This is a genomic window from Actinokineospora baliensis, from assembly GCF_016907695.1.
GTDB classification, from domain to species: Bacteria; Actinomycetota; Actinomycetes; order Mycobacteriales; family Pseudonocardiaceae; genus Actinokineospora; species Actinokineospora baliensis.
The window spans coordinates 1483927-1596200 of record NZ_JAFBCK010000001.1; the positions used below are offsets into that span (position 1 = coordinate 1483927).

123 protein-coding genes (2 of these 123 only partly in view) are annotated in these 112274 nt (G+C 68.9%); 82 read left to right on the forward strand and 41 right to left on the reverse strand.

Annotation, left to right across the window (positions count from 1 at the left end; all coding sequences use genetic code 11):
• From cydC to JOD54_RS06925, 4 genes are all read left to right on the forward strand, one after another.
• On the forward strand, positions 1–608 hold the 3' end of the coding sequence (gene cydC, locus JOD54_RS06915) for a thiol reductant ABC exporter subunit CydC (protein WP_204449731.1). Its footprint begins 2530 nt before the window's first position; the window shows 608 of its 3138 coding nt (coding positions 2531–3138); its start codon lies off the left edge, out of view; it ends in the stop codon at positions 606–608.
• Between the two features lie 13 nt (positions 609–621).
• Complete coding sequence (locus JOD54_RS06920; protein WP_204449732.1) at positions 622–1746, forward strand: GAF domain-containing sensor histidine kinase; 1125 nt, start codon at positions 622–624, stop codon at positions 1744–1746.
• Positions 1747–2345: 599 nt separating this feature from the next.
• Complete coding sequence (locus JOD54_RS35950; RefSeq protein ID WP_372440273.1) at positions 2346–2678, forward strand: transposase; 333 nt, start codon at positions 2346–2348, stop codon at positions 2676–2678.
• A gap of 26 nt (positions 2679–2704) precedes the next feature.
• Entirely contained in the window at positions 2705–3568 is an 864-nt protein-coding gene (locus tag JOD54_RS06925) for an IS3 family transposase (protein ID WP_372440260.1), read from the forward strand.
• A gap of 280 nt (positions 3569–3848) precedes the next feature.
• Here the strand turns inward: JOD54_RS06925 and JOD54_RS06930 are convergent, their stop codons facing one another.
• The 3 genes from JOD54_RS06930 to JOD54_RS06940 all read right to left on the reverse strand — a co-directional run bounded on the left by JOD54_RS06930 (position 3849) and on the right by JOD54_RS06940 (position 6130).
• On the reverse strand, positions 3849–4472 hold the full coding sequence (locus JOD54_RS06930) for a response regulator (protein ID WP_307860518.1): 624 nt from the start codon (positions 4470–4472) through the stop codon (positions 3849–3851).
• A gap of 6 nt (positions 4473–4478) precedes the next feature.
• Positions 4479–5408: a type I pantothenate kinase gene (gene coaA / locus JOD54_RS06935; protein WP_204449735.1), complete on the reverse strand. Its 930-nt coding sequence runs from the start codon at positions 5406–5408 to the stop codon at positions 4479–4481.
• A gap of 128 nt (positions 5409–5536) precedes the next feature.
• A complete protein-coding gene (locus JOD54_RS06940) occupies positions 5537–6130 on the reverse strand; it encodes a macro domain-containing protein (RefSeq protein ID WP_204456128.1) in 594 nt (197 codons plus the stop codon).
• Positions 6131–6250: 120 nt separating this feature from the next.
• Between JOD54_RS06940 and pheA the strand changes: the two genes are divergently transcribed.
• The 4 genes from pheA (at position 6251) to JOD54_RS06960 (ending at position 9705) form a co-directional block, all read left to right on the forward strand.
• Complete coding sequence (gene pheA, locus JOD54_RS06945) at positions 6251–7168, forward strand: prephenate dehydratase (protein ID WP_204449736.1); 918 nt, start codon at positions 6251–6253, stop codon at positions 7166–7168.
• The gene (locus tag JOD54_RS06950; protein ID WP_204449737.1) at positions 7165–7773 is read left to right on the forward strand and encodes a histidine phosphatase family protein; all 609 of its coding nucleotides are present in this window, start codon (positions 7165–7167) and stop codon (positions 7771–7773) included. Before pheA ends, JOD54_RS06950 begins: the two co-directional genes overlap by 4 nt.
• Positions 7774–7885: 112 nt before the next feature.
• On the forward strand, positions 7886–8899 hold the full coding sequence (locus tag JOD54_RS06955; RefSeq protein ID WP_204449738.1) for an ATP-binding cassette domain-containing protein: 1014 nt from the start codon (positions 7886–7888) through the stop codon (positions 8897–8899).
• On the forward strand, positions 8896–9705 hold the full coding sequence (locus JOD54_RS06960) for an ABC transporter permease (protein WP_204449739.1): 810 nt from the start codon (positions 8896–8898) through the stop codon (positions 9703–9705). The genes JOD54_RS06955 and JOD54_RS06960 overlap by 4 nt, the downstream gene beginning before the upstream one ends.
• A 24-nt stretch (positions 9706–9729) precedes the next feature.
• Here the strand turns inward: JOD54_RS06960 and JOD54_RS06965 are convergent, their stop codons facing one another.
• Positions 9730–11001: an MFS transporter gene (locus JOD54_RS06965; RefSeq protein ID WP_307859872.1), complete on the reverse strand. Its 1272-nt coding sequence runs from the start codon at positions 10999–11001 to the stop codon at positions 9730–9732.
• A 159-nt stretch (positions 11002–11160) separates the two neighbouring features.
• On the opposite strand from JOD54_RS06965, the gene JOD54_RS06970 reads away from it, so the two are divergent.
• Entirely contained in the window at positions 11161–11733 is a 573-nt protein-coding gene (locus JOD54_RS06970; protein WP_204449741.1) for a DUF4232 domain-containing protein, read from the forward strand.
• On the opposite strand, the gene JOD54_RS06975 is transcribed toward JOD54_RS06970, so the two are convergent.
• A complete protein-coding gene (locus JOD54_RS06975; RefSeq protein ID WP_204449742.1) occupies positions 11730–11891 on the reverse strand; it encodes a DUF397 domain-containing protein in 162 nt (53 codons plus the stop codon). The two genes, JOD54_RS06970 and JOD54_RS06975, sit on opposite strands and share 4 nt — an antisense overlap.
• The gene (locus JOD54_RS06980) at positions 11888–12907 is read right to left on the reverse strand and encodes a helix-turn-helix domain-containing protein (RefSeq protein ID WP_204449743.1); all 1020 of its coding nucleotides are present in this window, start codon (positions 12905–12907) and stop codon (positions 11888–11890) included. The genes JOD54_RS06975 and JOD54_RS06980 overlap by 4 nt, the downstream gene beginning before the upstream one ends.
• 53 nt (positions 12908–12960) lie before the next feature.
• Between JOD54_RS06980 and JOD54_RS06985 the strand changes: the two genes are divergently transcribed.
• Positions 12961–13158, forward strand: coding sequence for a hypothetical protein (locus tag JOD54_RS06985; RefSeq protein WP_204449744.1), 198 nt, complete (start codon positions 12961–12963; stop codon positions 13156–13158).
• Between the two features lie 98 nt (positions 13159–13256).
• On the opposite strand, the gene JOD54_RS06990 is transcribed toward JOD54_RS06985, so the two are convergent.
• Positions 13257–13895: a response regulator gene (locus JOD54_RS06990; protein ID WP_204449745.1), complete on the reverse strand. Its 639-nt coding sequence runs from the start codon at positions 13893–13895 to the stop codon at positions 13257–13259.
• Positions 13896–14572: 677 nt separating this feature from the next.
• Positions 14573–16267, reverse strand: a complete 1695-nt coding sequence (locus JOD54_RS06995; protein ID WP_204449746.1) for a sensor histidine kinase — start codon at positions 16265–16267, stop codon at positions 14573–14575.
• A gap of 187 nt (positions 16268–16454) precedes the next feature.
• Between JOD54_RS06995 and JOD54_RS07000 the strand changes: the two genes are divergently transcribed.
• The 3 genes from JOD54_RS07000 to JOD54_RS07015 are packed head-to-tail and all read left to right on the forward strand — an operon-like array spanning position 16455 to position 17546.
• Complete coding sequence (locus tag JOD54_RS07000) at positions 16455–16604, forward strand: hypothetical protein (RefSeq protein WP_204449747.1); 150 nt, start codon at positions 16455–16457, stop codon at positions 16602–16604.
• A gap of 10 nt (positions 16605–16614) precedes the next feature.
• Complete coding sequence (locus JOD54_RS33980; RefSeq protein ID WP_307859873.1) at positions 16615–17211, forward strand: PASTA domain-containing protein; 597 nt, start codon at positions 16615–16617, stop codon at positions 17209–17211.
• Positions 17208–17546, forward strand: coding sequence for a nucleotide pyrophosphohydrolase (locus JOD54_RS07015; RefSeq protein WP_204449748.1), 339 nt, complete (start codon positions 17208–17210; stop codon positions 17544–17546). Before JOD54_RS33980 ends, JOD54_RS07015 begins: the two co-directional genes overlap by 4 nt.
• Positions 17547–18043: 497 nt before the next feature.
• On the opposite strand, the gene JOD54_RS07020 is transcribed toward JOD54_RS07015, so the two are convergent.
• The 3 genes from JOD54_RS07020 to JOD54_RS07030 all read right to left on the reverse strand — a co-directional run bounded on the left by JOD54_RS07020 (position 18044) and on the right by JOD54_RS07030 (position 20450).
• Positions 18044–18709, reverse strand: coding sequence for a sigma-70 family RNA polymerase sigma factor (locus JOD54_RS07020; RefSeq protein WP_204449749.1), 666 nt, complete (start codon positions 18707–18709; stop codon positions 18044–18046).
• 139 nt (positions 18710–18848) lie between these two features.
• Positions 18849–19409 (reverse strand): glucosaminidase domain-containing protein, encoded by a 561-nt coding sequence (locus JOD54_RS07025; RefSeq protein ID WP_204449750.1) that lies wholly within the window; start codon positions 19407–19409, stop codon positions 18849–18851.
• Between the two features lie 78 nt (positions 19410–19487).
• The gene (locus JOD54_RS07030; protein WP_204449751.1) at positions 19488–20450 is read right to left on the reverse strand and encodes an SDR family NAD(P)-dependent oxidoreductase; all 963 of its coding nucleotides are present in this window, start codon (positions 20448–20450) and stop codon (positions 19488–19490) included.
• 137 nt (positions 20451–20587) lie between these two features.
• Between JOD54_RS07030 and JOD54_RS07035 the strand changes: the two genes are divergently transcribed.
• From JOD54_RS07035 to JOD54_RS07045, 3 genes are all read left to right on the forward strand, one after another.
• Positions 20588–21487, forward strand: coding sequence for an AurF N-oxygenase family protein (locus JOD54_RS07035; protein WP_204449752.1), 900 nt, complete (start codon positions 20588–20590; stop codon positions 21485–21487).
• A 41-nt stretch (positions 21488–21528) separates the two neighbouring features.
• Entirely contained in the window at positions 21529–22707 is a 1179-nt protein-coding gene (locus JOD54_RS07040; RefSeq protein WP_204449753.1) for an RtcB family protein, read from the forward strand.
• A 214-nt stretch (positions 22708–22921) separates the two neighbouring features.
• The gene (locus JOD54_RS07045; RefSeq protein ID WP_239573975.1) at positions 22922–24061 is read left to right on the forward strand and encodes a macrolide family glycosyltransferase; all 1140 of its coding nucleotides are present in this window, start codon (positions 22922–22924) and stop codon (positions 24059–24061) included.
• A gap of 9 nt (positions 24062–24070) precedes the next feature.
• Here the strand turns inward: JOD54_RS07045 and JOD54_RS07050 are convergent, their stop codons facing one another.
• The 3 genes from JOD54_RS07050 to JOD54_RS07060 all read right to left on the reverse strand — a co-directional run bounded on the left by JOD54_RS07050 (position 24071) and on the right by JOD54_RS07060 (position 25928).
• Entirely contained in the window at positions 24071–24517 is a 447-nt protein-coding gene (locus JOD54_RS07050; protein WP_204449755.1) for an Imm1 family immunity protein, read from the reverse strand.
• Positions 24518–24598: 81 nt separating this feature from the next.
• Positions 24599–24937 carry a metallopeptidase family protein gene (locus JOD54_RS07055; RefSeq protein ID WP_204449756.1) on the reverse strand — a complete coding sequence of 113 codons (339 nt, stop codon included), beginning with the start codon at positions 24935–24937 and terminating at the stop codon, positions 24599–24601.
• A gap of 7 nt (positions 24938–24944) precedes the next feature.
• Positions 24945–25928, reverse strand: a complete 984-nt coding sequence (locus tag JOD54_RS07060) for a septum formation family protein (protein ID WP_204449757.1) — start codon at positions 25926–25928, stop codon at positions 24945–24947.
• A gap of 131 nt (positions 25929–26059) precedes the next feature.
• On the opposite strand from JOD54_RS07060, the gene JOD54_RS07065 reads away from it, so the two are divergent.
• The 5 genes from JOD54_RS07065 to JOD54_RS07085 all read left to right on the forward strand — a co-directional run bounded on the left by JOD54_RS07065 (position 26060) and on the right by JOD54_RS07085 (position 30957).
• Positions 26060–26716 (forward strand): hypothetical protein, encoded by a 657-nt coding sequence (locus tag JOD54_RS07065; RefSeq protein ID WP_239573304.1) that lies wholly within the window; start codon positions 26060–26062, stop codon positions 26714–26716.
• 1 nt (position 26717) lies between these two features.
• Positions 26718–27881, forward strand: a complete 1164-nt coding sequence (locus tag JOD54_RS07070) for a glutathionylspermidine synthase family protein (protein WP_204449758.1) — start codon at positions 26718–26720, stop codon at positions 27879–27881.
• A gap of 6 nt (positions 27882–27887) precedes the next feature.
• Positions 27888–28370, forward strand: a complete 483-nt coding sequence (locus tag JOD54_RS07075) for a DUF350 domain-containing protein (RefSeq protein ID WP_204449759.1) — start codon at positions 27888–27890, stop codon at positions 28368–28370.
• 64 nt (positions 28371–28434) lie between these two features.
• A complete protein-coding gene (gene serS, locus JOD54_RS07080; RefSeq protein ID WP_204449760.1) occupies positions 28435–29697 on the forward strand; it encodes a serine--tRNA ligase in 1263 nt (420 codons plus the stop codon).
• An 864-nt stretch (positions 29698–30561) separates the two neighbouring features.
• Positions 30562–30957: a hypothetical protein gene (locus JOD54_RS07085; protein WP_204449761.1), complete on the forward strand. Its 396-nt coding sequence runs from the start codon at positions 30562–30564 to the stop codon at positions 30955–30957.
• Between the two features lie 38 nt (positions 30958–30995).
• On the opposite strand, the gene lhgD is transcribed toward JOD54_RS07085, so the two are convergent.
• Together lhgD and JOD54_RS07095 are read right to left on the reverse strand one after the other, a co-directional pair.
• The gene (lhgD, locus tag JOD54_RS07090; RefSeq protein ID WP_204449762.1) at positions 30996–32177 is read right to left on the reverse strand and encodes an L-2-hydroxyglutarate dehydrogenase; all 1182 of its coding nucleotides are present in this window, start codon (positions 32175–32177) and stop codon (positions 30996–30998) included.
• Positions 32174–32941 (reverse strand): glycosyltransferase, encoded by a 768-nt coding sequence (locus JOD54_RS07095; protein WP_204449763.1) that lies wholly within the window; start codon positions 32939–32941, stop codon positions 32174–32176. The genes lhgD and JOD54_RS07095 overlap by 4 nt, the downstream gene beginning before the upstream one ends.
• A gap of 145 nt (positions 32942–33086) precedes the next feature.
• On the opposite strand from JOD54_RS07095, the gene JOD54_RS07100 reads away from it, so the two are divergent.
• Positions 33087–35378, forward strand: a complete 2292-nt coding sequence (locus JOD54_RS07100; protein WP_204449764.1) for a hypothetical protein — start codon at positions 33087–33089, stop codon at positions 35376–35378.
• Positions 35379–35445: 67 nt separating this feature from the next.
• Here JOD54_RS07100 and JOD54_RS07105 read toward each other — a convergent pair whose 3' ends face one another.
• Both JOD54_RS07105 and JOD54_RS07110 read right to left on the reverse strand, forming a co-directional pair.
• On the reverse strand, positions 35446–36417 hold the full coding sequence (locus JOD54_RS07105) for a Gfo/Idh/MocA family protein (RefSeq protein WP_204449765.1): 972 nt from the start codon (positions 36415–36417) through the stop codon (positions 35446–35448).
• Complete coding sequence (locus JOD54_RS07110) at positions 36414–37508, reverse strand: DegT/DnrJ/EryC1/StrS family aminotransferase (protein ID WP_204449766.1); 1095 nt, start codon at positions 37506–37508, stop codon at positions 36414–36416. The genes JOD54_RS07105 and JOD54_RS07110 overlap by 4 nt, the downstream gene beginning before the upstream one ends.
• Before the next feature lie 357 nt (positions 37509–37865).
• Between JOD54_RS07110 and JOD54_RS07115 the strand changes: the two genes are divergently transcribed.
• From JOD54_RS07115 to JOD54_RS07135, 5 genes are all read left to right on the forward strand, one after another.
• On the forward strand, positions 37866–39587 hold the full coding sequence (locus JOD54_RS07115; protein ID WP_204449767.1) for a DUF6798 domain-containing protein: 1722 nt from the start codon (positions 37866–37868) through the stop codon (positions 39585–39587).
• 129 nt (positions 39588–39716) lie between these two features.
• A complete protein-coding gene (locus tag JOD54_RS07120) occupies positions 39717–40775 on the forward strand; it encodes a lysylphosphatidylglycerol synthase domain-containing protein (protein ID WP_204449768.1) in 1059 nt (352 codons plus the stop codon).
• Complete coding sequence (locus JOD54_RS07125; RefSeq protein WP_204449769.1) at positions 40772–41494, forward strand: DapH/DapD/GlmU-related protein; 723 nt, start codon at positions 40772–40774, stop codon at positions 41492–41494. The genes JOD54_RS07120 and JOD54_RS07125 overlap by 4 nt, the downstream gene beginning before the upstream one ends.
• 204 nt (positions 41495–41698) lie before the next feature.
• Positions 41699–43600, forward strand: a complete 1902-nt coding sequence (locus tag JOD54_RS07130; RefSeq protein WP_204449770.1) for a glycosyltransferase — start codon at positions 41699–41701, stop codon at positions 43598–43600.
• Between the two features lie 100 nt (positions 43601–43700).
• Complete coding sequence (locus JOD54_RS07135) at positions 43701–45596, forward strand: glycosyltransferase (protein WP_204449771.1); 1896 nt, start codon at positions 43701–43703, stop codon at positions 45594–45596.
• 151 nt (positions 45597–45747) lie between these two features.
• Here JOD54_RS07135 and JOD54_RS07140 read toward each other — a convergent pair whose 3' ends face one another.
• A complete protein-coding gene (locus JOD54_RS07140) occupies positions 45748–46104 on the reverse strand; it encodes a hypothetical protein (RefSeq protein WP_204449772.1) in 357 nt (118 codons plus the stop codon).
• Between the two features lie 245 nt (positions 46105–46349).
• Here JOD54_RS07140 and JOD54_RS07145 point away from each other — a divergent pair, with 245 nt between their 5' ends.
• Complete coding sequence (locus JOD54_RS07145) at positions 46350–46553, forward strand: cold-shock protein (protein ID WP_204449773.1); 204 nt, start codon at positions 46350–46352, stop codon at positions 46551–46553.
• Positions 46554–46634: 81 nt separating this feature from the next.
• Here the strand turns inward: JOD54_RS07145 and JOD54_RS07150 are convergent, their stop codons facing one another.
• Positions 46635–47450: an HAD family hydrolase gene (locus tag JOD54_RS07150; protein WP_204449774.1), complete on the reverse strand. Its 816-nt coding sequence runs from the start codon at positions 47448–47450 to the stop codon at positions 46635–46637.
• Positions 47451–47531: 81 nt separating this feature from the next.
• Here JOD54_RS07150 and JOD54_RS07155 point away from each other — a divergent pair, with 81 nt between their 5' ends.
• The 4 genes from JOD54_RS07155 (at position 47532) to JOD54_RS07170 (ending at position 51368) form a co-directional block, all read left to right on the forward strand.
• A complete protein-coding gene (locus tag JOD54_RS07155) occupies positions 47532–48515 on the forward strand; it encodes an LLM class flavin-dependent oxidoreductase (RefSeq protein WP_204449775.1) in 984 nt (327 codons plus the stop codon).
• A gap of 121 nt (positions 48516–48636) precedes the next feature.
• Positions 48637–49854, forward strand: coding sequence for a UDP-galactopyranose mutase (gene glf / locus JOD54_RS07160; protein ID WP_204449776.1), 1218 nt, complete (start codon positions 48637–48639; stop codon positions 49852–49854).
• 108 nt (positions 49855–49962) lie between these two features.
• Positions 49963–50445, forward strand: a complete 483-nt coding sequence (locus JOD54_RS07165; RefSeq protein WP_239573982.1) for a phosphatase PAP2 family protein — start codon at positions 49963–49965, stop codon at positions 50443–50445.
• An 8-nt stretch (positions 50446–50453) separates the two neighbouring features.
• Positions 50454–51368 carry a decaprenyl-phosphate phosphoribosyltransferase gene (locus JOD54_RS07170; protein ID WP_307860520.1) on the forward strand — a complete coding sequence of 305 codons (915 nt, stop codon included), beginning with the start codon at positions 50454–50456 and terminating at the stop codon, positions 51366–51368.
• On the opposite strand, the gene JOD54_RS07175 is transcribed toward JOD54_RS07170, so the two are convergent.
• The 8 genes from JOD54_RS07175 to dprE1 form a co-directional block, all read right to left on the reverse strand.
• Complete coding sequence (locus tag JOD54_RS07175) at positions 51359–51739, reverse strand: hypothetical protein (protein ID WP_204449779.1); 381 nt, start codon at positions 51737–51739, stop codon at positions 51359–51361. The genes JOD54_RS07170 and JOD54_RS07175 overlap by 10 nt on opposite strands.
• 45 nt (positions 51740–51784) lie before the next feature.
• Positions 51785–54838: an AfsR/SARP family transcriptional regulator gene (locus JOD54_RS07180; RefSeq protein ID WP_204449780.1), complete on the reverse strand. Its 3054-nt coding sequence runs from the start codon at positions 54836–54838 to the stop codon at positions 51785–51787.
• Between the two features lie 59 nt (positions 54839–54897).
• Entirely contained in the window at positions 54898–55545 is a 648-nt protein-coding gene (locus JOD54_RS07185) for a hypothetical protein (RefSeq protein ID WP_204449781.1), read from the reverse strand.
• Positions 55546–55549: 4 nt separating this feature from the next.
• The gene (locus JOD54_RS07190; RefSeq protein WP_204449782.1) at positions 55550–56254 is read right to left on the reverse strand and encodes a hypothetical protein; all 705 of its coding nucleotides are present in this window, start codon (positions 56252–56254) and stop codon (positions 55550–55552) included.
• A gap of 19 nt (positions 56255–56273) precedes the next feature.
• Positions 56274–57860, reverse strand: a complete 1587-nt coding sequence (locus JOD54_RS07195) for a WXG100 family type VII secretion target (RefSeq protein WP_204449783.1) — start codon at positions 57858–57860, stop codon at positions 56274–56276.
• On the reverse strand, positions 57857–58339 hold the full coding sequence (locus tag JOD54_RS07200; RefSeq protein WP_204449784.1) for a YbaB/EbfC family nucleoid-associated protein: 483 nt from the start codon (positions 58337–58339) through the stop codon (positions 57857–57859). Before JOD54_RS07200 ends, JOD54_RS07195 begins: the two co-directional genes overlap by 4 nt.
• Before the next feature lie 68 nt (positions 58340–58407).
• Entirely contained in the window at positions 58408–59163 is a 756-nt protein-coding gene (gene dprE2 / locus JOD54_RS07205; RefSeq protein WP_204449785.1) for a decaprenylphospho-beta-D-erythro-pentofuranosid-2-ulose 2-reductase, read from the reverse strand.
• Positions 59160–60527, reverse strand: a complete 1368-nt coding sequence (gene dprE1, locus JOD54_RS07210; protein ID WP_204449786.1) for a decaprenylphosphoryl-beta-D-ribose oxidase — start codon at positions 60525–60527, stop codon at positions 59160–59162. Before dprE1 ends, dprE2 begins: the two co-directional genes overlap by 4 nt.
• 75 nt (positions 60528–60602) lie before the next feature.
• Between dprE1 and JOD54_RS07215 the strand changes: the two genes are divergently transcribed.
• Complete coding sequence (locus JOD54_RS07215) at positions 60603–61019, forward strand: GtrA family protein (RefSeq protein ID WP_204449787.1); 417 nt, start codon at positions 60603–60605, stop codon at positions 61017–61019.
• A gap of 8 nt (positions 61020–61027) precedes the next feature.
• On the opposite strand, the gene JOD54_RS07220 is transcribed toward JOD54_RS07215, so the two are convergent.
• Positions 61028–61300: a hypothetical protein gene (locus tag JOD54_RS07220; RefSeq protein WP_204449788.1), complete on the reverse strand. Its 273-nt coding sequence runs from the start codon at positions 61298–61300 to the stop codon at positions 61028–61030.
• A gap of 103 nt (positions 61301–61403) precedes the next feature.
• On the opposite strand from JOD54_RS07220, the gene JOD54_RS07225 reads away from it, so the two are divergent.
• Positions 61404–61910 (forward strand): DUF6817 domain-containing protein, encoded by a 507-nt coding sequence (locus JOD54_RS07225; RefSeq protein ID WP_204449789.1) that lies wholly within the window; start codon positions 61404–61406, stop codon positions 61908–61910.
• 384 nt (positions 61911–62294) lie between these two features.
• Here the strand turns inward: JOD54_RS07225 and JOD54_RS07230 are convergent, their stop codons facing one another.
• Positions 62295–62477 carry a DUF397 domain-containing protein gene (locus tag JOD54_RS07230; protein WP_204456131.1) on the reverse strand — a complete coding sequence of 61 codons (183 nt, stop codon included), beginning with the start codon at positions 62475–62477 and terminating at the stop codon, positions 62295–62297.
• 33 nt (positions 62478–62510) lie between these two features.
• On the reverse strand, positions 62511–63362 hold the full coding sequence (locus JOD54_RS07235; RefSeq protein WP_204449790.1) for a helix-turn-helix domain-containing protein: 852 nt from the start codon (positions 63360–63362) through the stop codon (positions 62511–62513).
• Positions 63363–63966: 604 nt separating this feature from the next.
• Between JOD54_RS07235 and JOD54_RS07240 the strand changes: the two genes are divergently transcribed.
• The 5 genes from JOD54_RS07240 (at position 63967) to JOD54_RS07260 (ending at position 69138) form a co-directional block, all read left to right on the forward strand.
• Positions 63967–65220 carry a methionine adenosyltransferase gene (locus tag JOD54_RS07240; RefSeq protein WP_204449791.1) on the forward strand — a complete coding sequence of 418 codons (1254 nt, stop codon included), beginning with the start codon at positions 63967–63969 and terminating at the stop codon, positions 65218–65220.
• Between the two features lie 101 nt (positions 65221–65321).
• Entirely contained in the window at positions 65322–66140 is an 819-nt protein-coding gene (locus tag JOD54_RS07245; protein ID WP_204449792.1) for an aminoglycoside phosphotransferase family protein, read from the forward strand.
• Positions 66141–66144: 4 nt separating this feature from the next.
• On the forward strand, positions 66145–66783 hold the full coding sequence (locus tag JOD54_RS35955) for a histidine phosphatase family protein (RefSeq protein ID WP_204449793.1): 639 nt from the start codon (positions 66145–66147) through the stop codon (positions 66781–66783).
• Positions 66784–66822: 39 nt separating this feature from the next.
• The gene (serS, locus tag JOD54_RS07255; protein ID WP_204449794.1) at positions 66823–68112 is read left to right on the forward strand and encodes a serine--tRNA ligase; all 1290 of its coding nucleotides are present in this window, start codon (positions 66823–66825) and stop codon (positions 68110–68112) included.
• Complete coding sequence (locus JOD54_RS07260) at positions 68113–69138, forward strand: glycosyltransferase family protein (protein WP_204449795.1); 1026 nt, start codon at positions 68113–68115, stop codon at positions 69136–69138.
• A 982-nt stretch (positions 69139–70120) separates the two neighbouring features.
• Here the strand turns inward: JOD54_RS07260 and JOD54_RS07265 are convergent.
• Together JOD54_RS07265 and JOD54_RS07270 are read right to left on the reverse strand one after the other, a co-directional pair.
• Positions 70121–70414 (reverse strand): hypothetical protein, encoded by a 294-nt coding sequence (locus JOD54_RS07265; RefSeq protein WP_204449796.1) that lies wholly within the window; start codon positions 70412–70414, stop codon positions 70121–70123.
• A 163-nt stretch (positions 70415–70577) separates the two neighbouring features.
• The gene (locus JOD54_RS07270) at positions 70578–71015 is read right to left on the reverse strand and encodes a hypothetical protein (protein WP_204449797.1); all 438 of its coding nucleotides are present in this window, start codon (positions 71013–71015) and stop codon (positions 70578–70580) included.
• A 501-nt stretch (positions 71016–71516) separates the two neighbouring features.
• Between JOD54_RS07270 and JOD54_RS07275 the strand changes: the two genes are divergently transcribed.
• The 16 genes from JOD54_RS07275 to JOD54_RS07350 all read left to right on the forward strand — a co-directional run bounded on the left by JOD54_RS07275 (position 71517) and on the right by JOD54_RS07350 (position 82258).
• Positions 71517–71861, forward strand: coding sequence for a hypothetical protein (locus tag JOD54_RS07275; protein ID WP_204449798.1), 345 nt, complete (start codon positions 71517–71519; stop codon positions 71859–71861).
• A 41-nt stretch (positions 71862–71902) separates the two neighbouring features.
• A complete protein-coding gene (locus JOD54_RS07280) occupies positions 71903–72316 on the forward strand; it encodes a hypothetical protein (RefSeq protein ID WP_204449799.1) in 414 nt (137 codons plus the stop codon).
• Between the two features lie 237 nt (positions 72317–72553).
• The gene (locus JOD54_RS07285) at positions 72554–73597 is read left to right on the forward strand and encodes a hypothetical protein (protein WP_204449800.1); all 1044 of its coding nucleotides are present in this window, start codon (positions 72554–72556) and stop codon (positions 73595–73597) included.
• Complete coding sequence (locus JOD54_RS07290) at positions 73594–74142, forward strand: zinc finger domain-containing protein (RefSeq protein WP_204449801.1); 549 nt, start codon at positions 73594–73596, stop codon at positions 74140–74142. The genes JOD54_RS07285 and JOD54_RS07290 overlap by 4 nt, the downstream gene beginning before the upstream one ends.
• A complete protein-coding gene (locus JOD54_RS07295; protein ID WP_204449802.1) occupies positions 74139–75011 on the forward strand; it encodes a hypothetical protein in 873 nt (290 codons plus the stop codon). The genes JOD54_RS07290 and JOD54_RS07295 overlap by 4 nt, the downstream gene beginning before the upstream one ends.
• Positions 75012–75270: 259 nt before the next feature.
• Positions 75271–75636, forward strand: a complete 366-nt coding sequence (locus JOD54_RS07300; protein ID WP_204449803.1) for a hypothetical protein — start codon at positions 75271–75273, stop codon at positions 75634–75636.
• Between the two features lie 170 nt (positions 75637–75806).
• Positions 75807–76604, forward strand: coding sequence for a DUF2786 domain-containing protein (locus JOD54_RS07305; protein WP_204449804.1), 798 nt, complete (start codon positions 75807–75809; stop codon positions 76602–76604).
• Between the two features lie 153 nt (positions 76605–76757).
• Complete coding sequence (locus JOD54_RS07310) at positions 76758–77327, forward strand: hypothetical protein (RefSeq protein WP_204449805.1); 570 nt, start codon at positions 76758–76760, stop codon at positions 77325–77327.
• Between the two features lie 95 nt (positions 77328–77422).
• Positions 77423–78061 carry a hypothetical protein gene (locus JOD54_RS07315; RefSeq protein WP_204449806.1) on the forward strand — a complete coding sequence of 213 codons (639 nt, stop codon included), beginning with the start codon at positions 77423–77425 and terminating at the stop codon, positions 78059–78061.
• 91 nt (positions 78062–78152) lie between these two features.
• Positions 78153–78767 carry a hypothetical protein gene (locus JOD54_RS07320; protein WP_204449807.1) on the forward strand — a complete coding sequence of 205 codons (615 nt, stop codon included), beginning with the start codon at positions 78153–78155 and terminating at the stop codon, positions 78765–78767.
• A gap of 250 nt (positions 78768–79017) precedes the next feature.
• Positions 79018–79251 (forward strand): HNH endonuclease, encoded by a 234-nt coding sequence (locus JOD54_RS07325; RefSeq protein WP_372440393.1) that lies wholly within the window; start codon positions 79018–79020, stop codon positions 79249–79251.
• Positions 79252–79432: 181 nt separating this feature from the next.
• Complete coding sequence (locus JOD54_RS07330) at positions 79433–79588, forward strand: hypothetical protein (RefSeq protein ID WP_204449809.1); 156 nt, start codon at positions 79433–79435, stop codon at positions 79586–79588.
• Positions 79589–79604: 16 nt separating this feature from the next.
• Positions 79605–80240: a Mom family adenine methylcarbamoylation protein gene (locus JOD54_RS07335; RefSeq protein ID WP_443602185.1), complete on the forward strand. Its 636-nt coding sequence runs from the start codon at positions 79605–79607 to the stop codon at positions 80238–80240.
• Positions 80233–80403, forward strand: a complete 171-nt coding sequence (locus JOD54_RS07340; RefSeq protein ID WP_204449811.1) for a hypothetical protein — start codon at positions 80233–80235, stop codon at positions 80401–80403. The genes JOD54_RS07335 and JOD54_RS07340 overlap by 8 nt, the downstream gene beginning before the upstream one ends.
• Positions 80403–81551, forward strand: coding sequence for an ABC transporter ATP-binding protein (locus JOD54_RS07345; RefSeq protein ID WP_204449812.1), 1149 nt, complete (start codon positions 80403–80405; stop codon positions 81549–81551). Before JOD54_RS07340 ends, JOD54_RS07345 begins: the two co-directional genes overlap by 1 nt.
• Before the next feature lie 11 nt (positions 81552–81562).
• Complete coding sequence (locus tag JOD54_RS07350; protein WP_204449813.1) at positions 81563–82258, forward strand: formyltransferase family protein; 696 nt, start codon at positions 81563–81565, stop codon at positions 82256–82258.
• Between the two features lie 4 nt (positions 82259–82262).
• On the opposite strand, the gene JOD54_RS07355 is transcribed toward JOD54_RS07350, so the two are convergent.
• Positions 82263–82595: a hypothetical protein gene (locus tag JOD54_RS07355; RefSeq protein WP_204449814.1), complete on the reverse strand. Its 333-nt coding sequence runs from the start codon at positions 82593–82595 to the stop codon at positions 82263–82265.
• 62 nt (positions 82596–82657) lie between these two features.
• Here JOD54_RS07355 and JOD54_RS07360 point away from each other — a divergent pair, with 62 nt between their 5' ends.
• From JOD54_RS07360 to JOD54_RS07445, 18 genes are all read left to right on the forward strand, one after another.
• Positions 82658–83104 (forward strand): phage terminase small subunit, encoded by a 447-nt coding sequence (locus tag JOD54_RS07360; RefSeq protein WP_204449815.1) that lies wholly within the window; start codon positions 82658–82660, stop codon positions 83102–83104.
• Complete coding sequence (locus tag JOD54_RS07365; protein ID WP_204449816.1) at positions 83094–84770, forward strand: terminase large subunit domain-containing protein; 1677 nt, start codon at positions 83094–83096, stop codon at positions 84768–84770. Before JOD54_RS07360 ends, JOD54_RS07365 begins: the two co-directional genes overlap by 11 nt.
• A 24-nt stretch (positions 84771–84794) precedes the next feature.
• Positions 84795–86156: a phage portal protein gene (locus JOD54_RS07370; RefSeq protein WP_204449817.1), complete on the forward strand. Its 1362-nt coding sequence runs from the start codon at positions 84795–84797 to the stop codon at positions 86154–86156.
• Between the two features lie 2 nt (positions 86157–86158).
• Positions 86159–86845, forward strand: a complete 687-nt coding sequence (locus JOD54_RS07375; RefSeq protein WP_443602187.1) for a VG15 protein — start codon at positions 86159–86161, stop codon at positions 86843–86845.
• A gap of 77 nt (positions 86846–86922) precedes the next feature.
• Positions 86923–87453 carry a hypothetical protein gene (locus tag JOD54_RS07380; RefSeq protein ID WP_121393491.1) on the forward strand — a complete coding sequence of 177 codons (531 nt, stop codon included), beginning with the start codon at positions 86923–86925 and terminating at the stop codon, positions 87451–87453.
• 59 nt (positions 87454–87512) lie between these two features.
• Entirely contained in the window at positions 87513–88400 is an 888-nt protein-coding gene (locus JOD54_RS07385) for a phage major capsid protein (RefSeq protein ID WP_275592743.1), read from the forward strand.
• Positions 88401–88414: 14 nt separating this feature from the next.
• Complete coding sequence (locus tag JOD54_RS07390; protein WP_204449819.1) at positions 88415–89398, forward strand: glycosyltransferase family 4 protein; 984 nt, start codon at positions 88415–88417, stop codon at positions 89396–89398.
• A gap of 3 nt (positions 89399–89401) precedes the next feature.
• Complete coding sequence (locus JOD54_RS07395; RefSeq protein WP_170224581.1) at positions 89402–89563, forward strand: DUF7302 family protein; 162 nt, start codon at positions 89402–89404, stop codon at positions 89561–89563.
• Positions 89560–89967: a Gp19/Gp15/Gp42 family protein gene (locus JOD54_RS07400; RefSeq protein WP_170224580.1), complete on the forward strand. Its 408-nt coding sequence runs from the start codon at positions 89560–89562 to the stop codon at positions 89965–89967. Before JOD54_RS07395 ends, JOD54_RS07400 begins: the two co-directional genes overlap by 4 nt.
• Entirely contained in the window at positions 89964–90302 is a 339-nt protein-coding gene (locus JOD54_RS07405) for a hypothetical protein (RefSeq protein ID WP_121393488.1), read from the forward strand. The genes JOD54_RS07400 and JOD54_RS07405 overlap by 4 nt, the downstream gene beginning before the upstream one ends.
• Positions 90295–90576: a DUF5403 family protein gene (locus tag JOD54_RS07410; protein ID WP_170224579.1), complete on the forward strand. Its 282-nt coding sequence runs from the start codon at positions 90295–90297 to the stop codon at positions 90574–90576. Before JOD54_RS07405 ends, JOD54_RS07410 begins: the two co-directional genes overlap by 8 nt.
• A complete protein-coding gene (locus JOD54_RS07415) occupies positions 90524–91003 on the forward strand; it encodes a phage tail termination protein (RefSeq protein ID WP_204449820.1) in 480 nt (159 codons plus the stop codon). Before JOD54_RS07410 ends, JOD54_RS07415 begins: the two co-directional genes overlap by 53 nt.
• Positions 91004–91087: 84 nt before the next feature.
• The gene (locus JOD54_RS07420; RefSeq protein WP_204449821.1) at positions 91088–91633 is read left to right on the forward strand and encodes a phage tail tube protein; all 546 of its coding nucleotides are present in this window, start codon (positions 91088–91090) and stop codon (positions 91631–91633) included.
• A gap of 35 nt (positions 91634–91668) precedes the next feature.
• Positions 91669–92031, forward strand: a complete 363-nt coding sequence (locus JOD54_RS07425; RefSeq protein ID WP_121393484.1) for a phage tail assembly protein — start codon at positions 91669–91671, stop codon at positions 92029–92031.
• Positions 91995–92405, forward strand: coding sequence for a hypothetical protein (locus JOD54_RS07430; RefSeq protein WP_204449822.1), 411 nt, complete (start codon positions 91995–91997; stop codon positions 92403–92405). Before JOD54_RS07425 ends, JOD54_RS07430 begins: the two co-directional genes overlap by 37 nt.
• Positions 92406–92432: 27 nt before the next feature.
• Entirely contained in the window at positions 92433–94727 is a 2295-nt protein-coding gene (locus JOD54_RS07435) for a phage tail protein (RefSeq protein ID WP_204449823.1), read from the forward strand.
• Between the two features lie 37 nt (positions 94728–94764).
• Positions 94765–95664, forward strand: a complete 900-nt coding sequence (locus tag JOD54_RS07440) for a phage tail family protein (protein ID WP_204449824.1) — start codon at positions 94765–94767, stop codon at positions 95662–95664.
• A 19-nt stretch (positions 95665–95683) separates the two neighbouring features.
• Positions 95684–96724: a carbohydrate-binding protein gene (locus JOD54_RS07445; RefSeq protein ID WP_204449825.1), complete on the forward strand. Its 1041-nt coding sequence runs from the start codon at positions 95684–95686 to the stop codon at positions 96722–96724.
• Here the strand turns inward: JOD54_RS07445 and JOD54_RS07450 are convergent.
• Positions 96721–96951: a hypothetical protein gene (locus JOD54_RS07450; RefSeq protein ID WP_204449826.1), complete on the reverse strand. Its 231-nt coding sequence runs from the start codon at positions 96949–96951 to the stop codon at positions 96721–96723. The genes JOD54_RS07445 and JOD54_RS07450 overlap by 4 nt on opposite strands.
• Before the next feature lie 227 nt (positions 96952–97178).
• Between JOD54_RS07450 and JOD54_RS07455 the strand changes: the two genes are divergently transcribed.
• The 4 genes from JOD54_RS07455 to JOD54_RS07470 all read left to right on the forward strand — a co-directional run bounded on the left by JOD54_RS07455 (position 97179) and on the right by JOD54_RS07470 (position 100389).
• Positions 97179–98291, forward strand: a complete 1113-nt coding sequence (locus JOD54_RS07455) for a hypothetical protein (protein ID WP_204449827.1) — start codon at positions 97179–97181, stop codon at positions 98289–98291.
• A 15-nt stretch (positions 98292–98306) separates the two neighbouring features.
• Positions 98307–99050 carry a hypothetical protein gene (locus tag JOD54_RS07460; RefSeq protein WP_204449828.1) on the forward strand — a complete coding sequence of 248 codons (744 nt, stop codon included), beginning with the start codon at positions 98307–98309 and terminating at the stop codon, positions 99048–99050.
• Positions 99051–99127: 77 nt separating this feature from the next.
• Complete coding sequence (locus tag JOD54_RS07465; protein ID WP_204449829.1) at positions 99128–100084, forward strand: LysM peptidoglycan-binding domain-containing protein; 957 nt, start codon at positions 99128–99130, stop codon at positions 100082–100084.
• A 20-nt stretch (positions 100085–100104) separates the two neighbouring features.
• Entirely contained in the window at positions 100105–100389 is a 285-nt protein-coding gene (locus JOD54_RS07470) for a hypothetical protein (protein WP_204449830.1), read from the forward strand.
• A 245-nt stretch (positions 100390–100634) separates the two neighbouring features.
• On the opposite strand, the gene JOD54_RS07475 is transcribed toward JOD54_RS07470, so the two are convergent.
• The 3 genes from JOD54_RS07475 to JOD54_RS07485 all read right to left on the reverse strand — a co-directional run bounded on the left by JOD54_RS07475 (position 100635) and on the right by JOD54_RS07485 (position 104949).
• Positions 100635–102260 carry a recombinase family protein gene (locus JOD54_RS07475; protein ID WP_204449831.1) on the reverse strand — a complete coding sequence of 542 codons (1626 nt, stop codon included), beginning with the start codon at positions 102258–102260 and terminating at the stop codon, positions 100635–100637.
• A 528-nt stretch (positions 102261–102788) separates the two neighbouring features.
• Positions 102789–103919 (reverse strand): UDP-N-acetylglucosamine 2-epimerase, encoded by a 1131-nt coding sequence (neuC, locus tag JOD54_RS07480; protein ID WP_204449832.1) that lies wholly within the window; start codon positions 103917–103919, stop codon positions 102789–102791.
• A complete protein-coding gene (locus JOD54_RS07485) occupies positions 103912–104949 on the reverse strand; it encodes an N-acetylneuraminate synthase family protein (protein ID WP_239573308.1) in 1038 nt (345 codons plus the stop codon). Before JOD54_RS07485 ends, neuC begins: the two co-directional genes overlap by 8 nt.
• 153 nt (positions 104950–105102) lie before the next feature.
• Here JOD54_RS07485 and wzm point away from each other — a divergent pair, with 153 nt between their 5' ends.
• From wzm to JOD54_RS07505, 4 genes are all read left to right on the forward strand, one after another.
• A complete protein-coding gene (gene wzm, locus JOD54_RS07490) occupies positions 105103–105990 on the forward strand; it encodes a galactan export ABC transporter permease subunit Wzm/RfbD (protein WP_372440394.1) in 888 nt (295 codons plus the stop codon).
• A gap of 16 nt (positions 105991–106006) precedes the next feature.
• Positions 106007–106798 (forward strand): galactan export ABC transporter ATP-binding subunit Wzt/RfbE, encoded by a 792-nt coding sequence (wzt, locus tag JOD54_RS07495; RefSeq protein ID WP_204449834.1) that lies wholly within the window; start codon positions 106007–106009, stop codon positions 106796–106798.
• Positions 106795–107691, forward strand: coding sequence for a galactofuranosyltransferase GlfT1 (gene glfT1, locus JOD54_RS07500; protein ID WP_204449835.1), 897 nt, complete (start codon positions 106795–106797; stop codon positions 107689–107691). The genes wzt and glfT1 overlap by 4 nt, the downstream gene beginning before the upstream one ends.
• A gap of 288 nt (positions 107692–107979) precedes the next feature.
• Positions 107980–109179, forward strand: coding sequence for an IS4 family transposase (locus JOD54_RS07505; RefSeq protein ID WP_372440395.1), 1200 nt, complete (start codon positions 107980–107982; stop codon positions 109177–109179).
• An 817-nt stretch (positions 109180–109996) separates the two neighbouring features.
• On the opposite strand, the gene JOD54_RS07510 is transcribed toward JOD54_RS07505, so the two are convergent.
• Positions 109997–110386, reverse strand: a complete 390-nt coding sequence (locus JOD54_RS07510) for a hypothetical protein (protein ID WP_204449837.1) — start codon at positions 110384–110386, stop codon at positions 109997–109999.
• Positions 110383–111039, reverse strand: coding sequence for a hypothetical protein (locus JOD54_RS07515; protein WP_239573311.1), 657 nt, complete (start codon positions 111037–111039; stop codon positions 110383–110385). Before JOD54_RS07515 ends, JOD54_RS07510 begins: the two co-directional genes overlap by 4 nt.
• Positions 111040–111119: 80 nt before the next feature.
• Here JOD54_RS07515 and JOD54_RS07520 point away from each other — a divergent pair, with 80 nt between their 5' ends.
• Positions 111120–111776, forward strand: a complete 657-nt coding sequence (locus tag JOD54_RS07520; RefSeq protein WP_204449838.1) for an acylneuraminate cytidylyltransferase family protein — start codon at positions 111120–111122, stop codon at positions 111774–111776.
• A 15-nt stretch (positions 111777–111791) separates the two neighbouring features.
• Here JOD54_RS07520 and JOD54_RS07525 read toward each other — a convergent pair whose 3' ends face one another.
• On the reverse strand, positions 111792–112274 hold the 3' portion of the coding sequence (locus tag JOD54_RS07525; protein WP_204449839.1) for a bacterial proteasome activator family protein. 51 nt of this gene lie beyond the right edge of the window; 483 of the gene's 534 nt are visible here — the last part of the coding sequence; its start codon lies beyond the right edge, outside the window; its stop codon occupies positions 111792–111794.

Below are 112274 nucleotides of genomic sequence, written 5' to 3' on the forward strand. Positions count from 1 at the left end.
GGACCCCCAGCGACTCGGTGCGCCTAACGAGCGTCACTGCCCGCTGGCCCGGTGCCACCTGCCCCGCCCTCCACAACCTCGACCTGCACATCCCCGCAGGCACCCACACCGCCATCGTCGGCCCCTCTGGCGCGGGCAAGTCGACCCTCGCTGCGCTGCTCTTGGGCTTCTTGCCGCCAGAGACGGGAACGCTCACCCGCCCGCCCACGGTCGCCTGGTGCCCCCAAGACCCCATGCTCGCCGCGACCACCATCCGCGAGAACCTCAAGCTCGCCGCCCCCACCGCCACCGACGAGGAGTTGAAGGACGCCCTGGCCACCGCGGGCCTGGACCTTCCCCTGGACACCCAGGCGCCCACCACCTCGGGCGGCGAGGCTCAGCGCATCGCCCTGGCTCGAGCTCTCCTGGCCGACGCGGACCTGATCGTCCTCGACGAACCCACCGCCCACCTGGACATCCCCACCGCCAATCAAGTCTTGGACACCCTCCACGTGGCACTCGCGGGCAAGACCGTCGTCCACATCACTCACCGCGCCGAGGAGGCCACCCGGGCCGACCATGTCGTAGAGGTCACCAACGGCACCGCCCGCGCACTTGTGAGGGCTTAGCCTGATGGTCCCCATGGACCCCACACTTGCCGCGCGGACCCTCACCGCGTCCACCGAGATCGCCACGGCCGCGCTGTCCGGGCAGGACCCTGAGGCGGTGCTGCACCTAGTCGTGCGCGCAGCCGCAGAGCTCGCGGAAGCAGACCTGGGCCTAGTAATGACCGGCAACGACGACGGCTCTCTTACCGTCGAGGCCGCCCATGGCGCCCAAAACGCAGTAGGCCTGGTGCTCTCGCCTAGGTCCTCCGCCGCAAGAGTCGCCAGAGGCGGCGTCCCCATCGTCGCGGAAGACGTGATCACGGACCCGCGAACAGCCCCTTACGTCCCCCGCGAACTCAACGTCTACGGCCCCTTCGCCGCGGCCCCCTTCGGCACCCGCGAGTCCCGCCTAGGCGCCCTGACCGTCTACCGCCGCCGAGGAGCCAAGCCCTTCACCAACGGCACGGTCGAGGTTCTTACCGCCTTCGCCGCGCAGGCCGGGTTGGTCCTAGTCCTAGCCGAAGGCCGCAACGCCCACGAACGCGTCGGCCTCTATGAAGAGCGCGAACGCATAGCCCGAGACCTACACGACGTCATCATCCAACGCCTCTATGCGGCGGGCATGCAGCTAGACCTCTTGTCCCGCCGCCCGGCCCGCAAGCTCGCCAAAGCCGACTCCACCCGCCTGGCCGATGCTGTAGATCAGTTGGACGCCGCCATAGCCGACGTCCGCTCGGTGGTTCGGACCCTGCGCAACCCAGACCCCGAGCACCCCACCGCAGACCTCGCGGAGTCCGCCCGAGCCGAGGTGGCCACCGCCCGCGAACTCCTGGGCTTCGAACCCACCCTGCACATAACCGGCGACCTGACCACCATCCCCCCAGCCCTCGCCGACCACATCCGAGCCGCCCTCCGCGAGTCCCTATCAAACGTGGTCCGCCACGCCGGAGCCCTCCGAGTAGCAGTCCACCTCCACCGCCAAGGCCCCACCCTCCGCCTAACAGTCGCCGACGACGGCTGCGGCATCCCCGAGGGCGTAACCCACCGAGGCCTCAACAACCTAAAATCCCGAGCCACCCAATCCGGCGGTACCTGCCAAGTCCGCTCCTCCCCCCGAACCGGCACCACCGTCACCTGGGAAGTCCCCCTCCCCACCTAGCGCCGCCGAGCCAGCCCCGCCACCGCTCCCACAAGTCGCCGGTGCCAGGCCAACCCACCGAGTCAGCCCACCCAACCCAGCCCGCCGAGTCAGCCCCGCCCCCCTGGCCACCGCTCCCAGAAGCCGCTGGTGCCAGGCCAACCCCCCCGAGCCAGCCCACCCAACTCAGCCACCGCTCCGAGGAAGCCGCCCACCTAACTGCTCGATGGGGCGGACTTGGTTTGTGTGGGGGAGCGGTGCCCGTAGCCTTGCCTCGCTGCAGGGCCATGCTTTTCGGCCCCGGCTTTTGCGGTCCTGCCACGGGTGGCGCAGGGGCCCCGCGCAAACCAAGTTCGCCCCATCGAGCACACCGGACCACCACGGGTCCGTGTCGCAATGCCGAAGGCGAGCCGACCCCCGGAAGCCGCTGGTGCCAACCCAGCCCACCGAGCCAGCCCCGCCAGCCCGGCCGCCGCTCCCACAAGTCGGCGGTGCCACCCCAGCCCACCGAGCCAACCCACCCAACTCAACCCACCGAGTCGACCCCGCCAGCCCGACCACCGCCCCCGGAAGTCGCTGGTGAGGGGCCTCGAGGTTTCCGGACAGGAACCCAGTAAGATATGTCCTGTCGGGAAGTTGAGGGAGTGCACGTGGCCCATCGGAGTCCGTACTCGCCGGAGTTTCGTGAGGAAGCAGTTCAGATGGCGTTGCGGTCGAAACGGCCGATCGCCGAGACGGCGCGAGAGTTGAATATGAACTCGGAGACACTGCGTGTATGGGTGCGGAGCTATGAGCGGGAACAAGGTGCGGACTCGGCCGTCGCCGTGTCGGAGCCGTTGGCAACGGACGAACGAGCGCGACTACGAGAGTTGGAACGCCGTAACCGCGAACTCGAGATGGAAGTGTCTTTCCTGAAAAAAGCCGCAGCGTACTTCGCGAAGGATGCCGAGTAGTCAGCAAGTACGAGTTCATCGAAACGATGCGACTTGAACCTGCGAAGTACGCGTATCCCGTCCTGTTCATGTGCCGACTGCTCGACGTTTCCAGGTCCGGCTACTACGAATGGCGCGGCCGGGCGGAATCGGCCACCGCGCGACGGCGAGAGGAGCTGAAAGCGTTTATCCGGGACGCGTTCGAGGCCTCGGACTCGACTTACGGCCACCGGCGGGTCCATGCCCAGTTGCGGCGGGCAGGCGTGTGCGTGGGTGTTGAACTGGTCCGGCACCTCATGCGTGAACTGGGGCTGGTTCCCTGCCAGCCAAGGCCCCGGCGGTTCGGGCTGACCACCGCGGCGGCCGCGCCGGTGGGCGACCTGGTCGGCCGTGACTTCACCGCGCCCGCGCCGGGACGCAAGCTGGTCGGCGACATCACCTACGTTCCCACGATGGAAGGCTGGCTTTACCTGGCCACCGTGCTGGATTGCTGCACGAAAGAAGTGATCGGCTACGCGATGGACGACAACTACCAGACACCGCTCATCAGCCGCGCTATCCGCAACGCGGCCCGAAACCGCCCACTCGCCGACGGTGCGATATTTCACAGCGACCGCGGCAGCAATTACATGTCCACCGAGTACCACAACGTCCTCACCAGCCTCCGGTTGAAGCAATCAGCAGGGCGAACCGGAATCTGTTTCGACAACGCGATGGCCGAATCGTTCTTCGGCACACTCAAAAACGAATGCGTCAACCGGATGGCTTACTCCACCCGAGACGAAGCCCGGCAGCACATCACTCGCTACATCGAGTTCTGGTATAATCGCCGACGACTTCACTCAGCGATAGGCTACCGCCCACCGCACGAGGTATACATCGAACACAAGAACCAACAAATCGCCGCTTGAATAGACAGTTGATCCCCTGTCCGGAAACCGCGCGGCTCCTCACTGGTGCCATCTGCTCGATGGGGTGGACCTGTTTTGTGTGGGGTGGCGGCAGTCGTAGCGTTCCTGCGCGGACAGGGCCACGCTTTTCGGCCCCTGCTTTGCGGTCCTGCCACGACTGTCGTAGGGGCCCCACGCAAAACAGGTCCACCACATCGAGCTGGCAGTTAACTCGCGACCGGGCCCGATGGCGCAGCCGAGGCGACGATCCGACGGCGAAGCCGAAACAAGAGACCAGCGCTTACCCGCGACGCCGCGCGAACCACGCCACCGCCTGTGTCCGCCGCGACATCCCCAGCTTCGCCAGCACCGACGTCACGTGATTCTTCACCGTCTTCTCGGCCAAAAACAGCCGCTCAGCGATCTCCCGATTCGACATGCCCTCGCCCACCAACGCGAGCACTTCCCGTTCCCGCTCCGTCAGCCCCGCCAGCTCATCCGTCTCCGCGCTCCGCCGCATCCGATCCAGCACCCGCGCCGTAGTCACCGGATCCAGCAGCGACCGCCCCGCCGCCACCTCCCGCACCGCGTTGACCAGGTCCTGCCCCCGCACCTGCTTGAGCAGGTACCCAGCCGCCCCCGCCATGATCGCCTCGACCAGCGCCGCCTCGTCGTCGAACGCCGTCAGCACCAGGCAAGCAGGCGCCGGTTCCAACGCCCGCAGCGACCGGCACAACGACACCCCGTCCCCGTCCGGCAGCCGCATGTCCACCACCGCGACATCCACCGAAAGCGACCCCGCGACCGCCAACGCCTCCCCAACGCCACCCGCCTGGGCGACCACCGCGATCCCGTCCTCACTCGAGAGCAGGTCGCGCAGTCCCCGCCGCACCACTTCGTGGTCGTCGACGAGCAGGACGCGGATCACGGGTCAGAGCTTACGGAGTCGGACGCGGGTGATCCGGTGGTCGGCGCCTTTGCGCAGGACGAGGGTGGCTCGGGGCCGGGTGGGCAGGATGTTCTGCACCAGGTTGGGCCCGTTGATCTTCTGCCACAGTCCGGCAGCCTCGCCGACCGCCTCGGCGTCCGTCAGCGCCGCGTAGTGGTGGAAGTGCGAGGCCGGGTCGGCGAAGGCGGTGCTGCGCAGCGCCAGGAAGCGTTCGATGTACCAGCGTTCGATGTCGTCGGTGTGCGCGTCGACGTAGATGGAGAAGTCGAACAGGTCGGAGACGGCGAGGCGGGCGGCGGGTTGCAGGACGTTGAGGCCTTCGACGATGAGGATGTCTGGCCTGCGTACAACCTGTTCCTGGTCCGGCAGGATGTCGTACGCCAGGTGCGAGTACACCGGCGCGCGGACCTCGTCGGCGCCTGCCTTCACCTCGGACACAAACCGCAGCAGGGCCCGGCGGTCGTAGCTCTCCGGGAAGCCCTTGCGGCTCATCAGGTTCCGCCGGTCGAGCTCCGCGCGGGGGAACAGGAAGCCGTCGGTGGTCACCAGGTCGACGTGGGGGTGGTCGGGCCAGCGGGCCAGCAGCAGGCGCAGCAGCCGAGCCGTCGTGGACTTGCCCACCGCGACACTGCCCGCGATGCCGATCACGAACGGCACCTTCGCCGCCCTGTCTTCGCCCAGGAACTCCACGGTCGTGTTGTAGAGCCGCTGCCGCGCGGCCACCTGGAGCGAGATCAGACGCGACAGTGGCAGGTAGACGTCCACCACCTCGTCGAGGTCGACGGGGTCGCCGAGGCCTCTTAGCGCGACCAGCTCGTCGAGGGTAAGAGGCAGCGGCGTCGATTCGCGGAGCTCACGCCATTGCTCACGGCGCAGCTCCACGTACGGACTCAGCTCACGGACCCGCGCCATCTCGGGGCTCCCTCGCGCCGGAATGGGTGTACGGGAGTCAACGTAGGTGCTGAGGGCTGGTTCGCGCTGTGACGGAATGCACCGATCGGGGGACAACGGGTGTGGCGCACATGACGTCGCCGCGAACATCAGGTTCGTGCAACACTGCCCGGCTCGAACACGGCGTCCCACGCGGCCGCCAGCTGCCGGGCGCACACCTGCGGCGGCACCCCGCCGACGCCGGTTCCCAGGCCCGGCATGGCGATGGTCCCCACCGCGTTGCGCACCGGCGAGCCGCTGTCGAGTGCCCCGTCGCGCCACAGCCGGAAAACCGCCCGCGCGGCCAAGTACGGGTGAACGGTCTGTGCCGCAAGAGCCTGCGCGGGCTCCTTCATGGTCGGTGCCGTGATGAGCCAGGGCGGCCGCGAGACGTCAGTAGGCACGATCAGTGCTTCACCCACCGGCAGTTCTCCGCCGTGGTACGCCAAGACGGCGCTGCGGACGCGCTGCTCTATAGAGGGGAAGTTGGCCGCGTAGACGGCATCGACGCCGCCGCGCATCCAGCCGTAAGAGTTCGCCGGTGACACAACGGCGTCGGCGTCGACCTCTAGTACCGATCCACGATGGACACGGATGTGCGGCCTGCCTTCAGCGGCAGTTTCCCAGGCCGACGCGAGCGATTCACTCACCGCGCATAGGACCAGGTCGAGCTCACCGGAGCGGGAGCGGGTAGCCGCTGCCATACCGGTCTCCGAATCCGCGGTCACGGTTCCAGCATGGCATCCGGGGGACACCCGGGGTAACCGCCGTTTGGTAACCGCCACATCTCCGCGCGGTGTCGGGGCCTGCGTACTGTGGTCCGCGTGCCGACCACCGCGTACTTCGGACCCAAGGGGACCTTCACCGAACAGGCCGCCAGGGCGCTGGCCCCCGATGCGGACTTCCTGCCCATGCCGACGATCCCGGACGCGGTGGGCGCGGTGCGGTCCGGTCTCGCGGAGCTCGCGTGCGTCCCGATCGAGAACTCGGTCGAGGGTGCCGTCTCCGCCGCCATGGACACCCTCGCCGCGGACGCCCCCCCAGTGGTCGCGTTGGCCGAGCACCTGCTGCCGATCCGGTTCTCGATCTTGGTGCGCCCCGGGGTGAAGGCCGCTGATGTGCGGTCGATCGCCAGCCACCCGCACGCGTTGGCCCAGGTCGAGCGCTGGATCCAGGAGACGATGCCCGCCGCGGCCCGCCGCGCGGCTTCTTCGACGGCTGGGGCCGCGGTCGGCGTGCAGTCCGGCGAGTTCGACGCCGCCGTGACCGCGCCGGTCGCCGCGGAGCACTACCCGCTCGACGTCCTGGCCACCGATGTCGCCGACGAGCGCGACGCGATCACCCGGTTCCTCCTGCTGGCCCGCCCGGAGAAGCTGCCGCAGCCCACCGGCGCCGACCGCACCTCGGTGATCGTGGTCCTGTCCCACGAGCCGGGCGAGCTCGCCGCGGTGCTCAACGAGTTGGCCAGCCGCGGCATCAACCTCACCCGCATCGAGTCCCGCCCCCAGCGCAACCGCTTCGGTGAGTACCGGTTCTACCTGGACTTCGACGGCCACATCGCCGAGCCCAGGGTCGCCGACGCTCTAGGCGCGCTTCATCGGCGTAGTCAGCGGGTGCTGTTCTTGGGCTCTTATCCCAAGGCGGAGGGCAACGCCACGGAGGTCGCTGCGCCGAACCGCGCTGATGACTACGACATCTCCGCGAAGTGGGTCGCAGCGGTGCTCCGCGGTGAGGAGCCGTGACCGCCCGCTTACTGCTGGCCCGCCACGGCGAAACCCCGTCGAACCTTAAGCACGCCCTTGACTCGCGCCCGCCCGGCCCGCCTCTTACCGACATGGGCCAGCGGCAGGCGAACGCGCTCGCGGACAGGCTCGCCGAAGACCAGGTCGTGGCCGTCTACGCGAGTGTCGCCGTAAGAGCGCAGCAGACCGCGGAACCGGTCGCCAAGCGCCACGGGCTCAGCGTTGATGTGGTCGAAGGTCTCCACGAGCTGCAAGTCGGCGACCTGGAGGGGCGGTCCGATGAGGCGGCCCTGCGCAGCTTCGGCGAGGTCTACACCCGCTGGACCCAGGGCGATCTCGCCGCCGCGATGCCCGGTGGTGAGAGCGGCGAGGAGATCAGAGGTCGCTACCTGGCCACGATCGAGCGAATTCGGGCCAACCACCCCAGCGGGTTGATCGTCGTCGTCAGCCACGGCGGGATCATCCGCCTCGGCGCGGAGTGGTTGGCGGACAACGTCGGCGCCCAGCTCGCCAACGCCAAGCTGCTGCCCAACACCGGGCACGTGTTGCTCGAGCCTCGCCCGACCGGGTGGCACTGTCTGGAGTGGACCGGGGTCGACCTGTAGCGCGCGGCGGCCAAGTGGGGGAAGGTCCGGTTAGCGTAAATCGCGGCGAGTTGTCGGTGGGTGGGTCTACCCTCCGCCGCGTACTCATTCGGACTATGTCATGGGAGGGCTCATGCCCCCGCCCGCGTCCTCGATCGCTGTGCGCGCGGAAGCGCTGGTCAAGACCTTCGGGTCAACCCGCGCCCTCGACGGTGTCGACCTGGAGATCCCTTCGGGAACCGTGTTGGGCCTGCTCGGGCCCAACGGTGCTGGCAAGACGACCACCGTTCGCATCCTCACAACCCTGCTCAAACCCGACTCCGGCCGGGCGTTCGTGGCCGGTCACGACGTCACCCAAGACCCGGACGCGGTCCGCCGCTCGATCGGCCTGTCCGGTCAGTACGCGGCCGTCGACGAACACCTCACCGGCTACGAGAACCTGTACATGGTCGGCAGGCTGTACGGGATGTCCCGCTCGGACGCCACCAGCCGCGCCAGGGAGCTCATCGCCCGGTTCCGGTTGACCGACGCGGGCGACCGGCCCGCGAAGACCTACTCGGGCGGTATGCGCCGCAGGCTCGACCTCGCGGGCGCGCTCGTGGCCGAACCGGCCGTCGTCGTGCTCGACGAGCCGACCACGGGCCTCGACCCGCGCGGCAGGCTCGACACCTGGGAGGTCATCGGCGAGCTGGTGGCCGACGGGACCACGGTCCTGCTGACCACCCAGTACCTGGAGGAGGCCGACCAGCTGGCCAACACCATCCTGGTGATCGACCACGGCAAGGTCATCGCGGGCGGCACCGCCGACCAGCTCAAGGCCCAGGTCGGCGGTGAGCGCCTGGAGATCGTGGTCGCCGACGCCGCCGAGCTGGCCACCACGGCCAGGGTGCTGGGCGAGGTCGGCTCGGACGAGCCGGGCACCGACCAGAACCAGCGCCGCGTGCACGTCAAGGTCGACACCGGCCCGAAGGCCCTGGTCGAGGCGCTGCGCAGGCTCGACCAGGAGAACGTCGCGGTGCTCGACGTCGCGCTGCACCGTCCCACGCTCGACGACGTGTTCCTCGCGCTCACCGGCCACGTGGCCGAGGAGCAGCCGCAGGACGCCGAGGCGGACCCCAAGGGCAGGAAGAAGGCCAAGACCCGATGAGCGTCATCACCGCAGGTGCCCGCGACAGCGGGGTGGTCACCTGGCGCAACCTGATGAACGTGCGCCGCCAGCCGGACCTGCTGCTCGGTGCGACGCTGCAGCCGATCATGTTCGTGCTGCTGTTCGCGTTCGTGTTCGGCAACAGCATCGGCGACGACCCGGGTGCCTACCGGGAGTTCCTGATGGGCGGCATCTTCGCCCAGACCGTGGCGTTCAACTCGGCGTACACGACCATCGGCATGGCGGCCGACCTGGAGAAGGGCGTCATCGACCGGTTCCGGTCGCTGCCGATGACCAGGGCCGCGGTGCTCGTCGGCCGCACGGCGTCGGACCTCGCGGTCAGCGCCATCGGTCTGCTGGTCATGTCGCTGTGCGGTCTGCTGGTCGGCTGGCGGATCCGGGGCAGTTTCCTGGACGCGGTCCTGGGCTACCTGTTGCTGCTGCTGTTCTCGTTCGCCATGTCCTGGATCGGCGCGTACGTCGGTCTCGCTGCGGGCAGCGTGCAGGTGGCGCAGAGCGCGGGCTTCATCTGGATGTTCCCGGTCACGTTCATCTCGTCGGCGTTCGTGTCGGCCTCGAGCATGCCGGGGCCGTTGAAGGTCGTCGCCGAGTGGAACCCGATCACCGCGATCGCCGACGCGGCGCGCGACCTGTTCGGCAACACGGCCCGCACCGGTGTGCTGAGCCAGTCGGACGCGTGGCCCGCGCAGCACTCGGCGCTCTACGCGATGTTGTCGTGCGTGGTCATCCTGGTGGTCTTCGCGCCGCTCGCGGTGGCCAAGTACCGCAAGGTCGCCAGCAAGTAACCCCTGGTCGGGGGCGCGCCTGCCTCAGGCTCCGGCAGGCGCGCTCTCGCCCGATCCGGTAGGCGCGCTCTCACTGGATAACGCGGGCTCCTCGCCCAGCGTCTCGATCGAGTTCTCGTGCCTGGCCAGCACCACCCACAGGGCCCCGGCCAGGCCGAGTTGCAGTACCCCGGAGATCAGGAACACGGCCCGCGTGTTCAGCCACGCCGCGAGGACGCCGCCGAGCAGCGCGCCGAGCGGGATCGAGCCCCACACCGCGGTCCGCCAGACGCCCAGCACCCGGCCGAAGAGGTGCTCCGGGATGAGCGCGTGCCGCAGCGCCCCGATGATGACGTTCACGGTGACGACGCTTGCCGCGAACACGCCGAACAGGATGGCGGCCGACACGGGCTCGCGCACCAGGCCCATGACGCCGAACGCCGCCCCGCAGCCCGCGGCTGCCACCGTGAGGACGCTCCGCCTGGTCATTGCCTTGGTCAGCCGAGGTGCGACGGCGGCGCCGAGCAGCCCGCCCGCGCCGCCGACCAGCGCGAACACGCCGAAAGTTTCTGCGCGCAGCCCCAGATCCTCTAGTGCGTAGAGGACGAGCAACGCCTGCGCGAGCTCCGAGGTCAGGGCCAAGGCCGCGGCGAAGGCCACCAGTTGCATCATCAGCGGCCTCTTGCGCACCCAGCTGATGCCCTCGGCGAGTTGGAGACGCAGTTTCGGGGTCGGCCCGACCACCTTCGGCCGGTAGTTGCCCCTGATCGCGAGCAGGAGGATCGCCGCGATGGCGAATCCGGCCGAGTTGAGCAGGAACGGCAGCGCGGCGAACGCGGCGAAGGTCAGGCCGCCGAGCGGTCCGCCGAGGAAGGTCTGCCCGACGATCTCGGCGGATTGGAGCTTGCCGTTCGCCGACTCCAGCCGGTCCTTGTCCACGACGGCCGGGATGAGTGCCTGCGCGGCGCTGTCGGCGACGGTCTCCACGGTGCCGATGAGCAGGGCCATCACGTAGAGCAGCCAGATCGAGGTCGCGTCGAACACGACGAGGACGCCCAGCCCGCCGACCAGGACCGCGCGGGAGGTGTTGGCGAGGAACATGGCCTTGCGGCGGTCGACCCGGTCCACCAGGGCCCCGCTGACCAGGGCGAACAGGAGCCAGGGGAGGAACGCGGTCGCGGAGAGCCCGGCGATGAGGACCGGGTCGCGGGTCAGGCTGGCGCCCAGGAGGGGGAACGCGACCTTGCCGATACCGTCACCCAGGTTGGACAGCGCACTTGACCCGAGGAGCCAGGTCAGTCGCCGGTCCGTGGTCACGTGGCCCCCGGGTAATCGTGCCGACGCCATACCGCGACGCTACTGGCCGGTTCCCGCCAGCAACTACCCCCGAACGGGCGGCAATTCTTCCCATCGGGGGGTGCTCGTGTGAACCCGATCCGGGTGGCGATCAGTGGGAAACTGGCGCATTGTGGGAATATGAGGTGGGTAGCAAACGGCGTGGGAGTAGCCGTACTAGTGCTGGTGGCGGCATGTGGTGGGCAGAAATCCGACAACCAGCCCCAAGCGGAGCTGCCGTCGGCCACGTCGGCCACGTCGACGACGGGATCGGTGGACGCTGCGCAACCGGCATCTGCCGATGACTGCAAGGTCGGCGAGCTGAAGCTGGCGGTGCAGGACGGGGACGCGGCGGCCGGGACGGTCTACCGGAAGCTGGTGTTCACCAACAGCGGGCAGCGGACGTGCGTGATCCAGGGCTTCCCGGGCGTGTCGTACGTGGCGGGCCAGGACGGTCACCAGGTGGGTCCGGCGGCGTACCGGGTGGGGACCAAGGGTGCCCCGGTGCGGCTGACCCCGGGCGCGACGGCCGCCTCGGACGTGGGGTTCGTGAACGTCCAGAACTTCGACCCGGCGGAGTGTCGGCCGACGGAGGTGCTGGGCCTGCGGGTGTACCCGCCGCACGACACGGAGTCGGCGTTCGTGGAGCTGCCCGGGACGGGGTGCGCGGGCACCCCGCCGGGAAATCAGCTCACGGTGAAGACGGTGGTTTAGACGGAGCGGAGGAACGCGGCCCAGTCCCTGCGGTCGAACCGCAGCCGAGGCCCCTCCCCCTGCTTGCTGTCACGGGTCAGGACTGTGTTGAGGTCGCGGAACGCGACCTCAACACAGGCGTAGGAACCATTGCTGTAGCTGCTCTTGCGCCACTTCACGGACGAAGCTCCTTCTTTGCTTGCCGGATCAACAGCAAGCTATCCCGTTCGTCGAGCGCCCTTCCCGACATGTCTTGGAACGCGGCGCTGTAGCGCGCGATCTCGCTCGGCTTGTCCAGGAACAGTTCACCTACAAGGCCCTCAGTGTGCACCACGGGTGGTTCGGACTCTCGACTTCCGAGCTCGGGGAAGTGCATGACCATGAACGGTCCGGAAAGAAGTCCTTGATGCATGCCTGCCGCGAACGGAACAACTCGCACGGTTACTGTATCCAATTGGGACAGATCTGCCAAGTGATCCAGTTGCCGCAGCATCACGCTCATGTCGCCGATTGGCCTGCGCAGGATGGCTTCGTTCAAGAGGGCGGAGATTGTTGGCCGCGCCGTCACTCGCGTGAGCAGATTTTGTCGGCTCGCCCGCAATTCAACACGGCTTTGCAGAACATCCTCCGGAATTCTCGGATGATGAGAGCGAATGATCTGCCGGGCGTAGTCCTCTGTCTGAAACAAGCCTGGAACTAGGTCAGATTCATACCAGTCTATGGATGATACCGCCTCTTCGAGCCCAATATAGAGGCCGAAGCCATCAGGAACTGCTTCGCCATAGGCGTGCCACCACCCCTGTTCCCTTGTTTTCTTGGAGAGGGTCTTGAGGTACTCCGTCACCTCCTCCGATGCCCCGTAGATCTTGCACATCGCCTCCGTGTCGAGGCTGCGCAGGGGTGTCTGCCCCGTCTCGATCCGCCAGATCTTGGTCTCCGACCACTCCAACTCCGCCGCCGCCGCGCGGACCGTCAGCCGAGCCCGGCCGCGAAGTTCGCGCAGATATCGGCCCAGTTGTCGGCGCGGCACCGTCGACCCCGTCGTCGTCTCGCGCACGTACGCCCACTCCTCACCCGTCAGGTAACTTGCATTCGCGGTGAAAGTGTTCCGGCGGCCGGCCTGCAATACAACGCTGTTGTTGTGGCCTTTACGGGTGAATGAGCCCCGTGAAAGCTTGCGCGCCGGGCCCGCCATGGCGTTGCATCACCGCCGCACACATTCCGTGCCAATCCCACCGAGGAGCACCCATGCACGCCGGTTTCCACATGAACACCTGGGCCAAGGTCGACGACACCTGCGAGATCACCTACGCCCCCGACGGCCCCACCGCCATGTCCGTCTACTTCGGCGGTCGGATGGAGGGCTTCGAGATCGTCCTCACCCGCGCAGGCCTAGACCGCCTCGCCACCGTGGTCGCCGAGGCCAGGGACAAGCTGGCCGCCTAGCCGAGAACCGTCCGCCTCGCCCAGCGGCGACCTCGACCACCCAGGCCGGGAACGATGCCGGGCGGGGATGAGGGGGTGGGTGGCGGGGAGAGGGTGACTCAGTCGACGACGAGGCCGGTTCGCCAAGCCCAGGCGGCGATCTCGACCCGGTTGCGGGCGCCGATCTTGCCCTGGACGGCGGCCAGGTGGGTCTTCACCGTGGACAGCGACAGGAACAACTCCGCCCCGATCTCGGTGTTCGTCAACCCCCTGGCCGCCGCCCGCACGACATCGGTCTCCCGCTCGGTCAACGGGTTGGTCCCCACCGGCGCGGGCGCCGCGAAGTGCCGCAACAACCGCACCGTGATCTGCGGCGACACCAACGCGTCCCCCCTGGCCGCCGCCCGCACCGCCTCCATCAACAACGCAGGCCCCGCGTCCTTCAACAGAAACCCACTCGCCCCGTTCGCCAGGGCCGTGTGCACGTACTCATCCAGATCAAACGTAGTCACGACCACGACCTTCAGCGGATCAGCGACCTCCGGCCCCGCCAGCGCCTTGGTCACCGCCAGCCCGTCCATCCCCGGCATCCGCACATCCACCAAACACACGTCCGGCCGCAACTCCCGCGCCTTGCCCACCGCATCGATCCCATTGGCCACATCCGCCACCACCGCCATGTCCGGCTGCGACTCCAGGATCATCCGGAACCCCACCCGAACCATCTCCTGGTCATCGGCGATCAGAACCCGGATCACACCATCTCCCGTTCAACGACCAGTGAAAACACAGCGCCCCCACCCCGTCCCCCACCCACGAGCCTCCCACCGACCAACCTGCCCCGCTCCCACATCCCGACCAACCCGAGCCCTCCAGGCACCCTCACCCCCGCAACGCCCAACCCCCGCCGCCCCACGCAACGCCCAACCCCCGCCGCCCCACGCAACGCCCAACCCCCGCCGCCCCACGCAACGCCCAACCCCCGCCGCCCCACGCAACGCCCAACCCCCGCCGCCCCACGCAACGCCCAACCCCCGCCGCCCCACGCAACGCCCAACCCCTGCCGCCCCACGCAACGCCCAACCCCCGCCGCCCCACGCAACGCCCCGGTCACCCCGTGCCCGGCCCGGCCAACCCCACCGCAGCTCAACACCCACCCCGGCTCCCACCCACCGCCGACCCCACCCGCACTCCCAACCACCCCGCGCGCACACGCCCGGAACACAGCCCCACCCTCCCGGGGGCCGACCCCGATGCCAGTCTATCCACCCCGAGCCCGCGCCAACGGTCCGCGAATCCCCTGTGGACAAACAGAACCCTTGTGGACAACAGCCCCCAGCCCGCGACCAGCCACCAACCCCCTACCCGCGCGAGATTCACTCGATCGTGGACCAACCGCGCCGCGACGAAACAACGCACGGCGCCCAGATCACCGCTACTCCTCCCGCTCCACCCGCAGCGGGAACGCCGCATCCACCACCCACCCCGTCACCTCACCCGGCCCAGCCGAGAGCCTCCCCCCGAGCAGGTCAACCCGCTCCCGCATCCCGATCAGCCCATACCCACCCGCCCCACCCGGCGCCGTCACCCGCGCCGACCCGTCGTCGACCACCCGCAACCGCAGCTCGTCGCCCACCACCCCGATGTCGATCACCACGCGCGTGGCGTCCCGGGCGTGCTTGCCCACGTTGGTCAGCGACTCCTGCACGATCCGCAGCACCGACCGCCCGGCCTCCGGCGGCATCGACTCCGGCAGGTCGAGGCTCATCTCGATCTCCGGCCCGTGCACGTTCGCCACCAGGGCCCGCAGATCAGCGGCCACATCCATGGTCGCCTGCCCCTCGACCCCGGCGGCCGCCGCGCCGCGCATGCTGCCGACCAGCGTCCGCATCGCGGCGAGCGCCTCCCCGCCCGCGGCCTCGATCCGCCCCAGGGCCTGCACCGCCGCGCTGGGGTTGGTGGCGCTGACCAGCTGCGCGGCCTGGGCGGCGACCACGATCCCGGTCACGTGGTGCGCTACGACGTCGTGCAGTTCCCTCGCCAGCGCCATCCGCTCCGCCTGCTGCGCGCCGGTCACCGCGACCTGCACCGACTGCGTCCGCTCCCGGTCCCGCGACCGGAAGTACTGCCCGGTCGCCATCGACACCACCAGCAGGAACCCGCAGACCAGCAAGAACTCCGGGCTGAACGCGACCGACCCGAACACCGACGCGATCGTCAGCAGGTCAACACCCACGATCGCGCCTACGCCGACGGCCGCGTTCCTTCGCTCCGCGTACCGCACGAGGTAGGACACAAGAGCCATGTGCGACGCGGCGATGCTTATAGGCACCGGGAAACGGTCGTAGGTACCGAACAGCAACGTCAGAGGCGACAACGCTGTCGTGGCCCCCACCATCAGCACCGCGGCGATGATCGCGTACCGCACCGGCGCCGTCGGCCCAAGCACTGCGCACACCGCGGTCGCCACGACGAACACCAGCGGCACCACATAGAGGAGGTCGCGGCCGATCGGGTTCAGCAGCGACGTACCCGTTAGGTCCACCATGATGAGCGCGACCAACGCAGCCGCCAATGGCCACTGCCTGCGGATCAGCTGGCTGAGCTTGGTCGTGGTCCCACGGTCTTCGTGCGCGCGTAGGACGTAGCCGACCAGGCAGCCACCGAGGACCACCACCCCGCCGCCCAACACGTTCAGTACCGGCGACCCCTCATCGCCCCGGTAGTAGTACGAGTCGTACAGCCGGATAGCACCGGCGGCCAGGCCCCCCGTTGTCGCCAAGGCGACCAGCCCGAGCGCTTTCACCGGCGGGCACCGCCACACCGCGATCGTCACGAGTGCGCCGATGGTGACCGTCTCGGAGAGCAGGAGCGCACCCGAACTGAGGCTGAACGCGAACCGGTTGCCCGTCTCCAGGCTCAGCAGAGCCGAGATGACCAGCCACAGCGCGCCCCCGGCCACCCCCAGTAGGGGCCGGGCGAGCGCCAGGAACACGAACAGCAACAGCGGCAACGGCATCAGGGCCTCGACCACGTTGTCCCGCCGCGCGATGACGAGCAGCAGGTCGAACAGGTAGGCCATCCCCAACAACCCCGCCAACCACCGGCGGACGGGCGCGAGCAGCTCCATGTTTGAGCAAAGTAGGCCCCTCAGCCCGCCCGCGCCTCGGTCGACCGGCGCCGCTGCATCGGCCGATCGGCCGACCCGCCGTGTCCCCGGCGCCACCCGGATGGCCCTCCCGGCCGGGCTCTCTGGCTGATTCGCGACACCCCGGTCCCGGGCGAACCTGGTGGCACACAAAAAACGGAGGTGCCCGATGGTGACAGCGATCTTGATGTGGGTGGGGATCGTCCTGGCGATCAGCCTGCTCCTGGCCATGGCGTTCGGCCCGGCGATCGTCGAGCTCGACGCCTGGCGCGAGTCCCGCCGCCGCCGAGCGGCTGGCGGCCAGTCGGCCCATCGCTGATCATGGAAGGGTGACGACCCGAGCGCTCCCCGCCGTCCTGGTCCTGCTCACCCTCGCCGCCTGCGGTCCGGGCCCCACCACGATCCCGGAGCCGCCGACCCTCGCCCCACCCAGCTCAGCGGTCAAGTCCGCCGCCGTGCCCAACGTGGTCGGCTTGGACCACCAGGCCGCCCAGGACGCCATGCAGAAAGCGGGCTTCTACTACCTGACCGAGGAAGACGCGACCGGCCAGGGACGCCAGTTGGTCATCGACACCAACTGGGAGGTCGTCGAGCAGGTCCCGGCGGCCGGAACGGTGGCCCCGCAGTCCGACAAGATCCTCCTGCGCTCCAGGAAGAAGACCGACTCGGGCTCCGCCACCCCGTCCAGCTCCACGGCCAAGACCGCCGCGGTGCCGAACGTGGTCGGCATGGACCACCAAGACGCCCAGAACGCGATGCAGAAGGCGGGCTTCTACTACCTGACCGAAGAGGACGCGACCGGGCAGGGTAGGCAACTCCTGGTCGACCACAACTGGGTGGTCGTCGAGCAGATCCCGGCGGCGGGCAAGGTCGCGCCGCAGTCGGACAAGATCCTGCTGCGCTCCAAGAAGAAGACGGACCCGTGACCCTAGAAGACCTCGCCGCCCGCCAGCGGGCGTTCGCCGAAGCCCGCGCCTGGGGCCCCTTCCACACCCCGAAGAACCTGGTCATGGCCCTGTCGGCCGAGGTGGGCGAGCTCACCGAGCTCTTCCAGTGGCTGACCCCCGAGGAAGCCACCGCAGCCCCCCAAGACCCGGCCGCGAGAGCCCGCATAGAAGACGAACTAGCCGACGTCCTCCTCTACCTGACCCGCCTAGCCGACGTCCTGGGCGTGGACCTCATCGCCGCCGCCCACGCCAAGATCGACCGCAACGAAACCCGCTTCCCCCCGAACATCGGCCGCACCGCCCTAGAGCGCTAACCCCGCTGACCCAGCGGGCCACACACCGCGAACCCCGGCGACGTGCTGCTGAAGGTGAACCCCACCAAGGTCAGCTCGCCCTGCCCCAAGCCCAGGCCTCCCCGCCCACGCCTATGCCTTCAACCCCACAACGCCCCCACAACCCCCAGGACATACCCCACCCACCACGGGGGCCGTCCCCGAAGCCAGTCTACCGGGCCGCACCGACAGTGGATCTTCAAACGGGGCCGCCAGAGATCCACATGTGGATAACTTCGATCGCTGAACCGGGTGAATCCAAGCGCCGCAACGGCCAGCGCCACAACGGCCAGCGCCGCTGAGGCCCGCCCCCCGCGGGCCCCAGCGGCGTGTCTCCCCGCCTCGGAAGCTCTGCCCGCCGCGGCTACTCCCCGAGCCGCGGCGGGCCATCCCCCCTCGGAAACCCGCCAGGACCCCCACAGGTCCCCGGGTTCCCGGTCGAGACCCGTCCCCCACGGACCCCGACCGCTCTCAAAACCTCAGTGCCGCGCCAGCGTCTTCCGCAGCCGGTTCAGCGCCCGGTGCTGCGCCACGCGGATCGCCTCCGCCGTCGTCCCCACGATCTCGGCGGTCTCCTGGGCCGACATCCCCATCACGATCCGCATCACGAGGATCTCCCGTTGCCGGGGCGTCAGCGTCTGCAGCAGGGCACCCGTGCGCTCGACCAGCTCGTGCCGCAGGGTGATCTGCTCCGGGCCGTCTTCCGTGCTGATCGTGTCCGGCGTGTCCGCGATCGGGTCGGACTTGTCCCGCGAGTTGGCCCGGTGCACGTCGGCGATCTTGTGGGCGGCGATGCCGTACACGAAGGACAGGAACGGCCTGCCCAGCTGCTGGTAGGTCGGCAGGGCGCGGAAGACGGCGACGCAGACCTCCTGGGCGACGTCGTCGGCGCTGGCGAAGGAGCGCGGGAGGCGGCCGAGCTTGGCCCGGCAGTAGCGCATGACCAGCGGGCGGAGGAAGATCAGCAGCTGCTCGGTGGCGCTGTTGTCGCCGCCGATGGCCGCCGCGACCACCGAGTCCAGGTTGTCCCGGTCGGCGCGGGTGGGGCTGTGCACCCCGTACCTGCTCTGCTGTTGCGGCACGCGGGGGCCAAGCGATGCCTCAAGGGCGGCGATCTCCTCGTCCAGCTCCACCGTGCACAACATCGGGTTCCTCCTGCGCCAGGGCGGTGACTCTCACCCCTAACAGAGCGCGGGGGGACGCACGAAATACAGGACTAGGGGCCCTATTTTGTCTGCGGGGCAACTTTCTCGTTCCCGATGCCGAACGTGCGCGAGCGGTTACCTAGGGCAGTGGCGCGTCCAGCTTGTACAGGTCGTTCTCCTGCATGATGCGGATGACCTTGGCCGCGTAGGTGGGGTTGGTGGCGTACTTCCTGGCCACTTCGGTCACGAACGCGTTCGGGTCGTGCGCCAGTGGTCGGGCGGCCGCGTAGTTCTTGCTGGTGGACAGCACGCGGCCGTAGTCGCGGAAGGAGGCCTGCATCGAGTCGTAGACCCGGAACAGGGCCTGGACCTGGTGGCAGTCGGGGGTGCACTCGGTCGTCGGGTAGTCGTGGCAGGCGGTGGCCATCGGGCCGGGGCCCGCCGCGGTGCACTTGAACCCGAAGAAGTTCCGGTCGTTGACGGCGAGCCTGCTCTGCCCCCACGAGGACTCCAGGATCGACTGACCGGCGGCGACCGAGGCGGGCACCCCGAACTCGGCCGCGACGGCGCGGGCCAGCGGACCGGCCTGGGCCAGGTACTCCTGCTGGGCGGCCCGCGTTCCCGCGGAGGCTTGGGCCGGACCGAACACGAGCGCGGCCATGGCGAGGACTGCGACTGTGAGGCGTTGTCTGATACCCATGCCGACGAGCGTCAGTGGACCCGGGACACGCCGCAATCCGGGCGTCACCCACTCGTGGGGTGCGGGACCTGTGGGTGACTAGATCACCAGTCCGGTCTCCCGAACGCACAGATCCCACAGCTCCTTGCGGTCCTGCGGGTCGTCGTGCTGCCACGGGAGATAGTGCGTCGGACGCACCCGGCGGTCGTGCCAGAACCCACCGGACGAGTGACCGGGCTTGTCCGCGGCGGCGAGCCAGACGATCGTGTCCGCCCCTTGCGCGGGGGTGCGCAGCAGCGGGCCCATGACCTTGTTGAAGCCGGGCAGCGACCCCGTCACCCCTGGCGTGTCCGCCCAGCCGGGGTGGGTGCTGTGGACGGAGATGCCGTCGTCGGTGAGGCGCTGCGCCCACTGCTCCGCGAGGACGACCTGCATCCTCTTGGTCCGCGCGTACGCCTTGCCGCCCTTGTACTCGCCGTGGCGGTACTGCGGGTCTTCGCTGTGGAGGCGGGCCGCGTACATGCCGCCGGAGGTCACGAAGATGACCCTGCCCCTGGCCGCTGCCAGCGCCGGGCGGAGCAGGCCGGTGAGCAGGAACGGGCCGAGGACGTGCGTGGCCAGCGTGATCTCGTTGCCCTCGGGGGTCTCGCTGCGCGACGGCGGCAGCGAACCGGCGTTGTGGACCAGTACGTCCAGGCTGCCGTGCGCCTCGGTGAACGCGGCGGCGAAGGCGCGCACGCTCGCCAGGCTCGACACGTCGCACTCGCCGATCTCCAGGTGCGCGCCCGGCAGTTGCGCGGCGATCTCGTCGCGCGCCCGCTCACCCTTCGCCGGGTCGCGGACGATCATGTGCACGGTGGCCCCCAGTCGGGCCAACTCCGTGACGGTCGCCCGGCCCAGGCCGGAGTTCGCGCCGGTCACCACCGCCGTTTTCCCGTCGAGCGCGCCGGGTGCCGGGTCCGCTGCCCAGAACTTGCTGCGCACCGCGAAGCCGATCTTGGTGTAGCCCGGCACGACCGCTCGGTCGAGGACAGTGTCGAGGATCTTCGTCGCCGCACCCATGGTTGCGACGCTAGCCGCGAGCCGGTCCGGCCGCCGGTTCGCTTGACAGACCCCCCAGTTTTCGGCGACTCTGGACGCAAAGTAACTGTTACTTCTCGTAACAGTGCTGACATCGGGTGACGGAGGGTGGAAGCGCCATGGCTCGTGTACTTCGACCGAAGGATGCCGACCAGGTCAGCGCTCGGCTGCTGGAGGCCTCGGCGCGCACCAGCTACGACCCGTTCGTCGACATCGATTGGGCCGCGCCGCTGCACCCGGACAAGGCGTACATGCCGCTGGAGCGGGTTTCCCTGTACGGCACCGATCTCTGGCGCGGGCTGAGCCAGGAGCAGCGCATCGAGCTGTCCAAGCACGAGATCGCCAGCGTCGCCGGGGTCGGCCTGTGGTTCGAGATCATCCTGATGCAGCTGCTCGTCCGCTACGCCTACGACCTGGACCCGCGCACCCCGCACGCCCAGTACGCGCTCACCGAGGTCGGCGACGAGACCCGGCACTCGATCATGTTCGCGAAGGCCATTTCCCGCTTCGACGCGCCCAACTACGGGCCGGGCAGGCTGCTGCACAACCTCGGCCGGGTCTACAAGGCCATCGCGGGCGGGCCGTCGATGTTCGCCTCGGTGCTGGTCGCCGAGGAGGCGACCGACCGGCTGCAGCGGTCCACAATGGACGACGAGACGATGCAGCCGCTGATCAGGATGGTCAACCGGATCCACGTCATCGAGGAGGCGCGGCACGTCCGCTACGCCCGCGAAGAGGTCATCCGGGCCGCCCCGGGGCTCAACCGCGCCGAGCTCGAATGGCACCGGCTGGCGACCGCGGCGACGGCGATCGCGGCGATGGACGCCATGGTCAACCCCAGGGTGTACAAGGCGGTCGGGATCGCGCCCCGGGTCGGCAGGGCGGCGGCGCTGGCGAACCCGCACTTCCGCGAGACCCGGCGGTGGATGGTCGAGAAGGTCGTCGAGTTCCTCACCGAGACCGGCATGATCGGCGGACCGACGAAGGCGCTGTGGCGCAAGGCGGGACTGCTCCGGTAATCCGGTCGTGATCAAGGCGTTGTGTCGCTTAGCCTTTCGGCATGGCAGCAACGACTATCCGTGGCGCGAACGTCGACATCCGCCTCTGGGCCAACCCGGAGCAGGTCGAGGACGTCGCCATGCGGCAACTTCACAACATCGCCGCGCTGCCGTGGACCTACAAGCACGTGGCCGTCATGCCCGATGTCCACTATGGAATGGGTGCCACGGTCGGCTCGGTCATCGCCATGCGCGGTGCGGTGTCCCCGGCCGCGGTCGGCGTCGACATCGGCTGCGGCATGACCGCGGTCCGCACCTCGCTGACCGCGGGAGACCTTCCGGAATCGCTCGCTCCACTTCGGACCGATCTGGAAGCGGCGGTGCCGGTCGGCCGCGCGGCGCACAAGTCCGAGGCGTTCACCGCGCGTGACGCGGGGGACTGGGCGTCGTTCTGGAAGGCCTTCGGCGACCTGACCACGGTCGTGCGCCGCGAGAGCGGCAAGGCGATGAACCAGATGGGCACCCTCGGCGGCGGCAACCACTTCATCGAGATCTGCCTGGACGAGTCCGGCCAGGTCTGGGTGATGCTGCACTCCGGCTCCCGCGGCATCGGCAACATCCTGGCGCAGCACCACATCGAGGTCGCCCGCGAACTGGCGCACAACCAGTCGCTGCCCGACCGCGACCTGGCGGTGTTCATCGCCGGGACACCGCAGATGGCCGCCTACCGGCACGACCTGTACTGGGCCCAGGACTACGCCCGTCGCAACCGCGCGGTCATGCTCCGCCTGGTCAGCGACGTGCTGCGCCGCCGGTTCCACGGGATCACCTTCGACGAGCCGATCTCGGTGCACCACAACTACGTCGCCGAGGAGACGCACTTCGGCGAGGAGGTGCTGGTGACCCGCAAGGGCGCGATCCGGGCGGGCGCGGGGGATCTGGGCATCATCCCCGGTTCGATGGGCACCGGTTCCTACATCGTGCGCGGCCTCGGCAACCCGGACTCGTTCGAGTCGGCCTCGCACGGCGCGGGCCGCCGGATGTCGCGCACCAAGGCGCGCAAGCAGTTCACCGCGGCCGACCTCGAGGCCCAGACCGCGGGTGTTGAGTGCCGCAAGGACACCGGCGTGGTCGACGAGATCCCGGCGGCCTACAAGAACATCGACGACGTGATCCGCGCCCAGGACGACCTGGTCGAGGTCGTCGCGAAGCTCAAGCAGGTCGTCTGCGTCAAGGGGTGACCCACACGTCCGGGTGAGTAAGGAAGCAGCTAGCCACCTTGCTCACCCGGACGCCCTTTTGTCTACCAGCAGCGGCCGATAAATCGCGTGATTGACCGCCTGCGTGTCTGCTAGCCTCGCTGCCATGCTGCTTGAGCTCCTGTACCAGTAATCGGGCCTTTCTTCGCCAACCGCCGATTCCCGAGTGAGGAGCTTCGCTGTGCATGTCGCTTTCATGGCCGTGCCCGCCCACGGTCACATCAACCCCAGTCTTGCCCTTGTCGCCGAACTCGTCCGGCGCGGGCACCGGGTCACTTTCGCCGTTCGCGAGGATTTCGCCCCCGCTGTCTCCAGTGCGGGCGCGACCCCCGTGCTGCACGATTCCACCTTCCCGACCACGGATTCGGACTGGCCGGACGAGGAAGTGGGCGCCCAACGCCTCTTCCACGACGAGTTCCTGTTCGTAACCCCGCAGGTCGAGGCCGCGTACGCCCAGGACAAGCCCGATGTCGTCGTCTACGACATCGGCGCCTGGCACGCCCCCGTGCTGGCCGAGAAATGGGGAATCCCGGCGGTCCAGTTGTCGCCCACCTACGTGGCATTTGAAGGCTGGCAGGAGGAGTTCGGCATCGACCCGAACGCTCCGGTGAAGCTGGAAATCGCCGCTATGGACCGGGAGTTCGAGGCTTTCGTAGCCGCGCAAGGCGTGACCCTGTCGACGGCGGAAATCAAGCACGAACCCCGCCGCTGCATTGTCACCATCCCGCGCTCTTGGCAACTGCGCGGCGACACCGTCGGCCCCCGGTACACCTTCGTCGGCCCGAGCGTCGACGAACGCGAACACCAGGGGAAATGGACGCCACCGGCCGACAAGAAAGTCCTCTTGATCAGCCTCGGCTCCGCCTACACCGACCGCATCGACTTCTACCGCTCCTGCGTGGAAGCCTTCACCCCCACCACCGACTGGCACGTCCTCCTGTCCGTCGGCAAGTACATCGACCCCTCAGCCCTGGGGACCGTCCCCGCCCACATCGAGGTAGTCCAGTGGGTCCCCCAGATCAGCGTCCTCACGGTCGCCGACGCGTTCATCACGCACGCGGGCATGGGCTCCACCATGGAAGCCCTCTACTTCGCCGTCCCCATGATCGCCGTCCCCCAAGGCGTCGACCAGTTCATCAACGCCCCCCGCATCGAGTCCCTAGGCCTAGGCGCCCACGTCCCCACAGCCGAGGCCACCCCCACCCGCCTCCGCCAAGAACTCACCCGGGTCACCACAGACCCCACCATCACCACCAACCTGGCCCGCATGCGCACCGAGATCCGCTCCGCAGGCGGCCCCCAAACCGCAGCGAACATCGTCGAATCCCTGGTATGACGCCCTGCGTTACGCCTCATCCCTGAGCGAAGCCGACAGCGGCAAGCCCTTCTCCCACTCCACGCACGTCGGGCGCGTCAACGTCCGCAGAAACTCCTCAACCGCGAGGAAAGCCGTGTCCACAGGTACTTCGGTACCCGGCCGCATCTGCGACTCGTGCGCCCCAGCGAGCCAGTACGCCCGCCAGTGCGGATTGCCGCCCCCGATAGGAACGAAAGTGTCCCTGCCCTCGTGCCACTGCAAGGCACCAACATCGTTGAACACCCCAACAGCCAACCTCGGCGACGTGGAGCCCCCGCCGAACCGGACGCGCTCGGCGCTCACCACCCACATCCACGGGACGGACAACCCCCGACTGTTGAGCGCCCGCAGCTCCGCCACCAGATCCACCCCGACCCCGACCGCGTCGACCGAGATGTGCCCGGAACTCGTGATGGCTTGATCTCCACCAGTCACCAGTCGGCCCTCCCGTGGCCGCCCACTCAGCGGCGTGATTGATGGCTGCGGCCCCATGGCGTATGGCGAGCTCGGCTGGGCCTACCCCCAGCCGAGCTCGTGCAGGCGGGCGTCGTCGATGCCGAAGTGGTGGGCTATTTCGTGGACGACGGTGATGGCCACTTCGTCTATGACGTCGTCTTCGGTTTCGCAGATGTCGAGGATGGCTTCGCGGTAGATGAAGATCCGGTCGGGGAGTTCGCCGCCGTAATGGGAGAGGCGTTCGGTGAGGGCTATGCCGTGGTAGAGGCCGAGGAGGGTGGGGTCTCCAGGGTCTCGGTCCTCCACCAGGACCACGACGTTGTCCATGGCGCGGGCGAGTTCGCGGGGGATCTCGTCGAGCGCTTCGGCGACCAGTTCCTCGAACCGGTCGCGCGGCATCTCCACCTCAGCCGCCCGCGGACGTCGTCGTGGGAGTGGTGGGAGTGGTGGTCGTCGAGGAGGTGGCAGGGGAGGTGCTCGGGCCGGTGCCGCGGACGCTGTTGGTCACGGGGGCCAGGCCGGAGCCGTCGGGTAGTTTCGCGCCGACCTTGCAGTCGACCTTGCGCGAGCCCGCGTCCCAGCTCTCCTGCTTGAGCGTGTCCGGGTACGGGGTCAGGCCCTTGGCCGCCAGGTCCGCGCCGCCGGTGTACTCGGCGGTCACGGTCGCGCACAGCTCGATCGCCCGTTCCCACTGGACGGTGTCCGGCGGGAACTCGCCCTGGAAGGCCGAGCCGAGGTCCACGTTGCCGACGATCTCGTACGCATGGGCTTTGTCACACGCGATCGGGTCGCCGATCTTCTGCCCGTCGAGCGCCAGGCAGGTACCCGGGTCGTGCACATTGGACTGGTCCTGGCGCGCCGCGGAACCCTTGACCGGCATGAGGCTGCCCGAGGGCGCCGTGCGCTGCAGCCCGCACCGCAACTTCCGGTCACCGTCGCGCCACTGCTCGTCGACCGGCTTGAGCGCGTTGATCCGGAACTTGCCGAACGGGTCGAGCTTGCCGCCCAGGTAGGAGGTGGCGCCCGGGGTGCACTTGTCCTGCGCGATGTCCTGCCAGCGGGCCAGGTCCGGTTGCGCGGCGTCGGCCGGGTACTCCGCGGAGATGTCGACGTTGCTGGTGACCTCGAACAGGTGCGGCTGCGCGCAGTCGACCCGGCGCATGTCGGTGCCGTCCGGCGGTGTCCAGGTGAGACAGCTGCCCGCGGGGGAGTCGAACGCCTGCTCGACCTCCTCCTCCGGCGTCAGCCCGGCGCCGCCCACCGCGACCGGCCAGGAGAAGACCGTGCTGGTGGTCAACAGCAGCAGCGAGCCGGCGAACGCCCCGGCCATCATGACCCGCGTTTTCGCCGTGCTGTCGTTCGATCGAAACCAACCGCCGCGTCCAGACATCTACTCCATGATGCCGTGTCCCGGTCGGGGGCGTGGCCATGGGACACGGGACGGGGCCGCCGGGTTGCGATCGCGACGAACATCCAACGGCGGCGCCGCTGGTCAGCTAGGGTTCGCGCCGGGAGTGGTACATGACTGACAACGACAGGCCCAAGGACGCCGAGCAGGCGGCCGAGCAGCCGAGCAGTGGCAACACCAGCGACAACAGCACGGACAAGACCACCGAGGTCCCCGCCTACGTCCCGGAGCCGCTTGCGCAGGACGAGCCCAAGCGCGGGTCGATCAGCTACCAGGACGAGCGCACCGCGGCCAAGAAACCCTCGGTGGCCGAACAACGCGCCCGCCGCGACGCCCAGCGCCGCAAGCGCGAGGCCGAGCAGGCGGAGTGGGAAGAGGCCGAGCGCAAGCGCAAGAAGCGCAAGCGCATCCTCATCGGCTCCGGCGTCACCGTCGGCGTTGTCGCGCTGGTGGCGGTGATCTACGCGGCGTCCCAACCGGACGAGGTCACCGCGACGTGCACCGACTCCAACGGCGTCGTGGTCGACGACGACTACTGCGACTCCACGTACGCGTCCAGCCACGGTGGGTACACCAGTGGCGGGTTCATCTTCATCGGCGGCAGTTCGTACCGCTACAACTACGGCGGCAGCGGCACTGTTGGCCAGAAGGTCACCGGCGGTACATATGTAGCGCCCTCCAGCGGTACCTCGGTGAAGACCAAGTCCGGTTCCACCGTTCAGCGCGGCGGGCTCGGCGTCAGCAGCGGCGGAAAGAGCGGGGGCAGCTGAGTTGCGCCGAGAGCGCCACGCGGCCAGGCCGGACTGGCGGGCCCGGATCGAATCCCAGGGCCTCGTGTTCGGCACCCCCGCCCGCTATGGCGGCGGGGGCGTGCGCCCGTACTGGGACGAGTCGGTGCACTACGCCTTCGACATGGACGAGGTCCTCTCCCTGGAGGCGGACGTCGAGCTGCTGCACTCCATGTGCCTGGAGGCCGTCGACAACATCGTGCTGACCGAGCGCTACCGCGACTTCGGCATCCCCGAGTGGGTGTGGCCGCACATCGCCGAGTCGTGGAAGCGCCGCGACCCGCACCTCTACGGCCGCTTCGACCTGCGCTACGACGGCTCCGGCCCGGCGCGGCTGCTGGAGTACAACGCCGACACCCCCACCTCCCTGCTGGAGGCGGCCGTCGTGCAGTGGTACTGGAAGACCGACGTCTTCGCCGAGGACGACCAGTGGAACTCCATCCACGAGAAGCTCGTCGAGCGCTGGGGTGAGATCAAGGACCTGCTGCCCTCCCAGGAGGTGCACTTCGCCTGGTCCAGCGCCGACCCCACCGGCGAGGACCACCTGACCACCGCGTACCTGCAGGAGACCGCCGCCGAGGCCGGGCTCGACACCGTCGGCCTGGCGATCGAGGACATCGGCTGGGACCCCGAGCTCGAGCGGTTCGTCGACCTGGCCGAGTCGACCATGGCCACCGTCTGCAAGCTCTACCCCTGGGAGTGGGTCACCGGCGAGGACTTCGGCAAGCGGGTCGTCGAGTCGCTGCCGAGGACGCTGTGGGTCGAGCCGCTGTGGAAGATGCTGCTGTCGAACAAGGCGATCCTGGCCGTGCTGTGGGAGATGTACCCCGGCCACCCCAACCTGCTGCCCGCCTTCCTCGACGAGCCCGGCCTGCTCACCGAGTACGTGCGCAAGCCAAAGCTCGGCCGCGAGGGCGCCAACGTGCAGATCGTCGCCACCGGCTACGAGACCCAGACCGGCGGCGTCTACGGCGCCGAGGGTTTCGTCTACCAGGCCTTCGACCCGCTGCCCGAGTTCGACGGCTACCGCCCCGCCCTCGGCGCGTGGATCGTCGGCGACCACTCGGCCGGGCTCGGCATCCGGGAGACCGCAGGCCTGGTCACCGACGACGGCGCCGCCTTCGTCCCGCACCGCATTCCGCAGTAAGCCCCCATGGAGAACCTCGTGACCAACCATCTCGCAGCGGTGTCGAACGTGGCCCTGCCCGCAGGCTTCGGCGCCGACCTCGGCAAGGGCATCGGGGCGATCGCCCTGTACGCCATCGTCGGCCTGGTGCTGATGCTGATCGGCTTCTACGCCATCGACTGGACCACCCCCGGCAAGCTCTCGGACCTGGTCCGCACCGGCAAGCCGAACGCGGTCATCGTCACCGCCTCCGGCATGCTCAGCATGGCGCTGATCATCGTGGTCGCGATCTTCTTCTCGGCCAACGACCTGACCGCGGGCCTGATCACCTCGGTGGTCTACGGCCTGATCGGCATCGTCGTCCAGGTGCTGGCCGTGCGCACCCTCGAATGGGTGACCAAGCTGGACGTCGGCGCCACCATCGAGGACGACAAGTTCGCCCCCGCCAGCGTGGTCGTCGCCGCCGTGCACATCGCCCTCGGCCTGATCGTCGCGGTCGCCATCTCCTAGTCCGCGCGCACCGGCCGGGATACCGGAGGCGGAACCCGGCCGGTGCGGACTACGCTCAGCTCCCGTGATCGACCTCAAGGTTCTGCGCGAAGACCCCGACGCCGTGCGCGCCTCGCAGCGCGCCCGCGGCGAAGACCCGACGGCCGTGGACGCCCTGCTGTCCGCAGACGACCGGCGCCGATCGGTGATCTCCCGCGCTGACTCCCTGCGGGCCGAGCAGAAGCAGTTCGGCAAGCAGGTCGGCAAGGCCAAGGGCGAGGAGCGCGAGGCCCTGCTGGTCAAGGGCAAAGAACTCGCCGCAGGGGTCAAGGCGGCCGAGGCCGACCAGCACGAGGCCGACCAGACCCTCGACGAGGCCCACCGCGCCCTGCCCAACCTCGTCGACCCCGCCGCCCCCGTCGGCGGCGAAGACGACTACACGGTCCTCGAGCACGTCGGCACCCCGCGCGAGTTCGACTTCGCCCCGCTCGACCACCTGGACCTGGGCGTGCGCCTGGGCGCCCTGGACATGGAGCGCGGCGCGAAGGTCTCGGGCTCGCGGTTCTACTTCCTGACCGGCATCGGCGCGCAGCTGCAGCTGGCCCTGCTCAACATGGCCGCCGCCCAGGCCACCGCCGCCGGGTTCACCCTGATGATCCCCCCGGTCCTGGTCCGCCCCGAGATCATGGCGGGCACCGGCTTCCTCGGCGCCCACGCCTCCGAGATCTACCGCCTCCGCGACGACGACCTGTACCTGGTCGGCACCTCGGAAGTAGCCCTCGCCGGCTACCACGCCGACGAGATCATCGACCTGTCGACGGGCCCGAAGCGCTACGCGGGCTGGTCCTCCTGCTTCCGCCGCGAAGCCGGTTCGTACGGCAAGGACACCCGCGGCATCATCCGCGTCCACCAGTTCGACAAGATCGAGATGTTCTCCTACTGCAAGCCGGAGGACGCCTCGGCCGAGCACCAGCGGCTGCTCGAGTGGGAGAAGCAGATGCTGGCCAAGATCGACGTGCCGTACCGGATCATCGACACGGCGACGGGCGATCTCGGGACCAGCGCGGCTCGGAAGTTCGACTGCGAGGCGTGGGTGCCGACGCAGAAGGCGTACCGGGAGCTGACTTCGACGTCGAATTGCACGACGTTCCAGGCGCGGCGGCTGGGGGTGCGGTACCGGGACGAGAACGGGAAACCGCAGGTGGCGGCCACGTTGAACGGGACGTTGGCGACGACGCGGTGGATCGTGGCGATCCTGGAGAACCACCAGCAGGCGGATGGGTCGGTGGTGGTGCCGGAGGCGCTTCGGCCGTTCTTGGGGCTTGAGGTCCTGAAGCCGGTTGCTTGACCCTGTGGGTGGTTGTCCACAACGGGTCGAGCTGTCCACAGGTCGCGGTTCTTCGCTTCCAGCGGGTTGCTGTTCCCTCGTAGGCTGTGTATTCGGGGGATCTTGGGGCTGTTGATCTTCGGCTCGCCTTCGGCATTGCGACCCGGACGCGTGGTGGAGTGGTGTGCTTGATGGGGCCGGTCGGCTCGCCTGCGGCATTGCATCGGACCCGTGGTGGTCCGGTGGGCTCGATGGGGCGGACTTGTTTTGCGCGGGGCCCCTGCGCCAGCCGTGGCAGGACCGCAAAGCTGGGGCCGAAAAGCATGGCCCTGTCCGCGCAGAACGCTACGACTGCCGCCACCCCACGCAAAACAAGTCCGCCCCATCGAGCATTTGGTTGGGTGGCTTCCTGGGAGCGGTGGTTGGGCTGGCGGGGCTGACTCGGTGGGTTGGGTTGGCACCGGCGGCTTCCGGGGTCGGCTCGCCTTCGGCATTGCGCTGGATCGTGGGGTGTGGGTGTGCTCGATGGGGCGAACTTGGTTTGCACGGGGCCCCTGCGCCAGCCGTGGCAGGACCGCAAAAGCCGGGGCCGAAGAGCATGGCCCTGCAGCGAGGCAAGGCTACGACTGCCGCCACCCCACACAAAACAAGTCCGCTCCATCGAGCAGTTGGCACCGGAGGGTCCGAGTGTCCAGTGGTCGTTTGAGGCGTCGGGGGCCCGCTTGGTCTCTCAGATTGGCCACACTCGGTAGTAAGTCTTCTGGGCGGTGGAAACAATTCTCGGTCTTGTGTCCGGTTGGCGCTGGTGGTCGTGCGTCTTTGGGCAGGTCAGGTGCGCCCGGAAAGAGTAGCGGCGCACTCGAGTGCCGGGGATACGCTCGAATCATGTCCATTGTGCGAAAAGCGGTAGCGAGTGCGTGCGCGGTAGTGGCGGCGGCCGGAATCTCGGTCATCGGGGCTCAGAGTGCGAGTGCCACGGTTCTCGAATCGGCCAACAGATGTGTGAAGGTGTCCGTTGACTACACGCGCACCGGCCCGTCGACCTGGAATGTGGTTTCGGCGACCGTGGCCAATAACTGTGGTTCCTTCTACGGCCACTTCCAGCTGACCGGCCCGACCTTCAACCTCAGCAACCCCGACGCCCCAACGGCTGTGGGGTTCTACGTTCCGCTCAACCAGACCTGGACCGGTTCCGCCCCCAATGTCTGCGGCACCGCGTGGTTCAAGGTCACCCCGAGCTACTGGACCGACTACGGGTTCGCCTGCGTGACCCTCGTCTGACCAACGCCCAACGAAAGCAGCCGACCGGGTGGCTGGAGTCAGACGGTCACCTGGTCGGCGATGTGCTTGCCGATCTCCAGGGCGCAGGTCGCGGCGGGTGATGGGGCGTTGAGGACGTGTACCTGCCTCGGCGCGGCCTCGATGAGGAAGTCCTGGACCATCGAGCCGTCCGGCAGCAACGCCTGGGCCCGGACCCCCGAGCCCGAGCGCACGATGTCGTCCTCGACGATCTCCGGGACCAGTTTTGCCAGGCTCGCCGCGAACCTGCGCTTCGACAAAGACCTAAGGACCTCGTCGAGGCCGATGGGGTACGCGTACTTGCGGGCCAGCTTCCAGGTCCCCGGGAAGGTCGCCGTCTCGAGGACGTCCTGGGCGGAGAAGTCGCGCCAGGTGTAGCCCTCGCGGCGCAGAGCGAGGACGGCGTTCGGGCCCGCGTGCACGGATCCGTCCAGCATGCGGGTCAGGTGGACGCCCAGGAACGGGAGGGTGGCGTCTGGTACCGGGTAGATGAGGCCCTGCACCAACGAGGCGCGGGAGGGGCGGAGTTCGTAGTACTCGCCACGGAAAGGGACGATCCGCGCGCGCGGCGTAAGACCCGCCATGCGGGCGATGCGGTCGCTGTGCAGGCCCGCGCAGTTCACGAGGTTGTCCGCCCGCAGAACCTCGCGGCCCGTAGCAACCTCGACACCTGAAGCGTTAGAGCGGATGCCGAGTGCGGGTGTAGACAAACGCAGGTCCGCATCAGACAGATCGGCGACCAGCGCGGCGCAAATCGCTGGGAAGTCGATGATTCCCGTCGACTCCACGTGTAGAGCCGCGACGCAAGAGACGTGGGGTTCGTACGAGCGGGCTTCGTCGGGCGAGATCATCCGGGCCGGGACGCCGTTTGCCTCCGCGCGGGAGGCCAGGACGCGTAGTGCGGGGAGTTCTGACTCAGAGGTGGCGACGACGAGTTTGCCGCAGACCGAGACCGGGACCCCGCGCTCGCGGGCGTAGGCGACGATCGAGCGGTTGCCCGCAACCGACATCCGGGCCTTCTCGGAGCCGGGCGCGTAGTACAGCCCCGCGTGCACGACGTTCGAGTTGTGGCCGGTCTGGTGGGCGGCCCAGCGGTCTTCCTTCTCCAGCACCGTGACCGCGTGACCGCGCAGCGACAGCTCCCTGGCCGTCGCCAGGCCCAGGATGCCGCCGCCGATGACGACGGTGGTGGGGCGGGTCACGTGGTCTGGGGGAGGGCCGACCCCGGCTGGACCTTGGTGCGGCGGTGCCTGCCGCGCAGGGTGAACAGGCCCATGCCCATCTTGATCGGGTCGCTGAGCCGGATGCGGCTGCCGTGGCTGGAGTGCGCCTCGCTGAGCTTCACCGGCACCTCGACGGTCTTCACGCCGTTGCGCTCGGCCAGGTACGCCAGCTCCGTGGACAGCAGGTAGCCGGGCTCCTGCAGCAGCGGCGCCGCCCGCCGGGCCCACTCGCCGTCGACGATGAAGGTGCCCTGCGGGTCGCGGGTGCGCATGCCCAGGATGACCCGGCGCAGCACCAGGAACCCGAAGGTCATCACGTTGCGCAGCAGCGCGCGCTCGATCACCGAGTCCGGGTGCGCCTTGGACCCGATCACCACCGGGTTCGCCACGTGGTCGATCTTCTCGGCGGCGTCGAGGTCGTCGAACCCGAAGGGCAGGTCGTCGGCACCCAGGAACACCCGGGCGCCGCGGCTGTGCGCGATGCCGTGCCGCAGGGCGTTGCCCATGCCCTTCTCGCTGGTCAGCACCCGCAGTTCGACGTCGGCCGACCAGTTCGCGGCCAGCTTGGCCAGCAGTTCGATGGTCCCGTCGGACGAGCCGTTCTCCACGACGACGATCTCCGCGTCGCCACCGGCCAGCCGGGTCGCCAGCGCGGACAGAGTCGCCTCGATGGTGTCCGCGCTGTTGTGCGCGGGCACCACGTAGGTGAGCGATTTCTGGTCGGTAGCCCCTGGCGTACCCATGGAATACTCCCTGGCAGACTTGACAGCTGGCCAGGCCGGAAGACCTAGACCGAGGCGACTGGCACAGTACCGTGTCCGCCCGAGCGGGGGCTCCGGGGGAGCGCACGTGTCGCAGCAGCGTCAACCATCGAGGAAGGACCGCCAGGTGACCCTGACGGAGAACCGCGTCCCCGTTCCGGAGGCCGCGCCCGGACAGGACAGCGGGGGCAAGTCGACCGGCGAGCGCAGGCGGGGGCTGCTCACCGGCCTCGGCGTCGCGGTGCTCGTGGCGGTCCTGGCCCAGGTGCCGCTCATCCGCAACCGCATCTTCTACTACTGGGACGACAGCGCCGCCGCGTTCCTGCCGGACTGGCACTACATCGGCGAGCAGCTGCGCGCGGGCATCTGGCCGGTGATGTCGCCGGAGATGTGGATGGGCGGCAACATCGCGGGCGAGTCGATGATGAGCCTGTTCAACCCGGTGATGCTGGCCAACTACCTGGCGGTGTCGGCCATCCCGTCGCTGGCCCTGTCGGCGACCCTGGTCAAGACCGAGTTCCTGGTGCTCCTCGCGCTCGGCGTGTACCTGCTGGCCCGCGATTTCGGCGCGAACCGCGCCGCTGCCGCCGCGGTCGCGGTCGCGCTGCCGTTCTCCGGGTACACCCTCTACTTCGACGCGTCGGCCTGGGCGGGCGGCCTCATCTGCTTCGCCTGGTTGCCCATCGTGTGGTGGTCGCTGCGGCGCTTCGCCTACGGGCGGATGAACCCGATCGTCCCGATCGTCCTGGGTTTCCTGGCGATGACCGTCGGCAACCCGTACGGCGCGCTCGGTGTCATGGTGATCCTGGCCGCGGTGGCGGTGGAGCTGGCGCTGCAGAAGCACTGGAAGCGGTTCGGCTGGCTGGTCGTCGTGGGCGGCATCATCGGGCTCAGCACCCTGGTGGTGTTCCTGCCGCTGGCCGGGAGCAGCGCGGTCACCTGGCGCACCGACCAGGGCGTCCTCAACACCGGCTTCCTGGTGCCCAACCTGGGTGACCTGTTCGCCATGAGCGCGCCGACGTTCCAGCCGCAGTACCGGGTGTTCGGGTCGGAGATCCTGTCGTTCCCGATGGCCTACCTGGCGTGGTTCATCGTGCCGCTGGCCCCGTGGTTGCGCTGGTCGGCGCTGCGCGAGCGGGTCCGCGAGCGCTCCAGCCTGATCGTCTTCGCCGGGGTGTACCTGCTGTTCCTCTTCGGCCCGTCCACCCTGTGGCTGTTCCGCTGGCCCGCCCGGCTCACCGAGTACGCGTACCTGCCGATCGCGATCGCCATGGCCATCGTGCTGACCAAGGGCCTCGACACCAGCCGCGCCAAGGCCAAGGCCATCGCCTCGGCCATCATCGTGCTGGTCGGCGCGTACCTGTCCTGGGCGAGCACCCCGCAGCACGTGCGTTGGCACGCTTTGGCGACGGTCGTCGTCCTGCTCTTGGTCGCCGCGGCGGTGAAGTACCGCGAGCGGTTCTTCGGCACCGTGCTGGTCCTCGGGACCGCGGTCCTGTTGGTGCTGCAGACCCAGCTCTACACGGGCAACTACAACATCACCCCGTGGCGCTTCCCGCACGACGTCGCCGCCATGCGCGACAACTTCGACGACCGCTACCAGGGCAACACCCTGCAGGTCGTCGACCTCGGCGAGATCAACGAGCACGCTGAACTCGTGCCCGACGGCGCGTGGCGCGACGTGATGCTCACCAACGCCATCCACACCGCCGGGGTGGACGCGCTGAACTCTTACACCGGCATCGGCAACGTCAAGTTCGCCGCCGCGCTGTGCATGAACTACTACGGCGCGACGTGCCCCGCGGCGTTCGACGCCCTCTGGCGCCCTGTGGACAGTGAGCGGGTGCTGCTCGCCGACGCACTACGGCTGCGGACTGTCGTTGTGGAGAACGGGATCATCGAGGACCGCGAGGCCGCGCAGGCCCAGGCGCGGGCAGGCGGACCGAAGCCCAACCAGGCCGAGGTGGCGCCAGGGTGGTCCGTCGCCGAGCGCACCAAGCTGGTGACCGTCTACAAGCGTGACACGCCGCTGCCCTTCGGTGACGGCCGGTTGTCCTTCGCGGGCAACGGCATCCGCGTCACGTCGGACGTGAAGGTCGGCGAGAACGGCATGGACACCCGCTACGAGGGCAAGGGCGGCAAGCTGATCTTCGCCGCGCTCGCCTGGCCTGGCTACAAGGCCACAGTGGACGGCAAGGAGGTGGAGGTCAAGCAAGGCCCCGCGGGCCTGATCGAGCTTGACGTCCCCGCCCCCGCTAACGGCGGTAGCAAGGTCGAACTCCGGTTCACCCCGCCCGGTTACGGCTTCGGCATCCCGCTGATGGCAGGCACTCTTGTGCTCGGGGTGCTGTTCAGCATCGGCTGGGCCGTCATGGGCGTTAGGCGACGCCGTCGCGAAGCGGCCACACCGGCCGAATAGGACAGAACGCTAAGAGGGCCCCGCCACTGTGGCGGGGCCCTCTTAGCGTTAGTGCAAGATCACGAGATCAGGCGTTCGCGGACTCCGCGGCCTGGTCGATCGCCCGGTGCCCGGGCAGGATCGCGGCGCGCTCGGCGGCGACCGCGTCCGAACCCGCACCCGCCTCGAGCAGGTTGAGGAAGTGGTCGAGCTGGGCGGCCAGCGGCTCCTGGCTCTGCAGGATCGTCGGGATCTCGATGATCGTCTGCTGCTGGTAGCCGACCCCGGCGGTGGCCAGCGAGTCGGTCACGTGCCGGTAGATGGTGATGTCCCGGCGCAGCAGGTCGATCTCGATCAGCCGGTCCACCTCGAGCACCGAGAGCTGCCGGACCTTGCGCTGGCTGACCCGGCTCGCCGACACCGTGGCGATCGCGCCGTTGGGGAACGACATGGTCGCGTCCGCGCTGTCCTCGGAGTGGTTCTTCTTCGACGACCCGTGGAAGTAGCCGAAGGACCCCTTCACCACCGACGGGTTCTCCCCGACGAAGCCGATGGTCAGGTCGATGTCGTGGATCAGCAGGTCGGTGGCAACACCGGTCTTGATCCGCGGCACGAACGGCGAGTGCCGGATCGCGTTGACCTGCACCACGTCGGAGGCGATCTGGCGCGCGGTCAGCACGGCCGGGTTGAACCGCTCCAGGAACCCGCACACCAGCGGCAGACCGCGGCGCTCGGACTCCTCCACCAGCTCGACCGACAGCTTGTAGTCGGGCGTGAGCGGCTTCTCCACCAGCAGCGGCTTGCCCAGCTCCATCACCTGGCGGGCGATGTCGTAGTGCGCCTCGGTCGCCGCGGCGATGACCACCGCGTCGATGCCCGACAGGTCACCGATCTCCGGTGCCCACGCGGCGCCGTAGCGGTTGGCGACCTGCTCGCCGACCTCCTTGCGCTGCTCGACCAGGGTGACGAAGTCCACCCGGGGCGACTGGGAGAGCACGCGGGCGTGCAGCGAGCCCATCTGGCCGGAGCCGATCAGGGCGACGCGGGGACGAGCGGTCACGCCAGCACCTCCCGCACGGTCGCGACGATGGTGTCGATCTGCTCGGCGGTCAGCTTCGGGTGCACCGGCAGCGACAGCGCCTGCTGGGCCACGCGGGTGGCGACCGGCACGTCCGAGGTGATCACGTTCGGGTTGTCCCGGTAGCAGTCGTAGTCGAAGACGACCTTCGGGTAGTACGTGCCGTTGCCGATGCCCTTCTCGGTCAGCTTGGCCGCGAACTCGTCCCTGTCCACCTTGGCGTCCTCGGTGACCAGCACGGTGTACTGGTGCCACACGTGGGTGCGGCCGGGCAGCACGCTGGGCACCCGCAGGCCCGGGATGTCGGCCAGGCCCGCCGACAGCGCCGTGGCGTTCGCGGAGCGCTTGGCGTTGATGTCCGCCAGCTTCTCCAGCTGCGGGATGCCGACCGCGGCGTGCAGGTCGGTCAGGCGGTAGTTGTGGCCCGCCATCTCGTACTGGTAGCGCGCCCGCATGCCCTGGTTGCGCATCACGCGCAGCTTGTCGGCCAGCGCGGCGTCGGAGGTGGTGATGACTCCGCCCTCGGCCGTGGTGACGTTCTTGGTCGCGTACAGCGAGAAGCAGCCGATGCCGAAGCTGCCTGCGGGGCGCCCGTCGAAGGTCGCGCCCACCGCCTGCGCGGAGTCCTCGATGATCGTGAGGCCGTGCTCCTCGGCCAGCGGGACCAGCTTGCCCATGTCCGCGGTCTGCCCGTAGAGGTGCACCGGCATGAGGACCTTGGTCCGCGGACCGACGGCCGCGGCGACGGCGGCCGGGTCGACGTTGAAGTCCTCGGCGTCGATGTCGGCGAAGCGGGCGGTGGCGCCTGCTTCCAGGATCGCGTTCAGCGTCGCGACGAAGGTGAACGGCGAGGTGACGACCTCGTCGCCCGGCTGCAGGTCCAGTGCCTGGACCGAGGCCACGAGCGCGGTGGTGCCGTTGTTGACGGCCACCGCGTGCTCAACCCCCGCGACCTGCGCGAACAGGTCCTCGAAGCGCTTGACCATGGGCCCCTGGGCGATGACGCCGGAGCGGAGCACCTCGAGCACGAGGGGCTCAGCGTCGCCGACGTCGACGACGGTGATGGGAATCATTCGGCAGTTCTCTCCGGTGCGATGGCGGGTTGAGGCGTCCGAACAGCACGCAGGTGACGGTCCTGCCGGCCGCGTGGGCCACGGTACCCGCCGTCGGCGGCCGCTCTTTGGGGGGCAACGCCAAGGGGGTCGCGACACTCCGCTGGGCCATGGAGGTAGCGCTGAGTACATGATCGACAGCGCTGCGTTGCTTACGCTCGTCGTTCCACGAGAGGGGTTTCGGAGAGGGGACCCACCTTGGGGTCTATTCACGCGGCTCCGCCGTCGGACCCACCAAGAACACCCGGATTGCACGTCGAGCCAGAGATGGCCCGCGCATTGCCACGTCCGCCGCGCGCGCACCCGCGGTTGGCCCTGGTGGCGCGGGCCGTTGTCGGCGCGCTCGTGCTGGGTTTCGTGCAGCACTGGCGCCACGGCTACTCCGCTGGCACCGGGGACCACCGCGTGCTCTCCGCGCTGGGCATGCACTGGGCGGACCCGACGCTGTTCGCGGGGGACTGGTTCCTCGAGCGGTCGCCGCAGCCGCACTGGCTCTTCGACGTGATCACTTGGTTCGGGATGGTCACCGGCAAGCTCAGCACGGTCTACCTCGGCTACTGGGTGCTGTCCCTGCTGGCCTTCGGCTTGGCCACCGCGCTGCTCGCCCGCCGCTGGGCACCCGCGCACCAGAGCACCGCGACGGTGCTGGTCTGCTTCCTCGCCGGGATGATGCCGTGGTGGCTGCTGGGCACCGGCTCGCCGCTGTACCCGAACGCGCTGCCGGTCGTCCTCTCGGGCTGCATGGTGTACCTCGTGGTGGCCGCGTTGTTCACCGACCACCGGACCTTCGCCGCGGTCGCCGCTGTGGTCGCCGCCGCCGTTCACCTGCAACAGGGCATGGTCCTGGCGATCTTGCTGATCGCGTTGGCCGCGGTCCGGTTCCACCTGGGACGGCTCCCCGGGACCGGGCGGCGCCGGGTGGACCGGGTGCTGTTGCTCGGCGGCGCGGGATGCGCCGCCGTTGTGCTCTTCGGGCTCTGGCTGCGGCCGGTCGCCGGTGAGATCGCGGACTTCGCGCAGATCTGCACGCGGGTCATCCCCTACCACTGCGAAGCGAGCTCGTGGTCTTCGCACGTCGTGTGGGCCGGGATGTCGTTGGTCGGCATCGCGTTGTTGAGCTGCCTGTACTTCTCGCGCGGCACGATCGCGACGTGGGCCGTCCTGATCGCTCTGCCCGCCTTCGGGCTGGTCGTCGGTGTGGTCGCGGACCGGTGGAACGTCCCGATGATCGGCGAGCTCGCGCAGGGCATGAACGTCTACCGGCTCGACGTCGTGCTGTTGCCAATGGCCGTGTGGGGCTTGGTGGTCCCGATTTTCGCCCCGGTCAAGACCCGGGTGCGCTTGGCCGCGCTGGGTGCGGTCATCGGGCTGGGCTACCTGCTCGCGGGCTCTTACACGTTCGACCCGCGGTGGATGTTCCCCCGTCCTCACGGCGGCCCGTGGTTGCTGCTCTTCGCGGGTGCGCTGATCGTTGGCGCTGCGGCGATGGCGGTGCGCGCGCGCAAACCAGGGTGGGCAATAAGGACGAATCGCGTAGTGCACGGTTCAGCGCTCGCGGTCGTGGGCGCTGTCTTGGCGGCGGTGTTCTCCGCGGGTGCTCCTCCGCTGCGCGACTTCGATGTGGTCTACCTCTCCGACAAAGAGATCCACGACTGGGGCATGGCTGTGCGCCGGACCCTCCCACCGGGCGCGCAGCTGATCGCTCCGCCTCTGGGTGAGTACATCCGGATGGCCAGCGGCCGCGGCGTGGTCGCCGACTGCAAGAACGTGCCCTACGGCGGCGACGCCTGGGTCGAGTACCAGCGGCGGCTCAACGCCGTCGGCGGGCTCAAGCAGTGCCTGATGAAGACGCCGGGCGTCTTCTTCTCCCTCCCGCTGGAGCGCTACAGCCAGGTCGCGCGGGAGTTCGGCGCCGACTACCTGGTGGTGGAGGAGGGCATGCGGTGGCGCATCCCCGAACTGCTCGGCGCGGGCTGGACCGTCGTGCTCGAACCGGTGTCAATGCTGCGCAACACCGTGCTGCGCGCACCGGTGAACTGACCACGTACAGTGTCACGCTGTCGTGAGGTGGCGCTGTGCCCACCCGGCTACTGGGTGGGTGCCCGCCAGCGGTGACCCGATGATGTCGACTACAGCTACCGGTCGTGACGCGCCGGGGCCGGAGGACAAATGGCCATCAACAGCGAGGCCATCAGCAGCCAGGCCGTGACGGCGGGGGCGGCGGAGACCGAGCAGCCGCCCCCGGCGGCCAAGCCGTCGTGGAAGTCCACGGCCATCACCTGGCTGCGCCGGGTGCTGATCCTGGCGGTGGTCGGCGGCGCGCTCTACTACGTCATCACCCGCTGGAACGAGGTCTGGGCCACGCTGTCCACCGTGCCGTGGTGGTCGGCGGTGCTCAGCCTGCTCGCGGTGGTCGCCGGTGTCGTCGTCGGCGCGTTCTCCTGGCGCGTGGTCGTCAACGACCTCGGCTCGCCGGTCACGCGCACCCGGGGCGCCCAGATCTACCTGGTCAGCCAGCTCGGCAAGTACATCCCCGGCTCGGTGTGGGCGTACGTGCTGCAGATGGAGCTGGGCAAGAAGGTCGGCATCCCGCGCGCGCGGATGTTCGTCAGCTCCCTGGTGCAGGTCGGCGTGTCCGTGGTGGCGATGCTCACCCTCGGCATGATCGCCCTGCCGAAGATGCTCGACCAGAACCCGCGCGCGGTGTGGCTCTACGCCGCGCTGCCGATCAGCCTCATCGCGCTGCACCCCAAGGTCATGACCTGGGGCGTCAACCTGGTGCTGCGGGTGCTGCGCAAGCAGCCGCTCGACCACCAGCTGCGCTGGGCCACCATCGGCAAGACCCTTGGCCTGTCGGTCCTGTCCTACGTGCTCTTCGGCGCGCACCTGTGGGCGCTGGCCACCGCCAGCGGTACCCCGGACCTGGGCGTGCTGCTGCTGTGCGTCGGCACAGTGGCGATCGGCCTGGTCGCCGGTCTGCTGTTCTTCGTCGTCCCCTCCGGTGCGGGCGCGCGTGACGTCCTCGTCGCGTTGGCCCTCGCACCGACTGTGGGGATCACCGCGGCGGCCGCTTTCGCGGTGGCCTCCCGGGTCATGTTCACGCTCGCCGAACTCGGCTCCGCCGGTGTCGCCGCGCTGTTGGCGTCGCGGCACGTGAAGGACCTGGTCGCCCAGCCCGCCGCCACACCGGAGAACACCGCCCCGGAGAAGTCAGAGGACCCCGCATGAGCAGCAAGATCCACCCCACCGCGGTCATCGGCGCGGGCGTCGAGTTGGGCGAGAACGTCAGCGTCGGGCCCAACACGATCATCCTGGGCCCGGCCGTGATCGGCGACGACTGCTGGATCGGCCCCGGCTGCGTCATCGGCACCCCGCCCGAGATCACCGGCGCCACGCACAACGGCGAGTGGGACAGCGCGGCCAGCGAGTTCGTCGGCGTGCACATCGGCGCCAGGACCGTGGTCCGCGAGCTGACCACCATCCACCAGGGCAGCTACCGGCCGACCACCATCGGATCCGACTGCTGGTTGCTCAACCGGGTCTACGTCGCCCACGACAGCCTCATCGGCGACCGGGTCACCCTGTCGGCCGGGGTCAGCCTCGGCGGGCACTTCCAGGTCGGCTCCGGTGCCAACCTCGGCATGAACGTCGCGGGCCACCAGCGCAGGCTCGTCGGACCGGGCGCCATGGTCGGCATGGGCGCCGCGATCACCCGCGACGTGCCACCGTTCGCCAAGGCCTTCGGCAACCCGGTGCGGCTGCGCGGGGTCAACTCGGTGGGCATGAGCCGCTCCGGGGTCGACGACGACGCCATCGCCACCCTCACGGCCGCCTACGCGGCGGGCGCTGTCCCCGCCGAGGTGCCCGCTTCGCTCACCGGGGCGTTCGCCTGGTGGACCGCCGCGGAACCGGCTCGGTCCCTGGTCGGCGTCGCTCAATCGATCTGAGCGTGCACCGGGGGTGAGCGCCCCTGGGTACTGACCGGTCGGGTCGAAACTGAGCGGGTAGCCTTGTGGGGCCTCGGGCGTCGTAGGCGCCCGTGTCGGCCACTACCGACCGGTTACGCGCGACCGCCTCAAGCGATCCCGCGCGCGACCGGGAGGGCGGCCACCACCGGCAGCACAAGAGCCCTCCGGAGGATCGAACCCGTCATGCCCCAGCGCGCGGCCAGTGTCACCACCCGGTCAGGCCAAGAGGCCCCCGAGTCCCCCGGCCGCCTGGTCGCCCAGCGCGGGTTGTTCCGCGGTCCGGATCCTGTGTGCCCCGACAGCCTCTATGCCACGGTCGTGGCAGGTGCCGCGGACCGCGAGCGCGACCGGTTGATCGTTAGGCCTTACACCGAGGTCAGCACTGACACCTACTTCGGTCGTTTTCCCGCCTCTTACTGGCAGCGGTGGACTGTCGTCAAAGAGGTCACTGTCGAGTTGGTGCTGTCCGGGTCCGCCCGCGTCTCCATGGTCGCATCCGACGAAGAAGGCGGCACCCGAATTGTGGCCGCCCGCGACATCGCCGACGCCTCCGGCGACACCGTTCAGCTGACCGCCACCCTGGACAAGTTCCTCGACGGCGGGTTCCTCTGGCTCGACATCACCACCGAAGCGGGCGAACTGCTCGTCGAGCGACTCGACTGGACCGTCGAGGCCCCGGCCCGCGTGGTGCCGACCTCCGTCGTGATCTGCACCTTCAACCGCGCCGACGACTGCGTGCGCACCCTCGGGTCGCTCGCCGCCGACAACGCCGCGCTGTCGGTCCTGGACGCCGTCTACGTCGTCGACCAGGGGACGGACACCGTTGAATCCCGACCCACCTTCCCCGACCTGGAGAAGGGCCTCGGCGGCAGGCTGCGGTACCTGCGCCAGCCCAACCTCGGCGGCGCGGGCGGGTTCGGCCGCGGCATGTACGAGGTCGTGCGCGGCGGCGAGTCGAACGTGCTGCTGATGGACGACGACGTGCTGTGCGAGCCCGAGATCGCCGTCCGGCTCTCCGCGTTCGCCAACCGCACCGCCCGACCCACCCTGGTCGGCGGCCAGATGCTGCGGCTGCTGCACCCCACCAAGCTGGTCGCGGGCGCCGAGTACGCCGACTTCACCCAGCTCCTGCCCGGCAAGGTCGTCGCCAACGCCCTCGACGACGTCGACCTGCTCGACGAGGCCCTCGACGAGGACGGCGAACCCACCGGCCTGCCCAACCGGGGCGACCGCCGGGTCGACGCCGACTACAACGCCTGGTGGTCCTGCCTCATCCCGAACTCGATCGTGCGCGAACTCGGCCTGCCGATCCCGCTGTTCTTCCAATGGGACGACGTCGAGTACGGCTACCGCGCCAGGACCCGCGGCTACGCCACGGTCACCCTGCCCGGCGCCGGGCTCTGGCACGCCGACTTCGACTGGAAGGACGGCGACCAGTGGAGCCAGTACTTCGCGCTGCGCAACGCCATGATCGTGGCCACCCTCTACTCGCCGTTCCCGCCCAAGCAGGTCGCCAGGGTGTTCACCTCCCGGGTCGCGCGGGCGCTGCTGGCCATGCAGTACGGCCTGGCCGCCACCCTGATCAAGGCCGCTGAGGACTTCCTGGTCGGCCCGGACGTGCTCGCCGACGGCGGCCAAGCGGCGGCGGCCGAGATCCGGGCGATCCGGGCCCAGTACCCTGACACGGTCGCGCACCCGGTTGGCTCGTTGCCGGAGCTCGGCCTGGAGTTCGTGCCCATGGTCCAGGCCGACACCGCGCCGAAGAACCCCAGGGTGGCACTGGCCAAGCAGCTGGTGCGGCTGGCCAGGGGCAGGACCAACTTCGGTGTGGGCGCGGTTCCGGCGCGCGATTCGGCCTGGTGGCACGTCTCCCGGTTCGACCGGGTGGTGGTCACCGACGCGGCGCAGGACAGCGTCCGGATCCGGGAGCGGGACAGGGACACGGCCGTCGAGCTCGGCAAGCGCGCGGTCGCGGTCGCCCGCGCCCTGCTCGCCGACAGCGCGCGGGTCGCCGCCGAGTACCGCGCGGCCATCCCGGCGGCCACGAGCACGCAGAACTGGGAACGGCTTTACGGCCCGCGGTGAGCGGGCCGGTGCGCGCAGGAGAACAACACAGACCTGGCAGGACCACCCAGGGGGACAACCCGGTCCCCGGGATCCACGGCAGGCTCGCTGGAGGAGCGAAGTGACCGAGCAGGGCAACACGAACAGAACCGGTGCGCATGCCGTGCTGCAGCGGGTGATCTTGCCGCGGGGCACGGACCCGGTGGACGTCCGCCCGCTCTACCTGGACGAGCCGGACGCCATCCACAGCCTCGTCTCCGCGCGGACGAAGGTGACCATCCCCGGCTCGGCCAGGGTGTCGTTCGCCTCGTACTTCAACGCCTTCCCCGCCAGCTACTGGAAGCGCTGGACCAGGGTCAGCGAGGTCGTGCTGCGGCTGAGCGCGCGCGGCGCGGGCCGGGTCGACGTGTACCGGTCCAAGCCCAACGGCGACCAGGTGCACCTCACCGGCCAGGCGGTGCGCACCGAGGGCGCCGAACCGGCCCAGGTCGAGTTCCGGATCAGCCTGGCCCCGTTCGAGGACGGCGGCTGGATCTGGTTCGACGTGTTCACCGAGGACTCCCCGCTGGAGATCTCGGACGCGGCCTGGACCACCGACCTGCAGCTGCCCCCGACCAGGCTGTCCATCGGCACCACCACCTTCAACCGGGTCGACGACTGCGTGAACTCGCTGCTCGCCCTCGGTGAGGACCCGGTCGTGCTCGACGCGCTGACCAAGGTCTACGTGGCCGACCAGGGCACCCAGAAGATCTCCAGCCACCCCCGCTTCACCGAGGCAGCCGCCCTGCTCGGCGACCGCCTCGAGGTCATCGAACAGGGCAACCTGGGCGGCTCCGGCGGCTTCAGCCGGGCCTTCTTCGAGACCATCGAGCACTCCGACGTCGACCAGATCATGCTGATGGACGACGACATCTCGCTGGAGCCGGACTCGATCCTGCGCGCCAGCATGTTCGCCCGCGCCGCGACCGCCCCGGTGATCGTCGGCAGCCAGATGCTCAACCTGCAGGCCAAGGCCAGGCTGCACAGCATGGGCGAGGTCGTCGACCTGAGCAGCTTCACCTGGCGGGCGGCGCCCGGCGCGCTCACCGACCACGACTTCGGCCTGAAGTCGCTGCGCGAGACCAAGAAGCTGCACCGCCGCATCGACGCCACCTACAACGGCTGGTGGATGTGCCTGTTCCCCCGCGAGATCATCAAGGCGACGGGCCTGCCCCTGCCCCTGTTCATCAAGTGGGACGACGCCGAGTACTCGCTGCGCGCACTGGAAAAGGGCTACCCCACGGTGACCCTGCCCGGCTCCGGCGTCTGGCACATGCCCTGGACCGACAAGAACGACGCGTCGGACTGGACCGCGTACTTCCACCTGCGCAACCGCCTGATCGTTGCCGCGCTGCACACCCCGCACGACCACCGCAAGGTCCTGCTCAAGCAGGGCCTGCGCGTGACGATCCGCAGGCTGCTGTCGATGGAGTACTCCACGGTGGCGATCGAGCTGAAGGCGATCGAGGACTTCCTGGCAGGCCCGGACCGCCTCTTCGACCTCCTGCCCACGGTCCTGCCGGAGGTCCAGCGCATCCGCAAGCAGTACGCGGACGCCCAAACCCTCCCGTCCGCCAGCGAGTTCCCGCCGCCGACCCTCGACGCGGTCCACGCCGAGCGCATGCTGCGCCCGCCCGTGAACCCCGCCAAGATCGCCGCCCAGGCCGCCCAGGCGCTCCTGCACAACCTGCGCCCCCCGGCCCCCGACGCCGCCGACCGCCCCCAGGTGAACGTGCCCGCGGGCAGCGCCCTCTGGTTCCTCCTCGGCAACCTCGACAGCGCCACCGTGTCGAACCCGGACGGCAGCGGTGTCGCCTTCCGCAAGCGCGACCCGGAGGTCTTCCGAGAACTGGCCAAGCAGGCCACCAGCGCCTACCGCCGCCTGGCAGCCGAGTGGCCCACCGCCAAGGACACCTGGCGAGCGGCCCTCCCAGAACTCACCTCGGTCGAGTCCTGGCGCAAGGTCTTCGAGAGCTGATCCGCTGAAAGGGCGGCCCCTCACCGGGCCGCCCTTTTCGCACACCTGCCCGGCCGGGCTGGGGATGACTTCTGTCACCCATCTGGGCGTACTTCGGGACGGGATTCCTGGGAGGCCCCGCCCGGTCCGGCGGGCGGGGCCGTCTCGGGGGTCAGACGTCGGTGGTGCGGCCGAGGTGTTCGCGCAGGGCGATCGGGGCGCCCGCCAGGTCCTCGTCGTTGCAGAGCAGCTTGACGTCGTAGTAGGGCCTGCCCTCGCGGTCGTCGTAGTCGAGGTGGATGGCGATCACGTCGACCGGTTCGCCCAGCCAGTTCTGCGTGTGCCGCAGCCACGACGCGGCCCGCTCCAGGGCCGTGGGGAGGTCGTCGTCGCGGAACTCGACCGGGCGGTAGGGGACTCCTTGGACCTGGTCACCCGGGTTGGCTGGCCTCGGTAGGTCGACGGAAACGCCGACGTCGTCGAGGCGGAGTGCGATGGACTCGGTGTTGTCACTGGCGAGCTCGCTCACCTTGACAGCGTCTCCCAGCGGGTGGCCGGTCGCAACCCCCGGCATACGGGTGCGCGGGCGATCCGGTGTGTGGTTGACTGTATCCGGTCGTGAATTTTCTTGAGTACGTGTTAGATCACGCTCGCAAGAGATCGTTGCGGGCGCGCGGTTTTCCTCCAGGTCAAGCCGGAGAAGTCGCCGTCTGAAACCGACCATGGGTTTGCGCGACCGCGCAGGCCCAAGCGGTACCTGTTGAGGAGATAGACGTGGCACAGGGCACAGTCAAGTGGTTCAACTCCGAGAAGGGCTTCGGCTTCATCCAGCCGGACGACGGCGGCGCCGACGTCTTCGTGCACTACTCGGAGATCCAGGGCTCGGGCTTCAAGACCCTGGACGAGAACCAGCGTGTTGAGTTCGAGATCGGCCAGGGCCAGAAGGGCCCGCAGGCCACCGGCGTCCGCGCCGTCTGATCTTAGATTCGAGTTCCGAGGCCCGTCCCCGCTGGGGGACGGGCCTCGGTCCTTTTCCGAACTAGTGAGCTAGGTCACATATCAGAACCAGCGTTCGAGGACCTGGGCCACGCCGTCTTCGGAGTTGGGGGCGGTCACCTCGTCGGCGGCGGCCTTGACGTCCTCGTGGGCGTTGGCCATGGCCACGCCGTGGCCCGCCCAGCGGAGCATCTCGATGTCGTTGGGCATGTCGCCGAAGGCGATCACGGCCGACTGGGGGACGCCCTCGATCTCGGCGACCTCGGACAGGCCCTTGGCCTTGGTGACGCCGGGGGCGGAGATCTCCAGGAGGCCCAGGCCGGTGGAGTAGGTCACGTCCACGCTGTCGCCCAGCAGCGAGCGGGCGGCGTCCAGCATCTCCGCGCTGGTCATCGACGCGTGGCGGACCAGGAGCTTCACCGCGGGGCGGCCGAGGACCTCGGCGCGGGAGGCGATCGTCAGTTCGTCCACCGAGTCGCCCCACGGGTTGGAGTAGCCGCGTTCGGCGGCGTAGGGGGCCGTCAGGTGCGGGCCGCCGATCACCACGCGCTCGGTCGCCACCGCCATGCCGGGCAGGGCCTTCTCCAGGGTGTGCGTGACGTCGTGCAGGCGGACCGGGTCGAGTTGGTGTGCCGACACCACATGGCCGGAGCCGATGTCGTAGATGATCGCGCCATTGGCGCAGACCGCGTGGCCGTTGAGGCCCGCGCTGTCGGACACCGGCGGGATCCAGCGCGGGGGACGGCCGCTGACCAGCACGAACGGGGTCCCGGTCGCGACGACCCTGGCGATCACGCCGACGGTGCGGTCGGTGACCCGCTCCAGCGGGCCGAGCAGGGTGCCGTCGATGTCGGAGGCGACGAGGCGGGGCGAGTCCACGGGGTCCATCCTGCAGGACCGCGCGACCCGGTTCCGGTGGCCTTCGTTACCCCCGGGTCGGGCTGCCGCTAGGTTCGCGTGGTGCGCGTAGGAATTGTGATCCTCCCCGAGCATCGCTGGTGGGCCGCCGAGCCCAGGTGGCGCGGGGCCGAGGAGTACGGCTTCGACCACGCCTGGACCTATGACCACCTCGGCTGGCGGACGCTGGTCGACGGGCCCTGGTTCGACTCGGTCCCCACCCTGACCGCGGCGGCGATGGTGACCTCCGAGATCCGGCTCGGCACCTTCGTCGTCTCGCCCAACTTCCGACACCCCGTCCCGCTGGCCAGGCAGGTGCTGGCCGTGGACGACATCTCCGACGGCCGGTTCATGCTCGGTCTCGGCTCCGGGGCAAGCGGCCTCGGCGGCTACGACCGCCAGGCCATGGGCCACGCCGGGGAGGACACCACCCCGGCCCAGATCGCCGACCGGTTCGCCGAGTTCGTCGAGCTCTCCGACGCCCTGCTCACCCAGGACAAGGCGACCTTCACCGGCGAGTACTACCGGACCGAGGAGGCCCGCAGCGCCCCCGGCTGCGTCCAGAGACCCCGGGTGCCCTTCCTGATCGCCGCCAACGGCCCCAGGGCCATGCGCCTTGCCGCCCGCTACGGCCAGGGCTGGGTGACCACCGGGGCCCCCGGCGCCGAGTCCGCCGACGCCTGGTGGGCCGACGTGGCCAAGCGGGCGAAGCGGTTCGACGAGGCGCTCGACGAGCTCGGCCGCGACCCGTCCACCATCGACCGCTACGTCAGCGTCGACGCCTCCCCGCTGTTCTCGCTGGAGAGCGTCGCCGCGTTCACCGACCACGTCGGCCGGGCCCGCGACACCGGGTTCACCGACGTGGTCGTGCACTGGCCGCGCCCGGACGGCCCGTACGCGGGGCGCGAGCTGGTGCTCGAGGAGGTGGCCGCCGACGTGCTGCCGCTGCTGGGCGGCCGGGCCACCCGCCGCGACGCCAACAAGTCCGAACCGCCGAGCAACGGGTCCGGGGTGTCGGGCGTCAGAGAAGGCGGGGGAGGGAAATAGGGGGGACGGATCGGTCCCGGCGCCGGGGGAGGATGCCGGGACCGATCCCCGTCCAGCACCTTGAGGGTGATCTGTGCCTCGCCTTCGGGGCCCGAGCACCGCGCGGGTAGCCTGAGCCACCGTGAGCGCGGTCGCAGAAACCACTGAAGACAACTACAACGGGTACGACCTGGTCATCGTCGGGTCCGGATTTTTCGGCCTGACGATCGCCGAGCGGACCGCAACCCAGCTCGACAAGCGGGTGCTGGTGCTCGAGCGCCGGTCGCACATCGGCGGCAACGCCTACTCCGAGAACGAGCCCGAGACGGGCATCGAGGTGCACCGCTACGGCGCGCACCTGTTCCACACCTCCAACAAGCGCGTGTGGGACTACGTGAACGAGTTCACCTCGTTCACCGACTACCAGCACCGCGTGTTCGCCAAGTACCAGGACCAGGTCTACGCGTTCCCGATGAACCTGGCCCTGATCAACACCTTCTTCGGCCGGTCGCACACCCCGGACGAGGCGCGCGCGCTGATCGCCGAGCAGGCCGCCGAGATCGACACCGGTGCCGCGAAGAACCTCGAGGAGAAGGCGATCTCGCTGATCGGGCGCCCGCTCTACGAGGCGTTCATCCGCGGCTACACCGCCAAGCAGTGGCAGACCGACCCCAAGGAACTCACGCCGTCGATCATCACGCGGCTGCCGGTGCGCTACAACTTCAACAACCGGTACTTCAACGACACCTACGAGGGCCTGCCCGTCGACGGGTACACCGCGTGGCTGGAGAAGATGGCCGCGCACCCCAACATCGACGTGCGCCTGGACGTGGACTACTTCGACGTGCGGGACCGGATCCCGGCTGGCACGCCGACTGTCTACACCGGACCGCTGGACCGGTACTTCGACTACTCGGCGGGGCGGCTGGGCTGGCGCACCCTCGACTTCGAGACCGAGGTCGTGGCGACCGGTGACTTCCAGGGCACGTCGGTGATGAACTACAACGACGCCGAGGTCCCCTACACCCGGGTGCACGAGTTCCGGCACTTCCACCCGGAGCGCACCCACTACCCGAGCGACAAGACCGTCATCGTCCGCGAGTTCTCCCGCTCCGCCGAGGCCGAGGACGAGCCGTACTACCCGATCAACACCCCCGAGGACCGCGAGAAGCTCGCGGCCTACCGGGAGCTGGCCAAGGACGAGGCCGCCGCGCGCAACATCATCTTCGGCGGCAGGCTCGGCACCTACCAGTACCTGGACATGCACATGGCGATCGGGTCCGCGCTGTCGGTCTTCGACAACAAGGTCGCGCCCCACCTGCGCGATGGCGCCCCGCTCGACGGCTCCATCGACGTCTAGGCGAAACACCGCGGCCGTTCCCCCGATGTCCTGTCGGGGGAACACCACGACCGGGAGGTAAGCCAAGTGGACCGCAGCACGTCCGGACCGGGGCGGGAGACCGCCGCGCTGAGCCGGGTGCAGGGCGCCATCGGCACCGCACCGGTGGTGACCGCCGCCAAGGGGTTGTCGCTGTTCGGCGAGCACAGCGCGGGCTGGTTCGCCCTCGGCCTGCTCGGCGCGGCGGTGGACAAGCGCAGGCGCAAGGACTGGCTGGTGGCCGCCGGTGGCGTGGTCGCGGCGCACGCCGCATCGATCGCGGTCAAGCGGGTCGTGCGCAGGCCCCGGCCGGACGACCCGTCGGTCAAGGTGCTGGTCGGCACGCCGAGCAAGCTCAGCTTCCCGTCCTCGCACGCCACGTCCACCACCGCGGCCGCCGTGTTGTTCTCCGGGCTGACCGGACGCAAGCTTGTCCCGGTGCTCGTCCCGCCGATGCTGCTCTCGCGGCTGGTGCTCGGCGTGCACTACCCGACCGACGTGCTCGCGGGCTCCGCCCTCGGCGCCCTGGTCGGTGGCCTGCTGCGGCGCAAGCTCAGGGGAGGCAAGCGGTGAGTGAGAAGGTGGCCGAGACCCCGGCCGACGCGGTGACCGAGCCTGCTCGGCCCAACGTGCTCGCCGGGTTGCTGCGCACCGCGCGGCCCCGGCAGTGGGTCAAGAACGTCCTGGTCCTGGCGGCGCCGTTCACCGCCAACCGGGTGTTCGAGCAGGAGGTCCTGCTCGCGGCGGTGATCGCGTTCGCCTCGTTCTGCCTGATCTCGTCGTCGGTGTACCTGGTCAACGACGCCATCGACGTGGTGGCCGACCGGGAGCACCCGACCAAGCGAAACCGGCCTATCGCCTCCGGCATCGTCCCGGTGCGGCTGGCCTACGCGACCTCGGCGGTGCTGGCGCTGGCCGCGCTGGGCGTCAGCCTGCTCGCAGGCTGGGAGCTGACCGTGGTGCTGGCCGTGTACGCGGCCGTGCAGCTCGGGTACTGCCTGGGGCTCAAGCACCAGCCGGTGATCGACCTGTGCATCGTGGCGTCGGGGTTCCTGCTGCGCTCGATCGCCGGTGGTGTGGCCGCCGACATCCCGCTGTCGCAGTGGTTCCTGCTGGTCACCGCGTTCGGCTCGCTGTTCATGGTCTCCGGCAAGCGCTACGCCGAGATCGTGCTGTTCGAGAAGACCGGCGCCAAGATCCGCTCGTCGCTGTCGAAGTACTCGTCGAGCTACCTGCGCTTCGTGTGGGCGACCGCGGCCGCGATCATGATCACCACGTACTCGCTGTGGGCGTTCGAGATCCGCGCGACCAACCCGCACAACTCGGTCTGGGCGGTCATCTCGATCGTCCCGTTCGTCATCGCCGTGCTGCGGTACGCGGTCGACGTCGACGGCGGGCACGCGGGCACCCCCGAGGACATCGCGCTCAAGGACCGGGTGCTGCAGGTGCTCGGCGCGGGCTGGGTCGTCTGCCTGGCCCTGTCGATCTACCTGTAGCTCTCCAGGCGCTCGCGCGGGTGGTAGTGCCGCGACGAGTTCTCGTACGGGTAGCGGATCCGGCGCCGGACCGCGCCGAGCAGGGGGCGCAGCTCCAAGCCCCAGTAGCTGCCGCGGTCCGGGTCCGCCCACGTCTCGAACAGCGCCAGGTGCCGCTCGTCGCGCAGCATGACGTCGCCACCGGCCAGCCCGTCCTTGTCGATCGGCCGGGACGCCTCTTCGATCGTCACGCCGCGGTCGAGCCGCCACGCCATCGCCACAAACCCCGCGGGCGTCATGGGGTAGCTGCCGTGCCACCCTGCCGGATCGTGCGGTACCGCCGCCTCGACCCAACTCTGGGCGCGGCGGAGGACATCTTCCCTGGTGGACATGCCGGTCACCCTGGCAGCACGGTCTGGGGGCCGCCTATAACCCGCCTATAGGCGCACGACGTGCGACCACGCGAGCGGCGAGAGGTCAGCCAGCTCTGTGGCCTCCCGCGTAGTGGCCTCGGCGAACAAAGCCAGTGCCCGGTCCCAGTGCGCCTGGGCCATCGTCTCTTCGTCCAGCGCTTCAGCCGCCGCTAGGTCGCGCAGGGTGCGGGCCTGCCACAGCGGTAAGTCCAGCTCCGTCCACTTCGCCAGGGCGTCGGCGAGCAGACCGCGCGCCGCGGCCAACTCGCCTTCCGCGAGGGCCAACTCCCCCAACGTGCGGGTCACCAGCGCGACTCCGAACCGGTCACCCGCGCTCGTGCACAGCGTGAGGCAGTCGGCGAGCGCCTCGGCGATGCCCTCGGTCCTGCCCTGCCTGATCCGCGCCTTGGCCAGCGACTGCGTGGCGTACGCGGCCCCGAGCTGGTCGCCCGCGGCCCGCAGCACGGCCTCCGCCTGCTCGCTCAGCTCCGCGGCGAGGTCCGCCGACCCGGCCGCCCGGTGGCACAGGCTCAGCCCGCGCAACGCCAAGCCCGCACCCCGCTCGTCACCCAGCTCCCGGTACGCCTCGACGCAGCGGGTGAGCCTGCTCGTGGCGGCCGGGAGGTCACCCAGGTCGCGCCAGGTCGCGCCAAGCCCGTAATCGGTCGCGGTGACCACGCTCAGGTCACCGAGGTCCTCGGCGATCCGCGCGGCCCTGACCAGGTGGTCGCGGGCGGCGCGGAAATCCGCGAGATCGCGGTGCACCGTGCCGATGCCCACCAGCGACACCGCCAGCGTGGCCCGGTCACCGACCTGCTCGGCGCCCTCCGCCGCCTGGGTGAAGTACGCCAGCGCGGCCGGGAACTCGTCCTTCTCGTAGTAGAGCTGCCCCAGCCCGGCCAGCACCGTGGCCTCCGCGCGGGTGTCACCGCTGTCGCGGGCCGCGGCCAGTGCGACCTCGTGCGTGCGCTGCCACCCGTCGAACTCGTTGCGCGCGGCGAACGGCGACGACAGCAGCGAGGCGATCAACATCGTGGTCATCTCGTCGATGCCCAGCTCGTGCGCCCGCTCCACGGCCCGCACCACCGCCGAGGTCTCCGACTTGAACCAGCCGGACGGGTCCTGCTCGGTCTCGGCGACCAGCCGCGGGTCCAGCTCCACCCTCGTGCGCACCTGCTGGCCCAGTCCCAGCGTCACCCTGGGCAGCTTGCTCGCCCCCGCGTCGACCAGCGCCATCCAGGTCGCCAACGTCCGGCACACCGCGGCCGCCACCCCGTCCGCCGGTTCGTCGCGCATGGCCTGCTCGGCGCCGAAGAGCTGCACCAGGTCGTGGAAGCGGTAGCGGACCCGCCCGATCGCGTCGATCCCGGCCACCTCCAGCAGCCGCAGGTCCACCAGCCGCTCCACCACGTCCTCGGCGTCGTCGAGCGGGATGTCCAGCAGCGGCGCGGCCAGCCACGACCCCAGGTCGGGCAGGTCGAGCAGGGTCAGCAGGTGGAAGGCGTGCCGGTGCAGGTCGTCGAGCTCGACGTAGTTGAGCCGCAGGCTGGAGCGCACCGCGAGGTCCCCGACGGCCAGCTCGTCGAGCCTGCGCCGTTCGTCGGACAGCCGCGACGCCAGCGCCCGCAGCGGCCAGTGCGGCCTGGCCTGCAGCTTCGCCCCCGCCGCGCGCACCGCCAGCGGGATCCCCCCGCACAGCTGCGCGATCGTCGCCGCCGCCATCGGCTCGGCCGACACCCTGGTCACCCCGACGATCCGGCCCAGCATCCGCACCGACGCCTCGGCCGAGAGCAGGGCGAGCTCGACCCCGACGGTGCCGGTCAGCCCGGTCAGCCGCGACCGGCTGGTGATGATCACCAGGCAGTTCGGCGCCCCCGGCATCAGGTGCCGCACCTGCTGCTCGTCGCGGGCGTTGTCCAGCACCACCAGCAAGCGCTTGTCGTCGACCCGCCTGCGGAACATCTCGACCCGCTCGTCGACGTCGCCGGGCAGGTCAGCGGCCTCGACCCCGAGCGCGCCGAGGAACCGGCCGAGCACCTCGAAGGCGCCCAGGTTGCGCTCGCTGCCCCGCAGGTCGGCGAACAACTGGCCGTCCGGGTAGCGCGCCCGCAGCCGGTGCGCGGCGTGCACCGCGAGCGTCGACTTGCCCGCACCGGCGAACCCGGACACCACGACGGCGGGCGCGGTCACCGCGTCCGCCTCGCTGACCGCGAGGATCGCCTGGAGCTGGTCCTCGCGCCCGGTGAAGTCGCTGAGGTCCGGCGGCAGGTGCCGGGGGACCGCGTGCTGGTGCCGGACCACGACCCGGCGCTTGGTCGCCGTGCTGGCCCGCGGCGCGCCACCGAGGATCTCGGCCTGCAATTCGCGCAGTTCCGGCCCCGGCTCGACCCCGAGCTCCTCCAGCAGGTGCTCCCGGCCGTCGCGGTAGACCGCCAGCGCGTCGCCCTGCCTGCCGCTCTCGTAGAGGGCGCGCATGAGCAACGCCCGGGACTGCTCGCGAAGCGGGTTCGCGTTCACCAGCCGCCGCAGGTGCGCCGCGACCTCGGCCGCCCTGCCCTGGTGCAGCAGGCAGCGGGCCAACCCCTCCTCCGCCCCCAACCGCTCCTCGACCAGGCTCGTCGCCTGCGCCCGCGCGAACGCGGCCTCCACCCCGCCGAACGCGGGCCCCCGCCACAACCGCAACGCCTGCTCGAACAACCCGGCCGCAGACTCGTGGTCCTCCTGCCGCTCCGCGTGCCGCGCCGCGTACAGGTGGTTCTCGAACCCCTCCAGATCGCTGTCCGTCGGATCGACGTCCAACAGATACCCCGGCGCCTTGGTCGTCAACGCCCCACTACGCCCCGCCGCCGCCACAGCCCGCCGCACGGAGGAGACGTAGGTGTGCACCAGAGCGGTAGCCGACGCGGGCGGCGAGTCGTCCCAGATCAGGTCGATCAGCCGGTCGGTCGCCACCACCTGCCGCGCGTGCAACAACAAAGCGGCCAACAACGCCTTCGGTTTGGCCCCGCCGAGCGGAACCACCCGTCCCTCCACCGCCTCGGCCCGGATCTCGACCGGCCCAAGCACCAGGATGCGCACTTCTCTACCCCCAGGTCAGTGTGCCCAGTGACCACTATCGGCCCTCAGTCAACCTGGGGTCACTCGATCAGGTCCCTTGGCTGCGTGCGCGCGTACAGCACCGACCCGTCCTGGAAGCCCACCCGCAACAACTCGGGGAACGGGAACGACCGCCCCACCAGCACCACGTCCCACCCCACGACCCGTCGGACATCGGTCTCCCACACCGAGTACACCTTGTCCCGGAAGTCCCACTGGCTGTCGCCGTCGAGGTAGATGCCCACCGATCCCATGGCCTTCCCGACCAGGCTCCGCTCCTTCAGGGCGTCCTTGCGCGCTTGCTGGGTGCTGGCAAGCAACTTCTCCGGGAAGATCACCGCGATCCGCCGATCGGTGATCGCCAAGCCGATCTCGCCCTGCCCGATCGCCAGCGCGTCGGCTGCCCTGGCGGCGTCCAGGGTGGGGTCGGCCGCCTCGGCCCACCAGCCCAGGGAGTCGTCATCGGCCCATTCGTGGCCTGAGTACTGACCCGCCACGGTGAACTCCGCCGGATCCGGGTACTTGCGGTCGATCCACATGATCTCGGGTGTTCCCGGCGGCATCGGGTGCGGGACGCGAACCACGCCACCGACCCTGGAACCGACAGTGCGCCCACGCGCGGCCAGAGCCACCCGGACCTTCTCGTCCGGCTGGGTCCATTCGCGGTAGAGGTCTTCCTGGATCACCACGTGATTACTCCGGAGCGCCGAGGGTGAGAGCGTGCAGCCGCTCGAACTGTGCGCGGTCCTTGCCCGCGCCGAAGATGAGGTCGAACCCCGAGCCGTCCACGAGTTCCATCCGCAGGCAGTGCACCTTGCTGCGCAGCAGACCCCTTGCGGCAACAGTGAATCCCGCGATGTCGCGCCGAGGTATCTCGAACTTGGGCTCCACCGGGTAGGTGGGCATCTGGGGCCATTCGGTCTGTTTGGCCCACATGTCGGCCACCTCGTCGGTGACCACCTTGGCCGCGTTGACCAACCCGCCGATCAAACCCCGCTTCGGCTTCGGCTCAGGTTCTGGTGCGGGTTCCGGTTCGGGCTTCATGAGCACCAAACCCATACGCAAGCCCCTCGGGGTGAGGACCCACAGCGTTCGGCCGAACTGCATCCCGAACAGGACGGCGGCCATCTCCTTGTGCTTGCTGACGATCACCACGTCGGGGTCGTACTTCGGCGGATCCATGTCGGGTCCGTCGTCTGTCGCGTTGACGATGGTGGTGAGCACCTTTCCCGGGATCGCGCCCACGTCCACCCTCGGCGTTCGCGCGGAGTCGAATCCGCGCGAGTCCCACGAGTAGTGTTCGGCGAAAGCCGCCCACAGCGGGGATTCCCCGGTGCCTGCCAGCAGGTTCTGCGCGTGGATCAACGGTCCCGCGAGCTCGGCCGTGATGAGTGTCATTTCTCCCCCGGTGTCCCTGTCAGCTGAACCCGCGCTCCTGGGCCGCCTTGCGCTCGTCCTCCGTGCTGGGGTCTTGGGCGTGGTCGTACGCCTTGCCGACACCCCACTCCAGCGCGGCACCGGGCGCGTTCTCCAACGTTCCGCTCACCACCGCTCGGCCGACGTTCGTCGTGCCGGTCAAACCGAGGTAGCCGAGGCCTGTCGAGACAGCGTGTTGTGCCACGGCTTGTTCCGCCGTGGCGTTCTTGCCGAAGACGTTGTGGCCGGAAACGGTCCTCTTGGTCATGGCGTTGTCGACTCGCGTCTCCGCCGCCACGAGCCCTTCCCGCGCCTTGTCGATCTTCGTTTCGTTGCCGGACTCGAGCGCCTTGTCCAGCGCCTTTGTCGCCTTGTCCTTCGCCTTGGTGGCGTCGCGCATGTTGTCGAAGCTGGCTGCGGTCTTGGTGATCGGGTTGCTGCCCAGCACCCGCCTGCCGACCATGGTGCTGCGGTTCTGGCTGGCCACGTCCATGACCTTGCTCAGCTTTCCCTTGCGCACCCACACCAGCAGTTGCTCGAGTCTGGTGAACAGCGGCTTGAGTTCGTTCGCGAGACCAGCCACCTTCTTGCCCAGCCGCGAGGTGGTGATGGCGCACTGGGTCGCGGTCAGTCCGGTGGCCACGGCCGTGGAGCTGCCGAAGGTGATCCAGGAGGCGGCCAGGGCGGCCAGCCATTCGATGATCAGGCCCAGGACGAGTTCCTGGATGATGTCGACGACCACCTGGACGAAGGTGTCGAAGATGTCGGCGGCGGTTTCCAGTACCGAGGTCAGGCCCGCGATGTCGCCGCCGAGGGCTCGGGCGCCGTCGGCGAACTCGGTCATCTCGGTGCGGAAGGCGTCGGCCGCTTCGCCCTGCCAGGCTTCGCCGGTGGCGGTCGCTCTGGCTTCTTCGCGGTCGCCGACCTTGTCGAGCCAGTCGGTGACCTTCTCCCAGCCCTTGGCGGTGGCCCGCATCTGCTCCGGGTCGCCGAGGGCCGGTTCGAGCACCAGGTTGACCAGGGGGCTGATCACGATGGAGATCAACCAGCCGAGGCCGTTGTCGATGAACGCCTGGCCGGGGCTCATGACCGTCTGGATCTGCTCCATCCGGGCGTTGAACGCCGCGAACGCCATCTCCGGCGGGTCGCCGGGGTCTTTGACCTGGTCGGCGACCTTGTAGGAGTTCTCCGCCCACGAGCTGCCGTACGCCGAGGCCTGTTGGAAGTCGGTCTTGCGGGTCGCGGCGCCCGCGCCCTCCAGTTCACCGATGGAGCCGATCGTCGGGCCCTCTATGGAGGCCAATCCGGTCGTGTTGTCCGCCTCGGTCGCGCCATAGGCGGTTGCCGTGTCGGCGACGGCGGCGGAGATCTCGCGCAGGTAGCCCGCTGCTTTGTTCGCCATGCCTTGGCATTCGCGCAGCGTCTCGGTGTAGGTGTTCTCGAAGTAGAAGAACAACGGGCCGAAGCAGTCGTGGCTGACCCCGGCCTGTTCGAGCAGCTGGGCCAGGCTCGCGAAGTTGTCGCCCTGGCTGGCCGAGCCCGCGCTGTGCGCGAGCAGGGCGCCGCCGTTGACGTCGAAGCCGGTCATCGGGGGCCGCCGTAGATGGTCTCGTCGGAGAAGTCGCCGTCGTCCACGGGTGACCGGGTCGGGCGGCGGACCGGGTCGGCACCGGGCTGGGGGAGCGCGGCGGGCTCCGGTGGTGCTGTCGGGCCCAAGGGCTCGACGGTAGGGGCGTGGGCGCGCAGGGCCGACTGGAACTGCTCGTAGTACGCGTCGCCGACCGCGGGGCGGACGACCTCCTCCACCTGGGCGGCCGCCTGCTGGGTCGCCGACCGGATGGTGGCCAGGATCTCCTGGGTGAGCTGCGTGTGCGACCGGTTCATCGCCGCGGGCGTCAGGGCCAGGCCGAGCACCGCACCCGAGGGCGCCACGGTCACCGTGACCGACCCGTCGGTGTTGCGGGCACTGCCCTTGAGCTCGCCGATCCGCTCGCGCAGCCCCGCAGCGGCCGCCGCCTGCTCCTCGAACCTGCGCATGCTCTGCTGGAACGCGTCGTCGAGCGCCATTCGTCCCCCTCGGTGAACCCCCGACGGCGATGCTAACCAACCCGTCAGCGGCCGATGGCGCGAACGGGTCAGATGGGGAGCCTGCGGAAGATGGGGCGGGGGATGTGCCGCAGCACCGACATCACCAGCCGCCACTGGGCGGGCGCCCACACCAGGTCCTTGCGGCCGCGCACGGCGTCCACCGCGATCTGCGCGACCTTGTCCGCGGTCGTGGCCATCGGCGCCGCCTTGAGGCCCTCGGTCATCTTCGTGTGCACGAACCCGGGCCGCACCACTGTGACGTTGACCCCTTCCGGCCGCAGCGCCTCGCCGAGGCCGAGGTAGAAGCCGTCGAAGCCCGCCTTGGTCGACCCGTAGACGAAGTTCGACCTGCGCACCCGCTCACCGGCCACCGACGACAGCGCGATGATCGACCCGTGGCCCTGCTTGCGCAGCTTCTCGGCCAGCGCGATGCCCACCGACACCGCCGCCGTGTAGTTCACCTGCGCCGCCGCGACCCCGGCCGCGTGGTCCTGCCACAGCTGCTCGGCGTCACCGAGCACGCCGAACGCCACCACGGCCACGTCGACGTCGTTGTCGGCGAACGCCTCGTCGACGACCTTCGGGTGCGACTCCAGGTCGGCCGCGTCGAAGGCCACCGTGCGCACCGTGGCGCCGAGGCGGCGCAACCGGTCGGCGGCCTCGTCCAGCCGGGCCGACGGGCGGGCGGCGAGGGTGACGCTCAGCTGCCGCTGCCTGGCGTAGTTCTCGGCGATGGCCAGCCCGATCTCGGACGTGCCGCCGAGCAGGAGCAGGGACTGCGGGGTACCGACTGCGTTGATCAAAGTCCGAGCCTTCGCGATTGGTCCGAGGTGAACAGGCCGTCCGGGTCGACCGACTGGCGCACCTTCCGCCACTCGTCGAGCCGGGGGTACATCCGGTGGAAGGTCTCCGGCGCGGTGCGCGACTCCTTCGCCAGGTACAGCCGACCACCGGCGGCAAGCACCTGCTCGTCGAGCCGGGCGCAGAACTCGTGCAGCCCCGGCGCGATCGGGAAGTCCACGGTGATCGTCCACCCCGGTCGGGGGAACGACAGCGGCGCCCGGTTGCCCTCACCCATGCGCTTGAACACGTTGAGGAACGACACGTGCCCCGATTCGGCCATCTGCCGCACGATCGAGCGGAGCTCGGCCTCGGCGCTGAACGGCAGGATGAACTGGTACTGCAGGAAACCGTTGCTGCCGTAGGCCCGGTTCCACTCCCCGAACATGTCCAGCGGGTGGTAGAACGCGGTCAGGTTCATGACCTTGCCGCGGGCCCGCTCCGGCGCCTTGCGGTACCAGGCCTCGCCCAGCAGCCGGAAGGTCAGCTTGTTGGCCAGGCCGTTGGGGAACACGTCCGGCAGCGTCAGCAGCTGCGGCGCGTCGAAGCGCAGCGGGTCCTTGCGGTACTTCTTGGGCAGCTCGTCGAGCGTGGCCAGCGAGCCCCGGGAGAACACCGACCGGCCGAGCCTGCCGTCGGTGGAGATCGAGTCGAACCACGCCATCGAGTACTCGTAGGTGTCGTCCGAGCCGTCGGAGAACACCGCGATCGTCTCGTCGAGGTCCGCGGTCCGGTCGGTGTCGGAGATGAAGTACGCCGACTCGGTGCGCTTGAGCGCCACCACCGCCCGCAGGATGATGCCGGTCAGGCCCATGCCGCCCACGGTCGCCCAGAACAGCTCGGACTCGGGGCCGTCCGGGGTGAGGGTGCGCACCGAGCCGTCCGCGATCAGCAGCTCCATCGACCGCACGTGGTTGCCGAAGCTGCCCGCGGTGTGGTGGTTCTTGCCGTGGATGTCCGACCCGATCGCGCCGCCGATGGTGACCTGGCGGGTGCCCGGCAGCACCGGGACCCACAGGCCGAACGGCAGCGCCGCCCGCATCAGCTGGTCCAGGTTCACCCCGGCGTCGAGCACGGCCAGCCCGGTGTCGGCGTCGATCGAGTGGATGCGGTTGACCCCGGTCATGTCCACGACCAGCCCACCGGCGTTCTGCGCCGGGTCGCCGTACGAGCGGCCCAGGCCCCTGGCGATGACCCCGCGCGGGCCCGCCTTGCCGACCGCGGCGATGACGTCGTCCGGGGTGCTGGGTGTGGCGACCGCGGCCACGCTTGGCGCCGTACGCCCCCAGCCGGTCAGCCTGCGGGTCTCGAACTCTCCTGGCTCCACCGGCCCCAGGGTAGCCGGGTGCGCGGCCGCTCCTAGACTTGTCCCGGCTCGGGGGCCCAACACAGGCGGGGCGAGATGTCTGACACGCGGGGCGAGGTCCAGCGGGTGGGGTTGGTCCAGCAGCTCACCCGGTTCGTGCTGGTCGGCGGGTTCTGCGCGCTGGTGGACTCCGGGGCGTACTGGCTGCTGCTGCACGCGGGCCTGTGGGTGCACCTGGCGAAGGCGATCAGCTTCATCCTCGGCACCACCACGGCGTACTTCCTCAACAAGCGCTTCACCTTCACCGACGCCGCCGACCGCGGCGTCGGCCAAGCGGGCGGCTTCGCCCTGCTCTACACGGTGACGTTCTTCGTCAACGTCGGCACCAACGCCCTGATGCTGGCCGTGCTGCCGACCTTCCGCTGGGAGTTCGCGCTGGCCTGGGTGGTCGCCCAAGGGGTCGGCACCACGATCAACTTCGTGCTGCTGAGGACTGTCGTGTTCCGCCGCTAGTTCGCGCTCTAGTTCGCGCCGAACCCGTGGGTGCGGTTGCTCGGGGTGCCGTAGACCCGCACGTGCGCGGGCAACGAGTCCAGGTGCGCACTGGCCACGTGCCCGAAGTTGATCGCCGCCGACGTCCCATCGGCCAACTCCGGGGTGTCGACACCGCCGGAGGCCATCAGGACGGGCAGCCGGGGGCCCAGGCTCTTGGCGCTGCGCTCCGACAGCGAGAAGATCAGGGGTTCCCCGCCGCTGGACAGGTGCAGGAAGAGGGCGTGCCGCTGTTCGCTCATGCGGCCACCACACCACGGGAACCGTTGGCGGGCAAGGGAAGTTCGCCGCGAGCGGATCCGCTCACAGCGGACAGGGCTGGTGGGGGCGCGTAGCCTCGCGAACATGATCGAGGAGTTCCTGGCCGCCCGAGGCGCAGGCGAACTGCCCCACCCCGGCGGCACGCTGCTCGCCCACCTCGCCCGGACCCGCGACGCCCTAGCCGCCTGGGGTGCCCGCCCCGCCCTGCAGACCGCAGGCCTAGCCCACGCCGCCTACGGCACCGACGGCTTCCCCCACGCCCTACTGTCCCCCCACGAACGCCCCACTCTGGTGGACCTCTTAGGAGTAGAAGCCGAGGCGATTGTTTACGCCTACTGCGCCCTAGACCGCGCCTTCAGCTACCCCCGCCTCCTCACCGGCGTAGTAAGAGACCGCTTCACCGGCACCTCCACCCAAGTAGACAGCGGCCTACTCCGAGACATCGTCGAACTCACCTACGCCAACGAACTCGACGTAATGACCCAAAGCCCCCTCCTACGCCGCCGCCACGCCGCCGACCTCCGCCTAAGACTCGGCTCCTGGTCCGCCTACGCCAGCCTCCCCGCCGTAGAAGCCCTAGAACGCCTATAGGCCCTAGCTCACCCAAAGCAACCACCCGACTCCGCCCGCCCAACCCAGCCCACCGAGCCAACCCCGCCAGCCCAACCACCCGACTCCGACAGCATCACCAGCCACCGGACACTCGGAAGCCGCTGGTGCCACCCCAGCCCGCCGAGCCAGCCCACCTGGTCGACCACCGCTCCTCGGAAGCCAGCCCACCCAACCCAACCCACCGAGCCAGCCCACCCAACCCAACCACTGGACACTCGGAAGTCGCTGGTGCCATCTGCTCGATGGGGTGGAGTCAACTTGCGTCTCTTGGGGGTGACGGGGATCACCAGGGGTCGACCATTGGGCGACGACATGGTCTACGCCTGGACTCTGGCGTGGCTGCGCGGGACGCAGAGGTTCGTGCTATCCCGACGTGACAGCGATTGCCGCGCGCGCAGCGCGCCACGACGAGGCGGGGAACCTGAGTGCACCGCCGGTGGGGTTCTTGGAGTCCCTGATCGCCAGGCCGTCAGTTAGGGCGGCCAGCTCAACACACTGCCCGTTCTCCACACTGAAACTGCTCTTGCGCCAGGTCGGGCGATGCATGTCGAACGGTGTCACGTCAGCGCACTCTCTCGGTCAAGACAAAGCCTCAATGGCACGGCGGATCAGCTCCGCTGACTGGGTGCTCGTCAATGAATCCGCACGTAGCCTGTCGAGTGTCATGGTATACGCCGCGACGTCATCGGGGTGTTCGAGATACAGGCACCCCCGCTTGTGCTCCATGTAGACCACGGCCGGATCGTCCGGGAACTCGAGGATCGTGAACGATCCGCCAAGTCCAGCGTGGGCTCCGACCGCGGTAGGAAGCACCTGAACATGGACGTGCTGGCGCTCGTTCATCGCAAGCAGGTGCTGCAACTGCCGCGACAAGACGGCCTGGCCGCCGATGGGTCGTCGCAGCGCCTCTTCGTCGATCACCAACCTGAGTTCGAGCGGGTCAGGCTCGTCCAGCCGCTGTTGGCGGGCCAACCGCAGGTCCACTACGCGATCGACAGCGTCTGGCTTCACTCGCGTGCCGACCTTCGCCAGTGCGCGTGCGTAGTCAGCCGTCTGGAGGAGCCCAGGGATCACATGCAACTCGAAGTGGTGCTGAACCTGCGCCTCACCTTCAAGCCCGACGTAGGTGCCGAAGTTGTCGAGCATGGTGTCCTCATAGGGCTGCCACCAACTCTTCTCCCCGGACTCCCTGGCCATCTGCACAAGGGGCTCCACCACTGAGGGATCGTCGACCCCGCAGAAGGCGAGCATGTCTCGGACATCTCGCCACTGGATCTTGTAGCGGCCCGCCTCCATGTAGCTGATCTTCGCGTCGGAGCATCCAAGCACCTTCGATACCTCTAGGTGTGTTTTGCCAGCTAGTTCACGGTGTCGCCGCAGCTCCCGGCCCAGCCTCCGCTTGCGGACAGTCGGGTCGCTACGCACCGGCATCTGGCCCTCCTTGCTGGCTGGATAGTCGTCTGGGCGGGCCGCCCGGCGCAAGCCTAGCCGCACCCCGCAAGCCTCTCACCCAGATGGCGTATTTGAGCGTCGTACCTAAGCCGCTTAGGGTAAGCCGCGTAGGTTGCGCTGGTGGGGCGGTGTCCCCACCGTCGACAGTCCGGCGTCGAGTAGCGCGCAAGCAACGCCACATGCCGCTGGGGGCAACATGGGTGGACTGGTTGAACAGGTACAACGACTGCGATCTCTCGGTTTCTTAGTACGTCCGATCCCGCTGCCGAACAGTCAGATCGGCGGGCTCCATCTCTCACGATTTGCCACTGATGACGAGTTCTTGGATGCAGTGGTAATCACCGCCGAGAGACTTACGATCGCAACGCGGTTCCCGAACCAATTTGACGCACGTTCCCCACTGGAAAGTCCGGGAGCGAACTGGTCGCGAGTGGGCGCTGTTGACGTCGTGGTTAACGAGTTCCTCCAAAAGCACTACAGGGACGATAGCGAATCGACTCAGTCTCGCTTTCGTCACCACCTCGAATAAATCGCGCACCAATAGAACTCTTCTTTCCGCCTCTCTACAAGAAGGTGTATCACCTTGGCCATCAAACCTGTCGGAGCAGTTGCTGGTTCACGGCTGATTTTTGTCAGCAACCATCCGGAGCCCCAAGAGCTCCACCTGATCGAGCGGAAAGGGTATGGGCATCCTGACACTCTGGCGGATGCCTTAGCGGAAGAGTTGTCGCGCGCGTACAGTCGCTGGACTCAGGACGAGTTCGGGGCGATTCTGCACCACAACTTCGACAAACTCGCTCTGCTGGGCGGACTGTCCGAGGTCGCCTATGGCGGCGGTCAGATGATCGACCCGGTGCGTGTCCTCGTGAACGGGCGCGCAACTCGAAGGTGCGGCCAGGAACAGGTGCCGGTGGACGAACTGGTCACAGAGACGGTCCGGTCGTTCTTCGCAAAGCGCCTGCCTGATGTAGGCGACCACCTTCAGATAGAACTGAACATCACGACCAACTCCAGCCCAGGAGCTGTCCACAACGGCGACGGATCGCCCGAGCGAGTATCGTGGTTCTCGCCAAGTTCGGTCGAACAGTTGCGCGAGAAGCGCCAACTGATATCGAACGACACGTCAATCGGCAGCGGGTTCGCGCCGGAGGCGCCGATTGAACGATTCGTTAAGCTTCTGACCGATACTCTATCTGGCCCCGGCGCTTTTCGCGGCGAGCGGCCATGGTGCGGGTCAGACGTCAAGGTGATGGCCGTTGCCCATGACGACGAAGCCAACGTGGTTCTGTGTGTCCCGCAGAAGTCCGAGCACGTCGCGAGCCGAGCCGAGTATCTCGCCAACTCCGAAGACATTCTTGCCGAATGCCACCGCCTGGCAGCGATCGAACTGCCCGACCTGAAGACCTCTTTCAGCTTGAACGCAAGGGATATCCCGGACCGGGATGAGATTTACCTGACGTACACCGGTAGTTCGATCGAATCGGGAGATGAGGGCGTTGTCGGTCGGGGTAACCGTATCAACGGCATGATCGCCCCCTTCCGGCCGCAGAACCTGGAGGCCGTCAACGGCAAGAATCCCGTGTACCACGTAGGCAAGGTGTATAACGTCGCCGCACAGCGCATTGCTCAGCGCATCCACAGGCGGTATGGCTGTTATGCCGAAGTGCACCTCGTGAGCGCTACCGGACAGCCGTTGGCGAAGCCATGGCAGATGATCGTTCGTACCTCCGGTACCGCAGTAGATGAGACCGCGGTGCGCCAGATTGCCGATAGCGTTCTTGGAGACTTTCCCGGGCTGACACAGGAGATCATCCACGGCGAGTTGCGGTTCGTGTGAAGTCCAAACTTACGGCACAGATACCAAGTGGCGCTCTAGCGCGACTCGGGGAACACTACGGTCCCAATATAGAAGACTGGACGCTCAGCGTGGAGCCGAGGATGCAGGCCATCGCTGAACGCCAGGGAATACATATCGTCGGCTACCACGACTCGGGTTGGACCTCGATCGTTGCCATCGGAGAGATCGCCGGGCACCGTCGGGTCGCGCTAAAGGCACTGCCTGACCGCAACAGGTTCGAGCGCGAGCTAACTGCGCTCCGCCATTGGGGCGGGAGGGGTACCGCCGTTCTCCTCGACGCAGACGAAGACGCTCAGATCCTCATCATCGGTCTCGTCGGCGGCCGAGCAGGAGGCGTGAATCGTCCGCCCGATCACACGTCTCGCGTTGCACGGGCCTTGCCGGAGCTTCACCGCCACACCGCCCAGGCCAGCCGATCCGTTCCAACGCTAACTGACTATTACTCGACGGTGGTCGTTCCACGGATGGTCAGGCGTTCCAGTCGGCTTGCCCACCTTGTCGGGGCGCATCGCGTGGACACAGCCCTAGCCCTTGCGCAGTCGTTCGGCCAATCCCAATTCGACTTGAAGATGCTTCACGCCGACCTCTATCAGGAGAACATCCTTTTCAATAACAGGAGAGAAGCAGTCTTTATTGACCCTCACGCCTTGATGGGTACTCCCGCGTTTGATTGGGCTTTCTGGGCCATCTACTACGATAGGTTCGAAGGCTTCGAATTGCGAGTTTCGCTGTGCGAACAGAACACTCCCGACCTGTTCGAGGAGACGCTACAGTGGGTAATCACGATCGCTATCGACGGAGCCTTGTACTACATCGACGTCGGGGATCATGAATCAGCAAGGGCGCTCCTCCTGATGCTTGACCATCCCATGGTGGCGGCATGTGGAGGGTGGGTCTAACAACATGACCAGATCATTCATAGTCCGACACGGTCGCACTGCGCTAAGTGCTCGGTACATCGTCAATGGTGACCCGACAAGGTCGATCTCGCTAGACGACACAGGCCAAAGACAATGTCGGAGCGTTGCAAGCGAGCCCTGGACTTCATCCATTGAGACATGCGTGACGAGTCAGTTTGAACGAGCAATCGAGAGTGCCGATCTAATTCTTGGTCAAACACACGCTTGGCGCTGCACCGAATGTTCTCTAGATGAGATCGACTATGGAGCCTTCGAGAACGGCCCGTGGATGACCTACGGTGCTTGGCTCGACGCGAACGGCTGTCTGGCTAGGCCGCCAGGGGCGCGGGAGTCACTGAACGAGGCGGCAGCTCGGTTGGTCGGCGGCCTTCGCGCTGCGCTTGCACTACCGGGTCCACGTCTCATCGTGGGGCATGGCCTGATGGTCTCGATCCTGACCGCCGCCCGGTCTGGAGGCCCGGTGTTCGGCACCAGGCGGGCCCTGCCGGAAGCACCGTATGCCTCCCCGCTGGTGTTCGAGGACGACGAACTTGGATCTCTCCTGGGGCTACTAGTCGCAGAACTTGATCAGTCCGTCGCCGCCAGTGGCGGGATGCAAACCCCACGTGACGTGGCCGGATAGTCTGTACGCCTCGAAGCCCACATCACAAGGATGCGCCTGATGCATGACCCACGTGTGTTGCTCGATCCCTCGACGGATGCCGTTCGCAAGCTGGCCAGGAGGGGCTTCCAGCTCGATCTTGCCCGGCTGAGCGAGCTCGTCCAGCGGCGAAGCGCCCTGATCCAGCAGCTCGATCAGGAGCGTGGGGACGCCAAGAAGGTCGCCCAAGAGGTCAAAGCCGCGGCCAGCCGCCGCGAGGACACCACGGCTCTGGTGGAACGGGCACGTGCACTCAAGGTGGCGATCGCAGACGGCGAGCGAGAGCACCGCCAAGTCGAGGAAGACCTTCACGGGTTCCTCCTGGACGTGCCGAACCTGCCCGAGGACCGATGCCCAGATGGCAACTCGGACGAGTTCGCAGTGGAGGTGCGAACCTGGGGGACGCCACAGGCGTTTGACTTCCCGCCATTGGACCACGTTGACCTAGGCGAACGATTCGGAATTTTCGATTTCGCCAGGGGCGTCAAGCTGTCGGGCCCTCGATTTACGGTGATTAAGGGAGTTGGGGCAGAGTTGGAGCGCGCAGTCGCTCAACTCTTCCTCTCGATACACACAAAGCGCCATGGGTACACCGAGTTCTCCCTGCCCGCATTGCTGAACCGAGAGTCGTTGACAGGAACCGGACAGCTCCCCAAGTTCGAAGAGGATCTTTTCAAGACTGGGGTCGGCGACCGTGAATTGTTCCTCACGCCCACCGCCGAGGTTCCTCTAACCAATCTGCACGCAAACGAGATTCTCCCATTCGAGAGCCTCCCGCTTGCGTACACGGCATGGACGCCATGCTTCCGATCGGAGGCGGGCTCCTACGGCCGCGATACCCGCGGCCTCATCAGGCAGCATCAGTTCTCCAAAGTCGAGATGGTGCGCTTCTGCGATCCAGACCAGTCATCTCAAGAGCTAGAGGCGATGGTCGGTCACGCAGAAGCGTGTCTTCGCGAACTCGGTCTTGCCTACAGAGTGGTAGCACTCGCCGCCGGTGATATCAGCTTTGCTTCCCAGTTCACCTACGACATCGAGGTCTGGGTCCCAAGCCAGAATACTTACCGCGAGATTTCGAGTTGTTCCGATTGCTCTACCTATCAAGCTCGCCGGGCTGGGATTCGCACCAAGACCAAGGACGGAAAGAAGGGTATTCCGGCAACCCTTAACGGTTCTGGCCTTCCAATCGGAAGGACGATCGTTGCGCTACTGGAACAAGGGCAACAGGCGGACGGTTCTGTGGTACTGCCGAGTTCCTTGGGGCAATATCTGGGTTACACGAAGATCAATCCGGACGGGACAACGGGATAAATGCGGATAGGCGTCTGTGACTTTCCATCCGACTACGCGTTCCCACCATATGGTTACGGTGGGATAGAACGGTGGCTGTGGGCGGCGGCTTTCGGCGGGCATCAGGCGGGCGACGAGATATTTCTCGTCGGCCCCGCCTGGCGCCGCGAATTGCCGCTCGCGTTTAAGCGCATACCCCTAAGACTTGAAGACTTGCGACCCGAAAGTGAACAGTTCCGGACCCTCCAGAACCTTGCGTTGGACGTGCTGATCGTGGGCCACGAGTATCCATCGAGGCGGCCGTGGCGGCACATTTCAGACCTACTCGGTTGCCGAGTTGTCACGTTCCAGCATGACCCGGACTTCCGTCATGAGGATGCGGCTTTCGATGGAGTTAGGTCGCGCTTGTTCTGCTACTCCCCAGAAATGATGCTGCGATACGCAAAGCACCACCCCACGCAGGCGCTCAGCGTTCAGTTTGGATGGAATGAGGAGATCCCGCCCCAAGCCATGAAGGGGCGAGATCTTGTCTGGCTGGGCCGCATTGACTATCAGAAGTCACCTCATCTGGCGATACAGGCAGCAAGGCTGCTTGGACGTTCGATTCGACTGATTGGCCCTGTGCTCGATGAGGGCTATGCGCGCGCTTACCGGCAATATCTGGACGCACCGAACGTTGAGTACGTCGGAGAAGTCAGTGGCGCCGCCAAGCTCGACCAAATACGGCAGGCCCAATTAATGGTCTACACGTGCGCCGCGGAGTATGTGGAGGCGGGTGCGGCGGTGTTCGGAGAATCCCTCCGATCGGGCACTCCGGTGGCCGCGCTGGCTTGGCGAGCTGGCACATGTGCGGAGGTGGCGCTCTGCGAGAACACCGGCAGGATCGCCAATGTCGCCGATCTGTCAGAACAAGAAGTCGTAGAACAGTTGGCAGAAACGATCATTGCGGCCGAGCATCTGGATAGTCGCGACACTCAGGTAATCGGCCTCGACAGGTTCGACCCGGAACGCCACTACTTGAATCTCGTTGGGCACGATGGTTTCTGACGAGACCCCTCTCAGGCTAGCCGACGCCATCGCGAGCAAGTTTGGCGAGCGGTGGGATATCAGACTAGAGGGTGTCGAACTCTCCATGCGCCATCGCCAGCCCGCCGGTCCCGTAGTCGTTCCGCGGGCAGCCATTCCGACCGGACGAATGCTGACTTTGATTAGTGCCGAGTTTGCTCGATTCGGTATCGCTGGCGCCCCGCTTCTCCCACTCAAGTGGGGTAGAGATACGGATGTCTTGATCTCGGCGATTCAGGGACTCGACCCATGGCTAAAGGATGCGCAGCCGTGGGTCTATCGAGAGGGGTTCATTCCGCAACCGGTAGTGCGTTTCACCGGGGACCGGGACAGCGTAGGACACCTGCGTGACGGGTTCCTGACAGCATTCGTCAATGTCTCTTGCGTTCAACGTGTAGCAAGTATCCAGCGCTTTGTTGAACTGCTTGACGCCTGGATCTCCGCGCTGGGCGCACTCGGCATCTACGCTGGGCGCTTGACAATCCGTGGGGAGCTCCGGACGTGGTCTCGCGGGCCAGTGAGCGGATTGACCCTATTTTGCGACTGCGACGGCATTGGCGTGAGTGATGCGGTTCTGCTTTGGAACACGGCATCGCCAGACCACATGGCGACAGATATCGGCTCCGGGTTAGAGCGGCTGTCCTGGCTAGTTACAGGGTCGGAATGGGCTCACACAGTGTTCGGCGAGGATGCCGACATGTGGTCTACCGACGTTCTGGATGCTGTCCGGACCGCGACGTTGATGACCATGAGCAGCATCCGCCCGAGCGGACGGGGCCCCGGTGGGGCCTTGCGGAGAGTCCTCGATCGCATCCCGCCAGCAATGGCTGCCGCAGGACTGGGACGACTCGTGAGGTCGCAACGGCGGTACTGGACCACCGTGGGCGTCACCGGACCGCCATGGCCGAACCTCTCCACCGCGATTGAGGATGGCGTCCTAGCTCGGGCACAGCGGTAGCCCGAGTCACCATTGTTCACGCCCGTTGGTGACATCCCGACTGCGGGGAGTAGGAATGCCTCCGCCCTGGGCAGCGCTGCGGAGCCGCTCGCACCGGTCGTGCCGCTCGCCGTCGTCGAGCTCGTCGTCGGCATCACAGACGTCTTCCACGCGCTGGTGGTGCAGGTCGTTGATGGCTTGGTAGATGGCGCCGACTGGGGCCTTGGGTCCAGCGAGAAGGATGTACCCGCCGTTGGGGTCTTCCTCCAGGTGGGCGGAACAGCCGAGGTCGTCGCGGATCTTGATCAGGTCTGTCAACACGCCTGTCTCCCTTGCGCACAACCCCCCAGGTTGCGCTGTGCTTCGGGTGTATCGCCTTGCGGGCTCCGCGGGCGTCGTTGTCCGCGAGAGAGCGGCGAGCGTAGCGGTTTCCCGCCTCGCTGGCACACCATCTCAGCTTTGATCACCAAGGACGGCGTTGGGTCTACGTGTTGGGCGTGACGCTGATCTCTGGAGCGATCGAGTCGGCCGGGATCGGCCGTTCCGTGTCGGCCTGGTCGGCGGCGAGGGCTTCGACTAGGCGTAGAGCGATCCGCTGTCGATCGTCCCCGAGCCGGGAGTAGGCCAGCAGGAGCAGCGCAGCCTGCGGAGTGAGCGGCGATCCGGGGATGAGCTGGACACCGGCGTCAGCGAAGAAGGCTTGGGACACCTCCAGTAGTGGTGCCCCCAAAGCGTTCTTGAAGCGGTCGATGATCTCGACGCTCGTGCTCTTGCCGCGCGCGCTGGGCTTGAGGTGGGCGCTCAGTGCGCCCGCCTTGAGGCCCGCGTCGCGCTCGATCTTCGCGATGCTGCGGCCGTGGCGGTACTTCTCGATGAGCACATCAACATGGCTCAGGCCGTCCTGGCCTTTGGCGTCAGCCAAGGTGTGTCCCCCTCGTGTCCCCCGTGGCGGATCTGGCCGATCCTGCCGGTATCTGCCGGTTTAGACCACTCGCGTACTCCGTACCGCTGGCGCACAGAGTAGAGGGCGCTCACGCCGACAGCGAACACGGTAGGACGACCTCGCGCGGTCTGCTTGACGGTCCCCTCTACGCCAGTGTGGTCACACAAAGTATCTGTAGGACTACCCCGATTCTCTCTGTGTTCGTAACTTCTTGACAGAGCGGCCTGTGGTGATCCACTGTGGAGAGGCCCGCCGGGATGGGTTGTCAACCCTCCGGTCGGTGGGTTTCGCCTCTGGGGGAGGTTTGCTGTGTCCTGGCGATTAGCGCGCGTGTTCGTCGGCGTGTGCGCGGCTCTGTTGTCGCGCTGGCTGGCGATGTTATCCGCGGTGCCGAGTGGACGGTTCTACTCGGCGCGTTGGCACCTCTGGTTTTCGCATGTCTTCTGAGGTCTTGTCGCGCCGCTGGGAGGCGGCTTCGTCATGTCCACAACAGCTTTGGCTACGCCCGAACCGGACCCGAGTGGCGCAGATTCCGCGCTGTCGCTGGTCCCGCTCGACAGGATCGCGGACGAGTTCGCTCAACTCGAACGACTCGCGCCGCGACTGGACAAGCTCGCCGCGCGGCAGCGGCACCTGCAACGGGTGATCAAGGCCGTCCTGGGGGACGGTGAGATCGGCACGATCGGGAACGTTCCGGTGGTGTCGTGGAAGAAAACGCTGCGGGTCGCGGTGTCACAGAAGCTGCTCAAGGAGCGGTATCCGCACATCGTGTCGGAAGTGTCCGACATCACCGAGGTGCGCCGGTTCCTGCTGCTCGACCGGTGAAGGCCACTACGGCATCCCGGGAGCTCGACGTTCGGGAGCTGGTGGGCGAGATCGCGCGGCGCGTGATCTCGCTCCCCCCGGCGGGGGGTGACCCGGTCGCGTCGGTGGCGGCGTTGCTGGTACTCGATCCGCGCAACACCGACCATGTCGAGGCGGTCACGACGGTGATCGTGTGCGACGCGTTGGGCGATCCGTGGCGGGAGACCACCGCCAACCGATGGCGCGCGTTGTTGCCGACGTGGATCCGACCGCAGGTGATCGGAGCGACGGTACAGCGGATGAGTGCCGCCGGGGTCTTGGTCCACACGGGCCGCTGGGTCCGTTCGACCGACACGGCCGGAGGCAACGGCGGCAAGCCGCAACCGGTCTACCGCGTGAGCATCCCCGGGGAGGACCCGCTGTTGCCGTTCGCGCGGCTGGGCGATGTGGGGCCGGACGGCCCCGACAGGACGTGATACCGGCCCGCAGTCACACCGACGCTGAGTCGGCTCGCCGCTGTGTCAACGGCGAGCTGGTCGCGGAGGAACTGACCACGACTGCCCGCGGGCTGGTCGTGGCGTGGCTGCACGCCCGAGGACTGCCCGATACCGAGATCGCCAGGCGCGCCCGGATGTCGACCTACACCGCTTTTCGCATCCGTTCGCGCCTGGGCCTTCGGGCGCACACCACAGACTTTCCAAGGAGCAACGCACGTGGCGCGTGATCACGCCCGCATCTACTGCACCATCTGGGACGACGAGGACTTCCTTTCCCTGTCCACGTTGGCGAAGTTGGTCTACATCCACCTTCTGTCACAGAAGAAGCTGAGCTATGCCGGGTTGCTGGACCTGGCGGCCAAGCGGTGGGCGCGCGCCCACCCCGACCGCGACGTGGTCGAGGTCCGGGCGGCGTTGGCCGAGCTGGCCGCCGCGCGCATGATCCTGGTCGACTACGACACCGAAGAGGTGTTGATCCGGACTCTGATCCGCAACGACGGCATCGCCAAGCAGCCGCAGGTGCTCGCCGCCGCGCTCCGGCAGGCGTATGCGATCGAGTCGCCGATCCTGCGCGCGGCGTTGGCAGCCGAGCTGCGCCGTCTGCCGGTGGAGGTCTGCGGGGCCGCGCCGCCGATCATCGCCGCGTCGCTCGAGCGCGGCGACGCTGTGCCGCCGATCGAGATCAAGCCCGCGCGTCGCCGTCCGGCCCGCGCCACTGGGGAGGACGGCGACCAGCTCACCGACGACGCGGCCGCCTCTGTCGGCGACCCATCGGCCGACCCTGCGGGGAAGGGTGCCGCGCGCCCTCTGGGGGAAGGGGGTAGGGGGAAGGGGAAGTCCTCCCCTGTCACCTTGCGTTCTTCTTCTGGGCGCACGCGCGCGAAACGATCGGATCGGGAACTGGCCGCCCGCCTGGTCACCGACCACGTCCCGGTCCAACCGCGTCGGGTGACCGACCGGCTGGCGGCAGAAGCCGCCGCGCTGTTGGCCGAGGGCATCGCTCCCGACCGAGTCGGCGCGGGCCTGCGTCGCTGGTCTCAGCGGCGCGTCGGAGCCGGTCTCCTGCCCGAGTTGGTCGGCGAGGCGATGCGGGTCGCCACCCCCGCCGGGGCCGCGGGCAACCCTCTGGTCGCCACGCTGGAGCTAGCCCGTCGCGTCGCGCACGAGGATCAGGACGACACCGACCTGGGCCGCATCCTGCGCACCGCCGACGACGACACCGCGCTGGCCGCACTGCTGTCGATGGGGGCGGTGGCATGAGCCAGGCCGCCGCGCCCAACCAGGCCGCACCGCTCATGTCCCGCACCGAGGTCACCGGCCTCCTGGCCATGATGGCGACGTTCCGCTCCCGAACACCCAGCGACACCGAGCTGACCTGGTGGCAGCACCAACTCGCCGAGTACAGCGGCGCGGAGTGTCAGGCCGCGCTCCTGGCCCACTCCAAGACCAGCCCGGACAGCGTCACCCCGGCGCAGATCATCCGACGCATCCGCGACGCGCGCCAGCGAACCGAGACGCAGCGCCGACGACTGGCCCGCGACCCCGCCGCCGACCAGGCCCGCAGCGCCGCCGCCGCGCGGCGAGGCATGGCCGCGGTCTACGCCGAGACCGGCTGGACCCGACTGCCCGAAGAGCACACCGCGCTGCGGGTCCCGTGCCCCGAACCAGGGTGCGAGGTACCCGCCGACGTGATGTGCCTGACCGTCGGCATCCGCGACCGCCGGGACCAGGCCACGCGCGTGCACCGGTCCCGACTGGCCACCGCCCAGGCCCGACCCGAACACCCACGGGAGGTGATCCGGTGACCGATACCGACGAACTGGACATCTACGCGTCGACCCCTTGTCTGCTCGGCTGCGTGGCGCCGAGCGGGGAGCCGTTCCCCGCCCAGCACGGGTACCGCACCTGCGACCTGTGCGCCGACCGGTTGCGCGCCACGCTGACCGAGCTGGTCGAGCACTACGCGCTCGTCGACGACGCCGTGGTCCCGGGCCGCGGTGGGTCTGCGGCGCGCGGCGCACCCGGTCATGGCTCCCGATCGCCCGCCCGCGACAGCGTGATCGTGCTGACCGACCAGCGCACCCACGCCGTCGAGGACGGGGACCCGCACTCCGTGCTGGCGGTGCTGTCGAGCTGGGCGGACAACGTCCGCGCCGACACCGGCCAGGACCCGCGCACCGGACCGGCCACGGTGTCGGGCGAGGTCGCGCTGTTGGTCCGGTGGATGGACTGGATGACCCGCCAGTACTGGATCGGCGACCTGGGCCAGGAGGTGGACGAGCTGGCGCACCAGCTCCGTACCGCGCTCGGCCTCCAGGAACGCACCATCCCCGTCGGAGCGTGTCCGACCCTGGTTGTCGACCAGGACACCGGACGCACAGTCACCTGCGGAGCGCCGCTGAGGGCCCGGCTGTCGGTGGAACGGATCCGGTGCCGTCGCTGCCGCACGAGCTGGCCGCGTGAACGCTGGGACGAACTCGGGGGCGAGCTGGGCACACCGGTATCGGACTTCGCGTCCCTGTCGGTGTGGCTGGCCACCCCGACCGGAACCCTGCGTCGCTGGCGCCACGAGGACCAGTGGGCCAACCACGGCAGCAGGGCCCGGCCCGTGTTCGCGCGGACGGACGCGCTCGCGTCCTGGCGGCGCAGACACGCCCCGGCGGCCCCGGTGTGAGGGGTGCGGGGCCGGTGACCACCCGAAGGCGGTTGGAACCACCGGCCCCGCGATGTCCCGTTGCGCTCGGCCACGAAGACCGAAAGAAAGGACACGCTCAGTGTAGGCGAGCGGCCCTTTCTGCCGCCAGGTGGCGTCGTGGATCACCTTCAGTAGAACCACTCCATGTATTACCGATAGAGTTAGTGATGCAAGGGGGACGGGATGGAACCCCACCCCACACGAAGGAAAACCGTTGCGCCACCAAGAAAGAGACATCATGGACTTCCCCAAACCGGTCAGGATCGGCCACTTCAAGGAGGTGAACGTGCTGGCGGTGTACCGCTGGCACGTGGGGTCCGAGCAGCCCCCGACATCCCCGCCAGTCGACGTCTCGGTGCCCATTGTGGACGCCCTGTTCAGCGACGACCTGTGCTACTGCGGCGAATGCGTCCTCGTGGCGGTCGACATGCGGCCTTGTCCTGCCATCGAGGAGCGGGCAGGTATCGCCAGACAGCAGTTTCAGGAGCTGTACCCGGAGTTCAGCGTCCAAGCCGGATGGTTCGCCATGCCCGCCTACTTCACCGACAGGTGGAGGGCGAACGAGGTGGTCAACCGACTGACAGACCTGGCCTCGGAGGACTGAGTGGACCGGGGCGGGAGTGTGCGCACTCCCGCCCCACCCTGGAGTGGCGTCGTGGATCACTTTCAGTAGAACCATTCCTTGCATTACCGATAGAGTTAGTGATGTCAGAGGGACGGGATGGAACCCCGGACCTGACGCAGAACCGTTGCGCTGAAACGAAAGGATCTCCAATGACCACCAACGACAAGCCTGCCACCGAGACGACACGGGAGCAGAAGGCCAAGATCAAGCAGAAGGTGGCCGGCCTCCTGGCCAAGGCCGAGAGCACCGAGTTCCCCGCCGAGGCGCAGGAGCTCGCCGCGAAGGCCGCCGAGCTGATGGCCCGGTACAACCTGGACGCCGCGGCGGCCCGCGACGACAAGGGCGCCAGGCCGGAGCCGATCTCGACGGTCGACTTCACCGTGAGCGGCCAGGGGTGGCACGGCAAGGCGCGGTCCGCGCTGTACTGGGCCGTCGCCGAGGCGACCGGCTGCAAGGCCGTGCACATCAACAACAAGATGAACGGCGAGGACCGGCTGGTGACCGTGGTCGGCGCCGCCTCGACCATCGAGAGTCTGAAGATGCTCCTGCCCTCGATCCTGTTGCAGGCGGAGAACTCCGGCGCCAAGGCCACCAAGAAGCACATGACCGAGATCGGCCCCAGGATCGACACGGCCGCCAACAAGAACATCGAGCGCAGGACCTACTTCCGGTCCTACCTGGAGGGTTACGGCAAGGGCGTGGCCCAGAAGATCAGCGACACCCGCCAGGACATCGTGGAGGAGATGAAGGAGGACCCCAAGGCGATGATCCTGGTCAGGGACGAGGACCGGGTCAAGGCCGAGTTCGCCCGAAAGTTCCCGCAGACCAAGCTCCTGCCCGCTGACAAGAAGAACGCCGCCGGAAACGCCGCCGGTGTCCGCGACGGCCGACTGGCCGACACGGGCCAGACCAAGGTCAAGACCAAGGGCGCCAAGGTGATCGGCTAGGTGACCGGGGTGTCCCGACTCAGGTCGGGACACCCCGCTCGCGTCGTGGATCACCTTCCAGCCTCCATTCATTGCCGATAGAGTTAGTGATGTTCGGGAGATGGGACGGAACCCCACTACCGGACGGAAACCCGTTGCAGAGAAAGGCAAACGATGTCCACGCGCGACCGGACGTTCGATCTGGCCCTACCGCTCCCGCCGATGCGGGTCCCGCTGCCCCCCGACACCTACGACGCGATCGTGATCGACGGTGACATCTGCTCATCGGTCGTCATGGAGCCCGGCACGCTGTTCTTGCACATGCTGACCATGGTCGCCGACCCGGCCGCGACCTGCCTACAGGTCAACGACACCATCGGGTTCTGGGTCGGCAAAGACAGCGCGGATCACTTCGACCGCTCCCCGACTGCGAACTACGTGCTGGGACGGATGCTGTCGGATATCGCCGTCGGCCTCTACCCGGACACCGAGGAGTCCCGACTGGCGGCCGTGGACCGATTCGCTGGACCCGGCGTGCCCGCGCTACACGGCCCCTGCGTGATCACCGGAATGGGCCTGGACGAACGCGTTCTGGCTCCTTTGCCTGCGGTGTTCTGGGACTGGTTCGAGCCCATCCAAGAGGTGATGGACCAACTACGCGCCGGCCACCAGTTCGCTGGTTTCCTGCGAGACAACGAGATTCCCGTCCGCTCGATCGCCTCGATAACCATCCGGAGCGAATAACAGACCCGCGCCCCGGCTCGACAGAGCCGGGGCGCGCCCTGGGGGCGCACGGCGCGTGCTGCCCGCAACCCGTTGCGAGAACGAAAGGAACACCTGTGAACGACACCCTTCCCCCCGAGCTGGCCCGCCTGCTGGAGCGGATCAGCGACCTGTTCGGCCAGCCGGTCGACCCGTCACCGGACACCGCGACCTGGTCGACGGGCCGCCCGGAGGGCAGCGACCTGTCCGGCCGGTTCGCCGCTGTGGTCATCGGCGGTCCCCACGGGCTCATCACGCGAATGGCGTTGACCGAGGACAACGCCATGGACCGGATCAGGAACGCGGTCGGACAGACGACGGTGGCCCCGCTGGACCTGCTGCCCGGGGTCGGCATCTGGCGCGGTGTGGACGATGCGAGCGTGAGGTTGAACGTCCCCGCGATGCACACGATCACGAAGCTGGCACGAGACGTGGTCATCGGCGCCTACGCCGCCAGCGACAGGGACACGGCGCGAGTCCGGCGCGCGTTCGACGACGGCGCCGACATCCCCACCGTGCACGGCCCCTGCGTGGTGACCGGCCTCACCGTCGACGGCAAGCCCGCCCCGTTCGGCGAGCGCCTGGCCGCCTGGGTTGACGACTACATCGCCGAGCTGAACTACATGTCCGTCGGTACCCAGATCGCCCAACAGCTCCGCAGCGCCGGGGTCCCGTTGAGCGACATTCGTGGACTGACACTTGTGGTCACCGACTGACCTGACGGCAACGCCGCCCCGACCCCCGACCGGGGTCGGGGCGGCGGCCACAATGAGGTAGCCGACCAGCGCACGAAGGAGCCGACCGACCGTGATCCCCGCCGGACGCGCCGCCGTCGACCGACGCGGCATTGCCGCCCTTCATGGCCTGTCGGAGGCCACAGCGCAGAAGGTCCGCCCCTGGGCGCAGCCCGATCACCCCGCCCCGCTCAACTCCGGCCGCCCCCGACGCGGACACCCCCAACTCTGGGACGCCGACCAGGCCGCCGCCTACGCCGCCGGACGCCCCGTTCCCCCGCTTCCGCTCGGAGAAGACGACCGGGACCTGCTGAACCAGGACGAGGCCGCCAACGCCGCCAAGGTCCTTCCCGCAACCTGGGCTCGCTACCAATACACCGAGCGCACCCGCAGCGCCCCGCGCAACGACGGCCCCCTGATCCCGCCCCCGGACGAGATGGTGTGCGGGTCCCCGCACTGGTACCGCGCCACCGTCGACCAGTGCAGGAAGGAACGCGAGGCCCGCGCCAACACCGGCCACGGCGGCCGACCGGTGAACGCGGACATCGCCAACGCCGTAGCCCGGTTGGTGCGCGCGGCGCACGCCCGCGGCGAGCAAGTCAACATCGCCCAGACCGCCCGTGAGCTGGGTATCGCGGAGAACACCGCCCGCAAGCACGTCCTTCGGATAACCGCCAAAGACAATTAGAAGGTTGCGCCTGACCTGCGGCGAACGTAAAGTGATCAACAGTGGTGTCGTGTACCCACCGCACGACACCCTGACACGGTCGAGAACCCCGGGAGCCTGACGCCACGGCCCCGGGGTTCTCCCGTTCCCGCACCTCCCGTTCCGGCAGGGCCGGGGGTGGGGCGTGGGTGCCTGGTCGGGCAGCGACCGCCGCGCACGTCTTCCCCCGGACTGGCCACGGCGCCGCGCGTTGGTGCTGACTCGTGACCCGGTGTGCCGGTTGTGCGGGGTGTGGCCGTCGACCGAGGTCGACCACGTCATCGCGGGAGACGACCACGCGCTGTCCAACCTGCAAGGCGTGTGCGGCCCGTGCCACCGCGCCAAGAGTTCCAGCGAAGGCGGACGGGCAGCAGCTGCTGCACGACACCCCGCTCGCGTCCGGCCACGGGAACCCCATCCCGGTGAGCTGCCCCGGCCGACAGATCGACCCGACCGTCAACCCTGAACCGTCGACAGATCGGCCCGGGGCGGCCTCACCCCTCACGCCGGACCCAGGGGGCGATCCCCCCTCCCCCGCCACCGCCGGGCACCGGTTGGTCATAGCGACTCGCAGTCCGTACGAAACTCCCCGACCGCCGCACGCGGCGCCCAACTCGTCTCTCACCCGCGCTCACCTGGGAGAACGCATGTCCACAGCCCTGCCGCCAGCACGCGCGCCGCATCGCCGGAAGGGGGTGGTCGGCGATATCGACTTCACCCCCCAGCCCGCCGCGACCCTGCCCCGGCTCGACCAGCTCTCACCCATCACCCAGCGACGGCACGCCAGGGCCGCCGCACGCTGACCCGACGGTCGCGCTGCTGGTCGCGCCGTGCACACGAGCCGCCGCCGACCACGCGGTCACCCGCTGGCACTACAGCGCCAAGACACCGCGGGGCAAGCTCGCCTGCTTCGGCGTGTGGGAGCACGGCGTGTTCGTCGGCTCCATCGTCTACGGCCGTGGCGCCTCCAACCACCTGGGCCGGCCCTACGGCCTGGAGCAGCTGCAGGTTGCCGAGTTGGTGCGCGTCGCGCTCACCGACCACGCCGCCCCGGTCACCCAGATGATCGCCGCCACCCTGCGCCAACTGCGCGCCAGCTCACCGGGCCTGCGGCTGGTCGTGTCCTTCGCCGACACCACCCAGGGCCATCACGGCGGCATCTACCAGGCCGGGAACTGGCTCTACACCGGGACCACACCGCCGGACACGCTGTCCTACATCGTCCACGGCCGGGAGATCCACGGGCGGACCCTGCGCCACCTCGCGGTTGCCCGCGGCCCCGGCGAGACGGCGGAGGCGTTCGTGCGCCGGACCATCGACCCGCACGTTCGGTCGATCAAGACGCCCACGCTCAAGCACCGGTACCTCTACCCGCTCGACCGGGCCATGCGTCGGCAGCTCCGCGACCGCGCCCGCCCCTACCCACCCCGCTTGGAGGTGCCCCCTCGTGCCTGAGCGCCAGGTCCCCGGGTCGGCCGACGTGCTGACCAAACCCGACACCCACGTCTACCGCGAACGCCACGGGGTCGTGGTCACCTGCCGCGACGCGCGCCACCAGGAGCAGGTCTACGCCGAGCTGCGCGCGCTGGGCCTGCGGTGTCGGGTGGTGAGCGTCTGATGCGCATCAGCGTGCGCCACCAGGTTCCGGTGGCCGAGTCGTTCCGTGCCGCGAAGGTCCGGGGCCTGTTCAACGCCACCGACGAGCAGGCCACCCGCTTCGAGCTCGACGCCGAGCTGCCCATCGAGGACGACGGCTGGCGGATCGGGGTCGTGGTCGGCCCGTCCGGGTCCGGCAAGTCCAGCATCGGCCGGGCCTTGTGGGACGGGTCGGCGTTCTACACCGGCGACGACTGGCCTGACGACGCGCCGATCATCGACGCCATCGCACCCGGCGGCGACTTCGAGGCGGCCACCGCCGCGTTGAGCGCGGCCGGACTCGGGGACGTACCGGTGTGGCTGCGCCCGTACCGGGTGCTCTCGACCGGCCAACGCTTCCGCGCCGACCTCGCCCGGGTGCTCGCCGAGCGTCCCGAGCGCGTGGTGATCGATGAGTTCAGCTCCGTGGTCGACCGCCAGATCGCGCGCGTCGGGGCCGCGGCCTTCGCGAAGTCGTGGCGACGCGGCACCGGGCAGGCGGTCCTGCTGACCTGCCACCACGACGTGCTCGACTGGCTGGAACCGGACTGGGTCTACGACACCGGCACCGCCACGTTCACCAGGGGGTCGGTTCAATTCCGGCGACCCCGGATCGACGTGGACGTCCAGCTCGGCGGTTGGTCGCTTTGGCCGCGCTTCCGGGCACATCACTATCTAGACCTGCCCAAGATGGTCGCCGCCCGCGCCTACGTCGGGTTTGTCGACGGCGAACCGATCGCCCACGTCGGCATCACCACCAAGTCCCTGACCACCGGTCCCCACACCGACCGGATTGTGTCGGTGGAGGCCCGCGCGAGCCGCCTGGTCGTCATGCCCGAGTGGCAGGGCGCGGGCGTCGGCGTGCGGTTCCTCAACCACGTCGCCGAGCTGCAACGCACCGGCAGCGGCACCCTCCCGGGCCGACGGATGACGACCCTGTTCCATACCAGCCACCCCAACCTGGCCGCCGCGCTGCGCCGCGACGACCGTTGGCGGCAGATCACCGCCCGGTTGACCGGGCACAAGACCGGCCAGAGCGAACGCGACTGGCCCGACCGCGCGAAGTCGCTGCCGCGCACCGGCTACGGCGGCCACTTCCGCGCCGTGCAGGGGTTCCGCTACTACGGCTGAGGGGGTGCCGGATGCGCCTGTACTTGTCCGGCAAGGGCGGGTTCGCCGTCGCCGTCGCCGAGGCGATCACCAACCGCGGTCATGCCCTCGTCGGAATCGCCACCCCCGCCACCCGCCGCAACCACGCCGACGACGGCGACCCCCTGAACTGGGACCGGCTACGTGCGTGGGCCTACCCCCGCCGCGTGCCCTGGGTCGACGCCGGCCGACTGCGCGCCCACCGCGTTCCCGCCGACACCGACGTCATCCTCGCGGCCCACTCCCACGCGTTCATCGGCCGCGCCACCCGCGCCCGCGCCCGCGTCGCCGCGATCGGCTACCACCCCAGTCTGCTTCCCCTGCACCGTGGCCGCGACGCGATCCGCTGGACCATCCGTGACCGCGACAAGGTCACCGGCGGCAGCGTCTACCACCTCACCGAGCACACCGACGCCGGGCCGCTGGCCGCCCAGGAACACGTCCTGGTCCCACCGGGCAGCACCGCCACCACCCTGTGGCGCGACCACCTGGCCCCGCTCGGGGTGCGGCTGATCCTGCGGGTTCTCGATGACCTCGCCGCCGGTCGCCGCGTCGAGGTCCCCCAGGACGAGGCCCGCGCCACCTGGGAACCGTCGTGGTCACGGCCCCCGCTGGTGAAACCGGAACTCCCGCAACTGCCCGGCACGGCCTACGTCGAGACCCACCCGGACGCGCTGTATCGCGACTGACCGATCACACGGGACCGCCGGTCGGGGGGAGGCCCCGTCCTCTGGGGTCGATCATCACCGGCACCACGTCGCGGTACGGCCCATCGTCCAATTCGGCCGATCTCGGCGGCGCACCCCGCAAGGTCAAGACCCAGAAGTGATCGACGTCCACCGCGTCGTTGCACGCACGACACGAGATCCGCACCACCCCCTCGGCGTCACTCGCGTGCGCCGTGTAACCGACCTTGCTCAGCGAGTGGGTGCCCACCTTGCACGTCGCGGGAAGCACCGCGACCCGATACCCGGCGTTGGTGCGTCGATAGCGGACAGTCGTATCGGGCGGTCGGTCGTCGAACATGCCCGCACCCTAACCCGCCGTCGAACGTATGTTCTAGTCGAGCCTGCGTCCGGGGGTGAGCCGTGCCGCTGGCCGGACGCCCGCCGTCGGCGAACCCGCGCAACCGCAACGCCAAGACCTACGACTGGTCGACCGTCGAGGCCACCCCGTATGACGGTCCGTCGCCCGAGCTTCCCGCCAAGGGGGGACGTCAGCGTTGGCACCGGGAGACGAGGGCGTGGTGGGAGGCGGTGCGCCGTATGCCCCATTGTCGCCTGTGGACTGACACCGACTGGCGGTTCGCCATCGAGACCGCGGTACTGGTCGAGGCGTTCTGGCGTGATTCGCCGTCGGTGGCGGCCGAGCTGCGGTTGCGGTCGGCCAAGCTGGGCCTGACCCACGAGGACCGGCTCAAGCTGCGCATCCGCTACAGCACCCCCGACGACGGGGACCAGGTGCTCACCCAGGCCCCGGCCGATGTGACGCGGCTGGACGAGCGGCGCAAGAGGTTGGTCGACGGTGCCTCGTGAGCTGGTCCACGCCCACGGCCACGACCGGACCCGCTCACTGGGATGGCTTGCCACGGCGTGGATCGAGCACTGGTGCGTGCACGGCCCCGGCGACGTGCAAGGCGACCCGGTCGAGCTGGACGACGAGTTCGCCGGGTTCCTGGTCGACGCCTACGCGCTCGACGCGGACGGGCGTCGGCTCTACTCCCGGGCTGCGTTGGTGCGTCCCAAAGGCCGCTCCAAGTCCGAGCTGGCCGGTTTCGTCGGCCTGTTCGAGGCGCGCGGGCCGAGCCGCTTCGCCGGGTGGGCCACCGGCGGCGAGGTCTACCGGTGGCGGGACTTCGTCTACCACTACGCCCCTGGCGAGCCGATGGGCCGCCCGCTGGTCTACCCCTACATCCGGTGCCTGGCCACCGAGGAGACCCAGACCGGCAACACCTACGACGTCATCCACTTCAACCTCGAACAGGGACCGCTGGGGGAGGACCTCCCCCGTGACGCGGTCGGCCTGACCCGCGTCCTGCTCCCCGAGGGTGGGGAGATCGTCCCGTCCACCGCCAGCTCGTCGTCCAAGGACGGCGGCAAGGAGTCGCTGGCGATCTACGACGAACCGCACCTGTACGTGACGCCGGAGCTGCGTCGGATGTTCAAGACGGTGGACCGCAACCTGCGCAAGCGGCGCCGGGCAGAGCCGTGGGCGCTGCTGACGTCCACGATGTACCAGCCTGGGGAGGACTCCGTCCTGGAGGCGGTCGACCGCCAGGCCCAGGCCATCCGCGAGGGCCGAACCCGCGCGGCCCGGCTGCTGTGGGATCACCGCCAGGCCCCCGCCGGGGTCGACCTGACCGACCTCGACGCCGTGGTCACCGCGCTGGCCGAGGCATACGGGCCTGCGGCGGCGTGGATGGACTTGCCCGGGATCGTCCACAACGAGTTCTGGGACTTGACCAAGGACCCCGATGACGCCCGCCGGTACTTCTTCAATCAACGCACCGCGTCGGCGACCGCGTGGGTCACCGCGCTGCAATACGACGGCGGCACCGTGCCCGACCTGCCGCCGCTGTCGGACGGTGACGAGGCGGTGCTGTTCTTCGACGGCTCGGCCGGGGACGACGCGACCGCGTTGTTGGCCGTCGCGATGGACGACGGCCGCCCCGAGCTGCTGCACCTGCAAGAGCGCCCGCCCGGAGCCGCGGGCAAGACGTGGCGAGTGGACAAGGCCGCGGCCGACCTCGCCGTGCGCCGGGCGTTCGAGCGGTTCGACGTGCTCGGTTTCGCCGCCGACGTGCGCGAGTTCGAGAACTACATCGACACGTGGGCACTGGAGTTCCGCGACCGGCTGGTGATCGAGTCCACCACCGGTCGACACCGCCACGCCGTCGCCTGGGACATGCGGGGCCGGGTCGCGGAGTTCACCAACGCCGCCGAACGCACCCGCGCCGACATCCGCGCGCACGAGCTGCCCCTCGGCGGGGACCTGCGCCTGCGCCGACACGTCCTCAACGCGCGCGCCGCCCCCAACCGCTACGGGGTCAGCATCGCCAAACCCAGCCGCGACAGTCCACACAAGATCGACGCGGCCGTCTGCCTCGTCGGCGCCCGCATGGTCCGCCGCTGGGTGCTGGCATCGGAGAAGTACCAACGCCGCCACCGCAACCGAGACCGCCGCGTGGTCGTCCTGCGCTGAACCACAGGACGGAGGTGGCGCCCCGTGCCCGACACCGATCTCGCCGTTCTGCACCACCTCCGCCAACGGCTGTCCACGCACTCCTCATGGCTACGGCGGTCGGACGCCTACTACGACGGCGTTCAACGACTCGCCGCGCTCGGTCTGGGTCTGCCGCCGGAGATGCGCCGCTTGCAGGTGATCGTCAACTGGCCCCGCCTCGTTGTCGACAGCCTGGAGGAGCGACTGGACCTCGAAGGGTTCCGGCTGGCGGGCGCGGCCGAGACCGACGAACGGCTGTGGTCGTGGTGGCAGGCGAACAACCTCGATGACGAGTCCGGCCTGGCCCATCTGGAAGCGCTGATCACCGGCCGCGCCTACATCACCGTCGGCCCGGGGGACGACGGCTCGGACACGCCGGTCATCACCCCCGAGTCGGCCCGCTCGATGATCACCGACGTCGACCCCCGTACCCGCGCCGTGCGCTCGGCGCTGCGGCTCTACACCTCCCGGTACGGCGGCGAGCTGGCCGCGACCTTGTACCTGCCCGACCGCACGGTGTTCTACGAGCGTGGCCGGTCCGGGTGGAAGGTCACCGACACCATCGCCCACAAGCTCGGCGTCGTGCCGGTCGTGCCGATCATCAACCGATCGCGGATCTCCGACCGGCACGGCCGCTCGGAGATGGCCGACGTGATCGGCCTGACCGACGCCGCGTGCCGGACGCTGACCAACCTGCAAGGCGCGCAAGAGCTGTTGGCGGTGCCTCAGCGCTACGTCCTGGGCGCTACCCGCGCCGACTTCGTCAACGAGGCGGGCGAGCCGATCCCCGCCTGGGAGGCGTACATCGGGCGGATTCTGGCCCTGGGCAACGAAGACGCCAAGGTCGGACAGTTCAGCTCGGCCGACTTGCGCAACTTCACCGAGGTCATCAACGCCTACGCGCGCATCGTCGCCGCGCTGTCGGGGATGCCGCCGCACTTCCTGGGCCTGTCCACCGACAACCCGGCCAGCGCCGACGCCATTCGCAGCGCCGAGACGCGATTGGTCAAGCGCGCCGAGCGCCGGGCCCGCGCGTTCGGGGCGGCATGGGAACAGGCGATGCGGCTGGGGATGCTCATCACCGACGGCACCGTGCCCAGCCGGGCCGCGCGGCTTGAATCCATCTGGCGCGACCCCGCCACCCCCACCTACGCGGCCAAGGCGGACGCGGTGGCCAAGCTGGTCGCCGCCGGAATCCTGCCTGTGTCGGTGGCCTGGGAGGAACTGGGCTACAGCGCCGAACGACGCCGCCAACTCGCCGCCGCGTCCGGGGACGACCCGCTGGTACGGCTGCTCGACACGGTCGGCGCCGGGCGCCTCACCGATCCGCAGGTGCCCGCGGTCCCGGGCGGTGAGCGCCGCTGAACCTGACCGCCTACCGACAGGCCCAGGACCGGGTGGCCGCGCCGGTCGTGGCCGCCACCGTGTCCACCCTGCGCGGGCTGGCGGGCCGACCGGTCACCCCGTCCGGGTGGCGGCTGCTGCTGGACGTGTTGTTCCCGGTCGTCCTCCAGGGCCGCAACGCCACCGCCGAGCTCGCGGCACGGTTCTACATCGAGCAGCGTCCGGCCCTGGACCGACCCGCGCCGCCGCTGGACCCGCCTTCCTATCAGCGGGCCGCGCTCGACCGGGCCGTTGCCCGCACCGCCCGCACCCGTCTGCGTGATCGCGCCAGCTCACGGGCCGCGATCAGCGACACCGCCGCCGTGGTGACCCGCCACGTCATGCAGGCCGGGCGCGACGTCCTCGTCACCGCCGCCCAGACCGACCGGGTCCGGTGGGCCAGGGTGCCCACCGGCCGCGAGACCTGCGCGTTCTGCTGGCTGCTCGCCTCCCGCGGTCCGGTCTACCGGTCCGCCGACATGACCCGCTGGCACGACCGGTGCGACTGCCTGGTCGTGCCGGTGCACAACCCCGACGACTGGGAAGGGCGCGCCACCTTCCTTGCCGCACAACGACTCTGGCGCGACTCCACCGAGGGCAAGTCCGGTCGCGACGCGCTGAACGCGTTCCGCCGCGCCCTCACCCGCTCACCCGATCCCACCGCGACCTAGACGGTTCACCCCTTGTCCCGCGCTGGCCAGGCCCAGGTGGTCCCGGCTGGTGCACCCATGCCCCAGGAGGGCCAGCCGTGACCATCACCGAACCCACCAACCCCGCTGAGCCGACCGAACCGGCGCCGACCGGCGACACCGACAACGGCACCACGTCGGCGGCCGGGTCGCTCGACGAGCTGCCCGAGTGGGCACAGAACGAGATCCGCCGCGCCCGCACCGAGGCGGGCCGCTATCGGCGCGAGCGCAACGCCGCCCAGCAGGCCCTGACCGCCCGCGACACCACCACGGCCGATCCGGACCAGGCCGCCGAGGTCGAGCGACTCAACACCCAGCTCGGCGCGGCCCAACGCGACGCCGCCCGCCTGCGCGCGGCCATCGCCACCGGGGTCCCCGCGGACTACGTCGCCGACTTCGCCGCGCGCCTGGTCGGCGACACCGACGAGGAACTGGCGGCCGACGCCACGCGGCTGCGCGAACTGCTCGGTCTCCCGGACCCCGACCGCAAGCGCCCCGACCCCACCCAGGGCGCGGGCCTCGACAGCGCCACCACCGCCAGCACCCCCGCCGAAGCGTTCGCGGCGTTCGTGCAGGACCGCCTCAACTGACCCCTTTGGAGTGATCCCCGATACCGCCCGTCACCCTGGCCAACCTCCCCGAGCAGCTTCTGCCGCGTGAGGTCACGGCCCCGATCTTTGAACGTGCCCAGCAGCGCAGTGTCGTCATGCGCCTGGCCGGAACCGTCCCGGTCGACCTGGGAGAGAACTCCGTCCCCACCACCACCCAGCGCCCCGAGGTCGGCGTGGTCGGCGAGGGAGAGGCCAAGCCGGTGTCCAACACCGGATACGCCGTGAAGGTCTTCAAGCCGGTCAAGCTCGCGACCATCGTCGTGGTCAGCGAGGAGTTCGCCCGCAAGAACGTGGGCGGCACCTACACCCAGATCACCGACGACCTCGCCTTCGCCATCGCCCGGGGCGCGGACCTGCTGACCATGCACGGCCGCTCCCCGCTGACCGGCGCGCTGGTCGAAGGCAAGCAGTACATCAACCAGACCAGCAACCGCGTCGTCCTCGGCTCCACACCGCAGGAAGAGGGCGGCATCGCCGGGGACCTGGTCGCCGGGTACGAGCTGGTCGTCAACGACGACACGACCGACGACTTCACCGGGTTCGCCGCGGATCTGCGGCTCAAGCCCCGGCTGATCGGCGCGACCGACCGACTCGGCCGCCCGCTGCTCCAGACCACGACCAACCTCGCCGACGGCATGGACGTCATCCTGGGCCTGCCCGCCGGATACGCCCGCTCCGTGTCGGGCCGTATCGGTGCCAGCGTCGACACCGGTGTCCGCGCGTTCGGCGGCGACTGGAACCAGATCCGCTACGGGTTCGCCGACGAGATGAGCATCCGGGTCAGCACCGAGGCCACGGTCATGATCGACGGCCAGCTCGTGTCGCTGTGGCAGCACAACCTGGTCGGCCTGCTCGTGGAAGCCACCTTCGGGTGGGTCCTGGGCAACGTCGATTCCTTCGCCGCCTACGAGGTCGCCGGAAGCTGAGGGGAGCCGACACCGTGCGCGTGGTCGCGCTCATCCACTTCTACCTCCCGGCACACCGGGCCGGGTCGGAAACCATGCTGCACGCCTTGCTCCGTGCCCTGGTCGACGCCGGGCACGACGCGCACGTCGTGGTCACCTCCCAACCCGAGGGCGACGACGAGTACACAGTGGACGGCGTCCGGGTGCACCGGGCGGGCGCGGGTGAGCGCACCGTGCCCCGCCTGGTCGCCTCCCTGGACCCGGACGTGCTGCTCACCCACCACCAGGAGACCCCGCACGCCTCCAAGCTCGGCCGCGACCTGGGGGTACCGGTCGTGCACGTGGTGCACAACAACATGCACCACACCACCCTGTGGCTGCACAAGCGGCCCGACCTGGTCGTGTTCAACACCTGGTGGATCCGCCGCTACTACGCGACCCGGCACCGGGGCCTGCGCTCGGTCGTCGTGCACCCCCCGGTGTGGGACGAGCAGCACGCAGCCACCCCCGGTGACCGGGTCACCCTGGTCAACCTCAACCGCGACAAGGGCGGCCTGCACTTCTACGAACTGGCCCGCCGGATGCCCGACGTGGACTTCCTCGGCGTCGTCGGCGGACACGGCGCACAGGTCATCGACTGGAGCGTGCCGAACCTGGAGATCCAGCCGCAGACCCCGGACATGCCCGGCGACGTGTGGTCCAGGACCCGGGTGCTGCTCATGCCCTCGATCTACGAGTCGTTCGGCATGGTCGCCGTCGAGGCCGCGCACTCCGGCATCCCCACCATCGCCCACCCCACCCCCGGCCTGCTCGAATCCCTGTCCTACGCCGGGACGTTCATCGACCGCGACGACACCGACACCTGGGTCCGCACCATCCGGTCCGTGCTCGAGTCCGACACCTGGGGGCCGCTCTCGGCGGTGGCCCGCCGCCGTGCCGTCGAGCTGGACCCCCGCGTCGAGCTGGCGGCGTTCGTCGCCGAGCTCGAATCCCTGCACACCGACCACCAGAGGCGTTGACCCATGGAGCTGATCAACACCGTGGGCACCCGCGTCCACGTCCGCGACGACGTCGCCGCCCGCCTCATCGCCGCCGGATACCGCGTGCCCGCCGACTCCGCACCCGCGACACCGGCCCGGCGAGCGACCACCCGCGCCAAGCGCACCCGGGACCGCGGGCAGTGACCTACGCCAACCCCGACGACGTCCGCGCCCGGCTCGGCCGCCCGCTCACCGATCCCGAACGAGAGCTGGCGGCCGTGCTGCTCGGCGACGCCGAGACCAAGATCCGTGCCCACCTGCCCGACCTGGACGCCCGAGTCACCACCGGCCGTATCCACCGCGACGTGGTCGTCATGATCGAGGCCGACGCCGTCGCCCGCGTCCTGCGCAACCCCGGCGGCTACACCAGCGAAACCGCCGGGGACTACTCCTACACCGTCGATGCCCGCGCCGCCGCCGGATACCTGACCATCCCCGACACCGACTGGCGCGACCTCGGCGTCAACCCCGACGGCGGCCCTTTCACCATCACCCCCGCGATCACCCTGCCCACCTGGCCCAGGCCCTGGGAGGCGGGCCGCTGGTGAGCCTGCTCGACCACGGCCCCGACCAGGTCGTCATCCACCCCTCGGTCTGGGCAGCCGACGACGACGGCAACCACGCCTGGCGACCCGGCCCGACCGGGATCACGGTCACCGCCCGCGTACAGCCGATCAGCTCGGCCGAACTGGTCGTCAACGGCCAAGCCATCGTCACCCTCGCCCGCGTCATCGCCCGCGACGCACCCGCCGGTCCCTGGGATCGGGTCGAGTGGGACGACCGCACGTGGGACGTGATCGGCGAACCCGAGCACCGCGGCGACAGCCCCGCCACCCGCCACACCACCATCGTCATCCGCGCCCGGGGGGTGAACCGTGGCTGAGGTCCACCGCCGAGCCGCCGACATCGTCGCCCACCTGCCCGAGGTCCGCGCCGCCGTCCGCGACGCCGCCGACCAGGTCGCTCAACGCGCCCGCGCCACCCTCGCCGCACACCGCGACACCGGCACCGCCGCCATCGAGACCACCCGAGGCCGCACCGACACCACCGTGTCCCTGGTAGACGACGCCGCACTGTCCATCGAGTACGGCCACCACGCCCCCGATGGGACACCGATCCGCGGGCTACGCGTCCTGCGCGACGCCGCCGACCTCTAGCAAGGGGGCGACGAGCATGGCCCGCCTGCTGCCCTACGTCGACGGCCTGGTCCTGTTCCTGCTGCGGGCCGCGCTACCGACGTCGGTCACAGTCGAATCGGAGCTGTCCGAGCCACTGCGTCGCGCGCCCTACGTGTTCATCGACGTCGTCGGCGGCGACGAGCTCCACGCGGCGCAACTCGGTGTCCCCGTGGTCGAGGTCGACTGTTACACGCGCGGCTCCAAACGGGCCGCCGCCGACCTGGCCGAGGCCGTTCGGGCCGCGCTCTACACCGCCTGGTTCGAGCAGACCGTGACCCCGTTCGGGCACCTGGCCTCGTTCCGGACCGTGTCCTACCCACGCGCGCTGCGCCTCACCGGCCAGCCTGCGGAGATCCATCGTTACACCGGGACCTACGCCCTGGGCGTCCGTCCCCCTCGCGCCTAACCAGCGGCGCGCTTTCCCCCAATTCGCAAGGCGACTTGCGGGGAAGGCGCACGTGGGTCGCCACGTCCCTGTGGAGACCTGTTCTTGGCGCTCAACGACTCCGCTGTCCTGATCCCCGGCACCGGTCGCGTCTACCTCGCGGCCCCCGGCCAGGCAGCCCCGCCCGATCCACGCAACCCGGTCGATCCCTGGTCGGTGGTCGGGCACACCTCCCGTGATGACGGACTCACGATCACCCGCGACAACGGCGACTCCGAGGTGAAAGGCACCTGGGAGAACCCGGCACTGCGCGAGCGACGCGACCCCGCCACCTGGGCCATCACCTTCCAACTGCACCAGCTCGATAACAACACCATGGAACTGTTCTTCGGCGCGGGCGACGTGGACACCCCCGGTGTGTTCGGCGTCCAGGGCTCGGCGCCCCCGGTGGAGCGCGCGCTGTTCGTGCGCATGATCGACGGCTCGGCCGAGGCCGGGCTGTACGTGCCCCGGGTGTCGGTCGGCTCCGATGACGACATCTCCGTCGACGTGGAGAACTTCCTGGCGTTCCCCGTGCGCGCCCAAGTCCTCCAGGTCACCGGCTCCAACGTCATGGAGTGGTACGCCGCCGGTCTCGGCAAGCCCGCCTGATCACCTCTTTCCCTGTCATGTAAGGAGATTCGTTCGTGTCCACTGTGATCGGGCTCGACCAGATCCGCGCCGAGACCCACCGCAGCATTCAGGACCTGACCGTGGGCCTGGCAGGCGGCAAGGCCGTGTGCCTGCGCAACGCGCTGCGCCTGTCGAAGAAGGACCGCGACGCCCTCAAGTCGCTGGGCGAGCGGATCGCCGCCGTCGCCGAGGCCGGGGACGACGAGGACGAGCTGGTCGCCGCGCTCGCCGACGTGGTGCTCCTGGTCGCCGAGTCCAAGCCGACCGGCCGCGCGCTGCTCTCGGAGATCGGCGGCGATCTGCTGACGCTGACCGGGTTGTTCCGCAAGTACCAGGAGGTGTGCCAGCTCCCGGAAGCCTCGGGCTCGACCAGCTAGCCGACAAGGTCGGCGGGGCCACCCTGTACGCCGACCTGCGGCGCTACTACGGGGTCGACCTCGCCGACTTGTGGCACGGCACCCTGACCGCGCGTCGGGTGCTGTGGCTGATCGAGCACCTTCCCGAGGACTCCGCCACCGTCGCCGCGCTCCGCGGTGGCCCCCAACACCGGGCGTGGACCACCGCCGCGCACCTGCTCGCGACTGTGGCCGACGCCGTGCAGCTCGGCACCTGGACCACCATCGCCGCCCACGCACGCCGCCGCCCCACCCCACCCAAACCGCTGCCCCGCCCGAGCTTGCCGCGCAGGCAGGCGGCGCGGGTGGTGACCGTGGCCGAGATCGCCGCCCGACAGCAGAACGGCACAGCATGATCAGGTAGTCGAGGGGGTGCGCCCCCTTTGGCGGACCCCGGTGGCCGGGAGATCGGTCGTCTCAAGGTCCGGGTCCTGCCCGGTACCGACGCGTTCGGCGCGCCGTTTCGGCGCTTCCTGGAGCGCATCGAGCGGACCAACGTGGTCCGCGTCGCGGCCGAGCTCGACGGCGGCGATCTCGTCGCCGACGCGCGGAAGATCGCGGCCACCGCCGAACGCGCGGCTGGCGTCACCGTCGCGGCCGAGCTGGACGAGGCGACCGTCCAGGCCCGGTGGCGTGCGCTGGTCGCACGGCTCGGCGGGGACACGGTCCACCTGTCGGTGGAGGTCGACAAGAAGGCGCTCGACCAGGTCCGCGCACTCGGCCAGGTCTTCACCCGGCTGGCCGGGACCACCCTGGCCATCGGCAACGCCGCCGCGACCGCACAGTCCCTCGTCGGGATCACCAGCGCGGCGGTCCAAGCCTCCGGCGCCCTGCTGCTGCTCCCCGCCGCCGGAGTCGCCGCCGGGATCGCGATCGGGACCCTAGTCCTGGGCTTCCAGGGGCTGGGCGACGCGCTGTCGAACCTGGACGACCCGGAGAAGTTCGCCCAGGCCCTGGCCACCCTCGCGCCGTCGGCGCGGGAGACCGCCCAGGCCGTCAAGGACCTGCAACCTGCCTTCGGGGCGCTGCGGCTGGATGTCCAGCAGCGGTTGTTCACCGGCATGGGCCAGGTCGTCGCCCAGCTCGGTGGCTCCTACCTGCCGGTCCTGCGGTCCGGGCTCGGCGGGGTCGCCTCCGAACTCAACACCGGCGCGCGGTCCTTCGCCGACTTCCTGACGTCCTCGCAGTCGCTGGCCGACACCGGGACCATCCTCGACAACGTCCGCGCCGCCCTGGCCGCGCTGTCCCCGGCCGGGACCTCGGTCGCCCAGGCGTTCCGCGACATCGCCGCAGTCGGTTCCGGGTTCCTGCCCGACCTGGCGAGCAAGATCAGCGACGCCGCGCGGCGCTTCGCCGAGTTCATCGCCAACGCGCGCGAAAGCGGCCAGCTCAAGACCTGGATCGGCGAAGGGCTCTCGGCGCTGTCACAGATGTGGCAGTTGCTCCGCAATCTGGGGTCGATCGTCAAGACCGTCTTCGGCGCGCTCGACGACTCCGGCGGCGGGTTCCTGGCGTTCCTGGTCGACGCCACCGGGCAGCTCTCCGCGTTCCTCAAGAGCGCCCAGGGCACCGAGGTGCTGAGCAAGTTCGCCGAGTTCGCCGCGACCGCGGGCGAGGCCGTCTCGGGCGTCCTGGGTGAGGCGCTGACCCAACTGGCCCCGGTGCTGATCAACCTCCTGCCCGCCCTGTCGACCTTCGCGGCCCAGCTCGGGGGCGCCTTGGTGTTCGGCCTCCAGCTCGCAGGCCCGCTGCTCGCCCAGCTCTCGTCGTTCCTGGCCCAGAACGCGGGCTGGCTGGGGCCGCTGGTCATCGGGCTGGGCACCCTCGCGGCCGTGGCCGGTCCACTAGTGAGCGCACTGTCCTTTGTGGTCACAACGGTGCGGGCCGTCACGCTCGCGTTCAACCTGATGAAGCTCGCGTTCCTGTCCAACCCGTTCACGGCGATCGCGTTGGCGATCACGACCTTCGTCGTCCTGTTGATCACCAACTGGGACACCGTGAAGTCCTGGACCACCAACACTTTCCAGGCGATCTGGGACTTCGTGTCGAACATCTGGCGCTCGGTGTCGGACTGGGTGTCGGCGCGGGTCCGTGACGTCCTGGCCGCCGTGGGCTGGCTGGGTCAGCTCCCGGGTCGTGTCGCGGGCTGGTTCCGTGGCGTGCGCGACGGCGCCGTGAACGCCGTCGGCGACCTGCTGTCGTGGCTGCGCGGCCTGCCGGGTCGGCTGCTCGATGCGTTGGGAAACCTGGGAAATCTGTTGCTCCAAACAGGACGCGACATGATCCAGGGGTTGCTGAACGGGCTGCGCCAAGCCGCGTCGGCGGTCGGCAACTTCCTCCTGAAGATCGTGAAGGACGCGGTCGGGGGCGTGCTGTCGTTCCTGGGCATCGCCAGCCCGTCCCGGCTCATGCACCAGATCGGCGGCAACACCGCGCTCGGGTTCGCCAACGGCATCGCCGACGCAACCCCGCTGGCCGTGCGTGCCGCCGACCGGCTCGCCTCGGCCGCGACATTCGACCCCGCAAGGGCCGATTTCGACTACGGCGCAACAGGTTCCGGCGCGGGGCTCACGGTGAACCAGACGATCAACACCCAGCCCGAACAGTCTCCGTGGTCGATCGCCACCGCGGCCAACCGCCAGCTCGGCTACGCGCTGCGCACCGGCGGCGGCCCCTAGGCCCTGTGAGCGCGGGCACCGGGGGAGGTGTGAGTCGATGCCGCCTTCGGGACTTCCACTACGCGTCCGCTGGACGGTCGACGGCCGCGAGTTCAACGGACCACCCGACCAGCTCGGCCGCGACTGGGTGATCGACAAGGTGACCGGCTGGTCCTCATCCCCGGGCGTGCGCGACTCGCAAGCCGCGCCGCGCACCGGGGCGCACGGGTCCTGGCCGGGCACCGTCTACCGCGAGGCACGGACCATCCGGCTCGACGGCTGGGTCTATGCGCCGACCTGGGAAGCGCGACGCGACGCCGAACACCGCCTGGCCGCGCTGTGCTCCGACCCCGAGGGCCGCTACGAGCTGCGGTGCACCGAGGAAACCGGCGACCTGGTCGCCGGAGTCGTCCAGGACGACGCGACCCTGGTCACCGTCCGCCCCGGCGGGCTCTGGCTTGACTTCTCCCTGCAGCTTGTCGCGGCCGACCCACGCAAGTACGCCGCCACCGAGCAGACCACCACGACCCGGCTCCCGGCCTCCTCGACCACGGGCCTGGACTTCGTCACCGGCGGCGGCCTTACCTTCACCGGCGGACTGGACTTCGGGCCACAGGCGTTCACCGGGCGCGCCAACGCCACCAACACCGGCACCGCGGACACGGCGCCCGTGTTCGCCCTGGCCGGGCCGCTCACCCCGCCCATCACCATCACCCGCCGAGGCGGGTCGACCCTGACCTACCTCGATCCCGTCACCGCCGAACAACGGCTGATCATCGACACCCGCGAACGCCTCGTCCTGCTCGACAACGTGCCCGCCCGCACCCGGGCCGTGGTGACCGACTGGGACGCGCTGACCATCCCACCCGCCGCGACCGGCCTCTACGTCCTGTCCCACACCGACAACCCCAACCCGACCGCCACCCTCACCATCACCTGGCGCTCGGCCTGGTGGTGACCGACCCGAAAGGAGCCCCGTGCCGGTCACGCTCGACGGACTCGACCCCTGGGCGGTCAACCTGCGCGTCAGCGAACGAGAAGCCCGCTACGCCCTCGGCGCCATCCTCGGACCCGCACCCGGCCGCCTCATGGGCTGGTCCTCCGGCGTGCTGCCCACCCGCACCGACGGCACCGTCATCGCCGACCTCCGCCCCGTCCTGCGCACCGCCGACGGCCTGGGCGTGACCATCAGCGTCGGCCAATGCGTCATCGAACGCCCAGGCCAAGGCCCCTACATCTGCACCCTGGACGAAACCGGCCGCGTCGAGCTCGACACTGCCGACCCCTCCAACCCCCGGATAGACCTCATCGTCGCCCGCGTCTACGACTCCCGGCTCGGCGACCCGCGCACCGGGTTCGTCATCGAGCCCATCACCGGCAAGGCCGCCCCCGAACCCGCCGCACCCGCGCTCCCACCCGGCGCGATCCCGCTCGCGACCTTCGCCCTTCCCCCTGCCACCCGCCAGCTCAGCACCGCCATGCGCACCGACCTGCGCCGCGCCGCCGGAACCCGCGGTGGCGTCGGCGTCCTGCTGCCCGGCGACGCACTCACCGACCCCGGTGCCTACCCCGGACACACCCGCTACCGACCCACCGGCCTGGAAACCTGGGACGGCGAACGCTGGCGCGGAGCACAACCACAGTGGGCAGGCGAAGGCACGAACTGGGTCACCCGCACCGGCATCCGCGACAATGCCGACATCAACTCCCTGGTCGTCCCCGACCCCGGCTGGCCCTACCGCATCACCGGCCAAGGCTCGGCCGAACTCGCCACCGTCGGATGCCGCGCCGACCTGTTCCTCCGCCTCGACGCCGCCGACGGCCCGATCTTCGCCGTCGGTGTCGGCCCCTTCAACCAAGGCGGCTGGACCCAGACCCAGATGCGCAGCACCGGCATCCTCACCGGCACCCACGCCATCTACCTCACCGCCACCCGCATCTTCGGCGACGGCACCTGGAGCAACACCCCGTACAACACGCACCTACGGGTGACACGCGACCCGGTCGGCGCTGTCTAGGGCTGCTCATCGCTGGGCGGAACCGCGCGACGACCAGGCCACGACGGCAAACTCGATCGACGTTCGGGGCGGAACAGCGGAACCAGCGCCCGCAGGATCGCCGGACGCTCCTTGGGCGGAACGCCCCTGATGGCCAGCCAGAACATGACGAGCTTCGTCAAACAACCGACCCCGGCTGAAATCGCCACGAGCCAGAACGCAACGTCCACGGTGATGCTGTCCTTCATCCGAGTGATCAAGCCGGACTGCTTGGGGCAGCCTCAACCTGACCAGTGACCTGGCCCTGTTGAGTCCGCCGCCGCAACAGCCGGGCTCGTGCTTTGACGCTGGTAAGGCGTCTCATCAACTCGGTGGAGGGAACCCAGTGCATGAACACCGGGGGATCGGCTGTCGGTCGTTGCGGCGACCGGCAGCCCTGTTGTGGTGAACGCGGAGCACATTAGCAGAGCAGGAGGTGGTCAACCTGCCTCCCCACCTGCTGCTTGGCCACCTGCGCACCGGTGAGGTCGTCACCGAGCTGGACGCGCCCGTGGACTTCACCGATCAACTGTCGGCCAGTGGCTCGGCACGCACCACGATCAGTTTGGATGCGGTGCCCGCCGATGTCGATCTGCTTGCTGTCACCGCACCGTGGCGACATTTCATGGCCGTTGCGGACGCGGACACGGTCTTGTGGGCCGGGCCGCTGGTACCCCGTACCCGTCCACCGGCCGCCGGTGAGATCACGCTGTCGGCGGCTGGCCTGTGGGCGGTGTTCGACCACCGGGTGCTTGCGCGGTACGGGTCGTGGGGGTTCACCGATCCGCGTGCCGACCTGGTCCTGACCTACCGCTCGTTGCCGGGGGTCGCGCTGGACATCGTGCGGACGGCCCTGGACCGCCCGCACGGCGAACTGCCCTTGGTCCTGCCCAACCTCAACAGCTCCGGTGACGAGACCCGCTCGTACTACGGGTACGAGCTGGCCACCGCCGGGGAGCGGCTGACCCAGCTCACCCAAGCCGAGGCCGGGCCGGACCTGCATTTCATGCCCAGGTTCACCGCCGACCGGTCCCGGATCGAGTGGGTGCTGCGCGTCGGCACGCCCGTGCTCTCGCAGCGTGGCGTCGACTTCCACTTCGATGACGGCCGCCAGCTCGTGGCCTACGGCTGGGATGAGGACGGCTCGGTCATGGCCGACACCGTCCTGGTCCCCGGTGACGGAGTGGAACGCGGGCGACTGATCGGCCGCGCGAGCAACGACGCGCGGCCCCGGGCCGGATGGCCCGCGCTCGACACGGTGATCACCAGCCACAGCAGCGAACGGCAACCCGACGTGCTCGACGCGCACGCCCGCGCCTACCTCGACGTCGTGCGCACCGGCATCACCCGGGACAGCGCCACCGTGCGCACCGATACCGCCCCCCGGCTCGGGTCCTACCTCGTCGGCGATCACGTCGTGCTCACCCCGCGCGCCGATCGCGCCACCCCCGCGGGTCAACGGCGCCGCCGGATCACCTCCATCACCTATCGGGCCAGCACACCCACCACGGCGGAACTGGGCCTGGCCCCGGTCCCCGCGACAACCTGACAGAGGACACGCCCCTTGCCTGTGACCCCCAGCCCGGACGACCTTGCCAACCGGATCACCGCGCTGGAGCGCCAGGTCGACGAGCTCGCGCGTGGCACCTTGTCCAACGCCGTGATCAGCAGCGGCGGAATCCAGATCCGCGACCTCGGCGGAATCCAGCTCACCGACCAGGACGGCCAGACCGTGTTCTTCGTCGGCGGCCTGGGCGGGCGGATGGCGCGGCCGGACCTCACACCCCAGCCTGTCACCGCCATCAGCGACGACCGCGGAAAGTGGCGCATCAGCGTCCTGGACGACAACCCCGCCGCCAAGGGGTACCGGCAGTACGTAGCCATCTGGGACTACAGCGGGAACATCATCCTCGGCGACGACGTGGACAGCGGTTCCGGCCTTGCCCGCCCCTACATCCCGCACACCGTCACCCGCGCCCGCTACTACGACTGGCCCGGCACCACCAGCGGCGACTGGGAAGCAGTCGAGACCGCCCGGTTCAACCGCCAGCACCCCTACCTCGACGCCCGCATCCTCTGCACCACCGACAACCCCGACACCCTCGGAGAGGTCCGGCTACGCGAGGAACCCAGCGGCGTGACATTCGCCATTGAACCCGTTGCGTTTCAACAGGAACTGAAGTCTTGGCGCGTGCCCGCCCCCGGGGTGTTCAACGAGACCCGGGGCGTGCACCTGGAAGTCCGCCGTAGCGCAGGGACCGGGAACGTGCGCGCCACCTTCGCCTACGTCTACGGCGTCCAGTCCTGACCTGACCGACCCCGACAAGCCCGTCACCACCCGGTGGCGGGCTTCTTTCGTATGTCCACAGGAGACCCGAACACCACATGACCGATTACGGCATCGACCTGTCCCACTGGAACCGCGTCACCGACTTCGGCGCCGTGCGCGCCAACGGCATCACCTACGCCTCGGTCAAGCTCACCGAGGGCGTCGACTTCATCGACAACGCCTCGGTCAGCCACACCAACGGAGCCAAGGGCGCGGGCCTGCGCGTCGGTGGCTACCACTTCGCACGCGACATCACCGTCAACGGCCAGGTCGACCACTTCGCCGGGCAGCTCCGTGCCCGCGGGCTCCTGGGCGCCGGTGCTCTGGCGCCGATGCTCGACATGGAGCAGGCCGACCTGCGCGACAACGCCAACCAGTTCGTCGCGGCATTCATCGCACGCCTGCGCGCGGTCACCGGCGTCCGCAAGGTCCTGGTGTACGCGAACCTTGACTGGTGGACCCGCGTCCTTCGGCCTGACGAGTGGGCCGACCAGGACGTGTTCCTCTGGATCGCCCGATACAACGGCCTACCGGGCAAGCCCGATTGGTCTCACCCCCGGCTGGCGCTGCACCAGCACAGCAGCAGCGGCGTCGTCCCCGGCATCCCCGGGAAGGTCGACCGCAACGCCACCGTCGGCGGGTTCACCCTCGACCACCTCACCCTCGACGGCGCCCCCGCCCCCGTTCCCGCGCCGGCGCCCACCCCCGCGCCCCAGCCTCAGACCTACACCGTCCGCGCGGGCGACACCCTGTCCGGGATCGCCCAGCAGCACGGCACGACCTGGCGCGAGCTGGCCCGCATCAACGCCATCACCAACCCGGACCGGATCTTCCCCGGCCAGGTTCTCACCCTCACCGGCTCGTCGGCAGGGCGCTTCTACACCGTCCGGGCAGGCGACACCCTGTCCGGGATCGCCCAGCAGCACGGCACGACCTGGCGCGAGCTGGCCCGCATCAACGCCATCGCCGACCCGGACCGGATCTTCGCCGGCCAGGTCATCCGCCTGCCCTGACCATCTCTGGAGGAACAACCATGACCCGAACCGCCACCGACCGACCGCGGCCCCTCCGCGCCGCCGCCCGCATCTTCGGCGGCATCACCGCCCTCATCGCGGGTCTGGCCAACAGCGGCGTCATCACCCCCACCCAGGGTGGTGCGATCCAGGGTGTCATCACCGCCGTGGTGGTCCTGCTCGGCACTCTCGGCATCGTCGTCGTCGCCGAGCCCAAGGTGACCCCGCTGACCGACCCCCGCGACAACTACGGCGCACGCCTCACCACCCACCCCACGATCGCACCCGATCGGGATGCGCTGTGACGGCGTCGGCCGCACTCCCCGTCCCGGCACACACGCTCGATCCGGAGGTGGTCGCGGTAGCTCGCGCTCACGGGGCCAGCGCGCCCCCGTTCAGTCCGGAACAGCGGGACGTGTTGGTGTCGATCCTCCAACCCTCCGTGACGGCGCTGAACGCGCGAACCAGCTAGTCGAGTCCACCACGTGGTGAAACGGCTGCTGCCCCGACCCACTGGGGGTGTCGGGGCAGCAGCCGCACATGCACTTGATCAGGCGGCGACCAGTTCAGGGTTCGGGTCCGGGATGACCGGGCCGGACAGCCACGTCACGGACACCGCGTCCGGATCGAACCTGCCTCGAACAGGCGTGCGCACCAACCTGGGCCGCATCACCGTTCTCAACACCTCACGTCGCCCAGCGAGATCCAGGTCAGCCCAGACCTGCCGCGCCTGCGCTCCTGCGATCGGTGCCAAGGTGGGCGCGGTGCTCAGGTCATGGATCCGCTTCTCTGCCGCCTCGATCTTCGGTAGGAGCTGGGCCTCGATGACCGCCAGCCGCTTGGCGGTCAGGTTGCCGTTGACCGCCTCGGTGGTGAAACCCTCCAGCCTGGCGCGCAGTTCCTCGGCGTCGGCCTGCGCCCGGCTCAACTCGTCCGTGGACTCCGTCACCCGGAACAGCTCAGGAGCCGACTCCAGACGGGCCAGCACCATCTCCGTGATGAACGCGTCCGTGTCCTCCACCCGCCGGGAGATGTGCCCCTGGTTGCAGGCGTAGATCCCGCCATCGCGCTTGTGCGCGTAGCAGAACCGTTCACACTTCGAGCACCCCAAGATCCCCGACAGTAGGTGCTTCGCCCGGATGCCGTCCCGCCGCGGCTTCACCGTCGGGTTGCCCAGCCGGACCATCAGCAGAGTGCGCTGCTTCTCGGTGATGAGCGCCTCCCACCGCCCCTTGCAGAGGATCGTCCCCCGCAGCACCCGCAGGCCCGCGATCGCCGGGTTCATCAGCACCGACCTCACCTTGGAGCCGTTCCATGGCGAGGCGTACACCGTGGGCTTGCCGTCCATGTTCATCGACCGGGCGATCCACGACGGGTGCTCCCGGTCCACGCTGACCCGCACGACCACGTCGCGGGCGAGTTCCTGCTGCTCCGGCGAGCACTGATCCATCAGGTTCGCCCACGCGACGGCATCCAACGACGCCGCGTAAATGTTCTTGACCTGGCGCGCGTTCCACCGACCGTCGCGCGGCGTGGGCACGTTGGCGTCATTCAAGTACTTCGCGATGCTCGAGTACGGTTTCTTCGCGATGGCCCGTTTCGCCATCTCCTTCACCGCCGGGCCTGTCACCGGATGCGGGACCATCTCGATCGCCTCGCCTGATTCCGGGTGAAACACCTTGGTGTAACCGAACGGCTTCGGACCGTGCCACCAGCCGTCGTTTGCGCGGTTCTTGACACCCCGCAGCACCCGTTTGCGGGTCTTCTCGGACTCGCGCTCCGAATCGACCGCGTCCTCTGCGGTGTCGATCCGGTCGTCCGGGTCGTTCATGTCGTAGATGCGATCGTCATACGCCCAGAACCCGCCGACCTCGATCAGCAGCTTCCGCAACACCACGAACACGTCCAACTCACGCTGCGCCCGACTGTTCTCCCAGGTCCACAACAGCTTGGCGTCGCCCGACCGCAGCAGATCCAGAGCGCGCTTGTAGTCCGGACGCTCGTACACAGCGTAGCGAGACGCAGACATATCGTTGTCACGCAGAATCGCCACAAGTTCGATGCCGTTCTCCTTAAAGAACAGCTTCCCGGCCGCAACCTGAGACGCGACCGATATCGCCCGCCCCTTCTTGTCAGCCGACGCGCGCGCATATATCACCCCGCGAAGTCTTGTCAAGTCCGTTGCTCGACTCCGCGCATGACTGTTCAATGTAGCAGTGCTCACGATAGGCCCCCCAGCTTCTCGATGACCGAACGCTCGTGGCGTTCATTGATCACCAGTGTAACCGGAAAGCTGCACGTCAGACCGCATTTAGCGACCGTGTCCGGCCCGGAAAAGTCCTTCACGAGAAAGCACCATAAGACGCAAACTAGCTGGACCTGTTTTGTGTGGGGGTGCGGCAGTCGTAGCGTTGCTGCGCGGACAGGGCCATGCTTTTCGGCCCCTGCTTTGCGGTCCTGCCACGGCTGTCGTAGGGGCCCCACGCAAAACAGGTCCACCACATCGAGCCTGCACTTAAATCGCGGATCGGCGCGCGATGCCGAAGGCGAGCCGACGATCCGATGCAAGGCGCGAAGCGACGAGCCGAAGATCATCTAACCCAAGAGCCCCCGATATACAGCTTACCGAGGCGCGCCGACAGAATGGCAGCAGAGAAGCGTGCCTGTGGACAGGCGAGCACGTTGTGGACAACCAGCCAGCGCCCTACCGATCCACGAACTGCTTGTACAACGACGGCCGCCACAACGCCGCCCCCTCAAACAGCCGAATGATCCGCCTCCGCGCCCCCGGCTCCCCAAACCCGTGGAAAGCGGGCAACCGCGGCAACCGCGACACCTCCGCCACCGCTTCCCGGATCTCCCCCGGGTCCGGCGCCACGTTCACCACCCCCTCCGCGTCCGTCCGCCCCCGCTGCCGGGTGCCCACGTTCACCACCCGCGTCCCCACCACCGGCGCCTCCCGCACCCCCGATGACGAGTTCCCCAGCATCACGTCCGCGTTGCGCATCAACGTCACGAAGTGCTCGAACCGCATCGACGGCAGTCGCGCGAACCGGTCGCCGGTCAACCGGTCCAGTTCTTTGCGGATTTCGTCGCACCCGGCGTCGTTGTTCGGGTCGATGATGACCCAATTCCCGCCTGCGGCCAGCACCGCGTCCACCACCGCGGCCGCGTTCACCGCGTTAAGCCCCGGCTCGGTCGTCACCGGGTGCACGACCAGCACCCCGTAATGGTCGAAACCGATTTCGTACCGCGCCCGGACCTCGTCGATGGTCGGTAGGTCCGGCGACGTGAGGATGTCGATTTCGGGGCTGCCCACCACGAATACGCGGTCTTCCTCTTCTCCCAGTTGCAGCAGCCGGGCCCGGGCGGTGGCGTTCGCGACCAGGTGCACGTGCGCGTGTTTGGAGATCGAGTGCCGCACGGAGTCGTCGATCGCGCCGGAGACCTCGCCGCCTTCGATGTGGATGACGCGGACGTTGTGCAGCGAACCCACCAGGGCGGCGGCGAGGGCCTCGACGCGATCCCCTTGGACCACGATGGCGTCCGGTCGTTCCTCGTGCACCAGCCGGGTGAGGGCTTGGACGGTGTTGGCCAGGACCAGGGCCATCGGCTCGCCGTCGACCTGGTTGGGGATCAGGTGCAGCCTGCGCAGGCCGACCCGCTCCACCTCGTTGACCGTGTATCCGTAGCGGCGGAGCAGGTGCATGCCGGTGACCACGACCCTGGCTTCGAGGTGGTCGCTGGACTGCACCGCCAGCATGATGTCGCGGAGCTTGCTGAAGTCGGCCCTGGTGCCGGTGACGAACAGGACCTCCCGGCAGCCCTCAGACATCCGCGAGGTCGTTCCAGCTCAGCTGCCGGTCGGCGGGCAGGTCGACCGCGGCGCGGCGGCCGAGCAGGTCGGGGTAGTGGGCGGCGCGGATCTCGCCGGTGCCGGGGCGCTTGACCCACAGGTTGGTCGGGGACAGCTCGTCGCCCGCGGCGACCGGGGCCGTGGTGACCACGCTGGCGTAGGCGAAGTCGATCGTCGGCTGCTCGGCGGCCAGGATCTGTTTGCTGCCACCGAGGGCGGCGAAGACCAGCCGGGAACCGGTGACCAGTTCGGCGAACTCGGCCGGGGTGGACGACACCGGGATGTCGGGGCCGGGCCAGGTCGGGTCCGAGGTGAAGTGCCGCTCGAGGACCCGCGCACCCAGCGCGACGGCGCCGAGGCACGGGTAGATCGACGTCGTGTGGTCGGACAGGCCCAGCACCGCGTCCGGGAATTCGGCCCCCAGCTCGGCCAACGCGCCGAGGCGCACCTGCTCCGGCGGGGTCGGGTACAGCGACGTGCAGTGCAGCAGCGCGTAGCCGACACCGGCGGCGCGCAGCAGGTCGACCGCGGGCCGGATGGAGGCGATGTCGTTCATGCCGGTGGACAGGATGACCGGCTTGCCGAGCGAGGCGATGTGCCCGACGAGCGGGTAGTTGTTGCACTCACCGGAGCCGATCTTGTACGCGGCGACGTCGAGTTCGGCGAGGCGGTCGGCGGCGGCGCGGGAGAACGGGGTGGACAGGAAGAGCAGGCCCCGCTCCTCGGCGTGCGCCTTGAGCTCCCGCTCGACCGACGCGGGCAGCGCGCAGCGGCGCATCATCGCGTAGATCGGCTCGTCGGCGTTGCCGGGCACGACGTCGTTGGGGACCATCTCGTCCTCGACGACGTGGGTCTGGAACTTCACGCACTCCACGCCCGCGTCGGCCGCGTCGGCGACCATCCGGTGCGCCTTGTCCGGGTCGCCCTCGTGGTTGATGCCGATCTCGGCGATCACCAGGGGCGGGTGCTCCGATCCGATGGCACGGGAACCGACGAGTACTTCGGCCAAGGGGGCGACCTCCTGCGGGGTCGTGGACGACGACCGGGTCTCGCGGAGTCTAGCCGCGCACAGCCGGTCCCGCGCGCTGCAACGACCGGCTACATACCCTTGGGGGAACCGCCGGTAGTCTCAACCACCGTGCAGGTATCGAGCGCGATAGACATCCCGGCCAAGCCGGTGGTGCACTCCGGGCGGAGTTGGGCGCGGGCGGCGAAGGACATCCGCGACGGCGTCGCCGCGCGGGAGTTGTGGGGCCACCTCGGCTGGCAGGACATCAAGCAGCGCTACCGGCGCTCGGTCATCGGACCGCTGTGGATCACCATGAGCATGGGTGTGACCGCGGCCGGGCTCGGCCTGCTCTACTCGCAGCTGTTCGGCATCGAGGTCGACACCTTCCTGCCGTACCTGACCGTCGGCTTCATCGTCTGGGGCTTCATCCTGGGCTGCCTGACCGAGGGCTCGGACGCGTTCATCGCCAACGAGGGCCTCATCAAGCACCTGCCCGCGCCGCTGACCGTCTACGCGCTGCGCACGGTGTGGCGGCAGACGCTGATGATGCTGCACAACATGCTCGTCTACGCCGTCGTCCTGGCGCTGTTCTTCGGCTCCATCTCCGCGGGCGGTTACACGCTGTCGCCGGGTGGCGTGCCGCAGCCGGGCCTGAGCTGGACCATGGTGCTGGCCATCCCGGCGTTCGTGCTGCTCGCCCTCAACGGCGCCTGGGTGGCGCTGCTGTTCGGCATCATCAGCACCCGCTACCGCGACATCCCGCAGGTCATCAACGCGCTCACGCAGCTGCTCTTCTACGCGACGCCGATCGTGTGGCCGGTGGACGTGCTGACCCAGAAGCTGGGGCCGGGCGACTGGAAGCACCTGATCGTCGAGCTCAACCCGCTGTACCACTTCGTGCAGATCCTGCGCGCGCCGCTGATCGGCAGCGAGCAGAGCTGGCACCACTGGTTGGTCGTCGGTGTCATCACGGTCGTCGGGTGGAGCCTGGCCTTCCTGGCCATGCGCAACTACCGTGCCCGTGTCTCCTACTGGGTCTGAACGAGGCAGTCACACCATGGTCAGTATCGACGTACACAACGCCTCCGTCGACTTCCCGATCTTCGACGCCAAGACGCGTTCGCTGAAGAAGGCCGTCCTGGGCAAGGTGGGCGGCAAGATCGGCACCGAGGCCCGGGTGCCGATCATCGAGGCGCTGCACGACATCACGCTGAGCCTGCGCGACGGCGACCGGGTCGCCCTGGTCGGGCACAACGGCGCGGGCAAGTCCACGCTGCTGCGGCTGCTGTCCGGCATCTACGAGCCGACCAGGGGCACCTCGGAGATCAAGGGCAAGATCGCCCCGGTCTTCGACCTCGCGGTCGGCATGGACCCGGAGATCTCCGGGATGGAGAACATCTTCATCCGCGGCCTGTTCCTGGGGATGACCCGCAAGCAGATGCAGGAGCGGGTGGAGGACATCTCCCACTTCACCGAGCTCGGCGACTACCTGCACCTGCCGCTGCGCACCTACTCCACCGGCATGCGGGTGCGGCTGGCGCTGGGCGTGGTCACCTCCATCGACCCGGAGATCCTGCTGCTCGACGAGGGCATCGGCGCGGTCGACGCGGCGTTCATGGCCAAGGCCCGCGACCGGCTGGTCGACCTGGTCCGCCGGTCGGGCATGCTGGTGTTCGCCTCGCACTCCGACGAGCTGCTGTTCGAGCTGTGCAACACGGCCATCTGGATGGACGAGGGCCGGATCAAGATGCACGGCGACCTGCGCGAGGTGCTGACGGCCTACAAGGGCCGCGATCCGCTGGAGCAGATGAGCCCGGAGACCCTGGAAAGGCTCGGCGAGACCCGATGACTCGGTTGCAGGCGGGTGCGGTGGTGGCCGTGGTGGTCACCCGGCACCGGCGCGCACTCCTGTCCGACTCCCTCAAGATGATCGCGGCGCAGACTCGGCCGCCGGACCACCTGGTCGTGGTCGACAACGGCCCGGACGACTCCGCCGAGGACGTCGTCGAGGCGTGCCCGCTGCCCACCACGTACCTGCAGTCGCACCGCAACCTGGGCGGCGCGGGCGGCTTCGCCCTGGGCATGCTGCACGCCCTGTCGATGGGCGCCGACTGGCTGTGGCTGGCCGACGACGACGGCCGCCCGGCCGACGAGACCGTGCTGGCCACCCTGCTCGAGGTCGCCGAACGCCGCGGCCTGGCCGAGGTGTCCCCGATGGTCACCAACATCGACCACCCCGACCGCCTCGCCTTCCCCCTCCGCCGCGGCCTCACCTGGAAGCGCGAAGCCAACCAACTCGGCGACGACTTCCTCCCCGGCATCGCCTCCCTGTTCAACGGCGCCCTCTTCCGCGCCGACACCCTCGACGTAGTCGGCGTCCCCGACTACCGCCTCTTCTTCCGCGGCGACGAGGTCGAGATCCACCGGCGCCTGGTGCGCTCGGGCCTGCCGTTCGGCACGTGCCTGCGCGCGGCCTACCTGCACCCGGACGGCAGTGACGAGTTCAAGCCGATGCTGGGCGGGAAGCTGCACGCGCAGGACCCGGACAACGTGGTGAAGCGGTATTACACGTATCGAAATCGCGGGTATTTGCTGTCGCAGCCGGGCATGCGGAAGCTGGGCATGCTTGAGGTGTTCCGGTTCGGGCTGTACTTCTTGGGCACGAAGCGCGACCCGAAGGCTTTTGTCGAGTGGCTGAAACTGGTGCGGCGGGGACAGCGGGAGCGCTTCTTCCGGCACTGAGCGCTCTATGGCACTAGTGGGTTGTCCACAACGTGCTCACCTGTCCACAGGCACGCTTCTCTGCTGCCATTCTGTTGGCACGCCTCGATAGGATGGAAATCGGGGGATCCCGGGGTAGATGATCTTCGGCTCGTCGCTTCGCGCCTTGCATCGGATCCTCGCCTCGGCTGCGCCATCGGGCCCGGTCGCGAGTTAACTGCCAGCTCGATGTGGTGGACCTGTTTTGCGTCAATACCGTTGACTTAGCCCGGCGTGGAGTTTTGGGCATGTTGTGTGGGTGTCGGTATGATGCGGGCCATGGTTGATCGTGGTCGCTTTGTCGATGGGATCTCGTTGGGTGTTCTTACGCGGGTGTTTCCGCGGGATCTTGTGGATGAGGTTGTCGCGGAGACTGGTTGCGGGGAGCGTCGTATTCGTCTGTTGCCTGCTCGGGTTGTGGTGTACTACGTGTTGGGGTTGTCGTTGTTCTTTGGTGATTCGTATGAGGAGGTGATGCGGAAGCTGGTTAATGGGTTGAGTTTTCTCGGCACATGGAAAGAGGGGTGGCAGGTTCCCACACCGGGTGCGATATCGAGGGCTCGGCAACGTTTGGGTGCGGCGCCGTTGCGGGCGTTGTTCGAGCGGGTGGCGGTTCCGCTGGGAGGCCCGGGGACGCGGGGGTCGTGGTTTCACGGGTTTCGGGTGATGGCTGTCGACGGGGTTGTTCTTGATATTCAGGACACGCCGGAAAATGTCGCTGTGTTCGGGGCGAGGCGCTCCGGTGGATATCCTCAGGTCCGGGTCGTGGGTATCGGCGAGTGCGGGACGCACGCGGTGGTCGGCGCGGCGTTGGATGGGATGTCGGTCGGTGAACGGGAGTTGTTGCTCCGGTGTTCCGACGTGCTGGAGCCGGGCATTTTGTTGCTGGCGGACAGGGGATTCTACGGCTACGACGTGGTGTCCCACGTGGTCGACACGGGCGCTGACCTGCTCTGGCGTGTGAAGGACGACCTGATCTTGCCCGTGCTCGAATGGCTCCCGGACGGTTCTTATGTCGCGGAGTTGCTGCCGTCGAGAATCCGGGAAAGAATGACCGCGTCCTCGCGTCCGGCCCGCGCCGACGAGATGTCCATTCCGGTTCGTGTCGTGGAGTACATGGTCACGAATCGCGGCGAGTCCGAGACGATCCGACTGGTGACGTCCATCGCTGACCACACCCTCGCTCCGGCGATCGAACTCGCCGAACTCTACCAGCAGCGGTGGGAGTTCGAGATCACCTTGGATGAGATCGAGACCCATCAGATCGCGGGATCGCGCGTACTCAGATCACGACTTCCCGAACTTGTCGAACAAGAGATATGGGCGACACTGCTCACCCACTACGCCATTCGACATTTCATGGTCGACGCCGCCGACGATCTCGGCGAGGACCCCGACCGACTCTCCTTCATCCGCACCATCCGCGTGGTCCGCCGACAAGTGACGAACCAAGCGGGTTTTTCCCCCTGAACGCCTGAAGGCCGCGATCACCGACACACTCGCCGAGATCGTACGACACCTCAACCCACGGCGAAGAAACCGCCACAATCCGCGCGTCATCAAACGCTACACCATCGGCCAGAAACGAATCAGAAGACCGCACCACCGACAAACGAAATACCCCGGACCGCCGACGATCCACGTCTTCGGAGCAGTCTAAGTCAACGGCATTGTGTTTTGCGTGGGGCCCCTACGACAGCCGTGGCAGGACCGCAAAGCAGAGGCCGAAAAGCATGGCCCTGTCCGCGCAGGAACGCTACGACTGCCGCCACCCCACACAAAACAGGTCCACCCCATCGAGCAGATGGCACCAGCGACTTCCGGGATCGGTGGCCGGGCTGGCGGGGTCGACTCGGTGGGCTGGGGTGGCACCGGCGGCTTCTGGGAGCGGCGGCCAGGGTGGCGGGGCTGGCTCGGCGGGCTGGGTTGGGTTGGGTGGGCTGACTCGGTGGGCTGGGATGGCACCAGCGACTCCGAGTGTCCAATGGTCGGCAATGCCGTCGGAGTCGGGTGGTTGGGCTGGCGGGGTTGGCTCGGTGGGTTGGGGTGGCACCGGAGCTTCCGAGTGTCCAGTGGCTGGGTTTGGTGGTCGGGGTAGGGCGGCTGGGGTGGCAGCAGCGGCTTCCGATGGGTTTGGCACCAGCGGCCTCGTGCGAGCGGTGGCTGGGCTGGGTGGGGTTGGCCCGGGGCGCTGGCTTCGAATTGTGCGGTCGAGCAGGCCAGCCTGGGGCGGCACCAGCGGCTTCTGCGGGCGGTCCCCGAGCTGGCGCCAAAAGGCTTTCGGGCGCTACTCCGCGTTGTGTTCCAGGCGGGAGAGGCGTTCTTCGTAGCGGGCCACGAGGCTGAGGCGGGTGCGGATTCGGGCGTGTTCCTCGCGGATTTCCTCCACCAAACCGGCCATCGGGGCGTCTGTGGTGGTGGGCCTGGTGGTGTGGTGTTCGAGGGTGGCCACCCGGGGTTCCAGGGCGGCTACCTGCGCGGCGATGCGGCGGTGTTCGCTGTTGAGCCAGTTCACCGAGTCCTGCAGTTGCTCCAGCTGCCGGGACAGGTCGTCGAGTTTGGGGGTGAGGTCGGCGCGTAGGGCCGTGATCTCGCCTTCCACCTCGGTGCCGACGGCGGCGGCTTCGGTGCGGGCTGCGTCGTAGACGCGGCGCCAGAGGGGGGAGAGGGGGTTCATGGGAGGAGTTCGATTCTGCCCGTGGTGGACCAGTGCTGCAGGAGGGTGGCTTCGGCGGTGAGCCGGTGTTCCGGGGTGACCGCGACCGGGGGGCCCCAGGCGTGCGGGAAGGTGGTTTGGGCTGGGGCGTCGATGATCGAGGTGCCGGTGAGCAGCACCCGCGCGTCGGGGAACAGTTCGGTCACCAGGTAGGTGGCCAGGGTGCCGGTGGTGGGCCAGGTGGGGGTGGTGGAGTCGAGGCCGAGCAGGGTGTTGAGCGCGATGGTGTACTCGTGGTTGGGGATGGGGACGAAGCCGAGGTCGGCGGGCCACCAGTCCGGGATGGTCTCGGGTTCCCAGTGCAGCCGACCGGGTTCCACCAGCAGGTAGAGCCGCGAGGTGTAGTCGGCGAAGGTGTGCGGGCTGGCGATCACGCCCCGGTGCAGGACGACGACGTCGGTGCGGGTGCCCAGGGCTGCCGGGTCGATGGCGAAGCTGGTCATCCGGATGACCAGGTCGCAGGCGTCGATGGCGGCCGAGCGGGCGGGGTCGGGGGGCATGGGGGCGTTGCCGACCACGGCGATGGTGCGCGGCGGCGTCCGGCGCGAGTAGGCGCCGAGCAGGTCGGCCAGCGCTGAAGTGGCAGTCACCGGCTCGCTGAGGAGAATGGTCATGTGGGGGTGGGGGTTGAGGTGTATTAGGCGATCAAGCCTAAGGTCTTGGGCTGTTCAGTGCAGCACGAGAGGACCGTAGTGTGACCGATGTGGTGGCGGTGGTGACCGCCCGTGGTGGCTCCGAAGGCTTTCCGGGCAAGAACTTGGCCCTCTTCCGGGGGAGACCGCTGGTCGCACACGCCGTGGCGACCGCCTTCGAGACCCCGGGTGTCGACCGGGTGGTGGTCACGACGGACGACCCGGCGATCGCGCAAGCCTGTGCTGGCGCGGAGATCGTCCAGCGGCCACCGGCACTGTCCACGCCCGACAGCCGGTCCGTTGACGCTGTCCTGCACGCCGCCGACGACCTCGGGCTGACCGCCGCTGTGATCGTCCTGCTCCAGCCGACGTCCCCGCTGCGCACCGCCGACGACATCGGCGAGTGCCTGCGGTTGCACGGTGACCGCGCGACCGGGTCGGTGGTGCAGATGTCGCCGGAGGGCGGGCACCACCCGTGGAAGGCGTGCGTGGTCGAGGACGGCCGCCTCCGGCCCGCGCGCGACTGGGCGGATCTTGAGGCACCGCGCCAAACCCTGCCGCGGGCGCTGCGGCCGACCGGTGGCGTCTACGTGGTCGGGCTGCACGACCTCAGGGCGCACCGCCGGTTCTTCGTGCCCGAGGTGGTGGCGCAGGTGGTCCCGGCGGCGCGGGCGGTCGACATCGACAGCCCGGCCGACCTGGCCCGCGCCCAGCGGTGACGGCACCGCGGCGGATTACAGGTACTGCCCGGTCCCGCCCGGCCGCAGCGCCGACCCCTCGTCGACCTTGGTGCCCGGCGGCAATCCGCGCCGCATCTGCTCCAGCTGCACCCGCGCGGCCATCTGCTGGGCGAACAGCGCGGTCTGGATGCCGTGGAACAGCCCTTCCAGCCAGCCGACCAGCTGCGCCTGCGCGATCCGCAGTTCGGCGTCCGAGGGGGTGTTCTCCTCGGCGAAGGGCAGCGACAGCCGCTCCAGTTCTTCGCGCAGCTCCGGCGCCAGGCCGTCCTCGAGCTCGGCGATCGAGCGCTTGTGGATCTCCCGCAACCGGTTGCGGCTGGCCTCGTCCAGCGGTGCCGCCCGGACCTCCTCGAGCAGCTGCTTGATCATCGTGCCGATCCGCATCACCTTGGCCGGTTGCTCGACCAGGTCGCCGACCGACTCGGCGTCGGGGTTGTCCGGGATCTTCGCGCTGCCGAGCGGGGAACCGTCGGGGCC

Excerpts from the sequence above, each read along its gene's own strand:
- JOD54_RS06920 (WP_204449732.1), top strand. The coding sequence starts at position 622 with ATGGACCCCACACTTGCCGCGCGGACCCTCACCGCGTCCACCGAGATC.
- JOD54_RS35950 (WP_372440273.1), top strand. The coding sequence starts at position 2,346 with ATGTCCTGTCGGGAAGTTGAGGGAGTGCACGTGGCCCATCGGAGTCCG.
- JOD54_RS06925 (WP_372440260.1), top strand. The coding sequence starts at position 2,705 with ATGCGACTTGAACCTGCGAAGTACGCGTATCCCGTCCTGTTCATGTGC.
- coaA (WP_204449735.1), bottom strand. The coding sequence starts at position 5,408 with ATGGCGCGGGTCCGTGAGCTGAGTCCGTACGTGGAGCTGCGCCGTGAG.
- JOD54_RS06940 (WP_204456128.1), bottom strand. The coding sequence starts at position 6,130 with ATGGCAGCGGCTACCCGCTCCCGCTCCGGTGAGCTCGACCTGGTCCTA.
- JOD54_RS06955 (WP_204449738.1), top strand. The coding sequence starts at position 7,886 with ATGCCCCCGCCCGCGTCCTCGATCGCTGTGCGCGCGGAAGCGCTGGTC.
- JOD54_RS06960 (WP_204449739.1), top strand. The coding sequence starts at position 8,896 with ATGAGCGTCATCACCGCAGGTGCCCGCGACAGCGGGGTGGTCACCTGG.
- JOD54_RS06970 (WP_204449741.1), top strand. The coding sequence starts at position 11,161 with ATGAGGTGGGTAGCAAACGGCGTGGGAGTAGCCGTACTAGTGCTGGTG.
- JOD54_RS06980 (WP_204449743.1), bottom strand. The coding sequence starts at position 12,907 with ATGGCGGGCCCGGCGCGCAAGCTTTCACGGGGCTCATTCACCCGTAAA.
- JOD54_RS06985 (WP_204449744.1), top strand. The coding sequence starts at position 12,961 with ATGCACGCCGGTTTCCACATGAACACCTGGGCCAAGGTCGACGACACC.
- JOD54_RS06995 (WP_204449746.1), bottom strand. The coding sequence starts at position 16,267 with ATGGAGCTGCTCGCGCCCGTCCGCCGGTGGTTGGCGGGGTTGTTGGGG.
- JOD54_RS07000 (WP_204449747.1), top strand. The coding sequence starts at position 16,455 with ATGGTGACAGCGATCTTGATGTGGGTGGGGATCGTCCTGGCGATCAGC.
- JOD54_RS07020 (WP_204449749.1), bottom strand. The coding sequence starts at position 18,709 with ATGTTGTGCACGGTGGAGCTGGACGAGGAGATCGCCGCCCTTGAGGCA.
- JOD54_RS07025 (WP_204449750.1), bottom strand. The coding sequence starts at position 19,409 with ATGGGTATCAGACAACGCCTCACAGTCGCAGTCCTCGCCATGGCCGCG.
- JOD54_RS07030 (WP_204449751.1), bottom strand. The coding sequence starts at position 20,450 with ATGGGTGCGGCGACGAAGATCCTCGACACTGTCCTCGACCGAGCGGTC.
- JOD54_RS07035 (WP_204449752.1), top strand. The coding sequence starts at position 20,588 with ATGGCTCGTGTACTTCGACCGAAGGATGCCGACCAGGTCAGCGCTCGG.
- JOD54_RS07040 (WP_204449753.1), top strand. The coding sequence starts at position 21,529 with ATGGCAGCAACGACTATCCGTGGCGCGAACGTCGACATCCGCCTCTGG.
- JOD54_RS07045 (WP_239573975.1), top strand. The coding sequence starts at position 22,922 with ATGGCCGTGCCCGCCCACGGTCACATCAACCCCAGTCTTGCCCTTGTC.
- JOD54_RS07055 (WP_204449756.1), bottom strand. The coding sequence starts at position 24,937 with ATGCCGCGCGACCGGTTCGAGGAACTGGTCGCCGAAGCGCTCGACGAG.
- JOD54_RS07060 (WP_204449757.1), bottom strand. The coding sequence starts at position 25,928 with ATGTCTGGACGCGGCGGTTGGTTTCGATCGAACGACAGCACGGCGAAA.
- JOD54_RS07065 (WP_239573304.1), top strand. The coding sequence starts at position 26,060 with ATGACTGACAACGACAGGCCCAAGGACGCCGAGCAGGCGGCCGAGCAG.
- JOD54_RS07075 (WP_204449759.1), top strand. The coding sequence starts at position 27,888 with ATGGAGAACCTCGTGACCAACCATCTCGCAGCGGTGTCGAACGTGGCC.
- JOD54_RS07085 (WP_204449761.1), top strand. The coding sequence starts at position 30,562 with ATGTCCATTGTGCGAAAAGCGGTAGCGAGTGCGTGCGCGGTAGTGGCG.
- JOD54_RS07095 (WP_204449763.1), bottom strand. The coding sequence starts at position 32,941 with ATGGGTACGCCAGGGGCTACCGACCAGAAATCGCTCACCTACGTGGTG.
- JOD54_RS07110 (WP_204449766.1), bottom strand. The coding sequence starts at position 37,508 with ATGATTCCCATCACCGTCGTCGACGTCGGCGACGCTGAGCCCCTCGTG.
- JOD54_RS07120 (WP_204449768.1), top strand. The coding sequence starts at position 39,717 with ATGGCCATCAACAGCGAGGCCATCAGCAGCCAGGCCGTGACGGCGGGG.
- JOD54_RS07125 (WP_204449769.1), top strand. The coding sequence starts at position 40,772 with ATGAGCAGCAAGATCCACCCCACCGCGGTCATCGGCGCGGGCGTCGAG.
- JOD54_RS07130 (WP_204449770.1), top strand. The coding sequence starts at position 41,699 with ATGCCCCAGCGCGCGGCCAGTGTCACCACCCGGTCAGGCCAAGAGGCC.
- JOD54_RS07175 (WP_204449779.1), bottom strand. The coding sequence starts at position 51,739 with ATGTCCACCAGGGAAGATGTCCTCCGCCGCGCCCAGAGTTGGGTCGAG.
- JOD54_RS07190 (WP_204449782.1), bottom strand. The coding sequence starts at position 56,254 with ATGACACTCATCACGGCCGAGCTCGCGGGACCGTTGATCCACGCGCAG.
- JOD54_RS07195 (WP_204449783.1), bottom strand. The coding sequence starts at position 57,860 with ATGACCGGCTTCGACGTCAACGGCGGCGCCCTGCTCGCGCACAGCGCG.
- JOD54_RS07200 (WP_204449784.1), bottom strand. The coding sequence starts at position 58,339 with ATGGCGCTCGACGACGCGTTCCAGCAGAGCATGCGCAGGTTCGAGGAG.
- JOD54_RS07215 (WP_204449787.1), top strand. The coding sequence starts at position 60,603 with ATGTCTGACACGCGGGGCGAGGTCCAGCGGGTGGGGTTGGTCCAGCAG.
- JOD54_RS07220 (WP_204449788.1), bottom strand. The coding sequence starts at position 61,300 with ATGAGCGAACAGCGGCACGCCCTCTTCCTGCACCTGTCCAGCGGCGGG.
- JOD54_RS07225 (WP_204449789.1), top strand. The coding sequence starts at position 61,404 with ATGATCGAGGAGTTCCTGGCCGCCCGAGGCGCAGGCGAACTGCCCCAC.
- JOD54_RS07230 (WP_204456131.1), bottom strand. The coding sequence starts at position 62,477 with ATGCATCGCCCGACCTGGCGCAAGAGCAGTTTCAGTGTGGAGAACGGG.
- JOD54_RS07235 (WP_204449790.1), bottom strand. The coding sequence starts at position 63,362 with ATGCCGGTGCGTAGCGACCCGACTGTCCGCAAGCGGAGGCTGGGCCGG.
- JOD54_RS07245 (WP_204449792.1), top strand. The coding sequence starts at position 65,322 with ATGCAGGCCATCGCTGAACGCCAGGGAATACATATCGTCGGCTACCAC.
- JOD54_RS35955 (WP_204449793.1), top strand. The coding sequence starts at position 66,145 with ATGACCAGATCATTCATAGTCCGACACGGTCGCACTGCGCTAAGTGCT.
- serS (WP_204449794.1), top strand. The coding sequence starts at position 66,823 with ATGCATGACCCACGTGTGTTGCTCGATCCCTCGACGGATGCCGTTCGC.
- JOD54_RS07260 (WP_204449795.1), top strand. The coding sequence starts at position 68,113 with ATGCGGATAGGCGTCTGTGACTTTCCATCCGACTACGCGTTCCCACCA.
- JOD54_RS07275 (WP_204449798.1), top strand. The coding sequence starts at position 71,517 with ATGTCCACAACAGCTTTGGCTACGCCCGAACCGGACCCGAGTGGCGCA.
- JOD54_RS07290 (WP_204449801.1), top strand. The coding sequence starts at position 73,594 with ATGAGCCAGGCCGCCGCGCCCAACCAGGCCGCACCGCTCATGTCCCGC.
- JOD54_RS07300 (WP_204449803.1), top strand. The coding sequence starts at position 75,271 with ATGGACTTCCCCAAACCGGTCAGGATCGGCCACTTCAAGGAGGTGAAC.
- JOD54_RS07305 (WP_204449804.1), top strand. The coding sequence starts at position 75,807 with ATGACCACCAACGACAAGCCTGCCACCGAGACGACACGGGAGCAGAAG.
- JOD54_RS07310 (WP_204449805.1), top strand. The coding sequence starts at position 76,758 with ATGTCCACGCGCGACCGGACGTTCGATCTGGCCCTACCGCTCCCGCCG.
- JOD54_RS07330 (WP_204449809.1), top strand. The coding sequence starts at position 79,433 with ATGTCCACAGCCCTGCCGCCAGCACGCGCGCCGCATCGCCGGAAGGGG.
- JOD54_RS07345 (WP_204449812.1), top strand. The coding sequence starts at position 80,403 with ATGCGCATCAGCGTGCGCCACCAGGTTCCGGTGGCCGAGTCGTTCCGT.
- JOD54_RS07350 (WP_204449813.1), top strand. The coding sequence starts at position 81,563 with ATGCGCCTGTACTTGTCCGGCAAGGGCGGGTTCGCCGTCGCCGTCGCC.
- JOD54_RS07355 (WP_204449814.1), bottom strand. The coding sequence starts at position 82,595 with ATGTTCGACGACCGACCGCCCGATACGACTGTCCGCTATCGACGCACC.
- JOD54_RS07395 (WP_170224581.1), top strand. The coding sequence starts at position 89,402 with ATGGAGCTGATCAACACCGTGGGCACCCGCGTCCACGTCCGCGACGAC.
- JOD54_RS07415 (WP_204449820.1), top strand. The coding sequence starts at position 90,524 with ATGGGACACCGATCCGCGGGCTACGCGTCCTGCGCGACGCCGCCGACC.
- JOD54_RS07440 (WP_204449824.1), top strand. The coding sequence starts at position 94,765 with ATGCCGCCTTCGGGACTTCCACTACGCGTCCGCTGGACGGTCGACGGC.
- JOD54_RS07450 (WP_204449826.1), bottom strand. The coding sequence starts at position 96,951 with ATGAAGGACAGCATCACCGTGGACGTTGCGTTCTGGCTCGTGGCGATT.
- JOD54_RS07465 (WP_204449829.1), top strand. The coding sequence starts at position 99,128 with ATGACCGATTACGGCATCGACCTGTCCCACTGGAACCGCGTCACCGAC.
- JOD54_RS07470 (WP_204449830.1), top strand. The coding sequence starts at position 100,105 with ATGACCCGAACCGCCACCGACCGACCGCGGCCCCTCCGCGCCGCCGCC.
- neuC (WP_204449832.1), bottom strand. The coding sequence starts at position 103,919 with ATGTCTGAGGGCTGCCGGGAGGTCCTGTTCGTCACCGGCACCAGGGCC.
- wzt (WP_204449834.1), top strand. The coding sequence starts at position 106,007 with ATGGTCAGTATCGACGTACACAACGCCTCCGTCGACTTCCCGATCTTC.
- glfT1 (WP_204449835.1), top strand. The coding sequence starts at position 106,795 with ATGACTCGGTTGCAGGCGGGTGCGGTGGTGGCCGTGGTGGTCACCCGG.
- JOD54_RS07505 (WP_372440395.1), top strand. The coding sequence starts at position 107,980 with ATGCGGGCCATGGTTGATCGTGGTCGCTTTGTCGATGGGATCTCGTTG.
- JOD54_RS07510 (WP_204449837.1), bottom strand. The coding sequence starts at position 110,386 with ATGAACCCCCTCTCCCCCCTCTGGCGCCGCGTCTACGACGCAGCCCGC.
- JOD54_RS07515 (WP_239573311.1), bottom strand. The coding sequence starts at position 111,039 with ATGACCATTCTCCTCAGCGAGCCGGTGACTGCCACTTCAGCGCTGGCC.